Consider the following 115343-nt stretch of genomic DNA (forward strand, 5'->3'; position numbering starts at 1 on the left):
GCTGTTCGGGTCGATTCCCTTCGCCTCACACGCCGCGCGCACGCTCGGCTCGGCGATGGCCATGTAGCCACGGCTGAGGTCCTCCAGCAGCGAGAGGCGTTCGGGAATCCCGAGCTTCACCCACGCTCGCGAGCCTGCCTTCACCCGCTGGATGATGGTCTCCAGCGTACCGGTGGGAGTACTGCGGGGCGTGGCGGCGAGGCTCATGGGGACCTCCGGCAGCGGGCGGGCTCCTCAAGGTAGAGGAGCGCCAGCCCGCGCGTCACAAGTCCCCACGCGGACCGTCATCAGGTGGGCAACGGCTTGCCCAGGCCCTTGCGCAGCGCCTCGTCGATGACGGACTGGATCTTCTTTTCCGCGTCGCGAACCTGGTTCTCATGTTGCTTGGCGAGCTTCTCCTGCTCGCGGCCCAGCTCCTCCTGTTGCTTGCCGAGCTTCTCCTGCTCGCGACCCAGCTCCTCCTGTTGCTTCGACAACTCCTCCTGCTTCGCGTCGAGGGCGTCGATCTCCTTGTCGAGTTCGGCCTCCTGCTTGTCCAGCTCCGCCTCGCGACGCTCGCGCTCGGCCTCGGAGAGCGAGTCCAGACGAGCGGATTGCAGATGCAGCCCCGCCCGCTTGTGAGCCAGTTCGGCGTGCTGCAGGCCCAACTGTCCCTGCTGCACTCCCAGCGCGCCCTGCTTCATTCCCAGCTTGCCCTGCTCCTCGCCCAGCGCGCCCATGCGCGTACCAACTCCACCTTGGACCAGGCCGAACTTCCGGATGGGCTCCAGCGCGGCCTTCATCGCCGCCAGGGTGGCCGTGTCGCGGATGATGAACGCCTCGCCCTTGCGGCGGACGTAGAGCAGCTCGCCGCCGTTCTTGTCCTTGAACATCTTCGCGAGCTTCAGGTCCACCGTGCTGCCGCGCATCGTCGCCTTGTCACCGGAGAGCAGCACGTAGCTGGAGTCGTCCTCATCGTCGTAGTCGGGAGGAGAAGGCGGCGAGGGCGGAGTCGGAGGCGCCACGGGGGCGGCGGGCACACCGGCCATCGCCAGACGCGGCGTCAGAGGGGCAGCGCGCGGCGCCGCAAGGGCCAGCATCGGCCTCGGCGCGACAGGGGACGGCCCGGAGGGAGACGCCACCGCCATCGGCGCGATGGGGCTCAGCCCCACTGGAGACGCCACCCCCACGGGAGTGACGAGGGTCGGACTCACTGGAGATGCCACCGCCATCGGCGCGATGGGGCGCAGCCCCACCGGAGACGCCACCCCCACCGGAGCGACGAGGGTCGGACTCACTGGAGACGCCACCGCCATCGGAGCAACGGGGCTCAGCCCAGCAGGAGACGCTACCGCCACCGGTGCAACAGGGCTCGGTCCAGTCGGAGACAGGGCCGCCACCGGCGCGACAGGGCGCGGCCCCACCGGAGACGCCGCTATCGGCGCAACAGGACTCGCAACGGCGATCGGCGTCGGCGCGGCCATCGTCCCGGTGCGCACCGTGCCCTGCTTCCTGGAAGGCACCGCTGCTGGCTGGGCGCTGTCGGTCGACGTCGGCCCACCGGGACGCGTCTCCGCCACGGCCGTCAGCGCGGGAGGCGCGCTCCCCTGCTTCGACTCTGTCTCCGCCACCGACTTCGCTTCCTGTCGGGCGACGACCTGGAAGGGAATCAGGGCCACGAGCCCCAGCGCGGAGAGCGTCACTTTCAACCAACGACGGGAACGGGAGGAACCGATGTCGACGTGCTCCAGCATGCTCAACCTCCTGTGCAACGCGTGAACGTGGGCGGACGCACCGAGCGCGGCGGCGGTCCCATGAGGACGGGTGACTCCGAAGGCGAGCAACAGCTCGCCGTAATCCGCGGGCTCCGCGCCTGTGAGCCGCAGCGCTTCCGCGTCACACGCCTCCTCACGGGCCAGCGCGTATTCACGGGCCGCCCGACGCGCGAGCGGATGAAAGAAGAGCAGCGCCTCCGCGAGTGCCGGCACCCAGCCGAGCCACAAGTCACCGCGCTTCAGGTGCGCCACCTCGTGTGCCAGCGCCATGCGCAGCCCTTCCACCGGAAGCCGCCGCACCGCCTTCGTCGGCAGCACCACCACCGGAGACCACAACCCCGTGGCCAGCGGGCTCGCCACCTCGTCCGACACGAGCAACCTGGGAGCACGTCGCAGTCCCGCGCTCTCGGACAGCTCGAGGACCTCGGACTCCAATACCGGGTGCTCCAGGGGGCGGGCGTTCCGGCGCAACCGCCGCATCAACGCCCAGCTCCGCACCTGCGCTCGCACCTGCCACAGCACGCCCACCACCCACGCAGCCAGGAGCGCCAGCACGACGAACTGCTTCCAGCCTGCTCCCGAGGCACGTGCCCCAGGCGTCGACGGCTTCAGCAGTCCGCCCGCGACGACCTGCCCGCCCTCCGTGAGACGCGGAGACTCGGCCCCCAGCACCTTCGCGGCGTGACCGCCCTCCGTCAGGCGCGGAGACTCGGCCCCCAGCACCTTCGAGACCTGCCCGCCCTCCATGAGATTCGGAGTTCCTGCCTCCGACCTCCTCGCGCCCTGCCCGCCTTCCGCGAGACGCGGCGACTCGGCTCCGAGCATCCTCGCGACCTGCCCGCCCTCCGTGAGATTCGGAGATCCTGCCTCCGACATCCTCGCGCCCTGCCCGCCTTCCGCGAGACGCGGAGACTCGGCCCCCGGCGCCTTCGTGCTCTGTCCCGCCGGCACCAGGTGGACGGCGCCTCCCACCATCCCGAGGTTGCCCACGTGCGCGTCACGCTCGCCCACCAGACCGTGCGCCGCGCCGATGGACGGAGCCCATCCCTCCGAACCTCGTGACACGGGCGACGCCCCCACCGCTCCGCCCTCGACGAGCGGCGCGCCATCGGACTCCGACGACTCCGCCTGCCCGGAGAGGAACGCGAGCGACGCGGGCAACACCGGCAGCGCCAGCGGACGCGGCCCACCCAGCGACACCACGAACTTGAGCGCCACCAACCACCACATGCCCGCGCGCAGCGAGGCCGGCATCCGCGTCCACAGTCGCGTCACCGCCCACACCAGCGCGGCACACAGCGCGCCCTGCCACGACGCTCGCCACAACCCTTCCGGCCACGACGCCAACCACGTGGCCCCATCCATCAGCCATTCGGTCCGCATGGAGCTATTCCTTCCGCTTCTTCGAGCGAAGCCGCGCCACCACATCCTGGAGCTGCGCGAGGTCCTTGTCGGAGACGTCATCCGCGTCAGAGAGATACGCGGCGAACGGCGACAGCGAGCCGGACAGCGTGCGCTGGACGAAGTCACCCACCACGTCCCGCAGCAGCTCCCCCTCCCGCACCGGCGAGGCGTACTGGAACACGCCCTCCACCTTGCGCCGCGTGAGGTAACCCTTCAGCCGCAGCCGCTCCATCACCGTCAGGATGGTGGAGCGCGCCAACCCCTGCGGCTCACCGAAGCGCTCCACCACCTCGCCCACCGTCGCGGGCCCGTGCTCGGCCACGTACCGCAGCACCGACAGCTCCTGCTCTCCCACCGGCTTCTTCATGACCGTCCTCTGACGACAACTGTAGTCACAAGAGAAGTACGCGTGACTACAGCCGTAGTCAAGCGGGTACCAAGGGAAGAAGCGACCCTTTCCCGCCACTGGGACGAGTCCCATGTTTGGGAATGAGCGGGCGACATGCCGCACGGAGGTGGCGCCAGTGTCGAAGGGCGACATGCGGGAGGGGCAGGCAAGGCCGGACGCCTCCGCTCCGGCGAGTCCGTCCCGTGCGCCAGAGCGACTCCTCCAGGTGGGCACAAGCCTCCACGCCGCGCTCATCGTGGACGCGAAAGGACGCATCGTCTGGATGGACACAGTGCTGGCCCTGGCGGCCGGCTGGGAGCAGGGCGACGTCGAGGGACGGAGGTCAGAGGAGGTGCTCGCCCGGCTGCCCTGGCTCGCGCGCGCGGTGGAGTCGGCACTGTCGAGTGGACAGGGGCTGGGCGAAGGCAGCGGACGAGGGCAGCGGCTGCGAGCCCTGGTGCTGGCCGTCCATGGGGACGACGGCTCGGTGCTGGGAGCCTGCGCGCGACTCCAGCCTCGGGAGTCTCCAGAGGTGGCGAGGGACGCGCTGACCGCGGAGCTCTCACACGTCCGCAAGCGCTACGAGGACTTCATCGACAGCATCGACGGCATCGTCTGGGAGGCCGATGCCGGGTTTCGCTTCACCTTCGTCAGCAAACAGGCCGAGCGGCTCCTGGCCATCCCCGCGGAGGAGTGGATGCGCGACCCGGATTTCTGGGCGCGACACGTCCACCTGGATGACTGGGCCGGAGTCGTGTCCTCCTGTCTGACCGCCTGGCGACAGGGGCGGCCCCAGGAGTTCGAGTACCGCATGCTGGCCGCCGACGGGCACATCGTCTGGATGCGCGCCCACGTCACGGCCGTCTCGGAAAATGGCCAGCAGATGCTGCTGCGCGGGCTGATGGTGGACGTCACCGAGCAGCGCCAGTCCCGCGAACGCCTGGAGCACGCCCACTCGGTGCTGCGCGCGACGTTCGACTCCATCGCGGACGGCGTCATCGTGGTGGACGCGGAGCGACGAATCATCGCCTACAACAAACGCTTCCAACTCATGTGGGGCCTCAGCGACGAGGTGATGGAGTCACGCGTCGCGCAGCGGGCGCTCGCGGCGGCGGCGCCGTTGACGAAGGACCCTGCGCGCTTCGTCTCGCGCATCCAGGACCAGTACCTCCCCTCGGACGCCATCAACGTGGACCCCATCGAGCTGCGCGACGGACGCATCTTCGAGGGCACGTCCCTGCCGCAGCGGATGGGCGACGCCATCATCGGCCGCGTGTGGAGCTACCGGGACGTGACGGAGGAGCGCCGCGCGAAGGTGGAGCGGGAGCGGCTGCTCGTCGCGGAGCAGAATGCCCGGGAGCAGGCCGAGGAGTCCTTCGCGCTGCTCGACACGTTCCTCAACCACGCGCCCGTGGGGCTCGCCTTCATCAACCGGGAGCTGCGCTACCTGCGCATCAACGAAGCGCTCGCGTCACTGCATGGACGCACGCGCAACGAGGAGCTGGGCAGGACGGTGTGGGAGATGAACCCCAACATGGCCCCCGCTTTCGCGCCGCTGATGCTCCAGGTCATGGAGACGGGCGTCCCCCTGAGCGACATGGAGATGTCCGGCCACGTGCCCGCGACTCCCCACGAACTGCGGCACTGGCGCGTCAGCTACTACCCGGTGCGGACCCCCAGCGGCGGCATCGTCGGCCTGGGCGCCGTCGTCATGGAGGTGACGGCGGAGCACCGCGCCCAGCAGGAGCGGGAGCGGCTGCTGAAGGAAGCACAGGAGGCCATCAGCGTCCGGGACGACTTCCTGTCCATCGCCGCCCACGAGCTGAAGACGCCGCTGACGCCGCTCAAGCTGCACCTCCAGATGATGAAGCAGCAGGCCTCCGCCGGCCATGCCCCCAAGCAGCACCACGTGGACAAGGCGCTCGCCCAGGTAACGCGGCTGTCCGTGCTCATCCATGACCTGCTGGATGCCACACGCATCGAGGCCGGCAGGCTGGAGTTGCGCCGGGGGCCCGTGGAGTTGCAGGCACTCGCCAACGAGGTGCTCGCGGAGGTCCGCCCGCTCGGCCCGCAGCACACGCTGGAATATGAAGCGCCCTCGGAGCCGCTCGTGGTGAAGGGAGACCGGGGACGGCTCGCGCAGGTGCTGACCAATCTGTTGGAGAACGCCTTCAAGTACAGCCCGAGCGGGGGCGTGGTGCGGCTGACGCTGGAGCGCGACGGAGCCGAGGCCCGGATGGCGGTAAAGGACTCGGGCATCGGCATCCCCGAGGACCAGCGCGGGCACCTCTTCCAGCGCTTCTTCCGCGCGCGCAACGCGCCCATCTCCGGCTTTGGCGGGCTGGGGCTGGGGCTCTACATCTGCCGCGACATCGTCGAGCGCCACGGCGGCCACCTGGAGGTGGACACGGAGGTGGGCAAGGGCTCCACCTTCCGCGTCACCCTGCCCTTGGAGCCCGGGGACACCTGAGGCTCAGCGCTGGAAGTCCACGCCCACGCCCATGCCCGCCGTCACGCCGCGCACCAGCTGCCCATCCGCCTGCGGGAAGTGCACCGTGCCGCCGGAGCCCCAGGCGTACAGGTGGTTCACCAACCGCTGGCGGACCTCCACGCCCAGCGAGTAGCGCGGCCTGTCTCCCAGCGCCGTCAGCACCGCGCGCGCCAGGGCCCGGGTGCGGCCTCCAGGCAGCTCGAAGCCCGCGGACACATCCAGGTCCGTGCGACCGAAGCCGTGGTACTGCGCGGCCAGGCTGCCCAACAGCAGCGTCGTATCCGCGCTGCCCTTGGCGATGGACGCCTCCAGGTAGCCGGCGAAGCCGTCGGGGAGTTCCTCGTCGGCGATGGGCTGCTCCGTCAGGCCCGTGCCGGAGAAGCGCCCCAGCTCGTAGTCCGGACCGAACATGCCGAAGCGGAAGCGCCCGCCCTGCTTGCGGCCCTGCAGCGTGAAGCTCAGCTGCGTGCCGCTCTCCATCTGCCCCTCCATCGCCACGCCCAGCAGGCCACCGACGGCCGGCGAGTGCGCCTCCGCGAAGCGCGCGCCACCGGCGAGCAGCGCCCACGCGCGCAGGCGCTCACCCTTGTAGAGCGCCACGTCGCCGCCCACCGAGGCCAACGTCATGTTCGGCGTCTCGCCGCCCGCCTTCGCCGCGTCGTGCGCGGCGGACAGGCGCAGCAGGTAGCGGTCGAACTTGTTCGCGTCGTCACTCGCGGCGCGGCCCAGGTCCAACATCACCTCGCCCGCGAAGATGCGCGCGCCCAGCACGTCGCTGGCCAGAATCTCCGCGCGCACCGGCCCCTTCAACATCGTCAGCGAGCCACCCGCGGGGTGATAGTCCGGCGACAGCACGTTGCTGTAGCGGCCCATCAGGTATCCACGGCCCAGCGACTCGTCGGCGAAGGGCTCCACGCGCAGGTAGAACGGCGACTGTCCCTCCTGGCCGATGCGCAGCATGCGCACCACCTGGCCGATATCGCTCAGCTCGTCCCAGTCCTCGCGGCGCAGGCGCCCGCCGTAGTCGCCGTCCGCCTGCTTCGGCTCCTCGTCCACCATGCGCAGCCGCAGGTTCGCGCCCAGTCGCAGCACGAAGCTGTCCCCCTTCGTCAGCCCCAACGACGGGTACACCCGGATGAACAGGTCCTGCCCGCCGTCCGGCGTCCCGGAGGGAAGGCTCAGGCCACCGGCCTCGAGCTGACCGCTGAAGCCAAAGCCCTCGCCGCCCACGCGACTGCCGGGCGGCGCGGGCTCATCCAGGCGCGCCGCCGACACGGGCGTGTCCTGGCTGGAGGGCGCGGGCTCCTCCTCGTAGATGGTGGAGCTCTGGTTGGAGACGAGGGCGAAGAGAGCGAGAAGGGGGGCACCAGTCATCGTCCCCTGAGTCTACCCGGCCCCGTGCTCCAGCGAAGCAGCCAGCCCTCACGGTGTGGGTGACACTGCCGAGCCTCGGCACACCCGCCGCGCGGGGGTGACACCCATGTCACGCTCCGCCGCTGCCCGAGCGGGCCCGCGCGCCGACGGCCTCAGCCTCCGCAACGGCCGCTCTCGTCATCCGGGCCCGCGGGGAGAATCGCGCGGTGGGGACGCTCCTCCGCCGCGCCCACCAGCCAGCGCGACAAGAGCCGGACGCCGGAAGCGAACAGCCCGTCCTCCGCGCCACGCAGCGCCTCGAAGAGGGACTCGTCCAGCACGGAGTCCTCCGGGTCGATGACCAGCTCCTCCGGCTCCAGCGACTTGAGCAGCGGGCTCTGGTCGAACACCGTCTCCAGGGGGTGCGGGCGGAGCCGGTGCAGGCCCGCGCTCGCCACCGCGTCCAGCCATTCCACCCACGTCGGGTCCGCGCGAGCCAGTGGCATCAGCTCCTCCGCGCCCGACAGCCCCGCGTGCTCCGCCAGGAGCGACACGCGGACGCGGCGGATGGCACGAGCGACGACGTCGCCCGCCTCTTCCGACTCCCAGCTCAGGTTCAGCTCCGAGTCCAACCCGAGGCTGCGATTGGTGGTGTTGGCCGAGCCCAGCGTGAGGAAGCGGTCATCCACCACCATCACCTTCGAGTGGATGTATGTGAAGACATCGGCGCCCGTCTCCGGATTGCGCCCCGCCGAGCAGTACACCCGGAAGGTGTGTCCCGTCTCCAGCGCCATCCGCTCCAGCGTGCGCAACAGCCGCACCTGGGCCACGCCCATGGCCAACTGCTCGCGCAGGGCCTCCGGCTGCCGGGGCAACACCAGCACCACCTGAATCGGTGGACGTCCGGACGCGCGGAAGCGCTTCACCAGGGCCTGGAAGATGGCCCGCGACGAAAAGTACTGGTTCTCGATGTAGATGAACCGGTCGGCCGCCTCGATGGCGTCCAGGAACAGCGCGCGCACCTCCTGCACGGCCTCCTGCGGCGGCACGAGCGTCTTTCCGAAGGTGCGGCTGATGGCCACCGGCCCGGGCGGCGCCGGCACACTGGACGAGAACGTCACGTCATCCCTCGCCACGCGCGGCAGGTGCAGCTCTCCTCCGCCCGAGTGCGCCCAGCGCGCCTCGAACAGCTCCGTCAGGCGCTCCACCACCGGCCCGGTGAGCACCGACTGCACGTCATGGTAGGGCCCGTGCGGGTCCCTGCCGCTGTCACACCGCAGCGCCGAACCCACCCGGTGGTCGCGGTCATCCCAACGGCAATCACAGACATCCATCCCGCCCGTGAAGGCCTGCACCCCGTCCACCACGACCAGCTTCTGGTGATGGGCGCCGTACAAGGGACTGGAGGCGTCGAAGCGGAAGCGCACGCGCTCGTTCGTCGTCCAGTTGAACAACAGGTGCTGCATCCACTCGCGCTCCATGGCGAGCAGCAGGCTGAAATCCCACGCCAGGATGTAGACGTGCAGCTCCGGGTTGGCCCGGCACAGCGCGTCCAGCATGGGCAGCAGGCGCACCTCGCCGCCCCGCGCTTCCTCCAGGTCCTCGCCCCGAAGCAATGACACGTCACTGTCGAACTGCCAGCCCGTCATCGCGATGTAGCGACGGGCCTTCTTCGCGGCCCGGTACAGCTCTCGGTAGTAGGCGCGCCCGTCCACCAGCACGCCGCCGTCGCTCGCCTCTTCCACCGTCCAGCAGTTGCGCCCGGGAATGATGATGCGCTTCACGCTGTCCGCTCCCCTCGCCGCCGCCCTCCCCCAGCGCCACGCCCCGTGGCGCCCCGCGCGCGCAACCTCAGCCCACGAAGACGATGTGCTTGCCGGTGGCCAGCGTCATGTCCGTGGAGGACATCACCTGCTTCACCTTCTTCACCTCGCCCCCCACGGTGTCGAACGCCGCCGCGATGAGGTCTCCCAGCGTCACCTGCACCTGCCGTGCGTGCTTCCCCGCACCCGACACCGCCCGAGCCGTCGTCGCCTTCACCTGCCGAGCCTTACGACGGATGACCTGCCCACGCTGCTGAGTCTTCGCCATGGTTCTTCTCCAAGGATGAGGGATGCACCGCGCCACCACACCGACCCGCCACCACCGCCGCCGCCGCCGCCGCCCGCCTGCCCCCAGCCCAAGAGCAACCCACGTGCCGAACGACAACCCCGCGTCTTCACTGGAATCGGGCACCCCAATCCGCCCCTCACCCAGGGGAAGGACTGCCATTTTTTCAGTCCGGCGTGCGAACTCCGCACGACCTGACAGCCCCGCCGCGCCAGCACACCCGCGCCCCACTCCTCCCACGTGAGTGTTTGGAATCAGACACGAGACATCGAGACATGGGTCAGCCTTACCCCCAATGTAAAACGTATTCACGCCAGCGGAAAAGTTTAAACATATCAGTCAATTTGAAAAGACCTGAGAAAACGGTTTCAATGCGTGGCATCGCTTCTTCCGAGGACATCCACGTATGGAATTGAAGACTCCTCCCGCACAGCCCACCTTCGCGACCTACCAGGGCGTCGAAATCGTCGGACAATCCATCCTCGCCATCGTCAACGGAATGGAGCTGGCGCAGGCCCGGGCGCTGCGAATCCTCGCGGAGAATGGCATCACTCCACTGGAAGCGAAGACGTGGTACCCGATGCCCGCGTTGCTGAAATCTTTCAGCCTGGTTTTCGAGAAGATTGGCCCCAGCACGGTGCGAACGATTGGCCGGAAGATTCCAGACAGCGCGCACTTCCCGCCAGACATCGACAACCTGGAAAAAGGCCTGCGAGCGGTGGACCTGGCGTACAAGATGAACCACCGGGGCAAGGGCAACATCGGGGGTTACCACTACGAGCCGGTGGACAAGCGCAACGCGAAGATGCGCTGTGACAATCCCTATCCGTGCGACTTGGACTACGGCCTGCTGGAGGCAATCACGGACAGGTTTCGCCCCAAGGATTCGCTTTGGGTGCGTATTGAACATGACCCCAGGAGTTGCCGTCGCAGGGGAGATGGGGCCTGCACGTACAACATCAGTTGGTAGCGCACATCGCAGGCCTCCAGGCCCGCGTGGCTCCCCGCGCGGACCTGGGCACGTCGTCAAAGACACTCCGCCAGGGCCGAACGGAGACATGCATCCGGGAGGGACATCCATGAAGGCCGTGCTCCAACACATCGCGGTGTGCGAGGAGCGGTTCGCCTCACACCCCTTCTTCGCGGACCTGAAGCAGGACCGACCGATAGAACAGGTGATGGCATTCGCGCCTCGCCTCACCTTCTGGGTGATGACGTTCCAGGATGTGCTGCGCCTCAACGCGCACTTCATCCAGGACGCGCACCTGAAGGAGCTCGCCACGCATCACCATGCGGAGGAAGGCGGGCATGACCAGTGGTTCGAGGACGATATCGCCCAGCTCACCGGGGGCTCGCTGAGCATCGGCGCGCTCTACGGCAAGGCTCACGCGAAGACGCGCGACGCCGCCTACTCCATCATCAGCGAAGTCTACCGCTCGGTGGATGACCGGCTGCGCATCGTCCTCTTGTGGGCGCTGGAGTCCACCAGTCACGTGTTCTTCAGCCGCACCGCGGTCATCAGCGCGACACAGGGCGCGGACGACAAGCTCAAGTACTTCTCCGACCACCACATGCAGGCCGAAGCGCAGCACGCCATGTTCGAGCAGCAGCTGGCGGAGGAGCTGGAGGCCATGGTGCTGGCGCCGGAGGTGCGCGAGGACGCGCTGGCCATGGTGAACCGCATCTACGCGGCGTTCGACACCATGTTCGACGGGCTGCGCATCCACCTGGAGCACGAGCGCGCCGACCAGACGGAGCCGCGCCGCGCCACGCTGGCCCCGGCCGCGAACGCGGAGGCAGAGGAGCCCTTCGAGCTGGATGAGGCTGACTTCAGCGACGTGGCGCTGGCGGTGGACCGGGCCGCCTGAGGCGACCCGCGGCAGGTCCGACTACTTCGAGGGCGGGGAGAGCACCAGGATGAGCTCTCCGCCCACGTGTTTGCCCGCCTTCTGATAGACGGCGCCCTGCCGGCCCAGCTCCACGTCCAGCGTGGGCTGGCGCGGAATGGCCACGCGCACGGTGGCGGTGCCTTCCTTCATGCCCAGCAGGAGCAGCGACGCGTTGCTGCCGTTGGGCAGCTTCACCTCGGTGGCCGTCTTCGCGCCCACTTCCAGCTTCTCGTTGGACAGGCGCTTGAAGGACGTGAAGTTGAAGTTCTGCTTCTGGAACTGCTCCTTCATCTTCGCCAGCTCCGGGGGCTCCACTTCCGAGCCCTTCTTGGAGGCGAGCACCACCTCCACCTGGATGCTGACCTTCTGCTCCTCCTGGGCCTGGCCGACCACCGGCATCAGCAAGCCCAGGCCCAGCACGGCCAGCAGCAGCCGGCCGGACGACGCGTTCTTCTTCACAGGGGACCTCCCGAGGGGCGCTCCACGTCGGTCTTCGGCTTGCCCAGGGGCTTGGGCCCCTTGCCTTTGTTGCGAAGCCCGCCGCCAATGTCCTCTTCCAGCTCCTCGTCCTCTTCCGACGGGGAGCCGTCCTGCGTCTCTTCATCCACCAGCCAGATGATGGTGCCACCGTTGTCGGTTTCCATCACCACCGGCGCCACGCGGGCGTCCTGATAGGGCTGGATGGACTTCACCGTCATCCGCTCCGCGCCGTAACCCACCGGGGCCTTGTCGCTGAGCAGCAGCGGCAGCCCCACCAGCACGAGCACCGCCGCCGTCGCCAGCGAGGAGACCATCGCCGTGCGCTGGTAGAGGAACATTTCGGACAGCGCCAGCTTCAGTCGCTCCAGGAGGGGCGGCTTCTCCGGCGTCACCCGCGCCATGACCTTCTGCGCGAAGTCCTTGAAGTCGACGTCATCCACCGCCATGTCCAGGCCGACCCGGAGCAGGCCCGACTCGGCCCGCAGGTCCGCCGCGCGCCCCGTGCAGTCGCGGCACGCGCCAAGATGACGCTCCACGTTCACCCGCTCCGCGGGGGTCAGCTCCCCGTCGACATACGGGGAGAGCATGGGGACAAAACGCTCACATGCGGGATTTCCGGCCATAACCTTCACCCTGCTCGGTGGTGGATGCTGCGAACGCTGTGACGCGGGGGTCCCTCAGATATTCGAGGGCCCTTCATTCGCTGCCCACTCCGCTCTTCGCTTCGTCCAACTCCAGGTATTCACTCAGGATTTTCTGGACCTTCGCCCGGGCATGGAAGAGGCGGCTCATCACCGTGCCCTTGGGAATGTCGAGCGTCCGGGCCAGGTCCTCGTAGGACATGCCTTCGATCTCCCGGAGGAGGAGGATGGCGCGGTGCTTCTCGGGCACCGTGGCGAGCGCTTCCTGAATCTTCTCCGCCAGCTCACGCCGGAGTGCGCTCTTCTGGGGATTGGTGCCCAGGCGGCTGCCGAGCGCGCCGATGCGGGCCTCGGACAGGTCCATGGCCTGGTTCTCGTCGAACTCCACCGCCTCGCCTCCACCTCCGCGCTTGCGCAGCACGTCGATGCAGATGTTCACGGTGATGCGGTAGAGCCAGGTGTAGAACGACGAGTCGCCCTTGAAGTGGTCCAGGTACTTGTAGACCTTGACGAACGCCTCCTGGGAGACGTCCATCGATTCCTCCTTGTCCTTGAGCATGCCGAGCGCAACTGCGTACACCTTGCGCTGGTAACGCTCGACGAGGAGTTTGAACGCGCGCTGGTCGCCGCTCCGGACGCGCTTGACGAGTGTAAGGTCGTCGGTTGCCAATGGGTGCGGCAACGTACCACAAGCCGGCCAACGCCGAGGACTTTCCACCGCCAGGCAGCCTCCCCGGCAAGTCTCCCTAGAGGCTCACGAGCGCCAGCACCAGGAGGGCGATGCCCGCCAGGGCCAGCATGGCCCCGAAGGCCGCCCTGTCCCACTGCCCCTGCGACACCGCCCCGTCCTCGGGGTCCGCGCGGAACCGGTGCAGCACGTTCCAGAGCATTTGCGGCCCCAACCGCTTGCCCGAGGAGCGGCGCCGGCCGTCGGAATCCGAGGGCTGTTCGTCGGAATCCTCGGACTCGGACGCCCTCATGCCCAGCGGCGCGGGGCCGCCCCGGAGCGTGTCCGGTCCGCGGGCCTGCATGGCGAGAGCTCCCTCGGCCACCCCCTCCTTGCGGACGGCGGCCTCCGAGTGGCGGACCTCCGGGGGCGGCTCCAGCCGGACGGTGGCCACGCGCTCGCGGGCCTCGTCGGGCGTCCTGGCCTCCAGCACCCACAGGCCCTGCGTCACCCCGTCCTGGCCGGTGCGCGCGTCGCGCAGCTCCGCGAAGCCCTGGCCCTTGAGCGACTCGCGGAAGGCCTCCTGCCCCTCCTTCTGGGGCGGCTGGGCCACGGCGGCCTCGGCGTAGGCGGCGAAGAAGGCCCACAGCCGGGTGGCGCGCTCGGTGCTCGACAGCTGCGAGGGCTTGAGGTGCTGGGCCAGCAGCGCCGCGTCCGAGCCGAAGCGCAAGCCCAGCTCCTCCTGGCCCGCCACCTTCTCGAGCCCGGGGGGAATCAGCTCCGCCACCTTGCGCAGCGGCGCCCGCTCGGTGCCGCCCAGGGTGGGATGGCCGCCGGGGATGGCGCCCTTGGTCCGGAAGGCGTCGTGCTTCCCATGGCCCCCACCCTCCAGCCCGCCACCCTCGGGGACCTTGGGGCCGCGCGGCCCTCCCGCGGGCGACTTGAGGATGAGCCGGGCGAGCTGGCTGAAGTTGGAGGTGATTCGCGAGGAAGCGGACATGAGCGGTGCCTCGTCATCCGTCGTGGGAAGGGGCGTCTCTGGCACGTCCCCGGTGGGCTCCGCCGAAGGACTCCGGGAGCCTAACGCGGGCGCGTCCCGGGGGCTGTTTTGGGAGCTGAACGAAGTGTCCGCCAGCGACGCCGTGCCCCGGGGAGCATTTCCGCTCTCACGCGGTGTGTCGGAGACGGGGGCGCGCCAGATGCGGGTGGGCTCCGCGCCTTCTGGCTCCATGCCATCCGCCAGCAGGGGAAGTCCCGCTGGAGGCGTCCGGGGGCTGGCGCCCGAGTTGGACGACGTGCGCGGGCCATGCTCGCCACGAGGCTCCCCGCCGCCCCTTCCTGCCCGGGGACCGTCGCGGGGCCCCCTCATGTCGCCGACGTGGCCCATTTCCCAGATTCTCGCCCGGAGCGAGGATCAGGTTGCGGCCAACTACTCGCCTTCGCGCTCCACCTCGACGGGCGTGGTCATTCCGTTGGCGTCCAGACGCACTCGGTAGACGGAGTTCAGCCCGTCGCCGTCGAAGTCGCCGCGCGCCAGGCACGACACCTCCGGCTCGCCCACGGGGCTCTCCTGCACCACCACTTCGTACTGGAAGCGCACCTTCCCCTCCGGCTCGAAGCCGAGGCGGTGGAAGACGTCGTTCTCCGGGAAGGGCACCGACTCGCCGCCGCGCGGCACGTCCCGGGGCGTGGGGCCCGCGACCTGATAGGCGCCATGCTCGTCACGGTATGCCTGCACCGCGTCACACAGCGCCAGCACGTTGAGGCGCGCCTCGGTGTCGGTGGGTCGCTCGCTCGACTGCCCGACGTGCCGGAGGCCGAGGACGCCCAGGATGGCGGCGAGGACTCCCAACCCGGCGGCGAGCAGGGGCCACCGCTTGAGGAGGTTGCCCGGCGGGGACGGAGGCGGAGGGGATGTGGAGGGGTCGGACATGGTCCTCAGCTCTCCGGCGTCCAGGCGGCCCAGTCGCGGGGCTGCTTCAGCACGTCCACCAGCCGGGCCTCCCAGCTTCCGGGCTCCGGATGATGGTCGTAGCGCCAGCGCGTCTGGGGCGGCAGGGACATGAGGATGGACTCGGTGCGCCCGCGCGTCTCCAGCCCGAAGACGGTGCCGCGGTCATAGACGAGGTTGAACTCCACGTAGCGCCCGCGCCGCACCTCCTGCCAGAAGCGCTGGGCCTCGGAGAAGGGCGTGTCCTTGCGTCGCTCGGCGATGGGCAGGTACGCGTCCAGGAAGGCCCGGCCACAGTCGCGCACGAAGTCCAGCTCGCGCTCCAGGTCGCCGCCCATGTTCTCGAAGAAGATGCCGCCCACGCCGCGCGTCTCCTCCCGGTGACGCAGGTGGAAGTACTGGTCGCACGCGGCCTTGAAGCGCGGGTAGTACGCCAGGTCGTGCGCGTCACACGCGGCCTTGTGCACGCGGTGGAAGTGCGCCGCGTCCTCTTCGTAGAGGTAGTACGGCGTCAGGTCCGCGCCGCCGCCGAACCACGCCTTCCCGCCCTGATGGATGAAGCGGTAGTTGGCGTGCACGGTGGGCACGTGAGGGTTGCGCGGGTGCAGGACGAGGGAGATGCCGCCGGCCCAGAAGGAGCGCCCCTCACCCTGGAGCTTCTTGGCGAACTGGTCCTCCAGCTCTCCGAAGACCACCGACGTGTTGACGCCCGCCTTCTCCAGCACGGCGCCGTCCTCCAACACGCGGCTGCGTCCACCGCCCCCGCCGGGCCGCGTCCAGGCGTCCTCGCGAAAGCGTCCCGTGCCGTCCAGGCGCTCCAGCGCGCCGCAGATGTCGTCCTGCAGCGACTGGGTGAAGGCGGCCATCCGCTCCTTCAGACTCTCCACGTCCACCTTCGTCATGCGTGCTCCTGGCGATTGCCGCTACGGCGCGGAGTAGTCGGCCGGCGCCTCGAAGTCCACAGGCGGAACGGGGGGCGCGTTGTGGCCCGCCGCATCGAACGCCTCGATGCGCGCCCGGTAGCTGCGGCCGTCCTCCATGGCGAACGTCCCGCTGCACGCCTCGTGGCCGATGAAGGCCGTGTTGTTGTGCACCGGCACCACGTACTGCTGGATGCTGGGGCCCGGACGCCGGGGCTCCAGCTTCACCACGAGATACGCGGGGCTCTCCTCCTTCAGCGACAGGTTGAGGCGCACGAAGCGCGCGGTGCCCTGGGCCGTGCGGCGCAGGAAGCCCTCCGAGACGGCGGGGCGCTTCTGCCAGCGCGGCGGCTGGGTGTCGGCGCCCTTGCCCGTGTTCCATTCGGGCAGCGCCCCCGCCCGGCCGTTGAGCACGGCGACGTTGGGCAGCAGCTCGTCGAGCCGCAGCGTGTAGCGCTTGTCCGGCTCCAGCTTGCCCACCACCTTGAGGACGATGGTGGCTCGACCCAGGCTGCTCTCCCAGCCGCGCTGCGCCTTCACCTCCACCTCGTGGGTGTCCGCCACCAGCCGCAGCTTCTTGCCCACCAGCGCGACCACGGACTCCCGGGCCGTGCCCACGCCCTCCAGCAGGAAGCGGCTGTTGATGGGGACGATGGCGCCGGGCGTGGGAAACAGCTGCACTCCGTCACCCAGGCATTGGGCGGAGGCGGCACGAGCGCACAGCAGCACGAACAATGAGACGAGGATTCTGAGCACGATTTCCCAAGTCTGCGCCCCTGCGGGATGGATGCCAACCCGTTCAGTGTCCCCGGCGATATGGGGGACACGCACCGTGCGTTTCCAGGAATAGTCCCCCGCGCGCCGGGCCCCGGGCTCGCGGGCAGCTGCTCCCTCCGTTTTCCTCCGGGGACTTTCCGAGAACATCACCATGCGCTCACGCCTTTCGACGTGGGTGACGGTCGGGCTCCTGTGGGGAGCCTGCGGCTGCGCCGTCACGCCTGAAACCCGCCAGCAGTTGGTGGAGACCACCAGCGGCAACGCCATCTACAACCTGTCGGCGGACGCCCTGCTGACGACGACGCGGCGCCTGCTCGCGGAGCAGAAGTACGAGCTGCTCCCCAGTTCGGACCCGCTCTACATCCACACCACCTGGCGCATCCGGGGCAACACGGACATGGGCGCCAGCTGGAGTCGCATCTTCGTGCAGGTCCATCCGCTGTCGGACGGCCGCGCCGTGGTGCGAGCCTACCGGATGGCCTACACCACCAACGGGCGCGCGCCCATGCACCCGACCCTGGGCGCCGGCACTCGGGACTCGAAGCTGGGGGATGGAGCGGCGACGGCCTACGTCCAGGGGGAGCCCATGTCGCCGGCGAAGCCCATCGTGCGCCGCGCCTCGGATATCGAATGGGAGGTGCTGTCGCGCGTGGAGCCCAGGCTCGCCGCCCACCTGGAGGCCCGCGCGGAGGCGTACCTGGCCACCGGACGGAAGGACCCGAGCGCGCCCACCGAGGAGGAGTGAGCACGCCGCCGGGCGCCGGGGCTTCGCGTCAGTGCATGCCGCCGTCGTCCTCGCGCAGGACGATGGCGCCGTACTTCGCCTCGTAGCGGTTGAGGTTGTCCTGCATGGCCAGCATCAGCCGCTTCATGTGCTTGGGGCTGGTGATGATGCGCGAGCGCACCTTGGCCCGGAGCTGCTGCGGCTGGACGTAGATGAAATCCAGCGTGAATTCCGTGTCCGTATGGTTCACGAGGGCCATGTTGGCGTACTGACCATTGGCGACGTCCTCGTCGATTTGAATCTGCAACTGCATGTCCGGGGGCTTCGGAGTGTCCGCCATGAGGCATGGGGCATAGCGCCTGCGCCTCCGCGTGGCCAGCCTGACGTCATGATGGATGCCTCGCTCGCCATGGACGCGGAGAAGACGGAGCCCTTCGAGCTGGGACGGGGCCCGGACGCGTGCCTCTTGCTGCACGGCTTCACCGGCAGTCCCTGGGATGTGCGCCCGCTGGGAGAGGCGCTGGCGGCGCGGGGGATGCATGTGGTGGCGCCGCTCCTGCCGGGCCACGGCACCACGCCCCAGGCGCTGCTGGGCGTCACCTGGCGCGACTGGCGGGACGCGGCCGAGCACGCCCTGGGCGCGCTGCGGGGTCACCGGAGCATCTTCGTCGCGGGGCTGTCCATGGGCGCGCTCCTGGCGCTGGGGCTGGCGGCGGACCATCCGGAAGCGGTGCGAGCGCTGGCGCTCGTCGCCCCGGCGGTGCGCTTCCGGGGGCCTCGGATGATGCTCATCCGGCAGTTGTCGCGCACGCCGTTGTTGGAGTGGGCCCGGCCGTGGGTGGAGAAGACGGGCACGGACATCTCGGACCCGGTGGCGCTGGCCCAGGCGCCGGTGCTCTCCGGCTTCCCGGTGGCGCGCTTGAGGGACCTGGTCACCCTGCAGGACGCGGCGGCGCGAGGTGTATCGCGGGTGCGCTGTCCTGTCCTGGTGGCGGTGGCCGAGCAGGACCACGTCGTGGACCCGGAGGGGGGACGGTGGCTGGCGCGCCGGCTCACCGCGTCGCCGAGCGTGCGCGTGGTGTCGCTGCGACGCGGCTTCCACGTCATTCCCCGGGACACGGACGGCCCCCTGCTGGCGAGCGAGGTGGGTGGCTTCCTGACGCAGTGGCGTGACTTCGGGGAATGGGAGCCACAACCGGCGGGCGCGTGAGCGGGGCTCGGGACGCGGCGAAAGGGGCCGCATCCGTATATCAAGGGCACGCACATGCCTGAGTCCGACACTCCTCCGCTCGTCGAGCTGCGTGACGTCACGAAATCCTATGCCGAGGGCGACACCGCGCGCGAGGTGCTCTCCGGCGTGCGGCTGACCCTGCGCCGGGGTGAGTTCGTGGTGCTGCTGGGCCGCAGCGGCTCGGGCAAGTCCACGCTGCTCAACCTCATCAGCGGCATCGACCTGCCCACGCGCGGCGAGGTGCTCGTCGACGGACGGAACCTGGGCACGATGAGCGAGCGCGAGCGCACGCTGCTGCGCCGCGAGCACGTGGGCTTCATCTTCCAGGCGTTCAACCTGCTCCCCACGTTGACGGTGGAAGAGAACGTGCGGCTGCCGGTGGAGCTCAACGGGCACGATGCGGCGGAGGCGAGCGCGAAGGCGCGGGCCCTGCTGGAGCGCGTGGGACTGGCCTCTCGCGCGAACAGCTTTCCGGACCGGCTCTCCGGTGGCGAGCAACAGCGCGTGGCGGTGGCGCGGGCGCTCGCGCATTCGCCGCCGCTGCTCCTCGCGGACGAGCCCACGGGCAACCTGGATGAAGCCACGGGGCGACAGGTCCTGGACCTGCTGGAGGGCCTCACGCGGCAAGGTCACGCGTGCGCGTTCGTCGTCACACACGAGCCGGGCCTGGTGGCCCGCGCGGACCGGGTGCTGGAGATGACGGGCGGACGGCTGGTGGAACGCGACGTGCCGCGAAGGGAGCCCCGGTGACAAACCTCCTGGTGCGCTCCAGTCTGCGCCACCTGGGCCGCCATCCGTGGCTGACGGCGCTGTCCCTGCTGGGCATCGCCCTGGGTGTCGCGGTGGTGGTGTCCATCGACCTGGCGAGCGGCAGCGCGCTGCGGGCCTTCGAGCGCTCCACGGACGCGGTGGCGGGACGCGCCACGCACCAGCTCGTGGGGGGCACCTCGGGGCTGCCGGAGGCCGTGTATCGGGACTTGAGGCTGCGTCCGGACGCGCCCGTGTCCGCGCCGGTGGTGGAAGGGTACGTGCAGGCCGCGGTGGGCGACCGGCGCACGCTCACGGTGCTGGGCGTGGACCCCTTCGCGGAGACTCCGTTCCGCGACTACGCGGGCGGCGAAGCCGTGGGCGACGTGGGCGCGCTGCTCACCCAGCCGGGGACGGTGCTCCTGAGCGCGCGGGCCGCGCGGGCGCTGGGCGTGGAGGCCGGCGGCGTGTTGCCGGTGCGCGTGGAGGGACGCGAGGCCTCGCTGCGCGTGGCGGCGCTGCTGGCTCCCGAGGACGAGGACACCGCGCGGGCGCTGGAGGCGCTGGTGCTGACGGACCTGTCCACGGCGCAGGAAGTGTTGGGGCGCGTGGGGCGACTGACGCGCGTGGACCTGCGACTGCCAGGGGGAGAGGCGCAGGCGGACCGACTGCGAGCGACGCTGCCGACAGGGACCGAGGTGGTGCGCGCGTCGGCGCGGGCCGGCACGGTGGAGCAGATGACGAAGGCGTTCCGCACCAACCTCACCGCGCTGTCGCTGCTGGCGCTCGTGGTGGGGATGTTCCTCATCTACAACACGATGACGTTCTCGGTGGTGCAGCGGCGCGGACTGCTGGGGCGGCTGCGCGCGGTGGGCATCACCCGGGGCGAGCTGTTCGCGCTGGTGCTGGGCGAGGCGCTGGTGCTGGGCATCGTCGGCACGGTGGCGGGCCTGCTGCTCGGCATCCTGTTGGGACGCGGGCTGGTGGGGCTCATCACCCAGACCATCAATGACCTCTACTTCGTGGTCAGCGTGCGCGGACTGGCGCTGGAGCCCTTCACGCTGGCCAAGGGCCTGGCGCTGGGACTGGGGGCCACGTTGCTGGCGGCGCTGGTGCCCGCGTGGGAGGCGGCGCGCTCGGCGCCCGCGACGACGCTGCGCCGCTCGACGCTGGAGGACGTGTCGCGCACGCGGGCGCCGAGGCTGGCGCTGCTCGGGTTGCTGGTGCTCGCGGGAGGCATTGGCCTTCTGGGCTGGCCCACGCAGGCGTTGGTGCCGGCGTACGCGGGACTCTTCGCCGTGTTGATTGGCGCCGCGCTGCTGGTGCCGTGGGTGACGGAGCGGCTGTCCCTGTTCGCGGCGGTGCCGTTGGGGCTCGCCTTCGGTCTGCTGGGACGCATGGCGGCGCGCGGGGTGAGGACGAGCCTCAGTCGTACGGCGGTGGCGCTGGCGGCGCTGATGGTCGCGGTGGCGACGACGGTGGGCGTGGGCCTCATGGTGTCCAGCTTCCGAGGCACGGTGCTGTCGTGGCTGGAGGCCTCTCTTCTGGCGGACGTGTTCATCTCCCCGCCCTCGCTGGTGGCTCGACGCGGAGACTCCACGCTGGTGCCGGGACTGGTGGAGCGACTGCGCACCACGCCGGGCGCCTCGGGCAGCAGCACCCTGCGCGTGACGCGCGCCCGGGTGAATGGCGTGCCCACGGATTTGCTCGCGGTCGACTTCAGCCGTTCGCCGGCACGGCCCTATCGCTTCAAGCAAGGCGACGAGGCGGCCGTGTGGCGGGAGCTGGATGCGTCGACGGATGCGCTCATCGTCTCGGAGCCCTTCGCCTTTCACCGGGGCGTGGGTGTCGGCGACACGGTGCAACTGGCCACGGACCGAGGGCCTCACGACTTCCGCGTGGTCGGCGTGTACTTCGACTATGGCTCCGACGTGGGGACGATGCTGATGCCTCGCGCCACGTATGAGCACTGGTACGAAGACCGGGGTGTGAGCGGCGTGGCGCTTTACGCGGCGCCGGGACAGGACGTGGATGCGCTGGTGGCCTCGGTGCGTGAGCGCGCGGGAGGCGAGCAGGCGCTGCTGGTGAGACCCAATCGCTCGCTGCGACAGGCGTCGATGGATGTGTTCGACCGCACCTTCACGATTACGCAGGTGCTCCGACTGCTGGCCATCGGCGTGGCCTTCGTGGGGGTGCTCAGCGCGTTGATGTCATTGCAGTTGGAGCGGGCGCGCGAGTTCGCGGTGCTGCGGGCCACGGGGCTGACGCCTCGACAGCTCTGGGGGCTGGTGTCGCTGCAGACGGGCCTGCTGGGGCTGCTGGCCGGTTTGTTCTCCATGCCGCTGGGGGTGGGGCTGGCGTACATCCTCGTGTACGTCATCAATCAGCGGTCCTTTGGCTGGACGCTGCGGCTCGCGGTGACGCCGGAGACGCTGGGGCAGGCGATGCTGCTGGCGCTGGTGGCGTCGGCGCTGGCGGGGCTGTATCCGGCGTGGAAGATGGCACGCGCCAATCCCGCGCTCGCGTTGAGGGAGGAGTGACGCCATGAGCAACGGCCGAGGGCTCGTCGTCGGGACGGCGGTGGTGCTGGCGGCGTTGGCGGTGGCGGCGTTCATCGTCACGCGAGAGACGGAGCCGCCCGCGCTCGCGAGGAGCGGGACGCTGACGGTGGCGAAGGCGCTCGGTGGGAGTGATGGGGGAATGGAGGGCTATGCACGCGCCTTCGAGCCACGACCCTTCCACTTCCCCGAGGACCACGGCCCGCATCCGGAGTTCCGCACGGAGTGGTGGTACTGGACAGGAAATCTCGAGACGGCGGATGGGCGCGCCTTCGGCTATCAGTTCACCCTGTTCCGCAATGCGCTGGCGCCCGATGCACCAGCGCGGGACTCCTCGTGGGGAACGCGAGAGGTGTACCTGGGGCACTTCACGGTGACGGACGTGGCGGCGGGGCGGTTCCACGTCGCGGAGCGCTACAGCCGCGCGGCGCTGGGCCTCGCGGGCGCGCGCACGCAGCCGTTCAAGGTGTGGCTGGAGCAATGGGAAGCGACGAGCGTGGGCGAGGCGATGTGGCCCGTGCGGCTGCGCGCGGAGACGGACGAAGTCGAGTTGGAGTTGTTGCTGGAGCCGGGCAAGCCGCCGGTGCTCGAAGGCGACCGGGGGTTGAGCCAGAAGAGCGCGGAGCCGGGCAACGCGTCGTATTACTACTCGATGACACGCATGCCCTCGCGCGGCACGGTGCGACTGGAAGGACAGACGTACGCGGTGACGGGTGAGAGTTGGATGGACCGCGAGTGGAGCACCAGCGCATTGGGCGCGGACCAGGTGGGCTGGGATTGGTTCTCGCTCCAGCTCTCGGACGGCAGCGAGCTGATGTATTACCAACTGCGTCGCGAGGACGGGACGGTGGACCCGTTCAGCTCGGGGACGTGGGTGCCTCCCGTGGGTGCGGCGGACAGCGCGTCCGTGCATCTGACCCGGGATGACGTGGAGCTCGCGGTGCTGGACACGTGGAAGAGTCCGCGCGGCGGGGTGTATCCGTCCAAGTGGAAGCTGCGGGTGGGGAAGCTCGGGCTGGAGCTGACGGTGACGCCGAAGCTCGCGGACCAGGAGCTGCCCGTGAGCGTGCGCTACTGGGAGGGCAGCGTGAACCTGGATGGCGTGCGCCAGGGCCAGCCCGTGAAGGGACGCGGCTACGTGGAGCTGACGGGGTACGCGGACACAGCGGCCTCGACACGACGGCCAGAGGCCCGGGCCCGGGGGACTCCGGAGGCCCGAAGCACACCAACGACAGACAGTCCTCGCCACTGACTCCAGCGAGACCACACCCCTGTCGCGACTCGCTGAAACGGACTTCGTGAGGAATCACCCCGAGTTGCACGGCTGGATACAGCTCAGAAGCCAGCTGCCGTGACGATGGGTGGCGATGTAGCCATTGCGCACACGAGGGTGCGCCCTTGGCGGGCAGGCTGAAAGAAAGCCTATGCTTCACCCCTCACCCGGGGGGTGTCATGAGTCATGACAATGAAGCGAACACCAGTACAGGAGTGTCCGCCGTTGCGGCAGTGCCATCCGATGGGGGTATCGCGCCTCCCCCGACAAACACCATCACCGCCATTCCCCTCCCCCAGAATCAGCGACTGCTGATGCTCACCACCGCGCTGCCGCTGCTCAGCCTCGCGGCGGCGTGGTTCGTCGCGCCCGGCTGGAGCTACATCGCCGCGTCCGCCGTGCTGCTCGCCTTCCTCGCCGTGCTCGGCCAGAGCATCACCGGGACACCCTTCGGCGTGCTCATCAGCGAGCGCAACATCATGAGCCTGTCTCGCTTCCAGGCCGTCACGTGGACCGTCGTCGTCGTCGCCGGCTACCTGACGATGGTCATCGCCCGCGTGAAGGCAAACACACCCAACGCCGTCGACGTCGCCATCCCCCAGGAGCTCTGGTGGGCCATGGGCATCGCCTCGACTTCAATGCTCGGTACACCGCTGCTGCTCAGCGGCAAACGCTCCAAGACCCCTGACGCCAGGGCCGTCGACGCCACCGCCGCCCAGCTCGCGGAGACCCCCTCCGAGATCAACGCCCAGCGCCAGGGCGCCCTCTATGCCAACAAGGGCATCCAGGACGCGCGAATCTCAGACATGTTCCAGGGAGACGAGGTCGGCAACACCGCGCAAATCGACCTCGCCAAGGTGCAGATGTTCTATTTCACCGCCATCGCCGCGGTGAGCTACTTCGTCGACATCTCCATGGCCATCCAACGCGGCTCCCTCACCAGCCTCCCAGAACTCTCCGAAGGCCTCGTCGCCCTGCTCGCCATCAGCCACGGCGGCTACCTCGTCAGCAAGACCACCGACCACTCCAACTCCAAGCCCGCCTGAGGCACCCGCCCGCCGTATGCTCGGCCCCGGCGCGCCCTCACGAGCGCCGGGCGCCTGAGCACGGAGGAACGTCACGGTGCCCAAGCCCCTGGTGGACGTGGACGCAGCCCCCGCGTCCTCCTTCTGTCTCACCGACACACTGACGCCCTTCACCTCCGGCTGGCACACCCACCGCCGCCACCAGCTCCTCTACGCCGCTCGCGGCGCCCTCCACCTGGAAGTCGCCGAGGCCCAGTGGCTCCTGCCACCCCAGCGCGCCGCCTGGCTCGCCGCCGGCACCCGCCACCGCGTGCGAGCAACCCAGCCCGCCACCCTCTGCACCGTGTACCTGGAACCCTCGCGCGTCCCCTCCGCCCCCGAGGGAACCTGCCGCGTCTTCGTCCTCCCCCCACTCGCGCGCGAGATGCTCCTCTTCTCCACCCGCTGGGGACCGGAGCGCTCCCCACGCGATGCCGTGGCCGAGAGCTTCTTCTCCGCCCTGGCCCACCTGCTCTCGGAATGGGCCGCGGAACCTCGTGAATGGCGACTGCCTCGCGCCCGCACTCCCGAACTGGAGCGCGCCATGGTCTACACCCTGGCCCGACTCGCCGGCCCCGCCACCCTCGCCGGCGCCGCACGCGCGGCGGGACTGTCCCAGCGCACCCTCGCGCGCCGCTTCGAGGAGGAGGCCAGCACCTCGTGGCGCCGCTTCCTCCACGACGCCCGCATGCTGCGCGCCATGGAGCTGCTCGCCGAGGACGGCGCCCGCGTCACCCAGACGGCCTACACCGTCGGCTTCGAGAGCCTCGCCGCGTTCACCCACGCCTTCACGTCCTTCACCGGCGAGAGGCCTCGCGACTTCCGCCAGCGCGTCGCACGAGGCGTCGTCGTCCCACCGCCCCGCGCCACACCCCGCCCGAGGCGACCTGCCAGACGAGCCCCTTGAGGCCCGCCCGAACTCCACGGCGCTTCAGGTAGGTGCCGGCGGCACATCAATCCCAGCCGCAAGGGGACTTGCGATGACCGAATGACCAGATTACAATCCCGGTCAATGAGTTCCGACCCTCGCATCGCCATCCTCAAGGCCGCCGGCGAAGTCTTCGCCCGGTTCGGCTTCAAGAAGGCCTCGGTGGAGGACATCGCCAAACGAGCAGGCGTCGGCAAGGGCAGCATCTACCTGCACTTCGAGAGCAAGGAAGCGCTGTTCGAGGCGATTGTCCGGCAATCGCACGAGATGAGCCTCGCCGAGCTCAAGGCGAGCGTCCAGCGCGCCACGACGCCCGAGGCCCAGGTCCGCGCCTACATTCGCTGCAAGCTGGAGCAGAGCGTCCGCAAGCCCGACGGGGAACGCCTTGAGTTGGCCACGCTCTTCGAGTTGGGCACCCAGGTGCAGCACCTCGTACCCCAGATGCAGGAGGCGGACGCGGCCATCCTGGCGCGCGTCATCGAGGACGGGGTGGCGCAAGGGGCCTTCTTCGTCAGCGACCCCCAACTGGCGGCGCGCGGCTTCGTGGAGCTCATCACCATGCTCGTCCCCAGGCTGATGACCCAGGAGACCTCGCCCCTGACGCTCCAATCCCTGGACGCCGCCTTCGAGGTCTTCATCCGCGGCCTCTCCGCCCCACCTGGTTCCAAGCCCCCCATGAGCTGACTCCCCAGGCCCCACTCCGTGCCCGGAGGATGGGGTGTTCGTTTGCCCGGGACTGACCAGAAAACCATTTCAGTCATCCAGTGCCGGAGCCCCATGAGTGCCGGCCCCACGACGAGGAACGCAGCGATGAAGACGACCTTGAAGGCAGCAGTGGTGGTGGTGGCCGTGGTGGCGGGGGCGTGTGGTGGCGGTAGCAAGCCCGTGGCGCCGTCTCCCTCGGCGCAGGCCGTCCAGAAGCCGGTGGGCGTCAAGGCGCTCACGCCGGCCACGAAGCTGGAGGCGAGCGTCCTGCAGGCCACCGGCAGCGTGCGCGCCAAACAGGAGGCGACGCTGAGCGCGGAGGCCTCCGGCACCCTGACGAAAGTCACGGTGAACGCGGGCGACGCGGTGAAGCGCGGTCAGTTGCTCGCGCAGTTGGACACCTCCAACGCGCGCCTCACCGCAAACCAGGCACGCGCCGCCAAGGCCGCGGCTGAAGCGGCACTGGAGGGCGCGAAGACGGAGGTGGAGCGGGCACGGATGCTGGCGCAGTCGGGCAGCCTCGCGCGCGCTTCGCTCGACAAGGCGGAGGTGGGCTACCGACAGGCACAGGCCCAGGCCGAGCAGGCCGCCGCGGTCCTCGCCAGCGCGCAGGAGGCGCTGCGCGACGCCACCCTCACGGCGCCCTTCGACGGCGTCATCACCAGCCGCAGCCGCAACGAAGGGGACTACGTGTCGCCGGGCACGGCCATCTTCGGCCTCGTCAACACGCAGGCGCTCGAGGTGCGCGCCCCGGTGCCCGAGGCCTTCGTGGACCGCGTGAAGGTGGGCACCATCGTCAAGGGCACACTCAACCCCTCTGGCGCGCCCTTCGAGGCGAAGGTGCGGAGCCTCGGCGCCGTCATCGACTCGCAGACGCGCACCGTGGAGGTGCTCGCGGACGTGCTGCCCTCGAAGGAGGACGGGGCGCGGCTGCGCGCGGGCGCCCTGGTGGAGCTGGACTTCTCCGACATGATGGCCACCGACAGCGCCCCGGGACAGGCGGGCCTCTTCCTGCCGTCACAGGCCGTCAACGCCAAGGGCCAGCAGGGCTTCGTCTGGGTGGTCCAGGACGGCAAGGCGCAGCGCCGTGACGTCAAGGTGGAGCGCGTGCTGCCCGGCTTCGTGCGCGTTGTGCACGGGCTCGGCCACCAGGAGCGCGTCGTCGCCGACGCCAGCCTGCCGCTCCAGAACGGCGTCGCGCTCCAGGTCGTGCAGTAGCCCCTTTCCTCCCCTCTTCCGACGAGCGCCACTGCCATGCTCCAGACCTTCATCAAACACTCCGTCTTCACCGTCATGCTGATGGCGGCGGTCGTCGTCTTCGGCCTGTACGCCTATCCGCGCATCGGCGTGGACCAGTACCCCAACGTCGACATCCCCGTCGTCACCGTCACCACGCTGCTGCCGGGCGCGGACCCCGAGTCCATCGAGAAGAACATCTCCGACCCGCTCGAGGAGGCGCTCAACACGCTCAGCGGCGTGGACGAGCTCAACTCCATCAACCTGGAGAACGTCAGTCAGGTCACCATCAGCTTCAAGCTGGGCACCAACGTGGACGTGGCGGCCCAGGACGTTCGCGACCGGGTGCAGGCCACGCTGCGCGAACTGCCCGACGACATCGAGACGCCCGTCGTCGAGAAGTTCGACATCGGCGCGGCGCCCATCCTCACGCTGTCGCTCTCCGGCGCGCTGCCCATCGAGGAGCTGACACGCGTGGCGGAGGACGTGGTGAAGCCCTCGCTCCAGAGTCAGGCGGGCGTGGGCAGCATCGGCGTGGTGGGTGGCCGCGAGCGGGAGATTCAACTGGTGGTCGACCCGCAGCGGCTGCGCGGCTACGGGCTGGCCATCGGCGACGTGAGCCAGGCACTCCAGGCGCAGAGCGTGGACCTGCCCGGCGGCCGCGCGACGCAAGGAGGCCGCGAGCGAGTCGTCCGTCTGACGGCCGAGGCGCGCAGCGTGGAGGAGATTGGCGGCATCATCGTCGCCAGCCCCAACGGCACGCCGGTGCGCGTGCGTGACGTGGCGGCGGTGGTGGACGGCGCGCAGGAGGCGCGGGGTCTGGCGCGCTCCGACACGGGCACGGCCCTGGCGCTCGTGGTGCGCAAGCAGTCGGGCGCCAACACGGTGCAGGTCGCGGAGAACGTCAAGGAGTCACTCGCGGAGCTCAACTCCGAGCTGCCCCAGGGCGTGACGGTCAGCACCATCAGCGACAACTCGACGACGATTCGCGCCTCCATCCACGCGGTGCAGGAGGACATGCTCATCGGCGGCGTCCTCTCCGTCCTCATCGTGCTCATCTTCCTGCGGGACTGGCGCTCCACCTTCGTGTCGGCCATCGCGCTGCCGGTGAGCGTCATCGGCACGTTCGCGGTGATGGCGATGTTGGGCTTCACCTTCAACATCATCACCATGCTGGCGCTGACGCTCTCCATCGGCCTGCTCATCGACGACGCCATCGTGGTCATCGAGAACATCGTGCGCCACCTGGAGGAGGGGAAGACGCCCATGCAGGCGGCGCTCGAGGGCACCTCGCAGATTGTCATCGCCGTGCTCGCGGTGACGCTCGCCATCGTCGCCGTGTTCATCCCCGTGGCCTTCATGGAGGGGACGATTGGCCAGTTCTTCTACCAGTTCGGCGTCACGGTGGCCGTGGCGGTGCTCATCTCCTACGCGGTGTCGATGACGCTCACGCCCATGCTCTCCAGCCGCCTGCTCAAGGCCCACGCCCACAGCGGGCCTCGCAACCGCGTGAGCGCCGCCATCGAGCGCGTGCTCGTGGGGATGGAGCGCGGCTACCGCCGCATCCTCGGCTGGGTTCTGGAGCGGCGCGCCCTGGCCATCGCCGTCGCGGTGGGTGTGCTGGTGCTGACGTTGGGCATGGCCCGCTTCCTCAAGTTCACCTTCATCCCGCCCTCCGACAACGGCGCCGTGCGCGTGACGATGGAGCTGCCCGTGGGCTCCACCCTGGAGGACACCGAGCGCGAGCTGGGAATCGTCGCCGCGCAGGTGCGCCCGCTGGAGGGCGTGAAGGAGACGTTCAGCACGGCCGGTGGTGGCACACTCGAGGAGGTGCACAAGGGCGAGGTGCTGGTGAACCTGGTGCCGCGCAAGGAGCGCGCCTTCGACCAGGAGGCCTTCAAGGTGCGCCTGCGCGACGCGCTGGCCGAGCGCCCCGGGGTGATGCTCTCCGTCCAGGACGTCTCCGGCGTCGGCGGTGGTGGCCGCACCCAGCAGGTCCAGTACGTGCTGCGCGGAACGGACTGGCCCCAGGTCGTCGCGTCCAGCGAGAAGCTGCTCGCCACGATGAAGTCCCACCCGGGCTTCACCGACGTCGACACCACGTTCCGCAGCGGCAAGCCGCAGTTCGACGTGCGCGTGGACCGCGAGCGCGCCGCGCAGATGGGCGTGCCGGCGGCCCAGGTGGGCATCGCCCTGCGGGCCTACCTGGGGCGCGACGAGTTCATGACCTACCGCGAGGGCGGCGAGACGTACGACGTGAAGCTGCGCCTGCCCGACGCGACGCTCGCCTCCGAGGAGGCGCTGGGACAGCTCACCGTGCGCACCACGGGCGGGCAGTTGGTGGAGCTGCGCAACGTGGCCACCATCACCCCTTCCGAGGGCCCGGTGCAGATTGACCGTCAGAACCAGAAGCGGCAGATCACCCTGCTCGCCAACCTCGCGCCCGACTACACCCTGGGCGAGGGCATGGGCTTCCTCACCGCGCAGGCGGAGCAGGACCTGCCCCAGGGCGTGGTGGGGAGCTTCGCCGGCAACGCGAAGGAGATGAACAAGACCGTCGGCGCCTTCGCGACCGCGCTGGGGCTGGGCATCCTCCTGCTGTACATGATTCTGGCGGCGCAGTTCGGCAGCTACATCCACCCGTTCACCATCATGTTGTCGCTGCCCTTCGCGCTCATCGGTGCCATCGGCGCGCTGCTGCTGTCGGGCAACGCCATGTCGATGATTGCCCTCATCGGCGTCATCATGCTGATGGGTCTGGTGGTGAAGAACGGCATCCTGCTGGTCGACTTCACGCAGCAGCTTCGCGACGCGGGCAAGAGCGCTCGCGAGGCACTGCTGGAGGCCGCGCCGGTGCGCTTGCGCCCCATCCTCATGACGACCATCGCCATGGTGGCCGGCATGATTCCGGTGGCGCTCGCCAAGGGTGACGGCGCGGAGACTCGCGTGCCGATGGCGCTCGTCATCATTGGCGGCCTCATCAGCTCCACGGTGCTGACGCTGGTGGTGGTGCCCGTCGTCTACTCGCTGCTGGACGGGCTCTCCGCCCGCTTCAGCCGTCGCAAGAGTGACGCCCCCACGTCGGAGGCCCTGGTCGCGCCGAGCGGCCCGCTCCTCGCGGAGGAAGGCTCCCACTGAAGTACGAGCTCACGCCACGCTGACGGCGGAACCGGGAGCCACATGCCCGGTTCCGCCTCTTCCACCTGACTCGCGAGGTCGACGCTCCGGTCCTTTCAAGCGACCGCGACGCACCTCGTGTGCCCTCGCTTCCCTGACGCACCCACCTCGGTCTTCACCATGCTCCTCCACGCGTTCCTCACCAGCGTCCTGCTGACGCAGGCCCCCAGCGTCTCCGCCACTCCCGGACGCACGCCCACCTTCCAGTCGGCCCCCGCCGCCACCGACACGCCCGTACGGGATGCGGCCTCCAGCGACTCCGCCGTGCCGATGTCCGCGTCCGGCACGAAGGCGACCGCGCTCCCGCTGCTCACCCTCCAGGAGGCCATCGCCCTCGCGGAGAAGCAGAGCCCCAGCCTCGACGCCGCACGCGCGCGGCTCCAGCAATCCAAGGAGCTGGGCAACAAGGCCTGGTCCGGCTACCTCCCCAGCGTCACCGCGAGCGGCTCGTACATCCGCAATCCGAAGGAGCTGACGTTCGCGCTCCCCGGTGCTCCGGACCCCGTCACCCTGCAGAAGCAGGATCAGCTCTCCGGTCAAATCTCCGCGCGGCAGGCCCTGATTGTCCCCACGCTGTGGCCCGCCATCAAGAATGCCTACCTGGGCGAGAAGGTGGCGGGGCTGACGGCGGAGAACTCGCGACGCGAGATTCTCTTCTCGGTGGCCCAGGCCTATCTCGGCGCCGCGAGCCTGCGGGAGGCCATGGCGGTGCAGGAGCAGCTCCTGGAGGTTCGTCGCGGCTTCGAGCGCGACGCACAGAACCGCTTCGACGTGGGCGACGTGGAGCGGTTGGCACTGCTGCGCGCGACGCTGGACCGAAAGCAGGCCGAGCAGGAGGTGGTGCGCAGCCGCAACGCCTATGCGACGGCGAAGAGCTCCCTCGCCGCGCTCCTCGCTCGGCCGGTGGACTTCGACGTGGCGCCCCCCCAGGAGACGGCCGTGCCACTTCCCGCGGAGACAGGGGATATGGCGTCCGCCGAGAAGACGGCCCTCGACCGGCGGCCGGATGCCTCGGCGGCGCGCCTCAACGTGGACCTGGCGCGCGGCGGGCGCAAGCAGGTGCTCTTCGAGTACCTCCCCAACCTGCATGCCACGGGCAACGTCTCGACGAGCAACACCGCCGGCCTCACCGGCGTCGCGTCCACGTGGACAGCGGGGCTGGCCCTGTCGTGGAACCTGTTCGACGGCGGACTGCGCGAGGCCAACCTGCGGGAGTCCTCTGGAAAAATCGCCGAGGCGAGCGCCAACCTGCGCGGCACCGAGGAGAAGATTCGCGATGAGGTGCGCAAGGCGCGCAGCGAACTGGAGAGCGCGGAGGTCAACCTCAGTACGGCCGAGGAGCGGGTGAAGCTCGCGTGGGAGAGCGCGCGACTCGCGAAGCAGAGCTTCGACGCGGGGGCCACGACGTATCTCCAGGTGACGGACGTCAACGCGACGCTCGCGAGCGCACAGATGTCCGCCGTGACGGAGGCGCTCAACGTGCAGTTGTCACGCCTGGCCCTGGCCCGAGCAACGGGACTCTTCGACCCCACCGGCAACTCGCTGGCGCCCGTGCCGTGAACGCCATGAAGAACGCATCCATCATGAACACGTCTCTGACCCAGGTCCGCCGACTCGTGGTGCTGCACGCGGTCGGACTCACGTGTACGGCCTGGGCGCAAGACACAGCGCCCACGCCGAGCCCCGTGCCAGTCGCTGGAGAAGTGACGATTGAAGCCTCGGCGCCACCACCCGCGACGCTGACGGGGCGCATCGAGCACATCGACATCCAGGGCAACACCCGCACCCAGGAGTCCGTCATCCTCCGGGCCATGCGCATGGCTCCGGGGGACATGCTCACCACCGGGGACGCCGCCGAGCTGAAGCGACGGCTGCTCAACCTGCAGCTCTTCAAGAGCGTGGAGGTGCTGACACGCCCCGAGGGCGAAGGCGTCGGACTCCAAATCACGGTGGAGGAGCGCTGGACGCTGCTGCCCATCCCCGTCTTCTCCTCGGGAAAGGGGCAATGGCAGGCCGGTGTCTTCGCCGTCGAGAGCAACCTCTTCGGGCTGCGCAAGACGCTGGTGGGCGGAGGCATGTGGGGCAACCGGGGCGGCACCCTGTTCTCCATGTACCGGGACCCGAGCATCGGCGGCAGCCAGTGGACGGGCCTCCTCTCATTCCAGTTCGCCAAGACGGACCGGGAGCGCCATGTCCGCGATGTCATCAGGGATACGTACACGGACAGGCGCTTCGACATCGCGGGGACGCTCGGCTACCAGGTAACGCCTGAGCTGAATGTCGGCGCGGGTTGGTTCTCCCTCATCAACAAGCCATTGGCCTTGCCGGAGGGCCCGGAGACACCCCAGCGGGGAGAGGTGCACGGGGTGAGCGTCTCGGCCGAGTACCTGGGCCAGGACTTCCACTTCTATTTCAACGAGGGGCTGGTGGCCCGGGCGCTCTACCGTGAGGGCTTGGGCTTCCTGGGCTCTTCTCGCGAAATGCGTCAGGTGTCGCTCTTCGCGAGCTACACGCTGCCTGTCTTTGGCAACCATGCGCTGACCTTGACGGCCCAGCACGGACAGACGCGAGGAGACGCGTTCCTGGACGCGCAGCTCCTGGGCGGCCGCACGGGGAGCCGGGGCTTCGCCGCTGGAACACTGTGGGCGGAGATGGCGACCTCCGCGACGCTGGAGTACCAGGTGCCACTCTGGAGCCCCAGCATGCTGACCCTCACCGCGCATGCCTTCGTGGATGTGGGCCGGGTGGAGTGGAGGAACTCACTGCTCAAGTACGTCTCCCCCGGCGTGGGCGTTCGCGCCTATGTCCGCGAAGTGGCCATTCCGGCGGTCGGCATCGAGCTGGCGCGGGACCCTCTGTCGGGCGACATCGTGACCTCGGTCGCCGTGGGCTTCGGTTTCTAGCGTTCTTCTGAGCGCGGGCCGCCGTTCTCGCGGCGGCCCGTGAAGCCTTGGCCCGGATGAAACTCACCCGCCGCAAGCGACGCGGTGGACCAGTCCGTACACGCCGTAGCGCACCATGTACGGCAGCGCGTACTCCGGGAAGGCCGCCGCCGCGCGCTTCTCCAGCTCCGCGTGGTGGGGCGCCGCCGCGTCACCGCACAGCTCCGCCTTGCGCCCACCCAGCTCCGCCGCGTACGTCGTCACCACCGTCACCATTCCATCCAGGTAGCGCTGCTGCGCGGCAATCGCCTCCGCCACCGGCGCTGACGTCCCGCGCCCGCCGTACACCGTGGCGCGCGGCCACGCGGACAGCTCCCCCAGCGCCGCCTTCCACGCCTCCACGTCCGGCACCACCTTGCCGTCACGCACCCCACCCTCCAGCCACGCATGCGCGCCGTGGTGCACCAGGTCTCCGACGATGAGCGCCTCACGCCCCGGCACGTACGCCACCGTCTGCGTCACCGTGACACCCGCGTGCTTCAGCTCCGTCAGCTCCACCTTCGCGCCGCCCTCCAGCGGCAGCGAGTACGCCCCCTTGAACGTGACATCGACCGTCGCCTGCGCCGGATAGGTCTCCTCGGTGAAGGCCTTCGCCACGTTCACCCAGAAGTACTTCTTGTATGCGTGCACGGCGGGAATCGCGGCGGCGGTGGCCTCGCTCGCCACCACCTTCGCGCCCGCGCGCTGGAACACCGCCGCGCCGTTGAACTTGTCGGGGTTCGGATGCGTGATGACCACGTAGCGGATGGGGTGGTCCGTCCGCGAGCGGATGTGCTCCAGCACCCGGTTCGCCTCCGCCTCGGTGAACTGCGCGTCGAAGACCACCACCTCCGCACCCGTGTCATAGAAGAACGAGTGCGTGTCGAAGCCGTTCGCGTCACTCGTGTAATGCGCCACCTCGGAGTCGCCCAGGTTCGCCTTCGTCCCCGCGCACCCCAGCACCAGCAGCGCCCCCAGCGTCAGCACCGTCGAGTTCATCGTGAAGCCCATGGTCATCGTCCTCGCGTTGGAATGCCGGGACCTCCAGGGGCCCCAGCGAGCGAGGCGAAACATGCGCGCGGAGCGTCTGGCGCGCTTTCGCGCATCGGCCATCCATTTGTTCGAATCCGCCAGATATCCCAGTACGTCGACCAAGAAGACAGGCGCATCCGCCCTGTCGATGGGCTCCGTTCGCGCCGCGCTGCTCACCACGTGATGCTGTTCCCCCCTTCGGGTGCCAGGCCGCGCATTTCCTCCCGTGGGCAGCGCGACGCTTCCTCACGCACCTCGCGTCACCCAGTCAATCCCGCGCTACGTCCCATCCCGGCCTCCACGCGGCTGGCACCTGACTTGCCTGTGAGCCACCGGCGCTCGGGGGACGTTCGCCCAAGGACGTCGGAGGCGGGACAAGCATGTGCGGGCATGGACGAAGCGGATGGTGGCTGGGATTGCTGGGCGCGCTCTTGCTCGCCGGCTGCAAGGAAGGCGCGGAGACGCGGACTCCTCCCATCGAGGACCAGGACGGACAACCCGACGCGGGCGCGCCTCCCGTCGACGATGACGCCGGAGTGCCCGATGCCGGCGAGCCTCCCGACGCGGGCCTCCCGGACGACGCGGGCACACCCGACGCGGGCCCACCGGATGCCGGAGCGCCCGACGCGGGCCCGGCCAGCGGCCCTCCCATCCCTCCGGATGCGAGCGGCTGGCGCTTCCTCGGCTCCGCGCAGGGCGGACCGCGCGAGGTGCTGGGCGTCACCCAGGACGAGGGCGGAAACATCTGGGTCGCGGGCGGCGAGGACGGCCTGTGTCTGGTGCGCCCCGGCGCGACCACCGTCCAGTGCTTCACGATGGCGGACGGCCTGCATCCCTGGGCCGCGTGGAAGGGCAAGGACCCGCTGCCGGAGAACCGCTACCTCAAGGTGACCGCGGTGACGGGCGGCCCCTCGGGCGTCGTCTTCGTCGGCTACCAGGGCCGCCCCAACTGCGAGAACGAATTCTACAAGCCCCCCGGCCAGCCCGAGGACCCCGCCATCTACAAGAGCGGCGACGCGGACCGCGTGGAGCTGAAGGCCGATGGCACCTTGTCCGTCGTCCACTATGACATCCACTCGCCGGCCCACTCGGTGCCCGGCTACGGCCACCGCGAGAAGCTCTGCACGGTGAACCGCATCGTCTGGGACAAGGCGACCCAGGGCCTGTGGTTCGCCGCCAACCATGGCCTCGCGTGGGGTGAGGCGAACTACCAGGGCGGCGAGGCCTGTGCCAGCGCCCAGGTCCGCGCCGTCAACGAGTGGGCCTATGTCACTCATGACGCCCAGGGCAACGAGGTGGACCGCGAGCTGCGCCAGCGTTGCAAGTTCGGCGTCATGGAGCACGTCCACCCCGCCATCCAGATGCACGGCACGGACGAGACGGACGAGGACAGCCGGCTCGCGGGAGATGTCTGGGGCGTGGCGGTGCGTCCGGACGGCGACGTGTGGATGGGCACGGCCATCCGCAGCTCGCGCTTCCGCATCATGACCAACGGCGTGGGCCACGTGGGCACCGGCGCGCCCTGGAACTTCGAGGCGGCGCGCAAGCAGTCCGAGGAGAAGAAACACAAGGCCAACCGCATCGACATCTGGCCCGACGCCGTCGCCGAACCCATTCCACCCACGCCCGCACAGCGCAAGGACGACGTGGTGAGCGACCTCGCGCTGATGCCGGATGGCACCGTCTGGGTGTCCAGCTTCGCGTGGGGCATGGCGAAGCTGAGCGACGCGGGGCTGGTGGTGGACCAGGCGCTGACGGGTGACGCGGAGCGCTTCGTGTCCTCACTGGAGCGGGATTCGCGCGACGGCAGCCTGTGGATTGGACACCGCTGGGGCAGGGGCCTGATGCGCCTGCACACCGAGGGCACCTTCATCACCCATAACAAGGTCCTGGGGGGCCTGGCCGGCCAGCCCGTCTGGGATATCCAGGTGGCGGGCACGGGCGACGCGCGCGTGGTGCTGGTGGCCTTCGGGGCGACACGTGATGGTGCGAACAACATCACCCGTCCGGGCTCCATCGGCATCTACACCGGCCGTTGACGTGGAGTAGGGTCCCTCCCAACGCGCCGTCCATCGTTGGGAGGACCCACCCCATGCCGAAGGCGAAGTACGTCCTGGCCCTTGACCAGGGCACCACTGGCACCCACGTCTCAATCCTCGACTCGAAGCTCAAGGTGGTGGGCCGCTCCTACAAGGAGTTCACCCAACACTTCCCCAAGCCGTCCTGGGTGGAGCATGACTTGGATGAAATCTGGGCCACCAGCGAGTGGTGCATCGGCCGCGCGCTGAAGGACGCGGGGCTGGTGGGCCGGGACATCTCCGCGGTGGGCATCACCAACCAGCGCGAGACGACGGGCCTGTGGGCTCGCGACTCCGGCAAGCCCCTGCACCGCGCCATCGTCTGGCAGGACCGGCGCACCTCGGAGCTGTGTCGCCAGCTCAAGGAGCGCGGCGTGGAGCCGCGCGTGCGAGAGACGACGGGCCTCGTCGTGGACCCGTACTTCTCCGGCACCAAGCTCCACTGGCTCTTCGAGCACGTCAAAGGCGCACGCGCCAAGGCGGAGCGCGGGGACGTGTGCTTCGGCACCATCGACACATGGCTCGTCTACAAGCTCACCGGCGGCACCACCCACGTCACCGACGTGTCCAATGCCAGCCGGACGCTGTTGATGGACCTGAAGACCTTGCAGTGGAGCGACGAGATGCGCGCGCTCCTGAAGATACCGGCCGCGTGCCTGCCCCAGATTCGCGGCTCAGCGGAGGTCTACGGCACCACGCGCGGCATGCGCAGCCTGCCGGACGGCGTCCCCGTCGCGGGCATGGCGGGAGACCAGCAGGCCGCCCTCTTCGGTCAGGCGTGCTTCGAGCCCGGCGAGTCCAAGTGCACGTACGGCACCGGCGCGTTCCTCTTGATGAACACGGGCACGGAGCCGGTGCGCTCGTCGGCGGGCCTGCTCACCACGGTAGCGTGGCGGCTGGGCGGCACGGGCTCCACCACGTACGCGCTGGAGGGCAGCAGCTTCATCGCGGGCGCCGCGGTGCAGTGGATGCGCGACGGCCTCAAGATCATCAAGCGCGCGCCGGATATCGAAGCGCTCGCCGCCAGCGTGAAGGACACCGGCGACGTCGTCTTCGTCCCCGCGCTGGCGGGCCTGGGCGCACCCCACTGGCGCCCCGAGGCGCGCGGCCTGTTCGCCGGAATGGACCGCTCCACCACGGTGGCCCACATGGCTCGCGCGGTGCTGGAAGGCATCGCCCTGCAGATTCACGACCTCGCGGAGGCCATGCGTCGCGACAGCGGCCGGAACATCCCCGTCTTCAAGGCGGACGGCGGCGCGGCGGCCAACAACCTGCTCATGCAGTACCAGGCGGACCTGCTCGGCGTGCCGGTGGTGCGCCCAAAGAACCTCGAGACCACCAGCCTGGGCGCGGCGTTCCTCGGCGGCCTGGGCGCGGGCGTCTGGGACAGTCCGGAAGCCATCCGCCGCGCGTGGAAGGCGGACAAGGTCTTCAAGCCGAAGATGAAGGCCGACCTGCGCGAGCGTCACCTGGGCAAGTGGAAGCGCGCGGTGGAGCGCGCATGAGCCGGGGGGCGCGCACAGGCCCGCTGCTCGCCGCCATGCTCGCCCTGGTTGTCGGTACGGGCTGCCCGGGCGATGTGCCGCCGGAGTCGTGTATCAGCGGCGACCCCATCGGCCCGATTCCGCCGTTGGTGCTCGTGCCGGTGGGCCAGGAAGCGAGCCTGCGCGTCACCGCCAACCCGAACATGAACTGCGCCCTCGACGAGGGCAGCTTCCCCGAGTCCGTCACCGCCGAGGTCCAGGACCCCGACAACCTCCCCGTGCAGGCCACGGTGGAGCTGACCTCCGGTTGGGGGGCCACGCTCCGCTTCACGCCGACGATGACGGGCCGCTACCACGTCATCGTCGCCTTCGCGCCGGTGGGCAGCCTGAGCCAGTTCGACGTGTACGTGGCGGAGGACGAGCGCCAGCGCCCCTCCGTGGCGCGGCTCTCCGGCGTGCCCCAGTGCCAGCACCTGGACCGCACGAGCAGCGGCACCTGGGTGTGTGACGGCCGGGCCCATCGGGGGTCGGGGTTCCCGGAGCAGACGGTGGGAAGGGACCACCGCCCTTCGACGGCCGTGGTGGGGAACGTGGTGTGGACGATGGTCGAGGGTCAGGTGCGCCGCTTCGTCGACACAGGCGAGGGGCCCCTGGTGCGCGCCGGCAGCGCGCTCTACCCCACCAGCATGGCGACGGACGTCTCCCCCCACACCCGCCTCGCCACGGAGAACGAGTACCTGGTGCTGGATGCCACCACCCTGTACCGCTACACCTTCACCGAGGAGCTGGGGCTCAGCGTCGCCCGGACGTCCAAGTGGACCGAGCAGCCCGGGCTGGCCTTCGGCTCGGACTCCACGCAGGTCATCGCCATGCGCGTGGGTCCGACGCTGTGGCTGGTGAGCCGCTTCCAGGAGCCGGTGACCTTCCTCGCGCGCACGCGGGCCTGCCCCTTCCAGCTCGACGCGCAGGACCACTATGTCCCCGTGTCGGGCCAGCCCTGCCAGGTCCTCGCCGGTGAGCCACTGGGCCATGGCGACGGCGTGCTGTGGACGCGAGAAGTGACCTCCACCCCGCGAGGGTTCACCAGCGTCCTGCATCGCCACCTGGTGACAGCGGAGCGCGGCCTCGTGGAGGAAGGCGTGCTGGCCCTGGGTGACGGGCTCTCCGTCTCCGTGCCGGAGCTGCGCGCGGGCCCCGCCCTGCCCGTCATCACCTCCTTCGGAAGCACCGGACCGGCCGCCACCCCGCGCTGGGACGCGGAGCGCAACGCGCTGTTGCTCGTGTTGTTGCCCGGCCCGGGAACGAACACCGGCATTACACGCGTCTCGGACCATTTCACCTGGACGGTGAACCTGGACGGGCTCACCGACCTGCGCATCCACCCGTGGACGTCCAGCCCCTGACGTCGCCATTCGGATGGCTTCCCTCGGGCGCGAGAGCGGATATGAAGGAGGTCATCATGGCCCACGACCGCACCCTGCTCGCTCCCGAGGCGCTCCAGTCCTTCCTCACCCAGCATCCCGACTGGAAGCATGAGGGCGGGATGATTCGCCGCACGTACGAGGCACCCTCCTTCCTCGCGGGCATCGCCTTCGTGGAGAAGGTGGCCCAGGCGGCGGAGAAGGCGGACCACCACCCGGACATCGACATCCGGTGGCGCAAGGTGACGCTGGCGCTCGTCACGCACGACGCCGGGGGCCTCACGTTCCGCGACACCGCGCTGGCCGCGGACGCCGACCGGCTCTTCGCCGAGGTGGTGCGGGCTCGGTGAGGCACTTCGCGGTGAGTGCCTCCAACAACGTGATGGACTCCAGGATGGGCAGCTCGACGCGGTGGAACGGATGGCTTCGCGCGCTCGGCGGATGCGCGGTGCTGGGCCTCGCGCCCGCGGCCTGGGCGCAAGACGAGGAGCCCACCCAGCCGCGTCCGGAGCGGCTGTATTTCAATCCCGGCGCGCTCCTGGGCTCGGCGCGCGTGGTCGCGCTGGGCGGCGCCTACGTGGGCATCGCCGAGGGCGCGGCGGGGTTCCCCAGCAACCTGGCGGCGCTGGCCCACCGGGGCCCCGCGCTGGAGAAGGACTGGGACTTGGGCGTCACGCTGTCCTGGCTGGACCTGCCGTTCACCAGCGGACGCGCGCGCGACGTGGACAACGACGGGCGTCCGGACGAGTCGCAGGACCGGCGACAACTGCTGGGCGGACTGCTGTTGCAGTACAAGCGCTTCGGCATCGGCTTCGCGCTGCGCAACAGCGCCGTCTCCTACTGCGCGACGGAGGCCTGCGCCGGGGACAGCGAGCGCATCCGCGTGTCGCTGACGCAGTCGGTGCTGGCCGGAGCGGTGTCTTTCGGACAGGACGACTTCATCCTCGCGCTGGGCATCTACGCGGCGCAGGCGTCCTTCCGGCTGCAATCCGGCGGGACGGAGCTGCGCTACGGCGACACGGGCGTGGCGGTGGACATGTTGTACCGCCCGCATGGCCGTCCCTGGCGCATGGGTGTAACGGTGCGGCCGGAGGTCGTCGCGGACTGGAGGCGAGAGGAAGGCCAGGCGCCGGTGCTGGCGGACCGGACGCTGTTCGGCGCGGTGGTGTCCCCGGCGGTGCTGTCGGTGGGCGCGAGCTGGCGACTGGGCGAGGGCGCGGAGCGTTACAACCGCCTGTCTCCCGCCGCCCGACGTCAGCTCGTCATCGAAGGGGACGCGCTGCCAGTGCCGGAAGAGGAACCCAAGGATGCTCCGGCGGGACGGTGGCTCATCAGCGCGCAGGTGGACCTCCTGTCCGGCGTGGACAACGCGGTGCCGCTGCGCAGCTTCGCGTCGACGGCGGAGGAGGAGCGCGTGGGCCACGGCTCCGAGTTCGCCCCCCGACTGGGCGTGGAGCACGACACGGTGCCGGGGATGATTCGGCTGCGAGCGGGCGTGTACGCGGAGCCCTCGCCCTTCGACGGTCGGCCGCCCCGCCCCCACCTCACCGGCGGCTTCGAGGTCTTCATCCTGCGCTATTGGGAGGACTGGTCCATCAGCACCTCGTTCGACCTGGCGAGCCGCTACACCAACGTCGGCCTGTCCGTGGGCTTCTGGCGCTGAAGCCCAAGGAGCGAGGTGCGCGTTGCCCGGGCTGGGAAGCGCGCCTCCCTCACAGGAGAGGTCCGGTGCGCAGGCGAGGCACACGGACGCCTCGCGGGTGATGCGTCGCGCGCTTCGGAGCGGGCGGGCGGGCAAACGTCGCACACGGTATTGCTGGCACCTACCAGCATGGAGAACCTCCGAGGGGCGGGAGGGGGCTTCATGCACCAGGGGCGGCGATGGTTGCGGACTGTCGCGTTCGCGACAGCGGTGGGCTGGGCGGGGCTGCTGACAGGTTGTGACGACGCGGAGGCCGACACGCCTCCGGATTGTCCGAACGAGTCGCGAAGCGACTGTCCCGCGCAGGAGACGCCTTCGGAGGAAGATGACGCGGGGACGCCGCCTCCCGGGGAGACTCCGGACGCGGGCGCTCCGGATGCGGGCGGCCCACCGCCGATAGAGCCACCGCCTCCGCCACCCCCGGCGACACCGGGAAGCACGCTGTGGCTGGCGCGCGAGGGCACCGCGCAGGATGACCTGGCGCTCGGCGCGGCGGTGGATGCGAATGGCGACATCCTCACCGTGGCCTTGTACGAGCTGGATGACCTCCAGGAGCGTCAGCCCACGGACAACACGGTGCGGCTGACGCTCGCGCGGCGCATCCCGACGGGAGAGATGCGGTGGACGCGCAGCTTCGCGGTGCGCGTGGCGGAGACGCCCGAGTCGCTGCGCGCGGACGTGAATGCACGCGTCGCCCCCGCGCCCGACGGGGGGCTCTTCGTGGCGGTGGATGCCCGGGGGCTCGTGGACTTCGAGCCGCTGGAGCTGGGCAACGGCGCCTTCCTCGTCCGCCTGGACGCGGCGGGCAATGTCCTCTGGTCCGCCACCGTTCCAGGCAGGGATGCCACCGTGGCGGACCTGGTGCTGGATGCCCAGGGACGGCCGATGGTGGCGTTCAACACCTCCGGCCCGACGGACTTCGGCGGGGGCGTGGTGGGCTCCGGCGCGGTGGTGGTGACGTACTCGCTGGACGGCAAGCCCGAGCAGGCGCTGTCCATCGGCCGGGCGGAGGGCTCGGACTCGCGGGTGACGGTGACCACCCTGGCGCGCGGCGCGAATGACAGGCTCGTGGTGGGTGGGCGCTACCTGGGCGCGGCCCGCTTCGGCACCCAGCGCACGGAGTCGTCGAAGGACGGCAGCCCGTTCGTCGCCGTGTACCAGGCGACCGGAGTCCTGGTGTGGGCAAGGCCGCTCGCCCAGGCCAGCGGCACCATGAGCGACGTGGGCGTGGACAGTCAGGGCACGGTGATGGCGCTGGGCTCCTTCCTGGGCACGGTGTCCTGGGGCACGACGAAGCTCCACGGACATGTGTACCGGGCCAGCCCGTTCCTCGTGTCGGCGGATGCCACGGGCAAGGAGCGCTGGAGCCGCAACCTGGGGGATGGACTCCAGGCGGGAGCGCTGGGCGTGGAGCCCACGGGCGGAGTCGTCGTCGCCGGGTTCACCTACTCGCTCATCGTGGATGGCGCGTCAGGGCCGGACGGGCTCGGCTCGGCGCAGCCCCTGGCGCTGCGCTACGGACCGGATGGCGCGTCGCTCGGGTTGCGCCTGTACCTGTCCGACCCGCCCCGCCCCCGAGGCGAGCTGTATGGGCTGGAGGACATCCGCTTCGTGCAAGTGCTCCCGGACGGCGATGCCCTGCTGTTCGGCCACACGGACCGCGAATCCGACTTCGGCACGGGCCGTCGGTCGCCCGCGCGGAGTGATTTGTTCCTGCTTCGCATGAAGCGCTGAGCGCAGGGAGGAGGCCCGTGGGGACCTTCTTGAAGGGTCCTCGGCCTCACCTGAAGCGCTGAGCGCGGCAGCGGGGACCCGTCTCTTGCGAGGGGTCCCCGCTTGCTTTCGCGTCGCGAACTAGCGGCGCGTCGTCCGGCGGGTGGTCTTCCGGGCGCCCTTGCGCGCGGTGGTACGGGTGGTGGTGCGACGGGCCGGGCTCTTGCGCGCGGTGCGTCCCGCGGCCGCCGTCCGGCGCGTGGTGGCCTTGCGGGCAGCGCCCTTGCGCGTGCCCCGGACGGCCGTCTTCCGCTTGGCCGTCTTGCGCGTCGTCGACTTGCGCGTCGTCGACTTGCGCGCGGCGGTCCTGCCCCGCTTCGCGGAGGCACGGCGCGAGGTGGTCTTCTTCGCACGAGCACCGGTGCGGCCAGCGGCCTTCTTCGTGGCCCGACGCCGCCGCGCGGGCGACTTGCGCGTCACGGACGACGAGTCTGAGGTCCCACCCAGGTCCGCGGGCGCCAAGGCATCGGTGATTTGCGAATTGACGGTCTCGTGAGTCATTCCATCTCCTCCAGAAAGGGGAACCGCGTGAATTACGAACCACAGCGTACGCCGATGCGCACGCGATGAGAGCCATCCCCTCGGGAAGATGAACGACAGCGGACGAATGGCGCGTCAGCCTTCACGCATCACGGTGCGCGAGCCAGCTCGCGTTCGACCTTCTCCACCTGCGCGAGCGACGCCTTCAGTCCATGGTCCGTCGCCACCGCGCGCGCCCGTCCCAGTCGCTCCTCCACTCGCGCTCGCTCGCCACGCAGCGCGTGGGCCCGCGTCAAATCCAGCAGCAGGTCCACCGTCGAAAGCCAGTCCTCGTGGGACTCCGCGTTGGAGAGGGACTGCTCCAGGAAGGGAAGCGCGGAGGTGGCGTCCTCGCGGCGCAGGTGGATGCGGCCCAGGACGGCCCGGGCCTCGCGCTCTCCCGACGGGTCCTTCAGCTCGAGCGCCAGCGCCAGCGCCTTTCTCGCGGGCTCCAGCGCGGAGGTGCCCTTGGGCTCGATTCGGGAGCGGACCTGGGCCACCGTCACGAGCGCGAACAGCTCTCCGGTGCGAAAGCCCACCTGCTCCCTCAGGCGCAGCGACTCCTCGAACTGCTCCAGGGCCAGCTGAAGCTCCCCCCGGTCCTCGGCCAGCCCCGCGAGGTGCCGCAGGTTGTAGGACTCCATCAACGCGTCTCGCGAGGCGCGGGAGAGCGCCAGGGAGTGCTCGAAGGTCGACCTGGCGCCCGTGAAGTCCTCCTGGAACTGCTGGGTGAGGCCCAGGTGGAAGAGCGCCACGATGTGTCCGCGCGTGTCCCCGGAGGACTCGGCCAGGTCCCGTGACTGCTCGAAGAGGGCGACGATGGGCGCCCACTCGCCCTTCCCCGCCAGCAGCTTGTCGAAGTAGTGGAACATGCCCTCGGCATCGAGCGCGGCGACCCGCGCGCGCGCATCCCCCGAGTCCTCCGCGAGCCTCCGCGCTCGACGCAGCAAGTCGAGGACCTGGGCCGCATCCATCCCAGGCTCATGACGGAGCTGGCGGGACAGGACGCGTCCCAACTCCACCTGGAGGCGGGCCTCACCGCCCGGGTCCTTCAGGAGTCGAGCCCGCTCACTGGCGAACCGGCCCAGCGCCGCGGCCTCCTGGAAGCGGCTCTCCAGGTCATATGCCTGCATGACGGTGACGGCCGCCTCCGTGAACCGTCGCCCCTCTTCCAGGGTGACGGGGTCTCCGCTCCCACGCGCCGACTTCCCGGCGGCGCAGGCGGTAACGAGCGCAGCCAATCCCACACACACGACAGGCCTCATGACGTCCTCCATGGGGAGGCGACCGGCCTCCCAGCGCGAGGAAGACTAAGAACGGAGCTGTCCGGTGGGGCACGGATGGGATGAGACGCGGAATCGAGGGACGAGCCGAAGCCGGACGAGGACGAGTCACGACGCCTCACGGGCGATGGCGCAGGCGCGTGCGTGCGTCTAGCCTCCCGAGCGCCATGACTCCCGAGGAGAAGCAGAGACTCATCGAGCGCGCTCGCGCCATCCTCCTGGAGCAGGTGCCCCACTGGGAACCGGCGACTCCCGAGGAGAGCAACCCATCCAGTGGCTACGAGCAGCTCGCGGCCGCGGTCAGGGGTGCCCTCGCGGGAGAGCGCGGCGGGGTCCCCACGCTGCATCGCGTCTTCGACGAGAGGTTCTTCGCCGCGACGAACTCACATCATGAGTATGCGCTGGCCGCCCTGAGCCTCGCCCTGCTCGGAGACCGCGCGTCCATCCAGCGCATTCGAGCGGTGTCCGCCATCAACCTGAACCGTGAAGCGAAACCGCTCGCCCTGGCGATTCTCGACGCCACGGAAGAGCCGCTCCCGGCTCACGGGGAGTCGAGCAGCTCGCCCGAAGAAGCCTGAAGGCGAAGCAGCTTGGAGTGCGGGGAGGCACACGTCACAGGGGATGGCCGAGCACCTGCTCCAGCCGGGCCCGGTACGTGCGACTCAACGTCAGCTCCTGCCCGTCGCGCAGCACCAGCCGGTGGTCGCCCGACAGCGTGGGCGACAGCGAGACGATGCGCTCCACGTTCACGAGCGCCGAGCGGTGGACCCGAGCGAACCGACGCGGCGGCAACCGCGCCTCCAGCTCCGCCATCGTCTCGCGCAAGAGGTGCGCCTCCGCGCCGACATGCAACGTGACGTAGTTGCCTGCGGACTCCACCCAGTCCAGGTCCTCCACTGGGACGAGCAGCGTCCGGCTCCCCGTCTTCACCACCAGTCGCTCGGTGGGCACGGCCACGGGCTCCGGGCGCAGCTCCTGGAACAAGCGCTGGAGCTGCTGACGCAAGTCCCCAGGAGGCGCGGCCAGTCGCTCGCGCACCCGGACCAGCGTGCGCCGGAAGCGCTCCACCGTGAACGGCTTGAGCAGGTAGTCCACCGCGGCGGCATCGAAGGCCCGCAGCGCGTGCTGAGGCCAGGCCGTCACGAAGACGATGACGGGCGGAGGCGTCAGCGCCGCTTCGGCCAGCACACCGAATCCGTCGCGCTCCGGCATCTCCACGTCCAGGAAGACGAGCGCGGGCCGCTCGCGGGCCATGACCTCCAGGGCCTCGTGCCCGTCGCAACACTCGGACACCGGATGAAGGTCCGGCTCCGAAGCCAGGAGCGTGCGCAAGCGCTCCCGGGCCAGGGGTTCGTCGTCGACGATGAGCGTGCGGACCGTCATGCCCGGGCGCTCCGGAAGGGCAGCGAGAGCGAGACGACGAAGCCTCGGGGCGCGTTGGCCTCGCACGTCAGTGACTGAGAGACACCGTAGAGCCGCTCCAGCCGAGCGCGAGTCGACCCCAGTCCGATTCCCTCGCTCAGCCCGGAGAGCCCCTCCGCGGGCGGCCCGACGCCGTCGTCTCGAACCTCCAGTGACAGTCGGTCCCCGGCCCGCTGGACGCGGACCCAGACCCGGCCGGGCCCCCGACGGGGAGCGATGCCATGACGGATGGCGTTCTCCACCAGGGGCTGGAGCACCAGGGGCGGAACCAGGGCGTCGTGCACATCGGGCGCCACCTCCACATCCACCTGGAGCCGGTCGGAGAAGCGGGTGCGTTCGATGTCCAGATAGGGCGCGAGCAGGTCCAGCTCCTCGGAGAGCGGCACCTCGTGGCGACCGTCGCGCTCCAGGCTGGCGCGCAGCAGCTCACTGAGCTGGCCCACCATGCGGTCCGCCGCGTCCACGTCGCGGTGCATGAGGGTGGAGATGGCGTGCAGGGTGTTGAACAGGAAGTGGGGCCTCAACTGGCTGCGCAAGAGGTGGAGCTGCGCCTGCGCGAGCTGAGCCTGGAGCCCCGAGGCGCGAACGGCCTCCTCACGCACCTGTCGCGCGTAGCGCAGGGTCGCATCGAGCCCCACTACGGAGAGGTAGATGAGCAGGTCGAAGTCCGTGGTCTTCGACAGGAGCCAGGTGAAGTAGGTCCACGCGGCGGCCCCACCGCCTCCCGCGGGCTGGAGCAGGAGTTGACGCAGCCCCGCCAGGAGCGCCAGGTGTGCCGTGGCGAAGAAGACCGCGGGGGGCAGGTGCAACGCGAGCTGGACGGGCCAGGGGCGCCCCGTGCCTCGCACCCGGCGGGCCACGGCGAGGATGAACGGCGTCAACGCCGCCCAGCCCCCCCAGACGATGGCCCCCGTGAGCAGCGTCTCGCCGAAGACGGGGGGCGCGCCAATGGACGCCTTGTAGACGGAGAGCTGCGCACCGTAGATGAGCGCGAGCACCGTGTACCCGGCCAACACCAACGCGGGCCCGAGCCAACGCGAACGGAACGTGCGGGCCTCCTCGCCGGAGGACACGGGGTGCGGCCCGGTGATGTCTTTCAGTCCGACCACGAGGGCCTGACTCTAACAGGCCTCCAGGACGTCCGGCGGGAGGCCGCCACCGCGCACGCTCAGGACACCGCGCGCCGCCGCTCCAGGAGGCTGGCCGCGCAGAGAAGTCCCAGCAGCACCGCGCTCAGGACGACCTGCGCTGGAATGCCCAGCACCTGTCCGGTCCCCGCTCGCTCCGGGTCGACGAAAGCCGTTCCCGGAAACGCGATGCTCCCCAACTGCGCCAGCCAATACAGGGAGGCGAAGAGCATCCCGGTGCGTGGTCGCGGCCCCGCATCCTGGCCGCGCCACCAGGTGAACCCGAGCGCACAGGCACCGAGCCCCAAGCCCAGCAACATCGTCTGGGCACCGTGAAACCTCGCATGCGGTGGCCACAGGGGATTGAAGAGATGCGTCGCGTTCCAGTCCGCGAGGAACGGCCCCACCATCGTCACCCCTGCGACGAAGGTGACGAGTCCCTTCCCCACAAGCGACCCGCGTGCCGAGACCGTGCCTGGATGAATGTTCGTGCCGTGCATCCGCACCGACATGTCGCCTCCTCGTGAATGCATGAAGCTTCGAGAGGACACGCAAGGTAGGCGTGCGAGCCGAGAGGGTCGCGGCGGAAGGTGCGCGACCTAGGCGAAAGGTGCTCCATTCGAGGCACGCACGCGGTACTCGCGAGGCGAGCAGCCATAGCGGGCCCGGAACGCGCGCGCGAAGCGTCCCGGGTCGGTGAAGCCGCACGCCAGGGCGACCTCCAGCACGGAGGGCGTCCGGGCCGCTCGGAGTTGCTCAGCGGCGCGCTCGAGCCGAAGTGTCGTGAGGTGCTGATACGGGCTCGCGCCGACCTGCGCGCGGAAGACATGCAGGAGCGCATAGCGGCTCATCCCCGCGACGCGGGCCAGGTCCTCCACGGACAGTCGCTCGCGATATCCATCGTTCATGGTCGCGAGCACCCGACGAATGCGCCGGTCGAGGTGAGCACCCGAGGGTGGCGAGTGGAGCGAGGCTCGCGCCACGCCGAACACCGTGGCGTCCGAGAGGGACTTGATGAGCGGGTCCTTCATGGAGGCACCTTCGGACGCCTCCTCCATGAACAACCGGATGAGCTGCGCGAGCCGGTCGTCGGCACCGAGGACGAGCGGTTCGAGCGGGCCATGCACGGGGAGCCCGAGGGTCATCGCGGCGACCGCGATGATGGACGCGGGGACCATGATTTGCTGGAGCGCCGCGACGCGGACCCTCGGGGTGACGACGGCCCCCGGGGGCAACACGATGCACGCTCCATCCGACGCCACGAGCAGCTTCCCTGAAGCGAGCTCGAACTCAACCCGCCCGGCCTCGACCCAGGTCAGCTCGAAGTCGGGGTGGTGGTGACGAAGCCCGCGCTCGACGCGCCGCCCGCTCACGGCGCGGCGGACGACACGGTCAGCGACCGGCGGCGCCTCCAGGCTGGCGATGCGCATCCCCATGCGATGTCAGGGTAGCGCGGCGGGCGCACCCGCGCGCAAGGCTCCGAGCCCCGTCAGCCCTTGAGGAACGCGGCCAGCTTCTCGTACGCCACGGCCAGGGGAGCGATGGGCGCGCTCTCGTTGGCCTGATGCGCCTGCGCCGTCTCACCGGGGCCGTAGTTGATGGCGTCCACGCCCCACTCGCCGAAGCGGGCCACGTCCGTCCACGCCTGCTTGGACGCGGCGGGCAGCCCGGTGATGGCGAGCAGCTTCTGGAACAGGGGGTTGCCAGCGACGACGGGCCCGCTGGGCGAGGCGTCGGTGATGTCCACCTCCGCGCGGCCCGCGACGAGCGCATGCACGTCCGCCTTCGCCTGCTCGATGCTCTTGCCCGGCGCGAAGCGGTAGTTGAGGTTCAACTCGAACGCCTCCGGGATGACGTTCCGCGCGCGGCCGCCCTTGGCGAGCGTGGCGTTGATGACCTCGTAGAAGCGGAAGCCATCCACATCCACCTCCACGCGCTGACGGGCCAGCAGCTCCGTGAGGAACGGCCCCGCCTTGTGGATGGCGTTCTCCCCCTGCCACGGCCGCGCCGAGTGCGCGCTGCGTCCGGTGAAGCGCACCGTCACCTGCATGGAGCCGACGCAGCCCACCTGCACCTCGCTGTCGGTGGGCTCCATGGCGATGCCGAACTTCACGCCCGCCAGGTCCGGACGCTTCGCGAAGAGGGGGATGAGGCCACTCTCCGCGTAGGCGCCCTCCTCGCGCTCATAGAAGAGGAACGCGAGATTCACGGGCAACGTGTCGCGGCGCAGGTCCTCCGCCAGCGCCATCATCACCGCGAGCCCGCCCTTCATGTCCGAAGCGCCCAGGCCGAAGATGCGCTCACCCTCGATGCGAGGCTCCCGCCCCACGTCACTGGGGTGCGCGGGCACGGTGTCCAGGTGGCCGATGAGCGCCACCGTGGGTCGTGGGTCGTCCAGGCGACCGAGCAGCAACGTGTGCCCTACCCGGAAGACTTCCCTCGCGGGGAAGTGCTGGAGCGCCCAGCGCTCGACGAAGTCGGCGATGGGGCCTTCGTGGGTGATGGGGCTGGAGATGCGGCACAGCTCGAGCGTCGTGCGGGCGAGCCTCGTAGCGAGGTCTTGAGAGGACATGCGCCTCCCACCATAGCGCCACCCCCACCTCGCCCGCTGATCTCCCTCCACCCCGACGACAATCGGGGCCACCAGGCAGGCGAGTCAGGCCCTGAAATTATCGATTACTGGAAAACCCGCTGACAGACGGCCCCAGGCATGCCGCGAGTGAAGAGGATGCCCGACGAACCCCTTCCGGGATTACGAGTGACAGTGCTCGGGCGTTCACTGACACTCGCGCCGCTTTCCACCTCCGAGGATGAAATGTCGGCCAAGTCGAACAGTGACGCGACCCAGGCGCTGCTCTCGCTCTGCGAGGCCAAGGCCCGCTGGAAGAACGAGCTGACCTCGGAGGCCGTGAAGAAGGCCGTGGCCGAAGGCGCTGACGTGAATGCCGGCAACAAGTACGGCCTGACGGCGCTGCACCTCGCCGTGCAGGCGCCCTACACGAAGGGCGACCCGCTCCCCAGCGTCGACGTGGTGCGAGCGCTCATCGAGGCGGGCGCGGACGTGAACGCGCGCGACGCCCATCAGCAGACGCCGTTGATACACGCCGTCAGCTACGAGCCGGACAAGGACAGCGAGGACCGGGCGCTGGAGATCATCCGGGTGCTGCGCGCCGCGGGCGGCAAGGTGCCCTCGGAGGTGACGGACAGGAGCGGCGGCGCGTTCAGACTGTCGACCGAGGCGCTCTACCGGGAGGTCCTGGACGCGGGCGCGACCGTCAACGTGCGGGACGATTCGGGACAGACGCCGCTTCACCGCGCGATGGGCGTGGGCAAGCCGGAGCTCGTGAAGCTGCTGCTCGAGCGTGGCGCCGACGTGAATGCCATCGACGGGTTGGGGCGCACGCCGCTGGGCGTGGGGCTGCGCACCAAGGAGGAGGTGTGGGTGGCCCACAACAAGCGCACGCCGGGCTTCGTCGCGGCCATCAACGCGCTGGAGGCCGCCGGAGGCAAGGCGAGCGTTCCCATCCAGCACGACCCCACGGACCCGTTCGCGCCCTTCCCCATCGACGAGGCCGCGCTGACGAAGGCCCTGGAGGGCAAGAAACTCTCCTTCAAGCACGCGGTGAGTTCGGCGCAGGAGCTGGCCACGGGGCTGCACAGCTTCGGGGACCCAAGCGATGCGTTGGACAAGCTGGAGGCCGTGAGTGATGTGCTCGGCGTGGAGGAGCGGACGGTCCGGCTGAAGGGCCCGCTGACGCTGAAGCGCGTCTTCTTCCACCACGGCGACCTGGAGGTGGACGGCGACCTGGAAATCCAGAAGCCGTTCGCGGTGACGGGGGATGTCATCGTGCACGGCGTGGTGCGGGATGCCGGGAATGACTCGCTCGTGAACATCCTGGGCGACCTGAAGTGCCACGCGCTCTACACGGATGGAGAGTTCAGCGTCGGGGGCGACATCGAGGCGCGGGACGTGGTGCTCGGCTACTACAACGACCACATCCTGAGCGCGGACACCATCCGGGCCAAGGTCGTCATCGAGGATGAACACGCCGTCGATGCCACCGTCGAGGCCGAGCACCACTTCGACATCGACACCTACGCCCAGGGCTACGGTGATGGCGTGGCCGACGACCTCCGAGCCATCTTCGTCGACCAGGTGTTCGAGGGCGAGACGGACAAGCCCGAGGAAGAGGAGTCGGAGGACGAGGAGGAACTGGACGAGGAGGACTCTGAAGTCGAGGACCTCGACGACGTGGACTCCGACGATGACGAAGCGGACGACGACGAAGCGGACGACGACGACGAAGCGGACGACGACGAGGACTCCGACGACGACGAAGCGGACGACGACGAGGACTCCGACGACGACGAAGAGACTTCGGACGACGACGAGGACTCCGACGACGAGACTTCGGACGACGACGAGGACTCCGACGACGACGAAGCGGACGACGACGACGAGGAAGAGAAGCCTCGGCTCGACAAAGGGGCGCTCTTCGACCGAATCAGCAAGGGGCTGCCCGTCTTCCGCAAGGCGAAGAAGTAGGAGTTCCGCACAGCAGGCGCGGGAGCTTTCCTCCCGCGTCCGCCGCGGCTCCAGGGCACTCCTGGGTCAGAACGTCCGGATGAAGTCGAGCTCCACGCCGGGGTTCTTCGCGCCCCCCGCGTCGGCGGGAGTCACCGCCTGGGCCTTCGCCGGAAGCGCCGGGCTGCCTGACGCCTGCCAGGCGGACACGTGGCGGAACGAGTTGGCGTCGAAGCCCGCGAGCATCAACACGTTGGGCACCCGCGAGGGCAGCGGCGCGTTCTCGTAGGCCCCCAGGTTCCACAGCACCACGTCCACCGGACCCAGCACGTGGTGCCACGCCTGGAGCACGGCCTGGAGCGGCGGCACGCTCGCGTCGAACTCGATGCCCCTCTTTCGCAGCGACTCCACCAGACCCGGCTCCACTGTCTGGACCTCCGGCGGATGGAACTGCATGTCGGAGAAGAAGTAGAGCGTGCGGGGCCTCGGCCGCGAGGGATTCTTCAACAGGAGGGCGATGAGGTTCATCACCGAGTTCACCACCTGCGTGCTGCCCCACCCCTGCCCGCTGCGCAGTCTGCTGGACAGCTCGAGCACACCCTGCCGTGGTGCGAGGTCCTCCACGAAGATGTCGTCCGAGAACGTCGCCGCGTACCCCAGCTCGCGCGCCATCACCGCGGCCAGCACCACCGCCACGTCCCCCACGTGCGCGGAGCTCTTCGCCCCGCCCAGCTTCGTGGCGAACATGGAGCCGGAGATATCCGCGATGCCCAGGCTCTTGCCCTTCGGCAACAAGCCCTCGCACACCTTCTCCAGGATCACCTCGAAGACAGGCGCGATGGCCGGCTCCGGGTCCGCGTGGAAGCAGTCCTCCCCCTGGGAGTCCTGCCGCGACTTGCCCCACATCGCCGCCCACCACCCCATGTACACCTGATGCGGCCACATCCCCGCGAAGCGACGCTTGCGCGCCTCCGCCAGCAGCACGGCCAGCGGGATGCCCGCCTGATACATCGCGCGGATGTAGCCCTTGAAGGCCATGTCCGGCAGCAGCCCAGGCACGTCCAGCACGCGGCGCCACGTCTCCTGCGTCGACCCCATGAACGACAGCGCCTGCTCCGTGGAGAGCCGCCCCTTCACGAAGTTCTCCAGGCTCGCCTCGCCGCCGAAGAACGCGCGGCGCGCCTCCAGCAGCTCCAGCCCCTGCGCCAGGGCCGTGCGCTCGCGCGTGGGCGCGTGCAGGTAGTGGTAGAGCTTCAGCGTGCGCTCATCCAGGTGCGCCTTCGCCACGCCCATCGCATCCACCAGCCGCAGGCTCGCGCGCTGACCGTTCTTCCGGCGCCGCGAGAGCGGGAACCGCCGCCCCGCGTACTTGAGCAATTGATACAGGTCCATGCCCGCGAGCGCCCGAGCCATGCCCTTGCGCGCCGCCTCGGGCACTTCGCCAAGCCCCAGGTGGTCGAAGTGCGTGAGGAACAACGCCACGTCGTCCGCGCGGTGTCGCAGACAACGGAACGTGTACTCCTCCGTGAAAGGGCCCTCAGGGTCCGCCGCCGCGAGGATGGCCGGCGCGACACTCCCCTGGATGCGATTGCCCTTCCCCTTCACCGGGTCGCGCATGTACGCGGCGAACTTCCAGGCGAAGCCCCGCTCGTGACGCTCCGCCGCGAGCAGCGCCGCCGCGTAGCTCCGAATCTCCTCCACCTGGGTCCGGTAGAAGGTCTCCTCGAGCAGCGCCGAGCCCTTCGTGAAGGTCAGGTGCGTCAGCGGGTCCGTCTGGGACAGGTCGAAGGCCGCGGCACCCTCGTGCGTCAGCGCTCCCACCACCTCACGCAGCACCCGAGGCATGTCCCCTCCCGACCTGAGAAGAAAAGTCGGCGCCCCGCCCCTGATGGCAAGCCATCAGGAGCTCATGGACGAAGTAGGGGCGCCAGATGTCTTGAAGGCTATGACAACTCAGCCCGGCGTGGCGAGTTCTTCCTCGAAGCTGATCTCACCCTCCAGCAGCGTCGCGCACAGACACGCGGGCCCCCGCAGCGCGCTGAAGCCGTGGGCGCTGCCGTCCGTCTTCTCCTGCTCCTCGCCCGGCCACACCTCGTGCCCGCCGTCCTCGCGCAGCCCGCCCTCGAGCACCAGGTTCAGCTCGCGGCCGTGGTGGGTGTGCAGCGGGTAGTGAATCCCCGGGTTCAGCCGCAGCATCGCGCCCATCATCCCCTCGCGCGCGGGCCCCGCCTCTACCGGCATCAGCTCCGAGCCCTCCACCGGTCCCGGCATCCACCGCGACGGGTCCGCCAGGGACTCCAGCAGCTCCAGCGCCCGCTCCCTCGACAGGTCGAAGAACGCGGCCACCCGGTCCGCGAAGCGCTCGAAGCGGCGCGGCCCCTCCATGCGCTCCATCAGGGCCTGGAGCACGGCGGCGGGCGGCTCGACGGGAGGCACCGCCATCGACAGTCCCTGGCGAGCCATGGACAGGCGGTCGGCCTCGACCCGGCAACGAGAACACGTCGACAGGTGCCGCTCCGCGGCCTCCCAGGCAGGGGAGTCCAGGGTGCCGAGGGCCCACTCAGCCAGGATGTCGTCGAGGTGCTCCATCGTCACATTCCGTCCCGTCACACTCCCTCTACGGAAGTATCAACCGCTCTGGATTTCTGGGGTCAGACCGGCACGGCGAAGTCGCGCAGGGCCGAGTTGAGGCTCGTCTTCTTGTCCGTCGACTGTGTCCGCTGGCCGATGATGAGCGCACAGGGAACCATGAATTTTCCGGCGGGGAACTGCTTCTCCCGCATCCCCGGAATCACCACGCTGCGCGCGGGGACGCGGCCCTTGTAGACGCGCTCCTCGGGTCCAGTGACGTCGATGATTTGCGTGGACGCGGTGAGCACGACATTGGCGCCCAGCACCGCCTCCTCCTCCACCACCACGCCCTCCACGACGATGCAGCGGCTGCCCAGGAAGGCCCGGTCCTCGATGATGACGGGGGACGCTGTGGGCGGCTCCAACACGCCCCCCAGGCCCACGCCACCGGACAGGTGCACGTCGCTGCCCACCTGCGCGCAGCTGCCCACCGTGGCCCAGGTGTCCACCATGGTGCCCGCGCCCACGCGCGCGCCGATGTTGACGTAGCCGGGCATCACCACCGCGCCCCGCTCCACGAAGGCGCCGTAGCGCACCGTGCCCGGAGGCACCACGCGCACCCCCGCCTTGTCCAACCCCTTCTTCAGAGGAACTTTGTCGTGGAACTCGAAGGGCCCCACCTCCATCACCTTCATCTCCGACACCGCGAAGAACAGGAGGATGGCCTCCTTCACCCAGGCGTGGACCTTCCAGCCCTCCGCCCCCTTCTCCGCCACGCGCAGCTCGCCTGCGTCCAGCCGCGCCACCGTTTCGCGCACGGCGGACACGAAGTCCGGGTCCTTCAATTTCGTCCGGTCCGCGAACGCGGCGGAGACCTTCTGGGCAAGCTCGTCGATGGGCGGCATGGCGCCTCCTTGAATCACAATTTGGAGCGCCGCGCCGCACCCAACCGCAGGCCCCGCGCGAGGCTCAGGTCCGCGCCGCGCCGGGCTCCACCAGGGGCAGCGTCTGCGTGGTGATCTCCTCGTACAGCTCCGGAGTCACCGCGTCCGCGGGCCCCCGCCCCTCCAGCACCACCGTGCCCGGCGTCACATGCCGAACCCGGGACATCGGCAGCTGCCCCCACCGCCGGCTGAACGGCCAGGGCCTCACGTAGATGTGCACGCCGCTCAGCAGGGCCACGTACCCCAGGAACGTCCCCTCCTCGTCGCGCACGCGCATGCCTCGGATGATGGAGCGCCGCTCGTAGGGCGACGCCATGTCGGGCCAGGCCATCCGTCCACCTCCTTCCACCAACCTGCACCTTCCTCCGCCTACCCGGGAGCACTCCGCACTCGCCTGTTTCCTTGCCAGCGCAGGCAACTGCTTCCCCAACGAAGTCGATAACTTCCTGTTTTCTCTGAATTCACCATGTTGACGACTGGTCAATCGCACCACGGTCGTGCCAGCATGGGGTCACCCCTCACCCCTGGAGGGCAACATGAGCGCTACCCCCCCGCGCCCGTGGAGCCTCGCAGTGGCAGTGCTCGCGTCGTTCGCCGCTGGTTGCCTCGGCGAGGCGTCGCTCGACATGCAAGGTGTGCCGGATTACGACAATCCGAACCCACCGCCTCCCCCGGTCCAGCAGGACGGCTCGCTGCCGTGTGATTTGGAGAGCGTCCCCGCCGGGGTGACGCTCGCGGGCATCGCCAGCGACTTCGAGCGGGTGGTGCAGCCCGCACTGGTGCGGGAGGTGTCGGGCTGTATCTCCTGCCACGCGCCCACCAGCGGACGGCTCTTCCGGGTGGGCCTCAACGGCGTGGAGAACTTCTACGCCATCCGCGCGGCGGGCTATCTCACCCCGTCGTCGGGCTCCATGTTGTCGCGACTGGTCACCACGGATGAGAGCGCGCGCATGCCCAGGGCCCAGCCGGCCTGGAACGCGCAGGAGATCGCCGCCGTGGCCAGCCTCACCTGCCAGCTGGCGGCGGTGGAGACGCGCCAGCCGTCGTCGCCGCCGGACGAGGAGTTCCCTCCCGCGCTGCTGGAGGCCTACAGCGGCCCGTCCGTCGCCACGTATGACAATCCCTTCCTGAGCTACGAGCAGCTCAAGGGCAAGGTGAAGGCCGTCTTCAACGACGACTGGGTGCGCGGCGGCCAGGACCGCTTCGCGCAGAACGTGGGCGTGTTCGGCGGCGTGGACTACAAGGACCACTTCGTCGAGGCGCGCGTGGCCTCGGCCGACTTCTTCCTGGGCCTGGATGATTTGTCGCGCGACGTGTGCCTCACGGCCGCCACCGCGAAGACGGGGCCCTTCTCCGGCCTGGACCTGGCCCTGCCGCTGACGGACATCCCCGCGCCCTCCACGAAGACATACGAGATGGAGGCCGCCGCGAAAGATGGCACCACCATCCCCGCCGGCACGCAGATTCTGGCGAGCACCGGTGGCAAGTCCGGCAGCACCGGGTGGAACCTCTACACCACCGGCACCCTCACCACGCTCCAGCCGTACGCCTTCCCCGCCTCCGCCACCTACCGCTTCACGGTGAAGGCGAAGGGTGACCTGTGCGGCCCGGACCTGCCGAACCTGCAGCTCAAGGTGGACGGCGTGCTGGTGAAGGAGTGGGCCGTCGCGAACAACACGGCCTACGCGGACTTCGTGCACACGCAGGCCGTCACCAGCGGGGACCACATCCTCACGGTGGCCTTCACCAACGACTACGGCGAGACGGGCGTCTGCGACCGCAACCTCCACGTGGACGCGCTCGTGGTGTACGGCCCCACGGAGGCGGCCACCGGCACGCAGCGCGCGGACGCTGCGAAGGCCAAGGTGGACACCATCTACCGGCGGATGCTGTACCGCGCCGCGACGTCGCAGGAGCGCGCCAACGGCTATGCGCTGGTGACGGGCCTCCTGGACATCGAGGCGAACGCCACCAAGGCCTGGAGCGGCCTGTGCGAGGGCCTGATGCGCGCCCCCGACTTCCTCTTCACCCTGCCGCCTTCCTACGAGGCGGCCTCCGGCAAGGAGCGCGACAAGCTGCTGTTGGTGAAGCTGGCGCAGGACCTGCTGGGCCGCCCGCCTTCCGCCGCGGACTTCACCGCGCTGGAGAGCGGCACGAAGACGTGGGAGGCCATGGTGGACGGCTACCTGGCCTCGGCGGACTTCCGCTCCAACTACTTCCGCCGCATGCGCGTGCGCACGGAGAGCGAGGGCACCCCCGACACGGACGAGCCCGCGCGGCTGTGGACCTTCCTCGTCGAGCAGGAGCGGCCACTGCAAGAGTTGCTCGTCGGTGACTACTCGGTGGACGCGGCCTTCCAGCAGGTGACGCGGCCCACGCAGCACGGCAAGACGGGCGTGCTCACGATGAAGGGCTTCATCAAGAACAAGCCGGGCCTGCCGCACTACAACTACGCGGCGCGAGTGATGACGGACTTCATGGGCACGCTGTACGAGGTGCCCGCCGAGGTCTTCGACATGCGCGGCGCGGCCACGGCCTCCTCCACGGTGGACCCCAGCAGCATCTGCTTCTCGTGCCACCAGACGCTCACCCCGCTGGCGCACCAGCGCCTGAAGTGGGACGACGAGGGCAACTACCGCACGGCGGACGAGCAGGGCGTGGCGCTGGACGACACGGACCGGAACCTGGCGGCCACCTACGCCTTCAAGGGCCCGGGCATGGAGGCCTTCGCCACCCAGGCGGTGAAGAAGGAAGCCTTCGTGCGCCGCACGCTCAACGCCCAGTACGCGCTCTTCTTCGGCCGGGAGATGCGGCACCAGGAGGACGAGCGCGTCATCTACAAGCGCCTGTGGGACGTCAGCCAGGCACAGCACGGCAACTTGAAGGCCGTGCTGAAGACCATCGCCACCTCGCCCGAATACCTGCGCCAGTAACCGCGCCCAAAGGACCGCCGCCATGAACCGCCGCCGATTCCTCGCGGGCGCCGCAGCGGGCGCCGCCATCAGCACCCTGGACTGGCTCCGCTTCTTCCGCTCCTTCGGAGTGCCGGGGACGAAGAAGGAGCTGGGCTTCGCCGAGGCCGCCGCCGCCGAGGCCGACGACCCGCACTTCCTCATCTACTGGTTCCAGGAGGGAGGCTGGGACGGGTACTCGATGTTCAACCCCGTCCACACGCCCAATGACGCCATCCGCGTCGTCCCGGCCGGAGAGCTGCGCCCCACGCCCTCCTGGACGCAGCACCGCTACCGCCCGAAGAACTACGGCACCACGCCGTCGGACCCGCCCAGGATGCAGGGCAACATCCAGTACGGCTACCTGGCACAGGACGGCCTGGACCTGTTCCCGGACCTGGCGGTGGTGTCCAGCCACAACGGCAACACCTTCCACTCCGGCGGCCGGTGGGAGTACCACTACGGCAAGTACAGCGCCTCGCTGTCCGGCAAGCGCAACGCGGACGAGCGCACGGTGATGCAGGCGTTCTGCGAGGCCTACGGCACCGGCTACCTGTTGCCCCACGTCTCCTGGCACCGCTGGCTGTCGGACGGTGAGCTGTCCATTCCGTCCTACCCGGAGGGCACCGGCTACTACGAGAAGCTGGGCCCGGTGCATGCCCACACGCTCTACGGCAAGACGCCGGGCGCGATGCGAGACAGGCTGTCCTCGTTGGGCAACGTGGCGCAGGGCCAGCGCGACGCGCGCATCCGCCAGTTCACCGACAACCTGCAGGCCAGCTTCCTGGCGGAGAAGAACAGCGAGTCGGTGCGCGCCTTCTCCTCCGCGCTCCAGATTCACCGCGCGCTGACGGCGGGCGGCAGCATCAACCTGGACCCGCGCACGCTGTTCACCGACACCACGCTGCGCGCAGAGTTCGGCATCACCGCCGCGGACGAGGCCACCGACTCCTCGTCCATCAACGGCAACCCCGCTCGCACCAAGGAGACGCCCAACACCAACGTGCAGGCGTTGATGACGTACGAGCTGATGACGAAGGGGCTGTCCATCGGCTTCTTCATCGAGAACCGGGGCCTGCGCCAGTTCGACACGCACCGGGACCGGCGCTCCATCATGAACAACAAGGGCCAGACGGAGCAGCGCGACACCATGCGCAAGCACCTCTGGAACCCGCTCAAGACGCTGGTGGCCAAGCTCAAGTCGACGCAGTACGGGACAACGGGCAAGAGCTACTACGACTTCACCACCATCGCCCTCGCCTCGGAGATGGGCCGCACGATTCAGGGTGACGTGGAGGGCATCCTCACCAAGGCGGACGTGACGGATGCGCAGAAGTACGAGGAGATCATGCTCCAGGACTGCTGCCAGCACTGGCGGGTGAACAGCGCGGCCTTCCTCGGCGGCACCGTGCGCGGAAACACGCAGTACGGCCGCGTGGGCAGCGTCTCGCTGGACGGCATTCCCATGATGCCGGATGGCACCTTGGACCCGGCCTTCAACCCGGACACGGGCCTGCTGATGACGGGGCGGACCAAGAGCGCCAACAGCTTCATCTCCGACGCAGGCCACCTCTACGCGACGGCGTTGCACCTGTCCGGCCTGGACCCCGCGGCGCTGAAGGCCGCGGGCAAGGGCAAGAACGACAGGCCGGCGATGAAGTTCATCAAGCGCTGAGGCGACGAAGGCGACCTGGAGTGCTCCTCCGGGTCGCCCTCGTGCGCGAGGGTCATCCGTCCAGGGCGCGCGCCACCGCGTCGACGACCTCCTGGTCCGTGGGGAAGGCCAGTGACTCCTTCCGGATGACGACCTTGTCACCCACCCTGACCTCGTAGCTGCCCGACGGGCCTGGCTTCAGCTCCGTCTCCACATCCAGTTCGTCCTTCAGCACGGCCGCCGCACGGGCGGCCCGAGGCTTGTAGCCTCAGGAATTACAGTAGGTAATCGAGACCGGCTTCGCGTCCGCCATGGTGCGTCTCCTCGCGTGGGCGCATCGACTCGTGCGCACGTCCTGGAGATAATGCGTTTCAAGCGCGCGAGCCAGCCTGCTTGTCTGCCTCGACCGGGACGCGCACGAGGCCCGGGGGCCCTTCGTCCCACCTGCTCGCGACGCCCGTCCGCTCGAGACCTGCGCGAGCCTCCGAGGCGCCCTCCCGCCTGCCTGCCCCGACCGGGGACGGGCGCGAGCTCGGGGGGGCCGTCGTCTCGCCGGCCCGCGCCTCCTGTCCGCGCAAGACGTGCGCGCGGCCCGGAGGAGCCTGCCCTCATCCCGGCCTCTCGGGTCGTTCATCGGTGAGCGGGACTTGGGGCTCCGTGCTCGTACCCGAGGACGTCGCCATCCATCGCGGTTAGGTTCCCGGTCCGCCATGACCGACTTTCGTGAGCGCATCGCCGCCGCCTATGACACCGAGGCCTTCCGCCGCGAGGGTCGCCAGTTGGTGGACACGCTGGCGGACTATCTGCGACAGGCCGAGCGCGGCGAGGGCCTGCCCGTGTTGCCCTGGGCGGCTCCGGCGGTGAACGTGGACCGCTTCGCCGCCTCCTTCCCGGAGGAGCCCACGGGAGACTTCGCGGAGCTGATGGCGAGCGTGCTCTCCGGTTCCAACCACCTGCACCACCCGCGCTACGTGGGCCACCAGGTGACAGCCCCCGTGCCGCTGGCCGCGCTGTGCGACGCCGTCTCCTCCCTGCTCAACAACGGCATGGCGGTGTACGAGATGGGTCCGGTCTCCACCGCCATGGAGCGCAACGTGCTGCGGTGGATGGCGGCGCGCCTGGGGATGCCGGAGTCCACGGACGGCGTGCTGACCTCGGGCGGCTCGCTCGGCAACCTCACCGCGCTGCTCGCCGCGCGGCAGGCCCGGGCCGGCTACGACGCCTGGAACGACGGCGCGCACGCGGGGCCGCCGCTCGCCGTGCTGGTGCCGACGACCGCGCACTACTGCGTGTCGCGCGCCACGCGGGTCATGGGCTGGGGCTCGGGCGGTGTGGTGCCCGTCCCCGTCGACAGCCGCTTCCGCCTGCGCCCGGAAGCCCTGGGGCCCGCGCTGGAGTCGGCCACTCGCGCGGGGCGCAAGGTCATCGCCGTCGTCGCCAGCGCCGGCTCCACCGCCACCGGCGCGTTCGACCCGCTGGAGCCCGTGGCCGACTTCTGCGAGCGCCACGGCCTGTGGTTCCACGTGGACGCCGCGCATGGTGCCGCCGCCGTGCTCAGCTCCGAGTACCGCCACCAGACGCGTGGCATCGACCGCGCGGACTCCGTCGTCTGGGACGCGCACAAGGGCCTGTTGATGCCCGCGCTGGTGACGGCCGTCCTCTTCCGCGACGGCGCGCGCTCCTTCGAGTCCTTCGCCCAGGAGGCCAGCTACCTCTTCGGCAACACCGAGCGGCCCTGGAGCGACGTGGGCCTGCGGACGATGGAGTGCACCAAGGAGATGATGGCGCTCAAGCTCTACACCTGCCTCCGCGTGCTGGGCACGCGCCTGTTCGCGGACGCGGTGACGGAGTCGTACACCCTGGCCCGTCGCTTCGCCGAGCGCCTCTCCGCCGCCCCCGACTTCGACGTGCCGGTGGCCCCCGACTGCAACATCGTCTGCTTCCGCCACACGCCCGCGCACGTCCCGCCCGAGGAGTGGGACGCCCTCCAGGCCCGGCTGCGCGAGCGACTGGTGACACGCGGGGACTTCTACCTGGTGCAGACGAAGCTGCCCACGGGCGTGTACCTGCGCGTCACCCTCATCAACCCCCTCACCACCGACGCGGACCTGGACGCGCTGATGGAGGCGCTCAGGACGGCAGCTCGACGGTGAACTCGCTGCCGACGCCGGGCTCGGAGGCCACCGAGACGACGCCGCCCAGCACCGACACCATCTCCCGCACCAGCGTCAGCCCCAGGCCCACCCCCGGCTTGGACTTGTTCTCCAGGGGCTCCAGGTGCTCGAAGGGCTCGAACACGCGCGACTGCGCGGCGCGAGGGATGCCCGGGCCGGTGTCTCGCACCCGCAGGCGCCAGCCCTGGGGGCGCTCCTCCACCGCCACCGACACGCCGCCCTGCTCGGTGTACTTCACCGCGTTCGTCACCAGGTTGAGCAGCACCATCTGGACGATGCGCGGGTCCGTGCGCGCCACCGCCTTGCCGGGCGGCCGCTCCAGCTCCAGCGCCAGGCCCTTGCGGCGGGCCTCCGCGCGCGCCTCCTCCACCACCTCCTCCACCACCTCGCCCAGGTCCACGGCCTGACGCCGCACCACCAGCCGGCCCTCTTCCAGCTGGTTGTACTGAAGCACCATCTCCACCATGTCCCGCAGGCGCACGGTGGAGCGGTGCATCCGGTCGAACATGTCCAGCGCGCGGGGCGGCATCCCTCCCAGCTCCCGCTGGAGCGCATGTTGGGTGAGCTGGAGCACCGACAGCGGCGTGCGCAACTCGTGCGACACCAGTTGGAGCAGCGTGCTGCGCGACGTGCTGGCGCGCTCGGTGGTCTCCAGCGCCACCTCCAACTGCCGCTTGCGCATGCCCAGCTCGCGCGCCATCGCCTCCAGGTCCACCGAGCGCGCGGCCAACAGGCCCTGCAGCACCTCGCGCGTGCGCTTCACCACCGCCAGGTTCGTCACCCGCGCCACCAGCTCCTCGGAGACGAAGGGCTTCACCACGTAGTCCTGCGCCCCCGAGCGCAGCAGGTCCACCCGCAGCGCATCATCCGCGCGCGCGGTGAGCAGGAGGATGGGCGTGGACTCGATTCCGGGACGCGAGCGCACCGCGCGCACCAGCTGGTCTCCCCCCATGCGAGGCATCATCAAGTCACTGACGATGACGTCCGGTTGCATCCGCTCCGCCTGGACCAGCCCGTCCACGCCGTCCACCGCGGTGGCCACCTGGAAGTCCTTCGACAGGGTCTCCACCACGAAGCGGCGCATCTCCCGCGTGTCCTCCACCACCAGCACGCGCGGGCGGCTCGAGTCCTCCGCGCGCGTCGACGCCACCACCTCCCGCGCCTCAGGTCGCAGCAGGTCCAGCTCCGCGCGCGCCGCCGCGTGATGCTCCACCCGCGCCTCCACCTCCGGACGCGCCGACAGCTTCGCGCCCGAGGGCGCCATCAGCGGCAGCTCCACCACGAAGCGGGCGCCGCCCCCCGGCCGGTCCTCCACCCAGACGCGCCCCTCGTGCAGCACCACGAAGTCCCGGGCAATGGCCAGGCCCAGCCCCGTGCCCCCCAGGTCCCGCACGGTGGCCTCGTCCCCCTGGCGGAAGCGCTCGAAGATGGCCTCACGCAGCTCCAGCCGCACGCCCGGCCCGGTGTCCTCCACCACCAGCCGGCCTCGCCCCGCCTCCGCGCTCAACGCGACGCGGATGCTGCCTCCCGGGGGCGTGAACTTGGCGGCGTTGGACAAGAGGTTGAGCACCACCCGGTCCACCTTCTCCGAGTCCACCTGCGCCGGCAGCATCGCCGGCAGCTCCAGCGCGAAGTCCAGCCGCCGCTCCGCCGCCAGCCCCTCGAAGTTCTCCGCGCCCAGCCGCACCAGCCTCGCCAGGTCCACCTCCTCGTACTGGAGGCGCATCTTCCCCGCGTCCAGCTTGGCCACGTCCAGGAGCGCGTTCACATGCCGCAGCAGCACCCGCGCGTTGCGGCGCACCACCTCCAAGTCCTTGTGGGCGGACTCGGACAGCTCCCCCTGGTTCAGCAGCCGCTCCACCGGCCCCAGGATGAGCGTCAGCGGCGTGCGCAGCTCATGGCTGACATTGGCGAAGAAGCCGGTGCGCTGCGCCTCGGATGCCTTCAGCCTCGCGTACAGCTCCTCCAGCTCCACGGAGCTCTTCTCCAGACGCACCCGGCGCTCCTCGGACAGCCGCGCCGCCTCCGTGAACTCCACCACCCGCCCGCGCAGCGGCACCAGGTACATGCCCGTGGCCACCGACGCCACCGCCGTCACCACCTTGATGCCACCCGCCAGGTAGTAGGCCGAATACCAGACGTTCCACACCTCCATCAGGTGCGTCAGCCCACACGCGCCAATGAAGACGCCAAATGACAGAATCATCCCGCCAAAAGGCAGCCGGCTGCGTCGCACCATCGCGTACAGCGACAGGGAGATGAAGAAGTAGGCGGCGCCGATGAGCGCGTCCGACAAGACATGCATCACCACCAGCTCCTGCTTCCACAGATAGCAGTGGCCGTGAGGCATGTTCCAGGCACCGTAAAGCACGTCCCGCAGACCCGCCCAGGGTCCCTCTTCCGCCAGGGAAGACCGCACCAGGGAAACCGCGCCGCGTACCGCATGTCCGAGCTGGTCGTTCATGGCGTTCCCTTCCACTGTCCGCATGACAGGGGGGCCCCCCATGGCCCTCCCCCCAAGAAAGCATTCCACGCAAAACAGGCACCTCTTGCTACCCCCCCATCTCACACTGGCGCGAGGGGAAAGGGCATTCACCCCGGCTCCACGCGCCGGGTGCTGGACAGTCGCCCTCCCCCCCGAAATGAGGTAGAGGGCTCAACGCCATGCTCGTCTCTCTCGTCATCCCCGTTTACAATGAGATTCCCACGCTCGCGGAGCTGCTGCGCCGCTGCATCGCCGTCGACTTTCCGAAGGAGCTTGTCCTGGTGGACGATTGCTCCCGGGACGGAAGTCGGGAGCTGCTCCAGCAGCTCGCGGAGCAGGGCGTGGGCGTGTTGGGGGGAACCCCCAAGAACCGCAACGAAGTCCGGGTGCTGTTCCAGGAGCAGAACCAGGGCAAGGGCGCCGCGCTGCGGCGCGGCTTCGCGGAGTCGACGGGGGACATCATCCTCGTTCAGGACGCGGACCTGGAATACGACCCCAAGGACATCCCGAAGGTGATTCAGCCCATCCTGGACGGGGATGCGGACGTCGTCTTCGGCAGTCGCTTCACGGGGACGCCCCGGCGGGTGCTGTACTTCTGGCACACCGTGCTCAACAACATGCTGACCACGCTCTCCAACATGACGAGCGGGCTGAACCTCACGGACATGGAGACCTGTTACAAGGCCTTCCGCGCCGAGGTGCTGCGCTCCGTCGAGGTGGAGGAGAACCGCTTCGGCTTCGAGCCCGAAATCACCGCCAAGGTGGCCCGAGGCAACTGGCGCATCTTCGAGGTGCCCATCAGCTACCACGGGCGCACGTACGAAGAGGGCAAGAAGATTGGCTGGAAGGACGGCGTGCGCGCCCTCTACGTCATCGGCAAGTACGCGCTGAAGCGGTAGGGGCGGCGGGACATGGCCGCCGCCCCCACCGGGGCGGTGCTACCCGTGGGCCCGCGTCTCCGGCGCCGGCGGCTCGGGCGGCGGCGCGGCGGGCTCCACGCCCATCAAGAGCGCCTTGGCCGCGTCCACCGCCTCGCACGTGCCCGTCAGCGCGAGCACGTCTCCAGCCCGCAGCACCTCCTGCGCGGTGGGCACGGAGAGGCTCTCCTCACCGCGCTGAATCGCGAGCACCGTCGCGCCGGTGAGGCCGCGCAGGTTCACCTGGGCCAGCGTCTTGCCCGCCACCGGGCTCTTCTCCTCCAGCCGCACGGACGCCGGCGCGCCCAGGCCCGGCAACAGGCCCTGGACGTGGTCCAGCGCGTGCTCGTCCCCGCCCGGCTCCTTCGAGTGGGACTGCGCCGCCAGCGCCGCGACGATGACCTGCGCTCCGGCGCGCACGTGTCCGTGCAGGTTGGTGGCGCCGCGCCAGAACGCCACACCCAGCGCGCCCACCAGCGTCAACACGATGAGGGGACCGGTGGCGCCCTTGAGGAAGGGCTGCGTCACCATGACGACGGGGATGCCCACCAGCAGGACGATTCCCACCTGCAGCGTGACGAGCAGCACCCGCCGGGGCGCCGCGGCCAGGTCCAGCTTGCCGTCCTTGCGCGCCGGCAGCGCGGCTTCCGCCAGCGTGGCGCCCAGCCGCCGGGCGATGCCGATGACGCCCAGGATGAACGGCACCGACAGCAGCACCGCGCCGCCGAGGATGACGTTCTTGGACACGTCCTCGTCCAGCCCCGTGCGCGTCTCGACGAAGCCCGCCATGCGCTCGGCCGACATCGTCGTGCCAATCACCAGCGTCACCAGCAGCACGGCGTCCAGCACCAGCAGGCGAATCAGCCGCCGCACGTCCGCGCCCAGCGTCTCGCGCCGGGGCGCCTGCCGCAGCCGCTCCACCCAGGTGCCGTACAGCGTGACGAAGGTCTGCAGCGGCTTGGGCAGCTTGCGGTCCACCCACGTCGCCACCGGCCCCGACACCTTGATGAGCAAGGGCGTGGTCAGCGTGGTGATGGCCGACACGGCCACCGCCACCGGATAGATGAACGAGCCCGTCGCCTTCAAGGACAGCCCCAGGCCCGCGATGATGAAGGAGAACTCACCAATCTGCGCCAGGCTCATGCCCGCCTGGACGGACGTGCGCGTGCCGTTGCCCGTGAGGAACGCCCCCAGCGTCACGCTGAGCAGCTTGCCCAGGATGACCACCGCGGTGAGCACGAGGATGGCCGCCCAGTGCTCGACGATGAGCTCCGGGTTGATGAGCATGCCCACCGACACGAAGAAGATGGCCGCGAACATGTCGCGCACCGGCTGCACCAGGTGCTCCACCAGCTTCTCCTCGCCCGACTCCGCCACCAGCGAGCCCGCGAGGAACGCGCCGAGTGCCACCGAGTAGCCGAACGACTGCGCCAGCAGCGCCACCGCGAAGCAGATGCCCACGCTCGTCACGAGCGTCGTCTCCGGCCGGTTCAGCTTGATGACCGCGCGCATGGCCCGGGGGATGATGAACAGGCCCACCGCCACCAGCCCCACCAGGAACGCCACCAGCTTGCCCGTGGTGAGCGTGAGGTCCTTCACGTTCAGGCCCGCGCCCGTGGAGACGGCCGTCAGGGTCGCCATCAACAGCACGGCGATGAGGTCCTCGACGATGAGCACCCCCACCACCAGCTCCCGCAGCTTGCCCCGGATGCCCTGCTCGTCGAACGCCTTGGCGATGATGGTGGTGCTGGAGATGGCGATGAGCGCGCCGGTGAAGAGGCTCTCCAGCGTCGTCCACCCGAAGGCCCGCCCCACCACGAAGCCCAGCCACACCATGATGCTGCACTGGATGACGGCGGTGACGCCGGCGGTGAAGCCCACGGAGAACAGCTTGCGCAGGCTGAACTCCAGCCCCAGCGAGAACATCAGCAGGATGACGCCCAGCTCCGACAGCGTCGTGACGACCTCTGGATTGGCCACCAGCGGAATCGGCACGAAGGGCCCCACGACGAGCCCCGCGAGGATGTAGCCCAGCACCACGGGCTGTCGCAGCTTCTGGAAGAGAACAGTCGTCACCGCGGCGACGCACAGGACAATGGCAATGGCCTGGAGGACCTCGTGGGCTCCGTGCATCAGGTCACCTCAAAAATGAAAAACTCGGATGGGACACGACCCGCCGTCGCTCCGAGGAAATCGGAGACAAAGGCCGTCGCGCGCGAAGGAAAGGAAAAGACGTCGTAACGCCGGAAATGAGCGCGGGCTCGAACAAGCGCCGGACGAAGCCGGCACGACGCTCGCGGCTCAGCGGCCCCGGGGAGGACCGCGCAACGGCCGGGTGACGATGGAGGGACGGTCCGCGATATCCCCGCTCGAAGTGGGGGCCGCCGCAGACCGACGTTCTCTCAAGGTGACGCGCGCGACGGCGTGACGCCGCTCGCGGCCCCAGCGATGGAGCGCCTGGAGGTCCGGCTCGAAGGCGGCGCGGCCTCGCGCGGAGGACGGCGGGGTGAAGGCGAGGCCCGAGCCGACGTGCAGACCCGAGTCCCAGCCCCCCAGGTCGGTGACGTGGAACTGCGCGCCCCACCGACGTGAAGGCCCTTTCGAGGACTTCGAGCCCTGGCGGACGGAGGTCGCGCCGCTGTCCAGGTAGAAGCTCCGCTCGGAGGCCCACACGGTGGGGCACTCGGCGGCCTCGGCGCGAAAGACAGTGGCCAGGACGAGGCTCACCCCCAAGGCGAGCAGCACCGTCCGGAGCGTCTCGCTCCCGGAGCCGGGCATTCGCGATGTCGTGCCGGGGGAGCGCATCACTCGTTCAGGTACTACGCCGGACCTGGGCCCGTAAAGCGCGCCCTGCCTCACGCTCGCCAGTCCGCTGGAGCCAGGCTCCTGGCGCGGGACAGCTGCTCCACTGGTTGTCGCGCTCGCTGACGCGTGAGGCTGACGCCTTGCTCCAGGCCGGCGCGTCACAGACCTGTAGGGCCATGTCCTCCCCCGCGCGCGGCGCACGTTCGCGTCGGTGAAGGGGCCCGGGGCCCTTCCGTGTGGAGGGGGAGAACGTCCACCCGTGCACATCGACGGCAGGCGTCGATTCGTCGTGGGGCGGGGCCTGCCGGTTGCGAGGATCGGCCCTAACTTGAGGGCGTGCTTTCACGATTCTTGCTCTACGGGTGCACGGGTTGGGTGTTGGAGGTCCTCTTCACCGGGGCTGGCGCGGCCTTGAGCAGGGACCGGAGCGCGACGGCGCGGACCTACCTGTGGATGCACCCCATCTATGGAGGCACGGCGCTGGCGCTGGAGGAGGTCTCCGCGCGGCTCAAGCCCCTGCCTCGGCCCCTGCGGGCGCTGGCCTACACCGCCCTCATCTTCGGCGCGGAGTACGCCACGGGGTGGATGCTGCGCAAGCTGCTCGGCCGCTGCCCGTGGGACTACGCGCCGCACCGGTGGAGCGTGCACGGGCTCATCCGCCTGGACTACGCGCCCGCCTGGTACCTCACCGCGCTGATGTTCGAGCCGGTCCGGGACGGGCTGCTCCACGTCACCAGCGAGGCCCTGCGCCACACCCCCGAGTACCGGGAGGCGGAACAGGCGGGGGAATTGCCCGTGTGCCTGCCAGAAGGCCAGGCGGAGCAGGCCGGCGTGGTGGCCGCGCGCTTCGAGCAGGCCCACTCGGAAGCGGCTCCCTGAGCCCCCGAGCCTCGGGTCTCCAAGTCCGGTGGCCGACTGCCCCCCAGGCGGTTATTGGAGCGCCGCCGGCTTTTCTTCCTCCGTGCCGCGTCGCGTAGTACCTTCGCGACCGCTCTTCCCACGCGCCAGCGGGAAATTCCGCCGACTCTTCGAAAGTTTCCGCCCTCGTATGTTCGACTGGCTTCACACCCTTTTTTCGCGCGACCTCGCCATCGACCTCGGGACGGCGAACACGCTCATCTACATCCGCGGTCAGGGCATCGTGTCCAACGAGCCCTCTGTGGTGGCCGTCCAGCATGACGCGCGCGGGGGCAAGAAGGTCCTCGCGGTGGGCAAGGAAGCCAAGGAGATGCTGGGGCGGACGCCGGGCAACATCGTTGCCATCCGGCCGATGAAGGACGGCGTCATCGCCGACTTCGAAATCACGGCGGCGATGCTGCGCTACTTCATCCAGAGCGCGCACAACCGCAAGACGCTGGTCAATCCTCGCATCATCATCGGCATCCCCTCTGGCATCACCGAGGTGGAGCGCCGCGCGGTGCGTGAGGCGGCGGCGAACGCGGGCGCGCGCGAGGTCTACCTGATTGAGCAGCCCATGGCGGCGGCCATCGGCGCGGGCCTTCCGGTGACGGAGCCCAGCGGGAACATGATTGTGGACATCGGCGGCGGCACGTCCGACGTCGCGGTCATCAGCCTCGCCGGCATCGTGTTCGCCAAGAGCGTGCGCATCGGCGGCGACAAGCTGGACGAAGCCATCATTCAGTACGTGAAGCGCAAGTACAACCTGCTCATCGGTGAGCGCACGGCCGAGCTCATCAAGATGGGCATTGGCACCGCGTACCCGACGGACGAGGTCATGACCATGGAGATCAAGGGTCGCGACCTGGTGGCCGGTGTGCCGCGCACGCTGACGGTGTCCAGCGACGAAGTCCGCGACGCGCTCGCCGAGCCCGTCAACGGCATCGTCGAGGCCGTGAAGCTGACGCTGGAGCGCACGCCGCCGGAGCTGGCGGGTGACATCGCCGACAGGGGCATCGTGCTGGCCGGTGGTGGCGCGCTCCTGAAGAACCTGGACACGCTGTTGCGCGAGGAGACGGGCCTGCCCGTGTTCCTCGCGGAGGACCCGCTCTCCGCCGTCGTGATGGGCGCGGGCAAGGCGCTGGAGTCGCTCGATATCCTCCGGCAGGTCTGCCAGCCGGGCTGAGGCCCGGAAGTCACTTCCCGCCTGCGCCCACGGCGCCGTGCCTTTCACGAGGCCGGCGCCGTTCGTGTATCCGGGGACGGGTTTGACAGCCATGTGGCGCCTGGATTGTGGTGCACCGCATGAGCTCATTCTCGGTTCGTCACACGCTGTCGGGAGTCCTCGCCGCCACGCTGCTCTTGTCCACGCCCGCCCTCGCCGACTGGGTCGGGGACCTGCGCGTGAAGAGCGCCCCACTGCCCGGACAGAAGGGCGCGCCCCCGGAGACGAAGGGCAAGATGTACGGCCGTCCGGGGATGATGCGCATGGACCTGGCGCCCGCCGAGGTTCCCGGCGGCATGTCCATCATCTTCGACTGGGACAAGCGCACCGGCACCACCCTCTTCCACTCGAGGAAGGCCGCCACCAGCCGCAGCCTCGATGACATGTCGGTGAAGATTCCCGGCACCTGTGTGGGCAAGGACCAGGACTTCGACGCCTGTTTCAAGGAGCAGGGCTTCAAGAAGGTCGGCACCGAGAAGGTCAACGGCCACCCCACCGTCGTCTACGAGGGCGTTCCTCCCGGCGCCGAGGGCAGCATCCAGCGCCAGAAGGTCTGGCGCCCCACCGACCTGCCCGAGGTCGCCTACGTGCGCAGCCAGACCTTCGACAAGCAGGGCAAGGTCCAGGCGGACATCGACGTCACCAACATCCAGATGGGCGCGCAGCCCGCCTCGCTCTTCGCCGTCCCCGCGGGCTACCAGGAGCTGGACGCCGCCAGCGCCGCGCCCCCCATCATGGGGTCCTTCAAGCCCGAGGACCTCCAGGGCAAGACGCCCGAGCAGATTCAGGAAATGATTCGTCAGCGCATGCAGCAGGGCCCGCCGCCCGCGAAGAAGAAGTAGCGCCGCGTCACCCCGTGCGGGACGCCGCGCCGCCGCTTCCAACGCCCAATGCTCGGGCCTGGGGGCGGCGGTGCTTCGCATACAGGTCATCGCGCCACGCGAGCAGGTCGGGGAACGCGGCGGCCAGTGACTCGTGATGCCAGATTTCGCGCGTCCCCGGCCCGAGCGGCAGCCACGCATCATCCACCGGCCGCGCGAACTGGAGCATGGCGCACGCGGTGATATCCGCGTAGGTGAAGCCATCCTCCAGGTAGGGCCGTCCACGAAGCTCGGCGCGCAGATGCTCCAGCGCGGGGAGGGCCGTCTGACGAATCGCCGCCTCTGGGTCCGCCATGGCCTTGTGCTTGCGTGCGATGAAGCGCGCACCCAGCCGCGCCGTCGGAGCGGACACTCCCCGGAGGAAACCCGGGATGAACGAGGGCAGGCTCTCCGCCTGCGCGCGCGGGTTGTGGAGCAGGCGGCTCACCACGCTGGCGCGAGCAATGCTCAACACCTGGTCACTCACCGCCTCCCAGCGCTGGATGGCGGCCATCGCGCTTGCGGGGAACAATGCCGAGCCCTGCCCCAGCGCCTCGGCGCGGCGGGCGATGGCGAACGAGCCCGTCGTCGCAACGTCCTGCTCGACGAACAGCGGCACGGAGGGATGCGTGCCTTTCGGAGTGCGCCAGCGCAGGGCCAGCTCACCGATGAGTGGCATGTGCTCGCGATAGCGGTGGTCCACACGGTGATGGTCCAGCGCCCAGCGGGCCTTCTCCGTCCACCCCGAGTAGCTCAACCCGTAAAGAGTGCGCATGCGCCGGGACGCTACCGCCACCACGGGCCCCGTGCATACTGGCCCCATGCCTTCAACTCTCCAGCTTCATCTCCGAGACTTGAGCAGCACCCTGGTGGCGGCCTGGCGCCAGGAGTTCGCGGACCTGCCCGGCATCACCATCTCCCACGGCGACATCTTCTCCGAGCGGGAGGGAGTCGTCTCCTCCGAGGCCCCCATCGACGTGCGCGCGGACGCCATCGTCAGCCCTGCCAACAGCTTCGGCTTCATGGATGGAGGCATCGACGCGGTCTACACGTACCAGCTCGGCCCCCAGGTGCAGGAGCAACTGCGGGAGCTGCTCGCCCAGGAGCACGGCGGAGAGTTGCCCGTGGGCTGCGCCGTGATTGTGCCCACCGGTCGCGAGGAGATTCCCTGGTGCATCAGCGCGCCCACCATGCGCGTCCCGTCGGACGTCAGCGACACCGTGAACGCATATCTGGCGCTCCGGGCCTCGCTGCGCGCCGTCCTCGCCCATAACGTCACCGCGAAGAATCCCATCCGCACCGTGCTCTGTCCGGGGCTGGGCACCGCCGTCGGTCGCATGCCACCGGCGCGGTGTGCGAAGCAGATGAAGGAAGCCTGGCTGAGCACCGTGCGAGGACCTCCCTCCATTCCCGTGTCGGTGAGACAGGCCGCCGATGACGACTGGCGGCTGCGGCAGTAGTGCCGCACCGGTCCTCCGCGGCCCCGTGGTACAAGCCGGCCCCGATGAGCCCCGCCAAGAAGACCCTGTCCGCGAGGAAGAAGTCTCCGGCCCAGAAGCCCGGGAAGACCGTTGCCCGCAAGCCCATGGCCCGGAATGCAACGCCCGATGAGCCCGCTCCCGCGAAGGCCCCGGCCCGGAAGACAACGTCCAAACCACGGGCTCCCACGCCGAGCCAGGTGGCGACCCCAAAGGCGGCATCCACTCCAGGCGCCTCCGCCACCGCGACGCCGACCGGCGAGCTGCCCATCGTCTTCTTCGCGAGCATGGATGCCTTCGACACATGGCTCCAGAAGCACGCCGCCACCTCGCGCGGCGCGTGGCTCAAGCTCACCAAGAAGGGCCACAGCCCCGCCTCGCTCACCTATCAGGAGGCGCTGGAGGTCGCGCTGACGTGGGGCTGGATTGACGGCCAGAAGGGCCGCTTCGACGACACGGCCTACATCCTGAGATTCACCCCGCGCGGCCCGCGCAGCATCTGGTCGACCATCAACCGCGACAAGGCGCTCGCCCTCATCGCCGCGGGCCGGATGAAGCCCTCGGGGCTGGCCGAAATCGAGAACGCGAAACAGAACGGACGCTGGGAGGCCGCCTACGAATCCCAGAGCAAAATCACCGTGCCCGCAGACCTCGCCGCGGCCCTGGCCGCCAATCCCCGCGCGGAGGCGTTCTTCGCCACCCTCAACTCCGCCAACCGCTACGCGGTGCTCTTCCGCATCCACCACGTGAAGAAGGCCGAGACGCGCGCGCGCAAAATCGCCGAGTACGTCGAGATGCTCGGCAAGCACGAGAAGCTTCACAACTGACGCAGGACGCTCCACCTCAGACATGGCCGAATCCTCCAGCAATCCACCGGTGCTCTCCGTCCGCGAGCTCTGCAAGTCCTACGCGAGCACCGTCGCCGTGGATGGCATCTCCTTCGAGGTCGGCCGCAACGAAATCGTCGGACTGCTCGGCCCCAACGGCGCCGGCAAGACGACGACCATCAACATGGTGCTCGGCGTCCTCGAGCCCACCTCCGGCGCCATCCACATCCAGGGCGTGGACCTGTCCCGACGCCGCTCGCAGGCACTCGAGTACACCAACTTCGCCGCTGTCTACGCGCCGCTCCCCGGCAACCTCACCGTCGTCCAGAACCTGCGCTACTTCGGCATGATTTACGGCGTGAAGCGCGTCTCCGAGCGAATCGAGGCCCTCCTCCAGGAGTTCGACCTCGCGCGCTTCCGCGACACGAAGTGCGGCGTGTTGTCCTCGGGAGAGCAGACGCGCGTCGCGCTCGCCAAGGCCATGCTCAACCGGCCCCAGCTGTTGCTGCTCGACGAGCCCACCGCCTCGCTGGACCCGTCGACGGCGCGTGACATCCGCGCCCGCATCCGCGACTTCACCGCGAAGGGCACCGGCGGCGTGCTGTGGACCTCCCACAACATGTACGAGGTGGAAGAGGTGTGTGACCGCGTCCTCTTCATGTCGCGCGGCAAGGTGCTCCTCCAGGGAGACCCGCGCAAGCTGCCCCAGGAGCACGGCAAGGCGACGCTGGAGGAGCTGTTCATCACCGTGGCCCGCGAGCCCCTCGCCCTGGAGCACGCCTAGCCATGCGCCTGTCCCGCGCCGCCGCCATCGTCCTGCGCCAGTTCTACCTGCTGCGAGGAAGCCCCTCGCGCGTCTTCCCCCTCTTCGTCTGGGTGGCCATCGACATCGTCCTATGGGGCTTCATCACCCGCTACCTGGGCACCATCACCCGCGAGCCGGGCATGGACCTCCTGCCGGCGCTGCTCGGCGCGGTGCTCCTCTGGGACTTCCTCACCCGGGTGATGCAGGGCGTGACGATGGCGTTCTTCGAGGACGTCTGGTCGCGCAACTTCCTCAACGTCTTCGCCACCCCCATGACCATCGCCGAGTACGTCACCGGGCTGGTGCTCTCCAGCATCGCGACCAGCTCGGTGGGACTCGTCGTCATGATTGTCGTCGCGGGCGCGGTGTTCGGCCTGTCGATGCTCGTCTATGGCGCCATGCTGGTGCCGTTCCTGCTGGTGCTGTTCCTGTTCGGAATCGCGCTCGGCATCGTCGGCACGGCGGTGGTGCTCCGACTGGGCCCTTCCGCGGAGTGGTTCATCTGGCCCATCCCCGCGCTCTTGTCCCCGTTCGTCGGCGTCTTCTACCCGCTGTCCACCCTGCCCTCGTGGATGCAGGCCATCTCCCGGCTCCTGCCCCCGTCGTACGTGTTCGAGGGCATGCGCACCATCGTCGCGGGGGGCTCGGTGTCGTGGACGACGGTGCTGATGGGGGGCGGCCTCGCCGTGCTCTACATCCTGCTGGCCGCCCTGTTCTTCACCCGCGTTTTCCGCCACGCCGTGCGCACGGGCCTCATCGCCCGCTACAGCGCGGAGAGCGTGAGCTGAGCGCTCAGTCCATCAACTGCTGCGACAGATAGACGTGGTGCAGCGCCCACCGACGCGCGTTGAGCATCGGGTCGGAGTCGTTGGAGTGCCCGCCGTCGGTGTTCTCGAAGTACAGATACGGCAGCCCCATGGCCTCCAGCTTCGCGGCGAACTTGCGCGCATGGCCCGGGTGCACGCGGTCGTCCTTCGTGTTGGTGGTGATGTACGGCTTGGGGTAGCGCACGCCCGACTTGAGGTTCTGATAGGCGGAGTACTTCGAGATGAACGCCGCGTCCTCGGGGACGAACGGGTCGCCGTACTCGCCCACCCACGACGCGCCCGCCGGCAGCTTCGGGTAGCGCATCATGTCGATGAGCGGGCTCTCGATGACGGCCGCGTTGAGCAGCTCCGGATGCTGCGTCATCACCACGCTGGTGAGGACCCCTCCGTTGGAGCGCCCGTAGATGCCGATGTGACTCGGTGAGGTGAGCTTGCGACGGACCAGGTCCTCCAGCACGGCGGCGAAGTCGTCGAACGCCCGCTGACGATTCTCGCGCAGCGCGGCCTGATGCCAGCGCGGACCGAACTCGCCACCGCCCCGGATGTTGGCGACGACGTACGCCCCACCGCGCTCCAGCCACAACTTGCCCATCTCCGGCAGGTACATGGGCGGCTTGGAGACCTGGAAGCCGCCGTAGCCGTACACCACCGTCGGCGTGACGCCGCCCGCCTTGGGCTTCAGGGGCCGCACCAGGAAGTACGGCACCCTCGTCCCGTCCTTCGACTTCACCCAGAACTGCTCCACCCGGTGCTTCGTCGCATCGAAGCGCGCCGGCAGCGACTTCACCTGCTTCACCGAGCCCGACGCCGCGTCACCGAGCCACAGCGACGTCGGCTCCAGGAAACCCTCCGCGCCGGCGAACAGCTTCTCGTGCGAGGACGACGTGGCGACGATTTCCACCGCCGCGTTCTTCGGCATCGCCAGCCGCTTGCGAGTCCAGCGGCCCTTGTTCGACGAGTAGACATCCAGCGCGCCCTTCACGTCCTCGTACAGATTGACGAGCAGCCGGGTGCGCGTGGCCGACACGCGCTCGATGGCCTGACGCGGACCGGGCTGGAAGATGAGCGTGGGCTTCGCCTTCGCGGCGTCCTGCTTCAGCGCGTCCAGTGACCAGGCCAGCAGCGCACCCTGCTTGAAGCGGCCCCAGTCCTCTTCAATCGTGAAGACGACCTGTCCCTGGACGAACGCCTGGAAGGACACCTTGCGCGGAAAGGGCAACCGCACCGGCGCCGCGTCTCCGAGCAGGAACAACTCCGACTCGTAGAACGTCACCGCGCGATTGATGAGCACCCCTTGGAGCTGCCCATCCGCGTCGTGCAGCACAATGGGCGAGGCGGACACATCCTTGCGCTCGCCCCGGAAGACCTCGGTCGCCTGCTCCACCGGAGTGCCGCGCTTCCAGCGCTTGAGCACGTAGGGGTAACCGGACTCGGTGAGGGTGTCACCGCCCCAGTCCTGGCCCACGAGCAGCGTGTCCATGTCCAGCCACGACACGGACGGCTTGCCCTCCTTCAGTCGGAAGCCGCCCTCGACGAACTGCTTCGTGCCCGCGTCGAACTCGCGCGACTCCACCGCGTCCTTGCCGCCGTTGGAGAGGAAGACGACGCATCGCAGGTCCGCGGGGGGCAGGCAGTCGTGGCCCTTCAAGACCCAGGGCGCGCCCTCCTTCTTCGCCAGCGCATCCACGTCCAGCACCGTCTCCCAGGGGATGGTGGCGCTCGCGTAGCCGTCCGTCGTGGTGTGCCGCCACTGGCCGCGCGGGTTCGTTGCGTCCTGCCAGAAGGTGTCCACGCCACCAGCGCGGAAGGACGGCGTGGGGATGCGGTCCGTGGCGGTGAAGATGCGCAGCGCTTCGGCCTGGAACGGCTCGAAGCGCGGGTCCTTCTCCAGCACCGCCTCCGTTCTGGCGTTCTGCGCGCGCACCCACTCCAGCGCCCGCTGCCCCTGCACCTCCTCCAGCCACAGGAAGGGGTCCTCCTCCGCCATCGCCGAGGAAGCGGTCAACAGCCCGGTCAGCAGCGGCACGACAAACAACCTGCCCATGTCCTCATCTCCTGATGGCGGCGCGGCGCGGCCTCCAACACGGCGCGCCAGCTCCCATTCCGATGGGCCAGCTTCGCCCAACCCCGGCGCCCTGGCCACCCGCACCCCGTGCTCCCACCGACGACACGCCGAGTCCTGCCCTCGCGGGCTCAGGGAATGAGCAGCACCTTGCCCGTCGTCTCACGGGCCCGCAGCGCGCGGTGCGCCTGGGCGATGTCCGCGAGCGGATATCGCTGGCCGATGAGCACCTCGACCTGACCCGAGCCCACCAGCGTGAACAGCTCGTCGTAGCTCCGCGCGAGCAAGCCCGGCACACCGAACAGCGGCCAGCCCGAGAAGCCCGTGACGAACTGATTGCGGCTGTAGAGCCCCAGCACCTGCGCCGAGTCCAACTCGCCGAGCTGGTGCGTCGCCGCGCCGCCGTAGATGATGAGCGTGCCCTGGATGGCCAGCACCTCCAACCCGAGCCGCCGCACCTCCCCGCCCACCTGGTCGTAGATGACGTCCGGGCCTCGCCCCTCCGTCTCCATGCGGACCCGCGCCGGCCAGTCCGGCTCCGCGTAGCTCACCACCACGTCCGCGCCGAGCCTCCGCGCCACCGCGAGCTTCTCCGGCGTGCTCGCCGTGGCGATGACGCTCCGGGCCCCTTTGAGCCTGGCGAGTTGCACGAGCCAGGAGCCCACGCCCCCAGCCGCCGCGTGGACCAGCACCACCCTCCCCGCCGGAGGCACGTGCGCCAACATCCACAGCGCGGTGAGCCCCTGGAGCATCATCGCCGCGCCCTGCTCGAAGCTGATGGCATCGGGAAGGGGCACCAGCAGCGATGTCTCCACGACGAGGGCCTCGGCGGCGGCGCCTCCCAACCTTCCCGCGACGAAGAGCGGAATGACTACCCGCGCGCCCACGCCCACCCCCGTCACGCCCGGCCCGAGGGCCTCCACGACTCCCGCCGCCTCCATGCAGGGGATGAAGGGAAACTCGAGCCGGACAGGAGCATCTCCCTGCCGGATGACGGTGTCCCCGAAGTTGAGACCGATGGCCTTCACTCGCACCCGGACCTGTCCCTCGCCGGGCGTGGGAGTCGGGACTTCTTCGTACGTCAGCACCTCGGGCCCACCGTTGCGGGCCAGCCTCACGACCTTCATGCGCGCACCTCCGGAAGGCAGTGAGCCATGGCCTCGCCAATGGCCTCTACCCACTTCGTCGTGGGATACCCACCTGGAGGTCAGCATGGAGCGACGACGATGAAGAACCTTCCCGAGGTTCCGGCCGAGCGGGCGCTGCGAGTGATTGGCGGGCGCTGGAAGCTGCATGTGCTGTGGCATCTGCTGGAGCACCGGCGCCGCCTGTCCGAGCTGCAGCGCCTCATCCCCGGCATCACCCAGAAGGTCCTGATTCAGCAACTCCGTGAGCTGGAGGCGCACGGCGTGGTGAGCCGCGAGGTCTTCGCCGAAGTTCCGCCCCGCGTGGAGTACGAAGCGACACCCCTGGGCCTCACCCTGCGGCCCCTGCTCGAGTCCCTGTGCTCCTGGGGACGTCAGCACGCCCAGGCACGGGGAGCGCGCTGATCGCCCCACCGTCCAGAACTTCCCACGCGGTCAGCCGTTCAGAGCCAACATGACCCTCCCTGTCCCGCGCCTCCTCGGGGTGCTCCGCGCCCTGGGCCTCGCCGCGTCAGTCCTGCTGGTGCCTGGCCTGGTGCTCGCCGCCCGCCCCAATGCTCCGTCTCCCGAGGGTCGCGACCGCCCCCTCACCTTCGTCTCCACCGACAAGCCCTTCTACCGCCCGGGAGAGTCCGTCCTGGTGCGCGGGCTCGTGCTCCAGGCCCTCACCCACAAGCCCATGACGGGCGGAGTGAACGCCGTCATCGAGGTTCGCGGCCCCCGGGGAGACCTCATCGCCCAGGGCCGGGTGTCCTCCCCTGAGACGGCCTGGGGCTACTCGTGGTCCATCCCCGCCGGACAGGCCGGTGGTGAGTACACCCTGCGAGTCAGCGACCCCTGGACGTCCGGAGCCCCGGTGGAGCGCAAGTTCGAGGTGCGTGCCTACCGCGCGCCCCGCCTGAAGACGCAGGTCCAGTTCCTCCGCGACGGCTACGGCCCCGGGGACACCGTCACCGCGACGCTCGACGTGACACGCGCCGAGGGCGGCGTGCCCGAGACGGCGAAGGTGTCCGCCACCGCGCTCGTCGACGGCGCCAGCGTGGCCGAGCAGACCTGCGCGGTGGACCCGCAGGGCCGCTGCACCGTCCGCTTCAACCTGCCGAAGGCCATGGAGCGCGGTGAAGGGACGCTGGCCTTCACCATCCAGGATGGCGGCGTGGTGGAGACGGCGGCGAAGACGATTCCCATCCTCCTCCAGACGCTGGACCTGGCGATGTACCCGGAGGGCGGTGAGCTGGTGGCGGGACTGACGTCGCGCGTGTACTTCGAGGCGCGCACTCCCGCGAGCAAGCCCGCGGACCTCACGGGCGTGGTGCTGGATACGAAGACGGGCAGGATTGTCGCCACCGTGCGCTCGGAGCACGAGGGCCGGGGCCGCTTCGAGCTCACCCCTCGCGCTGACACGAGCTACGCGCTGCGCATCGACTCACCGGCCGGCATCAAGAAGACCTTCCCGCTGCCCACCGTGAAGGCGACGGGCGCGGTCATTCGCGCGCGCGAGGATGTGATTGCGCCGGGTGGACTGGTGCGGCTCGTCGTGAGCAACACGGGCGTGGGTCGGACGTCGGTGACGCTGAGCCAGCGCGAGGTGCGCGTCGCCTCGGCGGTGCTCGACGCCGAGGACGAGAACCCCGTGACGCTGGACCCGGGCAAGGCGGATGGCGTGCTCATCGCCACCGTGTGGGACGCGGACGGGCGGCCCCTGGCGGAGCGACTGGTGTTCCGCCAGCCCGCGAAGGAAATCACCGTGGAGCTGAAGGCGGACCGCACCCGCTACGAGCCGGGCGCGCCCGTGGAGCTGACGGCGCGCACCCTGCGCGGCGGCGAGCCCGTCTCCGCGCTGGTGATGCTCACCGTCACCGACGACGCGGTGCTGCAGCTCCAGGAGAAGCGCGAGCAGGCACCGTCGCTGCCGGTGATGGTGCTGCTGGAGCACGAGGTGAAGGAGCTGGCCGACGCGCAGCTCTACTTCGACAAGACGAACCCGAAATCGCGCCTCGCGGTGGACCTGCTGCTGGGCACCCAGGGTTGGAGGCGCTTCGCGTTCATCCACCCGCGCACCTTCATGTCCAGCCACGGAGACGCGGCCCTGCGGACGCTCGCGATGCATGCGTCGCTGCGGTTGCCGGGACTGCGAGACAAGGCGGACCGGAATCAACGCCTGCCCAAGATATCCAGGCGGTTCATGCGGGCCGAAGCGGCCCCGGAAGACGTGGAGATGGCGGAGGGCGCGGGCGATGGCCTGGCGTTCAGGGATGAAGACAGGGCCTTGAAGGGCGCGGTGGCTGCTCCCGCGGCCGCCGTGGCTCCCCCACCTCCTGCCCCTCCCGCGGCTGAGCCCGTTCTGGCCAGGGCGCCAGAGATGCAGGCTCCGGCGGACCTCAAGGTGGCGATGGAGGTCCTCGAGGCTCCCATCCAGGATGAGCAGCCCCGGAAGAAGAGGGCGCACGCCGGCCGTGGGATGGCGGCTCCGGTGTGGCAGGAGCCGGGGGTGCCCTCGTCGTTCATCTACCTGCGTGAGTACGCGCACGTGACGCGACCGGGCCGCAAGTCTGGGGACCGGGTGGACTTCGCGGAGACGCTCTACTGGAACGCGGGCGTGCGCACCGACGCGCGCACCGGCGAGGTCCGCGTGCGCTTCGCGACCAACGACTCCGTGACGACGTTCAAGGCCACGGCCGGCGCGGTGGGTGACGGGGGCGAACTGGGCTCGGCCGTGGCGGAGCTGGAGTCCTCGCAGCCCTTCTACGTGGAGCCGAAGCTGCCGCTGGAGGTGACGTCGGGTGACGTCGTCCGTCTGCCGGTGGCGCTGGTGAACGGGACGGACGCCGCGCTGACGGGTGTCTCGTTGAAGGCGGAGCTGAAGGGCGACGTGAAGCTCAGCGGCAACCGGACCATGGACCTGGCCGCGAACGGGCGCGGGCGACAACTGCTCTCCCTGGAGATTGGCCAGCAGTCGCAGCCGGTGGACCTGAAGCTCATCGCGAGCACGGGCAACTACACGGACACCGTCACCCGCACGCTGTCCATCAAGCCCCGAGGCTTCCCGGGCAGCGTGTCCTTCGGCGGGCTGATGTCCTCGAAGAAGCCGGCCATGCACACCATCACCCTCCCCGACAGCGTGCTGCCCGGCAGCGTCCGCGCGACCATCGCCCTGTACCCGGGCCCCGTGTCCAACCTGACCGAGTCGCTCGCGCGCCTCATCCGTGAGCCGAGCGGCTGCTTCGAGCAGACCAGCTCCACCACGTACCCCATGACGATGGCGCAGCAGTACTTCCAGACGCACACGGGGGTGAACCCGGAGCTGGTCGCCTCCGCTCGCGAGAAGCTGACGTCGGGCTACCAGCGACTGGTGGGCTTCGAGACGAAGGAGCAGGGCTACGAGTGGTTCGGCGAGGCCCCGGGCCACGAGGCCCTCACCGCCTTCGGCCTGCTCCACTTCACGGACTTGCAGCAGGTGCACACCGTGGACGCGCAGATGCTGCTGCGCACGCGCGAATGGATGCTGAAGCAGCGCGACGGTCAGGGTGGCTTCAACCGCAAGCGCCGCGCGCTGCACGTCTGGGTGGAGGACCCCGACACCTCCAACGCCTACATCACCTGGGCGCTGCTGGAGAGCGCGCCCCAGAAGGCCGCCACGGCGAAGGAGCTGACCCGCGAGGTGGCCGCGGTGAAGCAGGCCGCGACGAAGAGCACCAACAGCTACGTCGTCGCCCTGGCGGCCAACGTGCTGTCGCTCGCGGGTGACAGCGCGTCGGCCCGGTCGCTGATGGGCAGGCTCGCGAAGCTTCAGCAGCAGAACGGCGTGGTGGGCGGCGGCACGCAGTCCATCGTCGGCAGCTCGGGGGACACGCTCGAAATCGAGACGACGGCGCTGTCCGTGCTCGCCTGGTTGCGCGAGCCGGAGTACCTGGCGAACGTGCAGCGCGCGATGAAGTACATGGCGGAGTCCAGCGACGGTGGCCGCTATGGCGCGACGCAGAGCACGGTGCTCGCGCTGCGCGCCATCATCGCCTACGACAAGGCCCACGCGGCCAACGTCTCCCCGGGACGGGTGCGCGTCTTCGTGGAGGGCCGTCCGGTGGGTGAGCCGGTCAGCTTCACGGGTGCTTCGCAGGAGGCGCTCAAGCTGCCGGACGTGAGCAAGCTGCTCGGCCCGGGTGGGCGGCAATTGGAGCTGCGCATGGAGGATGGCTCGGAGCTGCCCTACACGGTGGAGGTCACCTTCAACGCGCTGGTGCCGGACAGCTCCAAGCAGGCGCAGGTGTCGCTGGAGGTGGCCCTGGCGAAGCACGAGCTCATCGAGGGCGAGCCCACCGAGGCCCGCCTCATGGTCCTCAACCGCACCGGTCAGCACCTGCCGACGGCCGTCGCCATCTTCGGCGTGCCCGGTGGCCTGGAGGTGCGGCATGACCAGCTCAAGGAGCTGGTGAAGCGCAAGGTGGTGGATGCGTACGAGGTGCTGGGACGCGACGTCGTCCTGTACTGGCGGGGCATGGAGGCGAAGAAGCGCATCGACGTGCCGCTGTCCCTGGTGGCGTCGGTGCCCGGCACGTACACCGGGCCCGCGAGCCGCGCGTACCTGTACTACACCGACGAGCACAAGGTCTGGACCGAGGGCGTGAAGGTCACCATCGCCCCGAAATCCTGAGTCACTGAAGCCCGCGTGGAGCTTCCAGGGGGACGGCCTCGAAACACGGCCTCCTGGAAGCTTCTGCTGTTGCAGCAGAAACCCCGGAACAGAAACACCATGAGTGCGACTCCTGGTCGCCTCCGAGGTATCGTCGCGCGGAGTACGAGGAGCCACGGCCCCACGCGATGAGCCGGCGTGGAGCTTCCCACGGCGCCTGCGCACAGAGCCGACATGACCTTGTTCCGCTCGCTGAGTCTGGGAGTGCTCGCGGTACTCGCCGTCCTGGTGGGTCTCGCCACGACCTTCCCACGGGTGCCGGTGCTCCCCCGGAAGGCATTCGTGGGAGGGCCCGGGGCCCGGCCAGAGGCGCTCACGGCCCAGGACCGGCCGTACACCTACGTGAGCCTCGACAAGCCGATGTACCGGCCGGGCGAGCAGGTCTTGATTCGCGGCCTCGTGCTCGAGGCCCTCAGCCGCAGGCCCCATGTCGCCTCCCGGCGCGGGCAAATCGAAATCACGGGGCCCCAGGGAACCATCGTCGGACGGGGTGAGGTGGAGACCTCGGACTCCGTCTGGGGCTACGCCTGGCCCATCCCTCGCGACCTGCCCGGCGGGGGATACACGCTCGTCGTCAACGACCCCTTTACGGGCACCGCCCAGGTGATGCGCAAGTTCGACGTGCGCGACTACCGTGCCCCCCGACTCAAGTCCCAGATTGCGTTCCTCCGCGACGGCTACGGCCCCGGCGACACCGTCACCGCCACCCTGGAGGTCCAACGCGCGGAGGGCGGCATCCCCGAGGGCGCCAAGGTCACCGCCACCGCGCTCGTCGACGGCAAGAGCGTCGCGGAGAAGCCCTGCGAGGTGGATGCCCAGGGCCACTGCACCGTGAGCTTCGAACTGCCCGAGGCCATCGAGCGCGGCGACGGCACGCTCTCCTTCACCCTCCAGGATGGTGGCGTGGTGGAGACGGCGGCCAAGACGATTCCCATCCTGCTCCAGACGCTCGACGTCGCCCTGTATCCAGAGGGCGGAGACCTGGTCGCGGGGCTGACCTCGCGTGTCTACTTCGAGGCGAGGACGCCCATGCGCAAGCCCGCGGACCTGACGGGCGCGGTGGTGGACCTCGCGACGGGAAGGGAGGTCTCCGTCGTCCGCTCCGAGCATGAGGGCCGCGGACGCTTCGAACTCACACCCACCGCGGGCGTTCGCTATGCGCTGCGCGTCGACTCACCCGCCGGAATCAAGAAGACCTTCCCGCTGCCCGAGGTGAAGGCCACGGGCGCGGTCCTCCGAGCGAAGGACGAGGTCATCGCCGCTGGCCAGAAGGTGCGGCTCGCGGTGGACTCGGCGGGCGTGGGCCGCACGAAGGTGACCCTGAACCAGCGCGACGTGCGCGTCGCGGAGGCGACGCTGAGCGAAGACGGCGACGTGACACTGGAAGCCGGTGTTGCGGACGGCGTGCTCGTCGCCACGGTGTGGACCGAGGATGGGCGCCCGCTCGCGGAGCGACTGGTGTTCCGCCAGCCCGCGAACGCACTCTCCATCGAGCTGAAGGCGGACCGCGCGCACCATGCACCGGGCGACGAGGTGGAACTCACCGCGCGCACGCTGCGCGACGGCAAGCCCGTCTCCGCGCTGGTGATGCTCACCGTCACCGACGACGCCGTCCTCCAGCTCCAGGAGAAGCGCGAGCACGCGCCCCTGCTTCCGGTGATGGTCCTGCTGGAGCCCGAGGTGAAGGAGCTCGCCGACGCGCACCTCTACCTCGACACCTCGAACCCCAAGTCCCCGCTCGCCACGGACCTGCTGCTCGGCACCCAGGGGTGGCGCCGCTTCGCGCTCGTTGATCCGCTCACCTTCATGGCGGACCACGACGAGGCCGCAAGGCGCGTACTCGCGGCCCACACCTCGCGACGATGGCCTCCCTCTCCTCCGGAAGCGGAGCTGCGACGCGGCAGGGGCACGCCCCCCGGCGCCAAGAAATGGAACAGGGGGTACTTCGACCCGAACGCCCAGAGGGACCTGCTCGCCTCGGCGTACCTGTTGATGGAGGGGAATGAGCGGCCGTTCGACCCGGCGCGCGGTAACCCCTTGGAGCTTCGCGACGCGCTGGCGAAATTCGAAGGCATGAAGGTCGTCGGCTTTTCGCGGGTACGGGACACCCTCGTGTATCAACGCGAGTACGCCCACCTCGCATCACCCGACCGGCAGAAAGGCGAGCGGAGGGACTTCGCGGAGACGCTCTACTGGAATGCGGGCGTGCGCACCGACGCAGCCACTGGAGAGGCGCGGGTGCGCTTCGCGATGAGCGACTCGGTGACGACGTTCAAGGCCTTCGCCGGGGCGGTGGACGTGGACGGCGCGCTCGGTGCATCCGTGGCCGAGCTGGAGTCCGTGCAGCCCTTCTACACGGAGCCGAAGCTGCCGCTCGAGGTCACCTCGGGTGACGTGGTGCGCCTGCCGGTGGCGCTGGTGAACGGGACAGACGCCACGCTGACGAACATCGCGGTGAAGGCGGAGGTGAGCGGTGACGTGAAGCTCACCGGGGACGTGCCTCGGGACCTCGCGGCGCGAGCGCGTGAGCGGCGGCTGCTCACGCTGGAGATTGGCCAGCAGTCCCAGCCCGTGGAGGTGAAGCTCACCACGAGCGCCGGCGGCCACACGGATATCGTCACCCGCACGCTGGCCATCCAGGCCCAGGGCTTCCCAGGACGCGAGTCCTTCGGCGGCGCGCTGTCGCGGACGCAGCCCGCGGTCCACACCCTCACCCTGCCAGACACGGTGGACCCCGCCAGCATCCGCGCGTCCGTCGTCGTGTACCCGGGCCCCCTGGCCAACATGACCGAGTCGTTCGCCCGTCTCATCCGCGAGCCGACCGGCTGCTTCGAGCAGACCAGCGCCACCACGTTCCCCATGACGATGGCGCTCCAATACTTCCAGCGGCACCCGGGAGCGCGGGCGGAGCTGGTGAAATCGGCGAAGGAGAAGCTGGAGAAGGGCTATCAGCGGCTGCTGGGCTACGAGACGCCGGAGCAAGGCTTCGAGTGGTTCGGCAAGAGCCCCGCCCACGGAGGGCTGACGGCCTTCGCCCTGCTGAGCTTCACGGAGATGCGTCAGGTCATCGAAGTGGACGGGGCCATGCTGGCGCGCACGCGGAACTGGCTGCTGAAACAACGCGACGGGCGAGGCGGCTTCACACCTCCAGGAGACCAGGCGGACACCTCCAACGCCTACATCACCTGGGCCTTGCTGGAGAGCGCACCCCGGCCCGCCGACATGGCGCGGAACCTGGAGCGCGAGGTCGCCTTCGTGAAGAAGAGCGCGGCAAAGAGCTCCAACAGCTATGTGACGGCGCTGGCCGCCAATGTGCTGTCGCTCACCGGCGACCACGCGGGCGCGAAGGTGTTGATGGCCCAGCTCGCCAGACGTCAGGGGAAGACGGGCGAGGTCGAAGGGGGTTCGCAATCCGTCGTCGGCAGCACGGGGCAATCGCTGCTCATCGAGACGACGGCGCTGGCGATGCTGGCGTGGCTGCGAGAGCCCGCCTACCTCACGAATGCGCGGCAGGCGTTGAAGTTCCTCGCGCGCTCGAACGACGGCGGGCGCTTCGGGTCGACACAGGGCACGGTGCTCGCGCTGCGCGCCATCCTCGCCTACGACGTCCACGCCATGAAGCCGGCACCGGGCAAGGTGGGACTCTTCGTGGAGGACGTCCTGGTGGGCGAGCCCGTGAGCTTCGAGGCCTCCGCGCAGGAGACCCTCAAGCTGCCCGACATGAGCGGCCTGCTCGGCCCTGGAGGACGCCGGGTGGAGCTGCGCATGGAGGGGAGTTCGGAGCTGCCCTACTCGGTGGAGGTGACCTACAGCTCAAGGATGCCGCGCGACTCGGAGAAGAGCCTGGTCGCGCTGGAGGTGTCCCTGTCGAAGCAGCAACTTACCGAGGGCGAGCCCATCGAGGCACGGGTCATGGTCCTCAACCGCACGAACCAGGCGCTGCCCTCGACGATGGCCATCTTCGGCGTACCGGGCGGGCTGGAGGTGCGGCATGACCAGCTCAAGGAGCTGGTGACGCGGGGACTGGTGGACGCCTACGAGGTGCGCGGTCGCGACGTCGTCTTCTATTGGCGCGGCTTCAAGCCCCGCATGCGCCTGGAGGTCCCCCTGTCGCTGGTGGCCACCGTGCCCGGCACGTACACCGGCCCGCCGAGCCGCGCGTACCTGTACTACGCGGACGAACACAAGGTCTGGGCCGAGGGCCTGAAGGTCTCCATCACTCCGAAGACCTGAGACCTCCGCGCGGCGGCCAGGGGAACCGTCAGGGCCCCTGGAAGCCCTTCGCGCGGAAGGTGAGCACCAGCGTGTCACGGTGCCCCTGACCGTCCACGGGTTGAATCGGAGTGCTCTCGTGGATGACGCGCTCGTCGTCGAGCAGCAGCGCCGACCACGGCTCCGTCAGGGTGAAGCGGATGCCATTGGGGCCGGCGGCCTCGAACACGCGCGTCTCGCCGCCCTTGATGCCCTGGCGACCGACGAGCAGGACGACGACGAAGTCCACGCCGTCGCGATGCGCGCCCTCGGGCGTCGGGCGGCCGATGCCATCCGTCGTGTCGATGCGAAACTGGTGCGACTCCACGTACCAGGGTTGAGCGCCCTTCAGCGCGGAGCCGAGGGCCGCGAGCCGACTCAGCAGTTGGGGCCACTCGGGCCGCGAGACGACGGCGGGAGGCATCGGCTCGAACCAGCGCTCCAGGCCGCCGTGCAGCGCGTTGTACTCGACGGGCTGCCAGTGCGCGCGGTGGGGCACGGGGGTGACGGTGTCGCCGTCGACGATGAAACACGAGTGTCGACGCGAGCGATACCGGCCACCGTCGCGCAGGTAGCCGTCCGCCGGGAGGTCACCCCAGGTGGGCCGCCAGAGGTCCATCGTGGCGGCGGGGATGGCCACCAGCTCGGACAGGCCCGCGCGGTCCAGGACGGCGTAGCCCCTGTCTCGCAGGGTGGTGAGTGCATCAGAGGGAACGGAGATGGGCGGAGAGAAGCTCATGGGCGCGAGGACGACGTTGCTGGCGAGTCATCGTCCTTCCGGCCACCGTCGTCAACACTCGCGTCTCATGTGGGCTCGTCGGTCCTCCAAGCGAAACGCTCGGCGTGCTGGCGGGCGGCCTTCTCAGGGGCTGGCGAGGTCAGCGCACGGGCAGTTCGCGGAAGTTCAGTCCGTCCAGTTCGAGCTGTTCCACGGTGTCCTTGAAGCGCTGGGTGACGACGAGGACCATCGCGAAGTTCCTCAGTCGCATGAGGTCCAAATCCAGCGGGAGTGACGCCGCGTCGAGGACGGGCTCCTTGGGGAGACTGAAGCCATGTCGACCACACTTCGGACACGGAGGCTGCGTCGAGCGCGGGATGCAGTCAGGGTGCAGCAGACCGCGCGGTTCGACCGCCAGTTCCAGCAGCTCCTCGACATCCTTTGGCCGAAAGCGCAGCTCGGTGCTGACACCCTTCAGTCCCCTCAGTCCGGCGGCATGTAGACGCGCCAGCGCGTCCGGGCGGACGAGCACGACGTCCCCATACTGCTGCAGGAAGGCAGCGAAGGGTCCCCGCGCCGTTCCCACCAGGGGGCCGAACAAGGCGCCCGGCATCAATGGACTGTCTGGTGGCAACAAGGGCCGGAGCTGCTCGCGCAGCAGCTCGAACTCCTCGAAGTCCTTCTCCAGGTAAGCCTTCGCGAGCTTCTTCGCCGCGGGATGGTTCGTCAGGTCCAGGGCGGGATAGTTGAAGCCCGTGCTGGCCCAGGTCGCATGACAGTGAGGGCAGGTGACTCCCGGCAGCCCCCACTTGTGCCGGGCTTTGTACGTGCCCTTCTGTCGCTCGCCGGCACCACGCTCCAGATGGAAGAAGCGCGTCATGGGCTCAGTAGTCGAGGGAAGGGCCCACGAGCAGGTGGTACGGCAGAATGGGTCCCACCAGGTCGAAGCGGATGATCATCTCCCGAGCGTATCGGTACATGTCCTCTTGGGTCGCCCCCGTGTGGTTATCACGGAACTTCCGCCATTCTCCATTCCAAGGTCCACCGCTGAATCCCTTGTGGATGCGGTGATGGGTGTCGATGTCGATGAGCATCGTCTCCTTGTGGATGTTGATGCCCTGCCGCTCGAACCAGTCTTTGAACTCCTGGGGGAAGATGTGGTGCTTCTCGCGCGGCTTGGTTGCCAGCGCCTTCGCCATCTCCAGCAATCGCCTCTGACTGGGCAGCAGCTCCCGCCCATACCAGCGAATGACGAAGATGGGCTGCGCATGCCCGGGAAGTCCCTGGACGTTGCCCCAGTTGCGCTGCGGTGAACGCACCGCGCTCGGCGGCAGCACGAACGACGCACCCCGCGCCGGCACCATGCGGCCCCAGGACTCCACGTCCTCGCACCGATAGAGGCCACACGCCTCCTCCGCGCACAGGAACGTGACGCACGCGCCTTCCTCCAGCCGCGTGTACTCGTCCGGATACTCGTGCTCACTCGCGGGCGTCGGCGTCGTCGCGCACGACGACAGCCAGACACCCAACCAGCACCACAGCCACCGCTTCATGACGCCCCCCCGGGCAGACCTTCCACCCGAGGGGTCATATCAACAGCTACTTCTTCCCGTACTCCAGCTTCGTGCCCTTCCGCTGCGCGTAGATATACGCCTCCATCGCGCGCAACCTCGGGTCCCCATCCGCCAGCGGCTTGCCGCGCACCGGGTTCTCGATGCACCAGTTGATCATGTCCCGCAGCAGCGCCACGCGGCCCAGCTGCACCTGGTACTTCGGATAGGTCTCCGGATGCGTGTTCGACGCATCCGGGTGGCACATGTCACAGGACACCGCAATCGTCCCACCCACCGCGTCCGCGTCGTGGAACACGCGGTGCCCCTCGTCCACGAACTGCTGCGTGGACGCCGCCCACACCGCCTCGTCCCGCTGCGTGAACGCGCCGTAGGAATGTCCGTCCTGGATGTTCACCCCCGCCTGCTTGCGGACCTCCTTGCCGCCACTCTCCGCCGTCACTCCACCCTCGCGCACCGCCCCTCCCGTCGCGGGCTTCTGCGTCCCCATGGGCGGGTTCTTCTGCTGCGGCGCCTGCTTCTGTCCCTGCGCCACCACGGGCTGCGGCGGCACCGGGTCCCAGTTCGCATCCGGGTTCTTCTTGCGCCACGCATCCATCAGCTCGCCCGACACCCGCGCCGCCTGCGCACGCGTCAGCTTCTGCCCCTCCTTGACGCCCTTCACCTCCAGGGACGTCTCCCCGTCACACATCCCCACCACCAGGTTGCCGTCCTTCGACACCGGCACCTGATGCCGCGGCAACTCCGTCGTCTGAAGGGCCTCGGGACGCGGCGCGGGACTCGTGGCCAATGCCACGCCCCCCGCGAAGGACAGCAGCGCTCCCGCTCCCACCCACAGCTTCATCCGGTAGGTCATCGTGTCCCCTCGCGCTCAGTAGCTCGGAAGCTTCGTCCGGGGCGGCGCATCCTGCTTCCCACCCGACGCGAGGTAGCTCCCGCGCACGGTGATGGGATTGCGCTCCCAGAGGTTGTACAGCTTGTCCACCAACCCCGACTCCAGCACGTCCACCCGCCCATCCCCGCAGCCGTCGAACTGGCTGAACGGGTCCGGCCGATTCATCTGCACCGTGAGCTGTGGCAACCCCTCCGGCGCATACGGCCACGGCCACGCCGTGGACAACATCCCGTGGAACTGGATGTTGTCGATGCGGTTCGTCAACAACTGGTGCGTGTGTCCATGAATCACGGTGACACGCTCGAAGGGCTTGAGCAGCGCCTGCACCTCGTCCGCGTCGTCCGTCCAGAAGTTCCAGGGCCGGTAGTACTTGTAGAGCGGCGAGTGGCTGAAGACGATGACCGGCGTCTTCTTGTCCACCTTCGCCAGGTCCTGCTTCATCCACGCGCGCTGCTCACCGCCCACCTCGAAGCGCGACTGGATGCCGTTGTCCAACCCGGCGACAATCTTCATCCGCTCCATCGGCGTGAGCTTCCGCTCCGTCCAGAAGTCCTTCTCCAGAATCGAGTTGAGCACCACGAAGTGCACGCCCTTGTGGTCGAACGAGTAGTTCGGCGCGCCGAACAAGTCCCGCCACAGCTCCCCCATGTCGAGGAACCAGTCGTGCTCGCCCACCATCATCCGCACGGGCGCCTTCACGCTCTTGAGAATCTGCGCCCCCAGCTTCAGCTCTCCCGCCTGTCCCAGCTGCGCCAGGTCCCCACCGAACAACACGAAGTCCGGCTGCGGGTCCAACCCGTTGACGTCATCCACCGCCTTCAGGATGGAGCGCACGAAGCGGTCATTCAGCTTCTGCTCGTACAGGTGCGTGTCGGAGATGTACGCGAAGGTGAAGCGCGGCTTCGTCCCCTGCGCCTCCGCCACGTTGACGAGCTGGAAGCTCTGCGGCGTCCTCAGCCCCATCCCCGCGACGATGCCCGCGGACATGCCCGCCACCCGCAGGAAGGCCCGCCGGTCCAACCGCTTCAGGCCCTCGAAGAAGGCTTCGCGTTCCTCATAGTGCTTCGTCTCGATGCTTCGGAACTTGTTCCCCATGGACGGCGCCTCCTCAGGGCTGCTTCGTCGAAGCGGGTTTGGGCAGCGTCTCGGTGCCGTACACACCGATGTCCGCCGGGTTCTTCACCGACAGGTCCGGATTGGGCGCCAGGTCTCCCAGGTTGCCCTTCTTCCCCAGCGCCACCGCCGTGTCCCGCTCCGGCCGCTGGCCCTTGCGCGCGCGCTGCCGCGCCAGCTCCTGACCATTGAACTTCGTGAAGCGCTCGTCGGTCAGCGTGAAGACGAAGGCCACCAGGTCATCGATTTCGGGCTCCGTCAGCCCCAGTCGCTGCATGCCTCCGTCCAGGTAGGGATTGGCCACTCCCCCCTTGTTGTAGTGGTCCATCACGTCCCACAGCGTCGTCAACGAGCCGTCGTGCATGTACGGCCCGGTGATTCCGACGTTGCGCAGCGTGGGCGTCTTGAACGCGCCCACGTCGTTCTCCTGCTTCGTCACCAGGAAGCGCCCCAGCTCGGAGAAGCGCGTCTGCAGCGCCAGTTCGTCAATCTGCCGCTCGTCGCCCAGCCGGACGACCTTCACACCCTCGCGCGCCAGCTGCGGGAAGTCCTGCTTGTGCGCGGCGACGCCGATGTTGTGGAACTTCTGGTCGCTGAACAGCGGCGACACCGCGTTGCCCGCGTGACAGGCGTTGCACCGCGCCTTGCCGTTGAAGAGGGCCCAACCCCGTCGCTCCGACGCGTTGAGCGCGTTCGTCTCGCCGTGGATGAAGCGGTCGAAGCGCGCGTTGCCGGAGAACTGCGTGCGTTCGAAGGCGGCGATGGCGGACGCCAGGTCGTCGTAGGTGATGTCCCGCTTGAAGACAGCCTGGAAGGCGGTGACGTACTCGGGAATCCCCCGCAGCTTGGTCACCACCGCCTCCGGCGAGGGCATGGCCATCTCAATCGGATTCAGGATGGGCAGCTTCGCCTGGTCCTCCAGCGTGGACGAGCGCCCATCCCAGAACTGCGAGGCATTGAAGAGGGCGTTGAGCACCGTGGGGCTGTTGCGCATGCCCTTCTGGCCCTTCACGCCTTCGGCCACCGGCTTGCCGTCCGTGAAGCCCTTGTTCGGGTCATGGCAGGTGGCGCAGGACGTGCTGTCATCCAGGGACAGCCGTTTGTCGTTGAAGAGCTTCTCCCCCAGCGCCACCCGCTCGGGCGTCGGCGCCGCGCTCGCGGGCACCGACAGCTTCCACAACACAGCCGACACTCCCGAAGGCAACGGCGAGGGTGGCGGAGCCGAGCTCTGTGTTTCGGGCGCGGCGTGGCTCTCATGGACCCACAGCAACACGGCGAGCGACAGGGCAACGCCGGACGGCGTTCGCATGGTCACCCCTCCCAACCGACGACGGACGACGCCGCGAGAAAGTCACGGCGCCCGAGGCCGGAACAGCTCTTTCCAGAAAACAGCATTGCCCTCGCCTTGCGGTCCAGGAGACGCGAGGAGGAGTGTCCACCTGTGTAAACCCAGGGGGTCCGCGGGACAGGTGAGATGTTGAGTCGTGGAGAAAGCGCGGTGCGTCAGCGCGCGGGCAGGCGGAAGTCGCGCGCGCGGACGAGCAGCCCGGAGGCGGTGGCGGGCGCCAGCACCGCGGCGGTGATGACGAGCCAGTCCACGGGCCCTCGCGCTCGCACCGCGTTGTAGGTGGCGGCCTGCACGAAGGTGAGGCACGCATCCGCGGCGGTGAGGCACACCAGCGCGGTGGCCAGTCCGTCTCGCCACCGGCGCACCAGCGAGAAGAGTCCCGCCGCCAGCCCCACGTCGAACAACACCCAGCCCCACTGCACGCGCGCCGAGGGAAACCAGCGCGTGGTGGCGGGCAGCGCCAGGAGCGCCGTCCAGGGCAGCAGCAACACCGCCAGCCCATGCACCAGCAACCGGGGCCGCCGCAGCAACGTCGCCACGCCGAAGCGCACCAGGCTGCCGCGCGCGAAGGCGCGGAGCGCGTCATACACGGCGAAGAAACCACCGCCAGGCTCAGGGTACGCGAGGTGGAGCGGCACCCACGCATCCGGACGGAACTTCGCCTTGAAGGCGCGCAGGCCCTCGAAGTCGAACAGCGGCTTGCCGCACGCACGCGCCAGTCGCAGCCACGGCCGCACCGGGCCCGACAGCGGCGCCAGTCCCAGCGTCACGTAGCGACGGCCCTCGGCGGCGGCCGCGCGCATCGCCGCGTCCACCAGGGCCTCGGCGGTGCCGTTGGGCGACTCGGGGTCTCTCACCAGGTCCTGGAGGAACCAGCCGTCCCGCGCGTACACGGGAGACACGAGCAGGACGCCCACCAGCTCGCCCTTCACTTCCGCCGCGAAGGCACGGCGCTCCCGCGCGAAGGCATCCGGACGCAGCTGCACCAGGAAGCCCATGGGCGCCATGCGACGCGACGCCAGCCAGCGCTTCCTCAGGCGCTCCAACGCCTGACGCGTGGGGTGCTCGGACTCCTCCAGCACCTGCGCGGGGAGCTCCCGCACCACGACGCCATGCGAGCGCGCGCGGCGCAGTTGCTCGCGCAGACTCCGACTGCCGCGCACCACCGACTCCCAACGCGATGGCTCCCACACGGGCTGCTCGCCAATGGAGAGCGACTCCATGGGCACCCACTCCGTGAAGCGCGGCTCCGTGGCGAAGAAACACACGCGCCGGCCCGCCTGTCGCGCCGCGGCCTGGAAGCCCTCCACCGCGCGAGGCAGGGACTCCGGCGCGGTGATGGGCGCACCCGCCGCCACCCACGCGCCGCCCGTGTCCACGTACGCGACGAAGGCGTCCCCCGCCGGGTCGAACCAGTAGCGGAAGCCCGGCATCAGCACCTGGAAGGACGTGGCGTTCCACCCGAACCGGCGCAGCAGCTCCAGTGCCCGCTCGCGCTCCTGTGTTCCCGCCTCGCCGTCCACGTGCACGTGCTTCAGGCTCCTCGGGCCGGCAACGGCCCACCCAGTCCACGCTCCCTGCGCCGCGAGTTCTCCAGCCGCCGCCGATGCGCGCCCAGCAGGTCGCTCCGGGTGATGATGCCCACGACGCTCGAAGGAGTCTCACGCCGGACCACCGGAAGGCGACCCACGCCCTCCTCCACCATGAGGTCCGCCGCCTCGCGCAGTGAGCTGTCCTCATACGCCACCGACGGAGGACGCCTCACCACGTCCCGCACACGCCGCCCCTCGGGCGCTTGCCCGTCCACCAGGTCCCTGCGCGTGACGACGCCCAGCAGGGCGCCCTCCTTCACCACCGGGAAGCCCTGGTGACGGGTGCCCGCCGCGTCCGACAGCAGCCACGCGCGGACCGACTCCAAGGATTGGTCCGCGTCCAGGGTCACCACGGGCTTGAGCCCCACCTCGCGCACCAACACCTGCCCCAGCGCATCCACGCCGTACTCGGTGAGGACCCGCCCGCCGCGCCGCGCCAGCTTCTCCGTCATGATGGAGTGGCGCATCAACAGCGCCGACACCAGATAGGCCGCCGCGCAGCCGCCCAGCAGGGGCAACAACCCCAAGGGCTGGCGCGTCGTCTCGAAGGCGAACACCACCGACGCCAGCAACGCGCGCGAAGCCCCCGCGAAGATGGCCGCCATGCCCACCAGCGCGGCCACGCGAAGGTCCACGCCCAGCCCGGGCGCAAGCCGCATCGCCAGCAGTCCCAGCCCCGAGCCCAGTCCACCGCCCAGGGTGAACAGCGGCGCCAGCGTTCCGCCGGAGGTGCCGCTGCCCAGCGCCACGGACCAGGACACGAACTTCAGCGCGCAGAACACGAGCATGGCCGTGCCCACGAAGCGCCCGGAGAGGATGTCCTCGATGTTGGTGTAGCCCACGCCGAGCGTGCGCGGAGACCACCAGCCCACCACCCCCACCACGAGCCCCCCGAGCGCCGGCCACCACATCCAGTGCACGGGCAGCTGCTCGAACGCATCCTCGATGGCGTACACGGCGCGGGTGGCCAGCGTGGACGCCAGGCCCACCACCGCGCCCAGCACGATGTAGAACGCCAGCGCCGCGCCGCCCGGCAGCGCCAGCTCCGGCATCGCGAAGGCAGGAGCGCTCCCCTCGAAGGCCAGCCGCACACCGGTGGCCGTGGCCGTGGCCAGCGCCACCGGGATGACCGAGCGCGGGCGGTACTCGAACAACAACAACTCCACCGCCAGCAGCACCGCGGAGACAGGCGCGCCGAAGGTCGCCGCCATGCCCGCCGCCGCGCCCGCGGCCAGGAGCGCCTTGCGCTCATCCGCCGTGACGCGCAGCACCTGCCCCAGCAAGGAGCCCAGCGCGCCCCCCGTGGCGATGATGGGCCCCTCCGCGCCGAACGGTCCTCCCGTGCCGATGGCCACCGCCGCCGACAGCGGCTTGAGGAACGTCATCCGAGGTGGAATCCGGCTCTGGTTGTAGAGCACCTGCTCCATCGCCTCGGGGATGCCGTGGCCCCGGATGGCCCGTGAGCCATAACGCGCCATCACCCCGACGATGAGCGAGCCCACCACCGGCACCACGATGACCCACGCGCCCAGCGAGTGATTCACCGGGGAGACCTCCGCGGTGGAGAACCGGCCGAAGAAGGCGATGTTCGTGAAGAGGTGGATGAGCGCGCCCAGCCCCTGGGCCACCAGTCCCGCCGCCACGGCCAAAACCACCGCGAGGGCGCTGATGAAGACCACCCTCCGGTCCACCACGTCCACCGTCGCGGGCGCGCGCATGCCCGCGAGCGTGGGGCCCATGGACGGCGCCACCGGCAGCCTCGCGCGAGCCTCCTCTCCCTGCCCCGCCTCCACTCGACTCGCTTCAGGCCGCTCCATGAGACTTCTCCTTCTTGTTCTTGCGGGGCGTCTTCTTCATCGCGCGGGCCCGGCCAGGAGAGGGCTCGTCCTCGAAGAAGAGCGGCGCCTCGTTTCCCTCCAGCCCCAGCTCTCTCACCAGGGCGGACAGCCCCTGGGCCAGCCCTTCGCGCGCGCCAGGCTCCAGCCGTCGAAGCCCGGTGATGAGCCGGGCCTGCGCCATCGCGGGTGTCTCGCGCAGCAAGGCGCGCCCCGCGGGTGAGAGCGCCACCTCCACCCGGCGACCGTCTTCCGCCGAGGGGCGCCGCGTGGCCAGCCCTCGCTCCAGCAGCCGCGCCACCACCACCGATACGCTGCTCTGGTGCGTGAGCGTCCGCTCGGCCAGGGCGTTGATGGAGCAGGGCCCCGCCTCCGCGAGCTGCTGGAGCACGAAGAGCTGCGCTCCGCTGATGCCCACCAGTCGCTCTGAGGCCCTCGCGGAGACCCTCAGCAGCCGCACGATTCGGCGGATGCCGTCCATCACCTCGCGCACGTCTTCGCCGCTGGTCCGATTTATATGGGAGCCCATTGAATTGAGCGGAACGTACGGTCCACGGCTCGCGTCCGCAATGAGAAAGGCGGGTGGACGCGCACCGGCCGACCTGGCTGCCGGAGGGTCGCCTCCTCCCGGATGAAACGAAGCTCCGGGCAGGTCGCGAATGACCGCGTGAAACATCTGTCGACAGTTCACCAACCTGGGCGACGCACGAGTCGACGCGGTGAAGCGACACGCTAGACACGGGGCCCCTTTCACAGGAGTTCCCGGCTTGAGTCCTTCCAGACGTCCCGGCGCACCAGGTGGCGCCGGGTACATCCCGCCCTGCATCCTCGCCGTCCTGCTGCTCTCCACGCCGTCCTCCGCCGAGCCGTCCCCAGGCGTGCGCACCAACACCGCGCGACTGATGGGAACGGACGCGGCCGAGGTCATCGACGCGCCGGTGCTGGGACTCCAGCGCGGCGCGCTGCCGCTCTTCGCGGGGCTGGTGGTGGACACCTCCGTCTTCGCGGACGTGATGCTCGCGCCCAACGTGGGGTTGCGCTGGGCGGTGGCGGCGGGCCCGCACCGCGTGGTGCTGGGCGCGCGCTACACGCACTTCATCGGTGGCTCCGTCTACTCGGACATCGTCGAGTCGGAGACGCCCTCCCTCCAGCGCTTCGAGCCGGAGTTGAGCGGCCCCTCCGTCTATGGCGTCTATGGCCTGGTGCTCGGTCCGCTGCTCGTGCAGGGCGAGGCCCGCTACGCGCGCTACACCTCCGACTACCTCTCCTTCACGGGCGGGGCCGCCCTCAACTTCGCGGGCCCCTGGTCCGTGGTGGGCGAGGCCGGCGTGCGCGTGAAGGGCGGCGCGACCTTCCGTGCCGCCGCGGGCATCCGCTACGGCGGAGAGAATCTCGGCTTCGGGCTCGGCGCCACCTATGTGGACCTGAGCGACCCGGCCGTTCCGGGCGAGGAACTGCCCGTCCTTCCCGTCCTCGACCTCTCCTGGACCTTCCGATGATGACCCGCGCCCTGCTGGCTTCGTGCTTCCTGTTCCTGTCCGGCTGCTCGGCGGAAATCGCCATCGCGACAGAGCCCTTCGACGTGAGGGTGCCCGTCACCTCCGTCCTCCAACCCGTCTACGCGGAGGTGGCGTTGGACCTGCCCGAGGAGTCGGTGAACACCGAGGACCTGGACCTGGTGGTGGAGCAGGTCGCCGCCACGCTCGAGGTCGTCAATCCGTCCTCGTCGCTGACGCTGCGCACGGCCATGCGCCTGTCCTTCACCGGGCAGGCCACGCCGGAGGACCCGGTCTTCTACACGGACCTGAACCGACCGGCGTACTACGCCCAGGCGGCGGAGGTCCTCCCCTCGCGCAACTTCGCCCCCACCACCCGCACGGCGGTGCGCATCGACAGTCCCGCGCTGAAGGACGCCGTGGGACGCAGGCGCGTCTGGTTCATCGTCAGCAACACCGTGGTGCGCGGGGACCTCGGCACGCCGCAGCTCCCCGTGGAAATCCTCCTCGAGGACATCGTCTTCCAGGCCGTGCTCACCAAGCCCTTCCCGGGACTGGGCGGCGCGCTGGAGGTCGGAGGACTCTAGGAGGAACCCCGAACCACCCCGCGTGGACGTCGACACTTCCCTGAGATGGAAGCGCCCTGCCCTCGCCTCATCCCCTGGGACGAGGCGGGCGTCGTGCCGCGCACCTCGCTCGCCCGGTGAGCGCGGCACCCACGATGCACAGCGAGCCCCCCACGAGCGTTTGGCATGGGGGGATGGATGCACGGAAGAAGCTGGAAGCGAGGGTGGCGGGAAGCAGGCGCATTGGCGGTCCTGGCCCTGCTCCCCCACTGCGGAGGCAATACCTCGTCCCCGGACAGGGAGCCGCTGGAGCAACACGGCGACCCCGCCGCGGGAGCAAACACCTTCATCGCCATCGCGGACGCACAGGTCGACTCCTCGCGGCCGTCGACGAACCTGGGCGCGGAGGAGCAGCTCTGCGTGGACCGGACGCCCATCGAGTACCGGACCTTCCTCCGCTTCCAGGTGAAGGGCCTGCAAGGCCGGGTGAAGCGCGCCACCGTGCGCCTGTTCGTCACGAATGGTTCGACGGACGGCCCTGTCGTCCACCGCATCGACCCTCAATGGAAGGAGGACGTCGTCACCTTCGACCAGCAGCCTTCGCTTCTGGGCCCGGCCCTGTTCACCGCGGGGGCGCTGCGCTCCGGAAGCTGGGCGGAGCTGGACGTGACACGCGCGGTGACGGGCAACGGCGTCGTGAACCTCGGGCTCTACTCGTCGGGTGCCGACGGCGCGGACTTCAGCTCGCGCGAGGACCGCGACCCGGCCCTGCATCCACGCATCGTGGTGGAGATGGAGCCTGTCCCTCCGACAAATCCAGTGCCCGCGCCCGACTGGGTGCTTCAGCGGGGCGGCCCGGGAGACGAGCACGTCCAGGTGATGGCGACCGCGGAGAACGGCCTCGACTTCCTCGTGGCGGGCTCCTTCACCGGCAGCGGTGACTTCGGCGGCGACGTCTTCCAGGGAGAGCGCGGCCTCGTCGTGGCGCGCTATGGCGCGGACGGCGCGCATCGCTGGTCCCACGCGTATGCCGTGGGCGCGAAGGTGGAAGCAACGGGGCTCGCCGTCTCGGCCTCGGGTGAGGCGTGGCTGGTGGGTGCCTATCAAGGCGCTCCAGATTTGGGCACGGGCGCGCTGCCGTTCATCGAGGAATCGCCCACGACCTCCGGCTTCTTCCTCCTCAAGCTGTCACCCGAAGGAGAGCCCCTCTGGTCCCGAGGCGTTCGCGCGGAACATCCCGCTCCGTCCTCGGGCATCACCCGAGCGGGGCTGGTTCGCGCGCAGGCGGTGGTCATCGACTCGCAAGGCAGCGTCGTCGTCACCGGCCACTTCCAGGGGGAGATGAGCCTGGGCCGAGGCAGGCTCTATGCGGACCCGGGCAACAGGACCCGAGATGACCACGTGCCCGCGCTCTTCCTCGCGAAGTTCCACGCGGATGGCGCGAACGCCTGGTCCCTCGCGTTTCCCGGTGGCGACTCGGGCACGCGCGCGGAGGCGCTCACCACGGATGGCGCGGGCTTCATCTACGTGGGCGGCGACACCGACTCGCAGGTGCTGGGGGCCACGGGGGTCCGAACGCCCTTCCTCGGAAAGCTCTCCGCCAACGGCACGCCCCAGTGGTTCCGTGCGCTCAATGGCGCACGGGGCAGCATCCGCGCGCTCGCGCCATTCGCCCAGGGAGACGTGGCCTTCGTCGGCGACATCAACGGCAGGTTCTCCTTCGGCGGGAAGGACATCGACGCGAGCGAGGACGTGCTGCTCGGCACCCTGCATGCGACGGCCGCGGACGGCTGGGTTCATGTCCTGGGCGGAAGGAGCGCGGGTCAGGCCCATGCCCTGGGAGTGAGCGCGGAGCGTGAGCTCATTGTCGGAGGCTGGACGCGGGATGGGCGGCTCGACCTGGGAGGCGGTGCGCTCGGTAAGTCGTCCATCCCCCAGGGTGACGTCCTCCACTTCGTGGCGCGCTATGACGCCAGGGGTGCGCACCTCGACTCACGGGCCCTGGGCATCACGGGCCCGGGCAACGCGGCGCTCCAGGTGACGTCCGCTGGACAGGCGCGGCTCTGCGTCCCGTTCAATGACGCCCTGTCACCGGATGGAGCGACCTACGCATCACGAGGCGCGGGAGACCTGCTGTTCCTTCAGCTCACGCCCGAATGAGCCGAGCACGGCGCGGAAGGGACGAGCCTCAGGCGTCGTCGTCCGCGCCCTCATCCGCTCCACCACTGTCCGCGGCGGGTGTCCGACCCAGCAACCGGTCGATGTCCGCGCGGGCGGTGGTCGCCTCAGCGCCGCTGATTCGCCCCACGGACGAGAGCTGGTCGACAATCCAGTGAGAGCGCTTCCACAGCGCTCGAGAGCCCGACGACGGCGAGCGCTTGCGGGGCGCTGGCAGCATCGCGGCGAGGATGGCGCCCTGGGCCACGGAGAGCTGCGCGGCGGACACGCCGAAGTGCTCTCGCGCACCGGCTTCGATGCCGTAGACGCCGTTCCCCCACTCCACGACGTTGAGGTACAGCGCGAGGATGCGCTTCTTCGTGAGCGCTTCCTCCAGGCGATGGGCCAGCACCAGCTCCTTCGCCTTGCGGAACAGGCTCCGGTCCGTGGACAGCCAGAGGTTCTTCGCCAGTTGCTGGGTGATGGTGGACGCGCCGCGACCGAGCTGACGTTTCGCCCAGGCCTCCTCCAGCGCCTTGCGCACCTCCGTCGTGTCCAGTCCCTCGTGTCCGTAGAAGCCCGCGTCCTCGGACACCAGGACCGCGGCTATCGCGTGCTTCGAGATGGACGTCAGCGACACCCACTGATGGCGGCGGCGGACCTTCTTCCCCGCCTCCCGAGCCTCCTCGGCGCGCCGGTCCATCAGGGCCGTCGACTTCGGGTTCTCCCGCACCAGCGGCTCCGCCTCGGGGAGCGTGACGTACTCGTACACCCCGAAGCCAAGCAGCAACACCGTCACCCCGAGCAGGGCCTTGAGCCGCCAGGACTTGCGGCCCGGTGTCGGCGCGGGGCGAGCGACGGTGTGCGCCGGAGGAACGACAGCCACCAGCGATTCAGGCCTGGGGCCTTCCGTCACCGCCTCGGTGTGCTCCGAGGGCCCAGGCCCTTCCGGTCGTCCATCGGTGGTCGACATCAGCGCCGTGCATACCGCCTCCGGCCTCCGACGTCACGCCCCCGACGGAGCCACGAGCGCGCGCGGCCTTCAGCGGCGAGCGCGCGACACGGTGACAGGCTCCACCTTCCAGCGCTCATCGACGGAGGCGAAGCCGGCCACCAGCTCACCGGCCAGGTAGCCTCGGTTGCGCTTGTCGCGGCGGCGGAGCCAGTCATTGAGGACGCGGCCCTTCTCGTCCTTCCTCGCCTCGGGGCGCGCCAGGTTGAAGCGGCTGCGTTTCACCCCGCCGCCCGCGCGGTGGACGAACGTCACGGTGCCGTCGGTGCTCACCCGCTCGACGATGCCGATGTGCGTGAGGCCGTCGTTGAGCCGCCCATCCTTGTTGCGGTCGATGGTCTCCCGGAAGAACACCAGGTCCCCGGCGTTCGGCGCCTCGCGCAGCGCGCCCAGGGTGCCCGCCTTCCGGTAGATGGCTTTCACCCCGTTCTCACCAGGCAGGGTCAGCTCCGGCATCAGGCTGAGTCCGGGCTTGCGGTACGCCAGCTGCGTCAGGCCCGAGCAGTCGTCGTTCACCGCCGTGCTCACCGTCGACAGCGAGCCCAGCCCCACCCACGCCTTCGCGCGCCAGAGGGCCCGGTCGGACAGGGTGACCTTGGCGGCCCGCTTCGGCGGAGTGCGCCTCGCGGCCTCGGCCGTCCCGCCCCACAACACCAACCCCACCAGCGCCCCCAGCCACACTCCACGGTGCATACCCGCACACCACAGCAATGGACGTGCCTTGCCTCGAGCCCCCGCCAGACGTTGGCTCGCGAACATCCACCCCAGACGCGCCATCCCTCCCCCTGGCGAATCCCTTTCCCACCCTGAGCCGTGAAGTCGCTCCACAGGCGCCTCCGGCACCCAGCGACTCGCCTCAGGCGCCCGCGCGGGGCTGCCGCGCCGGGTCTTCGTTCAGGAGCGGAAGCGACGGCTCCACCGGCAGCTCCAGCACGAAGGAAGCGCCCGCCCCCCGGGTGCTGCTGACCTGGACGGAGCCACCATGTGCCTCCGCGATGCGGCGCGTGAGGTACAGCCCCATGCCCAGGCCTCCGTACTCCTGCGTGGAGACCGCCCGTTCGAAGGGGCCGAAGATGCGCTCCACCGCTTCGGGAGGAACGCCAATGCCCCGGTCCGTGACGACGAGCCGGGCGCGGCCTCCCACCTGACTCAGCGACACGTCCACCTCTCCCCCCGCGCCGAACTTGATGGCGTTGGACACCAGGTTGGAGAGGGCCTGCTCCACGCGCCCCGGGTCCAACCACCCGCGCACCCGCTGGGCCGTGGCCGTCAGTCGCAGCGGTGTCCCGGCGCGCGTCGCCTCTTCCATGGAGCGCTCCAGCACGTCTTCCACCAGCGCGGTGAGGTCCACCCACTCGCGCCGCAACTCCAGCCCGCCCGCCTTGAACAAGCCGACGTCCAACACGTTCTCCACCAGGCGAGTCAACCGTCGCGACTGTCGGGCGATGGCCTCCAGTCGCTCCAGCAGGAAGCCGTTCTCGGTGCCTCCGCGCAGCAGCGCCATCAACCCCTGCACCCGCAGGGTGAGCGTGGCCAGCGGCGTGCGCAGCTCGTGCGCCGCCACGGCGATGAAGTCCTCACGCACGGCGACGGCCTCACGGGCCTCCTCCAGCAGCCGCGCGTTCTCCAGCGCCATCGCGCACCTGCGCGCAACGTCGTCCGCCAGCACGTGCTCCCGTCTGCGTCGCCCTGTCCCCTCCAAATCCATCGCCACCGCCAGCGCGCCCACCACCTGTCCGCGCACTCGCAGCGGCACCAGCACCCCCGAGCCCTCCGGACCCGTCCAGTCGCTTGCCTGCGCTGGCAACGGAGGAAACCGTCCTCGCAGCCCCACTTCGCGCGCGGGCGTCCAGCCCGCCGCCGCCACCCGCTCCACCACTCCGTCGGCGTTCTGCAACCAGATGGCGACACCTGTCGCGAGCTCGGGCACGAGCAGCCGCGCCACCCGAGGCAGCGTGACGCTCCATTCAGGGGACTCGGCGAGCACCCCGCCCACGGTGGCCAGCACGCGCTGCGCCGCCTCCGCGCGCCGCCGCTCCGCCACCACGGCCGCCACCGTCAGCGCCGTCAGGCTGAGCACGGACATGAACACCTGCACGGACAGGACGCGCTCCGACGCGGACACGGACAGCGCCCCGAAGGGCCCTATGTCCAGGCGCGTGTACTCCACCGCCACCGCGCTCATCACCGCGGACGCGCTCGCCGCCCCCCGAGGCCCCAGCCGCAGCGCCGCGGCGATGACCAGGGGAAACGCCGCGTAGGGCAGCGTGGTGGAGAGCGCCGCTGACCCCGTCGTGTCCTCGACACTGAAGACCAGGACGCCGACGAGCGCCACCACCGCTATCATGAAGACGGACTCCACCAGTCGCCTCGGCGGAGAGGTCGCGCGCGCCACGGGCCACCACGTCAGCAGCAGCGGCGCGACGAGCACCGTGCCCAACGCGTCACTGAGCCACCAGACAATCCATTCGCTCGCGAACGACGCGGAGCCCAACCACCTCGTCGCGCCGAGCGCGCCCAGCGTGGCGCTCGGCAGCGCCCCCACCACCGCCCCGAGCACCAGCAGCCCCGTGACGTCTCGCACGCGATGGAAGCGGACGATTCCACCCAGCAAGCGACGCATCAGCGCCGCCCCCAGCCAGGTGCGCAGCACATTGCCCAGCCCCCACGTCGCGGCAAGCCCCCAGGGCAGGCCCTGGGACAGCACCGAGCCCAGCTCCGCGGCGAACACGGCGGCCAGCAGGGCGGGCCACATGCGCGTGGGCGAGCGCAAGAGGAACGCCAGCGTCAGCCCCGCGGGCAGCCAGAGGATGGCGCTGCTCAGGGGCGGAAACACGAAGTGGGAGCTGACGACCTTCAGGACCTCGAAGGACACCGCGAGCAGTATCGCTCGCTCCCAGGCGGCGCGCCCCAGCGTGAGTGCCATTCCGACCCCCATCGCAAGGTAAACAGCCAGGGCGAGGAAGCGCGGCCGGGCCGACGGAGCAGGAGGGCCCCCGTTCGCCCAGGCCGGCCTGGAGTCGGAGGCAGGCACTCACGCGCCGTGCTCGCTAGAGTGCCGCCGCCCCCCGTGCCCTTCGCCTACTACGAGAGCCTCAGTCCCGAGCAGCGACGCACCTATCGGATGAGCGATGGAGTGACGGCCCTCCGGGTGAGGGAGCCCACGGCCCTGCATCCCCTGGTGGACGAGGTCCGGGAGGCGCTGGCCACGGGTGAACGCGGCCCGCTGGAGCGCGCCACGGCGGGGCTGGGCAAGGCGCTGTGCGAGCGGCTGGATGTCCCCAGCGTCCGGGTGGAGGTGCTGGACGTGCGCCCCTCGTCCGAGGAGGGCGAGCTGCACGGCCTCTACACCTGGGAGCCGGGACGCCGGCCGCGACTCCAGGTCTGGATGCGCACCGCGAAGCAGGCGCGCGTGGTGGCCTTCCGCACGTACCTGCGCACCTTCCTCCACGAGCTGTGTCACCACCTGGACTTCCTGCTGCTGGAGCTGCCCCACTCGTTCCACACGGACGGCTTCTTCCAGCGGGAGTCTAGCCTCTTCCAGCAGCTCGTCCCGGGCCGTGGCCCTCGCGGACGGAAGGCGGGCCCGGACGGGGAGCCGGGGCGGTAAGGGTGTGGCGGACGACACCCCACCCGGCGGACGACAGGTTTCTTGCACCCGCGTGACAGAAGTGGGAACGCGCGCCGCGAGCGAGGCTAGATTCCGCCTCCCTATGGCGCATCCGACCGAAGACAAGAACTTCCGGCTCCCCACCGCCGTTCGCCCCCACCGCTACGCGGCCACGCTGACCCTGGACCTGGACGCGAAGTCCTTCTCCGGACAGCAGACCATCGAGGTGGAGCTGGCCGAGCCCACGCGCGAAATCATCCTCCACGCCATCGCCCTGAAGCTGGGCGAGGTGTCCTTCCGCTCGGGCAACGCGCGGCACCAGCCCACGTCCATCCGGCCCGTGGAGGTGAGCGAGACGGTGGTGTTGAGCTTCGACGCGCCGCTGCCCAAGGGGCCCGCCACGCTGGAGCTCGGGTGGACGGGGTCCTTCACCGACGGCCTGCGCGGCCTGTACCTGGCGGGCAAGGTGGCCGCCACCCAGTTCGAGGCCGCCGACGCGCGCCGCGTCTTCCCCTGTTTCGACGAGCCCGCCTTCAAGGCGAAATGGTCGCTCAGCGTGCGCGTGCCCGAAGGGCTCGCCGTGCTGGGCAACGGCCCCATCGTCAAGGAGGAGAAGGACGGCGCGCTGACAAAGGTGACGTTCCAGGAGACGGAGGTGCTCAGCAGCTACCTCGTCGCGCTGGTGGTGGGCCCGCTGGTGGGCACGCCGGCGCAGCTGGTGGGGGGCGTGCCGGTGCGCACCTGGTCGCTGAAGGAGAAGGAGCACCTGACGCGCTTTGGCCAGGACGTGGCGCTGGCGGTGCTGCCCCTGCTCCAGGACTACTTCGGCCTGCCGTATGCCTTCACCAAGCTGGACCAGGTGGGCATCCCGGACTTCGAGGCGGGCGCGATGGAGAACGCCGGCCTGATTACCTACCGCGAGGTCACCCTGCTGCTGGACCCGGCCACCGCGCCCCTGTCGGTGCAGAAGCGCGTGGCGGAAGTCGTGACGCACGAGCTGGCGCACCAGTGGTTCGGCAACTGGGTCACCATGGTGTGGTGGGACGACCTCTGGCTCAACGAGGCGTTCGCCACGTGGATGGCCTTCAAGATTGTCGACCAGTGGCGCCCCGAGTGGCGCATGTGGCTGGACTTCGACTCGCACCGCACCAGCGCGCTGTACCTGGACGCACTCAAGTCGACGCACCCCATCCACGGCGAGGTGCGCAACGCGGGCGAGGCCGGTGAGAGCTTCGACGCGATTACGTACGAGAAGGGCGGCGCGGTGCTGCGGATGATTGAGGGCTTCCTCGGGGAAGGCCCCTTCCGCGATGGCATCCGCCTGTACATGCGCAAGCACGCGCGCGCCAACGCGGTGAAGGAAGACCTGTGGAACGCGCTGGGCGCCGCCGCGAAGCAGCCGGTGGAGGAGCTGGCCACCGCGTGGGTGGGCCAGAGCGGCTTCCCTCTGGTGACGGCGCATGTGGAGGGACGCGAGGTGGCGCTGTCGCAGCAGCGCTTCTATTCGGAGCCGGGCGTGGAGAGCGGCGAGAAGTGGCCAGTGCCCATGGTGCTGCGCTACGAGGACGCCTCCGGCGTGCGGGAGCAGCGCGTGCTGTTCCGTGACAAGCAGGCCACCGTGAAGCTGGAGGGCACGGGCGCGGTGAAGTGGCTGTGCGCCAACGCGGGCTCCACCGGCTTCTACCGCATGGCCTACGACAAGGCGTCGCTCGCGGCCCTGGCGTCGAACCTCCAGGTTCTGGCGCCCTCGGAGCGCATCGCCTTGCTGGAGGACCAGTGGGCGCTGGTGCGCTCGGGCCGGGGCTCGGTGGCGGACCTGTTGGACCTGGCGGCGCGGTTCGGGAACGAGGAGGACGACTCCGTCCTGGACGAGCTGGTGGGCAGGCTCGCGTACGTGGAGAACCGGCTGGTGGATGGCGAGGACCAGGCGCGCGTGCGTGCGTGGGTGGAGAAGCTGTTGAGCCCGGGGCTCAAGAAGCTGGGCTGGCAGGCGGCATCCGGTGAGTCGGACCGGGTGAAGCTGCGCCGCTCCGCGCTGGTGCGCGCGGTGGGAGGCCTGGCTCGCAGCCCGGAGGCGCTCGCGGAGGCCCGCCCGCGCGTGGCGCGCATGCTCCAGGGAGAGCGTGACGCGTTGGAGCCCAACCTGCTCGACGTGGCGGTGGCCATGGTGGCGCGCGCGGGAGACTCGGCCCTCTTCGACACGTTCCTCCAGAAGGTGCCGAAGGAGCCGGACCCGGCCACGCAGCGCCGCTACCTGATGGCGCTCACCGCCTTCGAGGACCCGGCGCTGGCCGAGCGCGCGCAGGGGCTGCTCTTCTCGGAGACGGTGAAGACGCAGGACGTGGCCAGCTTCGTGACGGGGCTTTTGGCCAACCGCACCGGCCGCGACGCGTGGTGGGCGCAGATGCGCAAGCAGTGGAAGGACGTCGTCGCGCGCACGGGCGGCGCGCCCATGCTGGTGCGGCGCATCGTGGAATCGCTGGGCATGCTGCGCACGCGCGAGCACCTGGAGGCGGTGAAGGCGCTGCTGCGAGACAACCCGGTGAGCGACGCGAACCAGGCCACCGCGCAGACGCTGGAGCGGCTGTCGCAGGACGTGGAGCTGCGCGAGCGCTGCGGCCCGGAGGTCTCCGCGTGGCTGAAGCGCCAGCCCTGACGCACCCCTCTTGAGAGGCTCCCGATGAAGACCACCCTGACGCCCGCAAGCCTCTCCAGCGCGCGCGAGTCCCTCCGGCGGGCCAACGCCGAGCTCGCGCGCGAGTACCCGGGGGAGTCCCCCCGTCGCCAGCCGGTGCACGTCGTGTACGGCGGCGCCCACCTCTTCCGCGCGGAAGCGGCGCGGAAGCTGGGGGACCTCGCCCTGGGGGCCATGAAGACCTACGCGCCGGACGCGGCGGAGCTGGCCCACGGCTTGGGCCTGCCCCAGCGCGGGCGCTTCGCCCAGCGCGTCTATGAGCGCGTGCTGGACAAGCTCGGAAGCGAGCCGGTGGAGGACTACCGCATCGACTTCGAGGACGGCTATGGCCACCGTCCCGACGAGGAGGAGGACTCGCACGCCGTCGCCGCCGCCCAGGAGATGGCGCGGGGACTGGCCCAGGGCTCGCTGCCGCCGTACGTGGGCATCCGGGTGAAGTCCTTCACCGAGGAGCTGTTCGAGCGGGCCTCTCGCACCCTGGACCTCTTCGTCACCACGCTCCTGGAGCACAGCGGCGGAAAGCTGCCGCCGTCGTTCGTCGTCACCCTGCCCAAGGTCTCCGTGCCCGAGCAGGTGGCGGCGCTCGCCCGCATCCTGGAAGTGCTGGAGACGGAGCACGGCCTGACGCGCGGCGCGCTCGGGCTGGAGCTGATGGTGGAGACGCCCCAGGCCCTCTTCAACAAAGAGGGGAGCCTGCACCTGCCCGCGTTGGTGGCCGCGGGCGAGGGGCGCTGCTCCAGCGTGCACCTGGGGCTGTATGACTACACCGCCGCGCTCAGCGTCAGCGCCCACGTGCAGAGCATGCTGCACCCCGCCTGCGACTTCCTGCGGGATTTGGTGCAGGTCTGCCTCGCGGGCACCGGCATCCAGCTGGCCGACGGCGCGACGAACGTGATGCCCGTGCCGCCGAACAAGAAGCAGGGCGACCTGCCGCTGCTGCCCACGCAGCTGCGCGAGAACAGCGAGGCGGTGCAGCGGGTGTGGCAGCTGTCCTATCGCCACATCCGTCACTCGCTGGAGCGCGGGTGGTATCAGGGCTGGGACTTGCACCCCGCGCAGCTGCCCGTGCGCTACGCGGCCGTGTATGCCTTCTTCCTGGAGGGCCTGGACACCGCCACCCGGCGCCTCAAGGCCTTCATGGAGAAGGCGGCCCAGGCGACGCTGGTGGGTGACGTGTTCGACGACGCGGCGACGGGCCAGGGTCTGCTCAACTTCTTCCTCCGGGGCCTGAGCTGCGGCGCGCTCAGCCAGGACGAAGCGCTGGCCACCGGCCTCACGCTGGAGGAGCTGCGAAGCCGCTCCTTCCGCGCCATCGTCGAGTCACGTCGCGCCCGAGTCTCGTAGCCGGGCGAGCCCCTTTTCCGCCGAGGCGACTCAGCTCTCGGCGGAACCCGGGCCCGGCGGCGCATCCTCGCCCCCCGGAGGTGCGTCGCCTGCTCCGCTGCTCGCCGCGCGGTGCGCGCGCACCAGGGCCACGTCGATGGCCACCGCGCCGAGCAGGAAGAGGAGCGGGCCCGCGTGCAATCCCAGACCGAGCAGTCCCCACAGGGTGACGACGCCGGCCAGGAGGTACGGGAGCATGGGCGGCACGGCGTCACGGGCGCGCGGCACGGCGGCCAGCAGCCCCAGGGACATGAGGGCCAGGACGACGAGCGGCGCACCGGGCCGGGCGCGTCCCGACTTCGCGAAGAAGGAGGACGTGTTGGTGAGGCCGGGCTTCCACGTGTACCTGCTGTCCGTATACGTGTGGCCCGTGGAGCGGCCGGTGTTGTCCACCTCGTACACGAGCTTGTCGTCGTAGCCGTAGCCGCCCAGGGACGTGGACGAGCGCATCCCCGTGCCCCAGGAGAACAGCAGCGACACCGCGCACACGGCGGCGCCCGCGCACACCCAGCGCTTCAGTCGCGAGGCCTCGGGTGAAGGCCGCAGCTCGGGTGCCGAGGCGGAGGACGCCTGGAACACGCGCCACTGCACATACCCCAGCACGACGGCGGCACCCACCCAGACGAGCGGCACCAGTCCGAAGCCCAAGGACAGGAACGCGAAGGTGACGGCCAGCGCGGTGAAGAGCGGCAGGAAGGCGGCGTGCGAGGCCACCTGGGCGAGCTTCTCCAGGGGCGGGGGAACGGGGCGGCCCGCGGCGCTCCACTCACGGGCACCGAGCAGGATGCTGCCCGCGAGCATCGTCACGGACCAAGGCAGACCGATGCTCCCGCCGATGATGGGGAGCCCCGGCAGGAGCACGGCGGCGGCGACCAGCCCCGAGCCGAGCAACGGAAGCGAGCCGCCCGGCAGCCGCTCACGCAGACGAGGGTCCTCCAGAATCGACTGCACGGCGCGGCCCGCGGACTCGGCGGTGCGCCGGGCGGACTCGGCGGTGTCCTCGGAGAACAGCGGCTTGTCGAAGGAAGGCTTCACGTCCCGGCCACAGTGGGGACACGCGGCGATGCGCGCTTCGGGAAGTGGCTGACCGCAGTGCGGGCAGGACATGGGGGACACGTTCACCACAGCATGTCCTGGTCCTCGGTGACGCCGGGGACGTTGGAGAGCTGGAGCGTCTGGCCGCCCACCGTCACCGTGCCCTCGAAGAAGCCCACGGGCTGGGCGAAGTGGCTGATGATGAGGCGCAGGTTGCGCTCCTCGCGGTGGACGTAGAAGGGCTGGAAGCGCAGGTCCACCGCGCCGTCCACCGTCGTCAGCCGCCACGGCGCGAGCAGGTCCTTCGTGTCGTATTCGAAGCGCGCGCGGGCCAGCGGGTACAGCCGGTCTCCCAGCCACAGCGCGTTCTCATTGGCCTCGGTGTTGCTCTCGTTGAAGCCCTCGACGAGGTTGAGGCCCACGGGCGTGCCATCCGCCAGCCGGCCCGCGGCGAAGGCCCAGCGCCACGCCGTATGCCGCGCCAGGTAGCCCTGCGTGTAGTCGATGCCGCCCACGCCCCCGTCCAGCCGGAAGCGCTTGCCGCCCGCCTCCAGGCTGCCAAAGGACAACAGGCCGTTGCGCTTCATCGTGACATTCACCAGCCCGTCACCCTGCACGGGCGCAATCACCGTCAGCGCGGGAGGGCCACCCGCGACGAGCAGTTCGCCTGCCCACTGGAAGGTGTTGAGGCTGCCGGTGCGCACGCGGCTGACGTCCACCTCCACCTGGTAGCGCTCGTCCGTCTCGCCCCGGCGGATGGCCAGCTTGCCGCCCAGCGTCCTGAAGGAAGCGGACAGTCCCGCGCCGGGCTTGTCGCCCAGCGACAGCATGGGGCCCGGCGCGCCCAGGAAGCTCACGTCACACAAGGGCTTGCGCGCGGCCAGGTCGAGCGCCACCGCGAAGGCACTGGACGAGTAGCCCAGGTCCACCACCGCGAAGAGCGCGGCCACCTCCTGCGTCGCCACGAAGGTGTAGTGCCACCGCTTGCGCTTGAGCAGCCGGGTGGCGCGGGCCGGAGCCCACCGTCCCAGCAGCTTGGGCAGGTCCACTTCGGGCAGCTCACCCTGGTATGTGCCAAATCGGGGCTCACCTTGCGAGGTGGCCACGGAGGCCGGCGCCAGGGGCAGGAGGGCTTCTCTCTCGGGCGTCATCCGCGCCCATTGGAAGCCAACCGCCGGCCGAAGTCACCCAGGCTCGACGACCCGAGGCGCCAACCGACGCCTCGGCGACACTGTCGGTGGGCCTCTCAGCTCCGGCCGAAGACGATGCGCTCCTGGGAGAGCAGCCCCGTGGTGACACGCAGGGACACCAGCGTCACCACGACACAGGAAGCCGCGGCGATGAGGAAGGGCAGTGGCCCCAGCACCTCGCCGCGCAGGACCTCGCTCGCCAGCAACTGCTGGCCCACCACAGGGACGGCGAACATCCACAACTTCGTCTGCATGGGCGACAGCATCAACATCATGCCCGGCAACATGGGCACCACCATCAACATGGACTGGTACATCTGTGCTTCCTTGAAGGAGCGCGCATAGGTGGCCACCCACATCTGCAGGGCGGAGACGGCCAGCGCCAGTGGCAGCATGGCCGCGGCCATGCCCAGGGTGGCGGGGGCGTCGAAGTTGGCCCTCACGCCCAGGTCCTCCAGCGGGACATGGCGCACCACCACGATAAAGCACGCCAGCGACGCCACCACGGTGACCCCCGCCATGGCGACGGTGGCGAGCCACTTGCCAGTGACCAGGGCACCGTGCGGCACGGGGTTGAGCAGCAAGGGCTCCAGCGAGCCCCGCTCGCGCTCACCCGCCATGGTGTCACTCGCCAGCTGCATGCCTCCTCCGAAGGCGGCCATCACCAGGAAGAAGGGCAGCATGTTGAGCACCATGGCGGCGGTGCGCTCCGGCGTGGACAGGTCCAGCTCCTCCACGCGCACCGGCATCGCCAGCTCTGGCGCCATGCCGCGCGCATACAGCCGCTGGTCGCCCACGTGCCGTGAGTACCCCTGCAGCAGCCGCTGCGCCCGCTGCACCGACCGCTGGGCGGACTGGCGCGAGCTGTCCATGATGAGATTCACATCCGCGGTGCGCCCGGAGGAGAAGTCCCGGCCGTAGTCCTGGGGCACCAACAGCACCACGTCCAGCGAGCCCGCGCGGATGCGCTCCTCGTAGTCCTCCGGGGCGTCCTTGAGCGTCACACCCAGGCGACCCAGGAAGGCCATCAGGCTGGGGGCATGCTCGCGACCCACCACGGGCAGCTCCAGGGGCTTGTCCTTCCTCCAGGAGGCCATCACGTTGATCAACACCAGGAAGAGGAGCGGAGCCAGCAACGCCCACAGCAGGGAGGTGGAGGCCGTCCTCCGGTCCCGCAGGTAGTCCCTCAGCTCCTTGCGAAAGACAGTGCCAATCAGGCGCCTCATTGCATCAACCCCTGCTCACTGCCGATGGTCGCGACGAAGGCCTCTTCCAGGCTGTCCTTGCCGGTGCTCGCGCGCAGGGCGTCCGGCGTCCCCTCCGCCACCACGCGGCCATGCGCCACCACGACGATGCGCTCACACAGCGCGGCGACCTCCTGCATGATGTGACTGGAGAAGACGACGCAGCGCCCCTCGTCCTTCAGTCGCCGCAACAGCGTGCGCACCGCGCGGGTGCTCATGACATCCAGGCCGTTGGTCGGCTCGTCCAGCAGCACGTTGCGAGGCCCATGTACCAGCGCACGCGCCAGCGCCACCTTCACCCGCTCGCCCTGGCTGAAGCCCTCCGCGCGCCGGTCCGCGAGTTCCTTCATGTCCAGCAGGTCCACCAGCTCGTCCACGCGCTTGTCCAACGCGGCGCCAGACAGCCCATGCAGCTCGCCGTAGTAGCGCGCGTGCTCGCGGGCGGTGAGGCGCGGATAGAGGCCCCGCGCATCCGGCAGCACCCCCAGCACACGCCGGGCGTCCTCTGGACGGGCCGTCACGTCCACGCCGTCCACCGTCGCGGTGCCCCGGTCCGGGCGCACCAGCGTGTAGAGCATGCGCAGCGTCGTCGTCTTCCCGGCGCCGTTGGGACCCAGGAGGCCGGTAATCATCCCGTCCTCGGCGGTGAAGGACACGTCCTCCACGGCCGTCACCTTCCCGAAGCGCTTGTGCAGGTTCGTGGCTCGTATCATCGACGCTGCGTCCTCAGGGCACGGGGCCGGCGAAAGAGGTGAAGAAGGGGGGCCGCGAGAGACTCCCGCCGCACGAGGGCTTCAGGCCCTCCACGTTGCCCTTGGCCACGAACTCCACCATCAGCGAGCGGGCACAGTCGGCAACCAGCGCGTTGTGGCCCACCCCGGGCACCACGACGTGGAGACCGTTCTTCAACGTGCGCTTCGCCTCCTCCCCCCAGGCAGGCGGCGTCACCGGATCCAGCTCTCCGGACAACAGCAGCGTGGGCACGTCCGACACCACCGCGTCGCGGTAGCCCGAAGGCAGCGTCGCGCGGGGCCAGCCCTCGCACGCGGCCATCATCTCCAGGCCCATCAGCGCGCCGAACCAGGTGCCTTTCGCCTCGCGCTCCACATCCTCCTTGGTGAAGAAGGGCGCGTCCTCCGCGCAGATGACGGCGAACTGGAGTCCCCGGCTCATCGTCCGGTCCAGGGTGTCGCCGCCCCCCAGGCTCAGCGCGACGAAGGGCGCCCAGTCCTCCCGCGTCACCCGGTCCAACATCAGCGGCACCAGCGAGCCTCCCTCCGCGGAGTAGAGCTGCATCAGCAGCGCCCCCAGGAAGGCCTGTTGCGTCAGGACGACGTCCTCCTGCACACCGGTGCGCGGATGCGGCACCCGCACACGCACCGGGGCCTCCGCCAGCTTCGCCAGCAACGCCTCCGTGCGGGCGCGCAGCTTGGGAAAGGTCTTCTCGCAGACCGCGTCCTGCTCGCAGTGGGACAGCAGCAACTCCAGCGCGCGCTGACCGTCGCGCGGCATGTACAGGGGCAGGTACAGCCCCATGGGCGCCACGCCGTCGAGGATGGCCGTGCGCACCCGCTCCGGAAACTGGCGCATGTACACCAGCGCCGCGCGCGTCCCGTAGGAGACGCCCCAGAGGTTGACCTTTTCGTAGCCCAGCGCCGCGCGCACCTCGTCCAGGTCCGCCATCGCGATGGGCGTGGTGTACTGGCGCACGTCCGCCTCCCACCGCTCGCGACACGCGTGGAGGCGTCGCGGAACGTCGCCTTCGTCGAAGAGCGCCGACAGCCCCTCCTCCTTCTGACGGAGCTCGCAGTCGAGCGGGCTCGAGTCGCCCGTGCCCCGCTGGTCCACCAGCACGATGTCGCGGTGGCGGCGGATGCGCTCCACGGCCAACAGCATCTCCGCCGTCCGCGTGGCCGACTGCCCGGGGCCGCCCGCCAGGTACACCAGGGGGTCTGGCTGGGGCTGGGCCGCCAGGGCGGGCACCACGGCGACCCGCAGGGACAGCTTGCGGCCCGACTTCGCCTCGCGGTTCTCGAAGACCTCGTACGTCCCGCATTGGGCCTGGAGCGACAGGCCCTCCAGCCGGCAGGGCTTCAGCTCCAGCTTGCGCCCCTGGGAGGGCGAGCTTCCCTGCGAGCAGGCGGCCAACGCCACCATCGCGAACCCGAGCATCCAGGCGCGCCAGGCTCCACGCCAGACAAGGGAGGGAATGTGGGTCCAGACACCAGGCACAGGCGTCTCCATGTATGGTGCGGCGGCCCCACGCATAGCACCCGTGCTGTTCGCGGTACACCCCTCGCCAACGCCGTGAATGCCCGCCGCGAGGGGCCGTCTGGTGATACGCCCATGCCCACGATGAAACGCGCCGTCCTCGTCCTGGCCGCTCTTGCCCTCACCACGTTCAGCGGCTGCGCCTCTCTGCAGAAGACGCTGAAGGGGGTCTTCAAGAAACCCACCCTCACCTTCAAGACGGCGCGGCTCTCCAGCGCGTCGCTCTCCGACGCCACCGTCGACCTCGTCTACGAGGTGAACAACCCCAACGGCTTCGGACTGGAGCTGGC

General features: G+C 69.7%; 95 protein-coding genes (2 of these 95 running past the window's edge). 45 read left to right on the forward strand and 50 right to left on the reverse strand.

Annotation, left to right across the window (positions count from 1 at the left end):
* From HUA78_RS08635 to HUA78_RS08650, 3 genes are all read right to left on the reverse strand, one after another.
* Window positions 1-207, reverse strand: partial view of an aldehyde dehydrogenase gene (locus HUA78_RS08635; RefSeq protein WP_174476053.1) — the start only. It extends 1512 nt beyond the left edge of the window; the window shows 207 of its 1719 coding nt (coding positions 1-207); the start codon lies at window positions 205-207; its stop codon lies off the left edge, out of view.
* Between the two features lie 80 nt (window positions 208-287).
* On the reverse strand, window positions 288-3137 hold the full coding sequence (locus HUA78_RS08640; RefSeq protein WP_254623606.1) for a M56 family metallopeptidase: 2850 nt from the start codon (window positions 3135-3137) through the stop codon (window positions 288-290).
* A gap of 4 nt (window positions 3138-3141) precedes the next feature.
* Window positions 3142-3525 (reverse strand): BlaI/MecI/CopY family transcriptional regulator, encoded by a 384-nt coding sequence (locus HUA78_RS08650; protein ID WP_141648249.1) that lies wholly within the window; start codon window positions 3523-3525, stop codon window positions 3142-3144.
* A 247-nt stretch (window positions 3526-3772) separates the two neighbouring features.
* Here HUA78_RS08650 and HUA78_RS08655 point away from each other — a divergent pair, with 247 nt between their 5' ends.
* Window positions 3773-6016: a PAS domain-containing protein gene (locus tag HUA78_RS08655; RefSeq protein WP_174476054.1), complete on the forward strand. Its 2244-nt coding sequence runs from the start codon at window positions 3773-3775 to the stop codon at window positions 6014-6016.
* A 3-nt stretch (window positions 6017-6019) separates the two neighbouring features.
* Here the strand turns inward: HUA78_RS08655 and HUA78_RS08660 are convergent, their stop codons facing one another.
* From HUA78_RS08660 to HUA78_RS08670, 3 genes are all read right to left on the reverse strand, one after another.
* The gene (locus tag HUA78_RS08660) at window positions 6020-7411 is read right to left on the reverse strand and encodes a hypothetical protein (RefSeq protein ID WP_141648250.1); all 1392 of its coding nucleotides are present in this window, start codon (window positions 7409-7411) and stop codon (window positions 6020-6022) included.
* Between the two features lie 152 nt (window positions 7412-7563).
* Complete coding sequence (locus tag HUA78_RS08665) at window positions 7564-9174, reverse strand: phospholipase D-like domain-containing protein (protein WP_174454082.1); 1611 nt, start codon at window positions 9172-9174, stop codon at window positions 7564-7566.
* A 67-nt stretch (window positions 9175-9241) separates the two neighbouring features.
* A complete protein-coding gene (locus tag HUA78_RS08670; RefSeq protein ID WP_141648252.1) occupies window positions 9242-9481 on the reverse strand; it encodes a chaperonin in 240 nt (79 codons plus the stop codon).
* A 424-nt stretch (window positions 9482-9905) separates the two neighbouring features.
* Between HUA78_RS08670 and HUA78_RS08675 the strand changes: the two genes are divergently transcribed.
* A complete protein-coding gene (locus tag HUA78_RS08675; RefSeq protein ID WP_141641306.1) occupies window positions 9906-10469 on the forward strand; it encodes a hypothetical protein in 564 nt (187 codons plus the stop codon).
* A 109-nt stretch (window positions 10470-10578) separates the two neighbouring features.
* A complete protein-coding gene (locus HUA78_RS08680) occupies window positions 10579-11367 on the forward strand; it encodes a hypothetical protein (RefSeq protein WP_174454081.1) in 789 nt (262 codons plus the stop codon).
* Between the two features lie 21 nt (window positions 11368-11388).
* Here the strand turns inward: HUA78_RS08680 and HUA78_RS08685 are convergent, their stop codons facing one another.
* The 7 genes from HUA78_RS08685 to HUA78_RS08715 all read right to left on the reverse strand — a co-directional run bounded on the left by HUA78_RS08685 (window position 11389) and on the right by HUA78_RS08715 (window position 16806).
* On the reverse strand, window positions 11389-11787 hold the full coding sequence (locus HUA78_RS08685; protein ID WP_174467888.1) for a hypothetical protein: 399 nt from the start codon (window positions 11785-11787) through the stop codon (window positions 11389-11391).
* 56 nt (window positions 11788-11843) lie between these two features.
* Window positions 11844-12491, reverse strand: coding sequence for an anti-sigma factor (locus HUA78_RS08690; protein ID WP_174454079.1), 648 nt, complete (start codon window positions 12489-12491; stop codon window positions 11844-11846).
* Window positions 12492-12564: 73 nt separating this feature from the next.
* The gene (locus HUA78_RS08695) at window positions 12565-13179 is read right to left on the reverse strand and encodes an RNA polymerase sigma factor (RefSeq protein WP_141641310.1); all 615 of its coding nucleotides are present in this window, start codon (window positions 13177-13179) and stop codon (window positions 12565-12567) included.
* 76 nt (window positions 13180-13255) lie between these two features.
* Complete coding sequence (locus HUA78_RS08700; RefSeq protein ID WP_174460837.1) at window positions 13256-14176, reverse strand: Immediate early protein ICP0; 921 nt, start codon at window positions 14174-14176, stop codon at window positions 13256-13258.
* 429 nt (window positions 14177-14605) lie between these two features.
* Entirely contained in the window at window positions 14606-15109 is a 504-nt protein-coding gene (locus HUA78_RS08705) for a hypothetical protein (RefSeq protein ID WP_246137012.1), read from the reverse strand.
* Between the two features lie 5 nt (window positions 15110-15114).
* Window positions 15115-16029, reverse strand: coding sequence for an oxygen-dependent coproporphyrinogen oxidase (gene hemF / locus HUA78_RS08710; protein WP_174454078.1), 915 nt, complete (start codon window positions 16027-16029; stop codon window positions 15115-15117).
* 21 nt (window positions 16030-16050) lie between these two features.
* Window positions 16051-16806, reverse strand: a complete 756-nt coding sequence (locus tag HUA78_RS08715) for a hypothetical protein (RefSeq protein ID WP_141641368.1) — start codon at window positions 16804-16806, stop codon at window positions 16051-16053.
* A gap of 169 nt (window positions 16807-16975) precedes the next feature.
* Between HUA78_RS08715 and HUA78_RS08720 the strand changes: the two genes are divergently transcribed.
* Window positions 16976-17569, forward strand: coding sequence for a hypothetical protein (locus HUA78_RS08720; protein WP_174454077.1), 594 nt, complete (start codon window positions 16976-16978; stop codon window positions 17567-17569).
* 28 nt (window positions 17570-17597) lie between these two features.
* Here the strand turns inward: HUA78_RS08720 and HUA78_RS08725 are convergent, their stop codons facing one another.
* Entirely contained in the window at window positions 17598-17888 is a 291-nt protein-coding gene (locus HUA78_RS08725) for a DUF3467 domain-containing protein (protein ID WP_141641313.1), read from the reverse strand.
* Window positions 17889-17957: 69 nt separating this feature from the next.
* Between HUA78_RS08725 and HUA78_RS08730 the strand changes: the two genes are divergently transcribed.
* The 11 genes from HUA78_RS08730 to HUA78_RS08780 all read left to right on the forward strand — a co-directional run bounded on the left by HUA78_RS08730 (window position 17958) and on the right by HUA78_RS08780 (window position 33370).
* Window positions 17958-18758, forward strand: coding sequence for a carboxylesterase (locus HUA78_RS08730; RefSeq protein WP_141641369.1), 801 nt, complete (start codon window positions 17958-17960; stop codon window positions 18756-18758).
* Window positions 18759-18812: 54 nt separating this feature from the next.
* A complete protein-coding gene (locus tag HUA78_RS08735; protein ID WP_174454076.1) occupies window positions 18813-19529 on the forward strand; it encodes an ABC transporter ATP-binding protein in 717 nt (238 codons plus the stop codon).
* Entirely contained in the window at window positions 19526-22066 is a 2541-nt protein-coding gene (locus HUA78_RS08740; RefSeq protein ID WP_174476055.1) for an FtsX-like permease family protein, read from the forward strand. Before HUA78_RS08735 ends, HUA78_RS08740 begins: the two co-directional genes overlap by 4 nt.
* Before the next feature lie 4 nt (window positions 22067-22070).
* Window positions 22071-23336 carry a lipocalin-like domain-containing protein gene (locus HUA78_RS08745; protein WP_174476056.1) on the forward strand — a complete coding sequence of 422 codons (1266 nt, stop codon included), beginning with the start codon at window positions 22071-22073 and terminating at the stop codon, window positions 23334-23336.
* A gap of 200 nt (window positions 23337-23536) precedes the next feature.
* Window positions 23537-24403: a hypothetical protein gene (locus HUA78_RS08750; protein WP_217442010.1), complete on the forward strand. Its 867-nt coding sequence runs from the start codon at window positions 23537-23539 to the stop codon at window positions 24401-24403.
* 76 nt (window positions 24404-24479) lie between these two features.
* Window positions 24480-25328 (forward strand): helix-turn-helix transcriptional regulator, encoded by an 849-nt coding sequence (locus tag HUA78_RS08755; RefSeq protein ID WP_174454071.1) that lies wholly within the window; start codon window positions 24480-24482, stop codon window positions 25326-25328.
* 105 nt (window positions 25329-25433) lie between these two features.
* Window positions 25434-26033 carry a TetR/AcrR family transcriptional regulator gene (locus HUA78_RS08760; protein WP_174467380.1) on the forward strand — a complete coding sequence of 200 codons (600 nt, stop codon included), beginning with the start codon at window positions 25434-25436 and terminating at the stop codon, window positions 26031-26033.
* 126 nt (window positions 26034-26159) lie between these two features.
* Window positions 26160-27272 carry an efflux RND transporter periplasmic adaptor subunit gene (locus tag HUA78_RS08765; protein ID WP_141641318.1) on the forward strand — a complete coding sequence of 371 codons (1113 nt, stop codon included), beginning with the start codon at window positions 26160-26162 and terminating at the stop codon, window positions 27270-27272.
* Between the two features lie 36 nt (window positions 27273-27308).
* Window positions 27309-30428, forward strand: coding sequence for an efflux RND transporter permease subunit (locus HUA78_RS08770; protein WP_174476057.1), 3120 nt, complete (start codon window positions 27309-27311; stop codon window positions 30426-30428).
* 159 nt (window positions 30429-30587) lie between these two features.
* Window positions 30588-32027, forward strand: a complete 1440-nt coding sequence (locus HUA78_RS08775) for a TolC family protein (RefSeq protein WP_174476058.1) — start codon at window positions 30588-30590, stop codon at window positions 32025-32027.
* Between the two features lie 23 nt (window positions 32028-32050).
* Window positions 32051-33370 (forward strand): POTRA domain-containing protein, encoded by a 1320-nt coding sequence (locus HUA78_RS08780; RefSeq protein ID WP_174476059.1) that lies wholly within the window; start codon window positions 32051-32053, stop codon window positions 33368-33370.
* Window positions 33371-33433: 63 nt separating this feature from the next.
* Here HUA78_RS08780 and HUA78_RS08785 read toward each other — a convergent pair whose 3' ends face one another.
* Window positions 33434-34399, reverse strand: coding sequence for an MBL fold metallo-hydrolase (locus HUA78_RS08785; RefSeq protein ID WP_174476060.1), 966 nt, complete (start codon window positions 34397-34399; stop codon window positions 33434-33436).
* Here HUA78_RS08785 and HUA78_RS08790 point away from each other — a divergent pair.
* The 7 genes from HUA78_RS08790 (at window position 34389) to HUA78_RS08820 (ending at window position 42839) form a co-directional block, all read left to right on the forward strand.
* The gene (locus HUA78_RS08790; protein WP_174467376.1) at window positions 34389-34604 is read left to right on the forward strand and encodes a hypothetical protein; all 216 of its coding nucleotides are present in this window, start codon (window positions 34389-34391) and stop codon (window positions 34602-34604) included. The genes HUA78_RS08785 and HUA78_RS08790 overlap by 11 nt on opposite strands.
* Window positions 34605-34800: 196 nt before the next feature.
* Window positions 34801-36459, forward strand: a complete 1659-nt coding sequence (locus HUA78_RS08795) for a hypothetical protein (protein ID WP_174476061.1) — start codon at window positions 34801-34803, stop codon at window positions 36457-36459.
* 53 nt (window positions 36460-36512) lie between these two features.
* Window positions 36513-38003 (forward strand): glycerol kinase GlpK, encoded by a 1491-nt coding sequence (gene glpK, locus HUA78_RS08800; RefSeq protein WP_174476062.1) that lies wholly within the window; start codon window positions 36513-36515, stop codon window positions 38001-38003.
* Complete coding sequence (locus tag HUA78_RS08805) at window positions 38000-39385, forward strand: hypothetical protein (RefSeq protein ID WP_174454063.1); 1386 nt, start codon at window positions 38000-38002, stop codon at window positions 39383-39385. Before glpK ends, HUA78_RS08805 begins: the two co-directional genes overlap by 4 nt.
* A gap of 56 nt (window positions 39386-39441) precedes the next feature.
* Entirely contained in the window at window positions 39442-39753 is a 312-nt protein-coding gene (locus HUA78_RS08810; protein ID WP_141641325.1) for a 4a-hydroxytetrahydrobiopterin dehydratase, read from the forward strand.
* Between the two features lie 44 nt (window positions 39754-39797).
* Window positions 39798-41066, forward strand: coding sequence for a hypothetical protein (locus HUA78_RS08815; protein ID WP_174454367.1), 1269 nt, complete (start codon window positions 39798-39800; stop codon window positions 41064-41066).
* 168 nt (window positions 41067-41234) lie between these two features.
* Entirely contained in the window at window positions 41235-42839 is a 1605-nt protein-coding gene (locus tag HUA78_RS08820; RefSeq protein ID WP_254623607.1) for a hypothetical protein, read from the forward strand.
* Between the two features lie 120 nt (window positions 42840-42959).
* Here the strand turns inward: HUA78_RS08820 and HUA78_RS08825 are convergent, their stop codons facing one another.
* A complete protein-coding gene (locus HUA78_RS08825) occupies window positions 42960-43379 on the reverse strand; it encodes a cell envelope biogenesis protein TolA (RefSeq protein WP_141641327.1) in 420 nt (139 codons plus the stop codon).
* 128 nt (window positions 43380-43507) lie between these two features.
* Window positions 43508-44662: a hypothetical protein gene (locus tag HUA78_RS08830; protein ID WP_174454061.1), complete on the reverse strand. Its 1155-nt coding sequence runs from the start codon at window positions 44660-44662 to the stop codon at window positions 43508-43510.
* A 185-nt stretch (window positions 44663-44847) separates the two neighbouring features.
* Here HUA78_RS08830 and HUA78_RS08835 point away from each other — a divergent pair, with 185 nt between their 5' ends.
* Complete coding sequence (locus tag HUA78_RS08835; protein ID WP_174454060.1) at window positions 44848-45258, forward strand: hypothetical protein; 411 nt, start codon at window positions 44848-44850, stop codon at window positions 45256-45258.
* Window positions 45259-45292: 34 nt separating this feature from the next.
* Here the strand turns inward: HUA78_RS08835 and HUA78_RS08840 are convergent, their stop codons facing one another.
* The 5 genes from HUA78_RS08840 to dapE form a co-directional block, all read right to left on the reverse strand.
* Entirely contained in the window at window positions 45293-46063 is a 771-nt protein-coding gene (locus HUA78_RS08840; protein WP_141641330.1) for a LytTR family DNA-binding domain-containing protein, read from the reverse strand.
* On the reverse strand, window positions 46060-47211 hold the full coding sequence (locus HUA78_RS08845) for a sensor histidine kinase (protein WP_371745528.1): 1152 nt from the start codon (window positions 47209-47211) through the stop codon (window positions 46060-46062). Before HUA78_RS08845 ends, HUA78_RS08840 begins: the two co-directional genes overlap by 4 nt.
* A gap of 59 nt (window positions 47212-47270) precedes the next feature.
* Window positions 47271-47741, reverse strand: a complete 471-nt coding sequence (locus tag HUA78_RS08850; protein WP_174476063.1) for a DUF6640 family protein — start codon at window positions 47739-47741, stop codon at window positions 47271-47273.
* A gap of 87 nt (window positions 47742-47828) precedes the next feature.
* Window positions 47829-48665, reverse strand: coding sequence for an AraC family transcriptional regulator (locus HUA78_RS08855; protein ID WP_174476064.1), 837 nt, complete (start codon window positions 48663-48665; stop codon window positions 47829-47831).
* Between the two features lie 53 nt (window positions 48666-48718).
* Window positions 48719-49801, reverse strand: coding sequence for a succinyl-diaminopimelate desuccinylase (dapE, locus tag HUA78_RS08860; RefSeq protein WP_141641333.1), 1083 nt, complete (start codon window positions 49799-49801; stop codon window positions 48719-48721).
* 243 nt (window positions 49802-50044) lie between these two features.
* Between dapE and HUA78_RS08865 the strand changes: the two genes are divergently transcribed.
* On the forward strand, window positions 50045-51775 hold the full coding sequence (locus HUA78_RS08865; protein WP_174467198.1) for an ankyrin repeat domain-containing protein: 1731 nt from the start codon (window positions 50045-50047) through the stop codon (window positions 51773-51775).
* Window positions 51776-51841: 66 nt separating this feature from the next.
* On the opposite strand, the gene HUA78_RS08870 is transcribed toward HUA78_RS08865, so the two are convergent.
* From HUA78_RS08870 to HUA78_RS08885, 4 genes are all read right to left on the reverse strand, one after another.
* On the reverse strand, window positions 51842-53599 hold the full coding sequence (locus tag HUA78_RS08870; protein WP_174476065.1) for a hypothetical protein: 1758 nt from the start codon (window positions 53597-53599) through the stop codon (window positions 51842-51844).
* A gap of 108 nt (window positions 53600-53707) precedes the next feature.
* The gene (locus HUA78_RS08875; RefSeq protein WP_174454366.1) at window positions 53708-54343 is read right to left on the reverse strand and encodes a cupin domain-containing protein; all 636 of its coding nucleotides are present in this window, start codon (window positions 54341-54343) and stop codon (window positions 53708-53710) included.
* A 62-nt stretch (window positions 54344-54405) separates the two neighbouring features.
* Window positions 54406-55230: a 2,3,4,5-tetrahydropyridine-2,6-dicarboxylate N-succinyltransferase gene (locus tag HUA78_RS08880; RefSeq protein WP_174476066.1), complete on the reverse strand. Its 825-nt coding sequence runs from the start codon at window positions 55228-55230 to the stop codon at window positions 54406-54408.
* Window positions 55231-55294: 64 nt separating this feature from the next.
* Window positions 55295-55600: a hypothetical protein gene (locus tag HUA78_RS08885; protein ID WP_174454055.1), complete on the reverse strand. Its 306-nt coding sequence runs from the start codon at window positions 55598-55600 to the stop codon at window positions 55295-55297.
* 205 nt (window positions 55601-55805) lie between these two features.
* Between HUA78_RS08885 and HUA78_RS08890 the strand changes: the two genes are divergently transcribed.
* Window positions 55806-58202: a carbohydrate-binding domain-containing protein gene (locus HUA78_RS08890; RefSeq protein ID WP_174476067.1), complete on the forward strand. Its 2397-nt coding sequence runs from the start codon at window positions 55806-55808 to the stop codon at window positions 58200-58202.
* A gap of 22 nt (window positions 58203-58224) precedes the next feature.
* On the forward strand, window positions 58225-59895 hold the full coding sequence (locus HUA78_RS08895) for a DUF1501 domain-containing protein (RefSeq protein WP_174476068.1): 1671 nt from the start codon (window positions 58225-58227) through the stop codon (window positions 59893-59895).
* A gap of 52 nt (window positions 59896-59947) precedes the next feature.
* Here HUA78_RS08895 and HUA78_RS08900 read toward each other — a convergent pair whose 3' ends face one another.
* Window positions 59948-60187 carry an Rdx family protein gene (locus HUA78_RS08900; protein WP_254623608.1) on the reverse strand — a complete coding sequence of 80 codons (240 nt, stop codon included), beginning with the start codon at window positions 60185-60187 and terminating at the stop codon, window positions 59948-59950.
* A 397-nt stretch (window positions 60188-60584) separates the two neighbouring features.
* Between HUA78_RS08900 and HUA78_RS08905 the strand changes: the two genes are divergently transcribed.
* Entirely contained in the window at window positions 60585-62027 is a 1443-nt protein-coding gene (locus HUA78_RS08905) for an aminotransferase class I/II-fold pyridoxal phosphate-dependent enzyme (protein ID WP_141641341.1), read from the forward strand.
* Here the strand turns inward: HUA78_RS08905 and HUA78_RS08910 are convergent.
* Window positions 62005-64512: an ATP-binding protein gene (locus HUA78_RS08910; protein WP_141641342.1), complete on the reverse strand. Its 2508-nt coding sequence runs from the start codon at window positions 64510-64512 to the stop codon at window positions 62005-62007. The genes HUA78_RS08905 and HUA78_RS08910 overlap by 23 nt on opposite strands.
* 200 nt (window positions 64513-64712) lie before the next feature.
* On the opposite strand from HUA78_RS08910, the gene HUA78_RS08915 reads away from it, so the two are divergent.
* Window positions 64713-65432 carry a glycosyltransferase family 2 protein gene (locus tag HUA78_RS08915; protein ID WP_141641343.1) on the forward strand — a complete coding sequence of 240 codons (720 nt, stop codon included), beginning with the start codon at window positions 64713-64715 and terminating at the stop codon, window positions 65430-65432.
* A gap of 39 nt (window positions 65433-65471) precedes the next feature.
* Here the strand turns inward: HUA78_RS08915 and HUA78_RS08920 are convergent, their stop codons facing one another.
* Both HUA78_RS08920 and HUA78_RS08925 read right to left on the reverse strand, forming a co-directional pair.
* Window positions 65472-67583: a cation:proton antiporter gene (locus HUA78_RS08920; RefSeq protein WP_141641344.1), complete on the reverse strand. Its 2112-nt coding sequence runs from the start codon at window positions 67581-67583 to the stop codon at window positions 65472-65474.
* A 168-nt stretch (window positions 67584-67751) separates the two neighbouring features.
* Window positions 67752-68228: a hypothetical protein gene (locus tag HUA78_RS08925; RefSeq protein ID WP_174454048.1), complete on the reverse strand. Its 477-nt coding sequence runs from the start codon at window positions 68226-68228 to the stop codon at window positions 67752-67754.
* A gap of 363 nt (window positions 68229-68591) precedes the next feature.
* On the opposite strand from HUA78_RS08925, the gene HUA78_RS08930 reads away from it, so the two are divergent.
* The 3 genes from HUA78_RS08930 (at window position 68592) to HUA78_RS08940 (ending at window position 71219) form a co-directional block, all read left to right on the forward strand.
* Window positions 68592-69134, forward strand: a complete 543-nt coding sequence (locus HUA78_RS08930) for a hypothetical protein (protein ID WP_141641346.1) — start codon at window positions 68592-68594, stop codon at window positions 69132-69134.
* Window positions 69135-69303: 169 nt separating this feature from the next.
* Window positions 69304-70338 (forward strand): rod shape-determining protein, encoded by a 1035-nt coding sequence (locus HUA78_RS08935; protein WP_141641347.1) that lies wholly within the window; start codon window positions 69304-69306, stop codon window positions 70336-70338.
* Between the two features lie 119 nt (window positions 70339-70457).
* Entirely contained in the window at window positions 70458-71219 is a 762-nt protein-coding gene (locus HUA78_RS08940; protein WP_141641348.1) for a hypothetical protein, read from the forward strand.
* Between the two features lie 7 nt (window positions 71220-71226).
* Here HUA78_RS08940 and HUA78_RS08945 read toward each other — a convergent pair whose 3' ends face one another.
* Window positions 71227-72012, reverse strand: a complete 786-nt coding sequence (locus HUA78_RS08945) for a glutathione S-transferase family protein (protein WP_174460813.1) — start codon at window positions 72010-72012, stop codon at window positions 71227-71229.
* 46 nt (window positions 72013-72058) lie between these two features.
* On the opposite strand from HUA78_RS08945, the gene HUA78_RS08950 reads away from it, so the two are divergent.
* The 4 genes from HUA78_RS08950 to HUA78_RS08965 are packed head-to-tail and all read left to right on the forward strand — an operon-like array spanning window position 72059 to window position 75135.
* A complete protein-coding gene (locus HUA78_RS08950; protein ID WP_174476069.1) occupies window positions 72059-72697 on the forward strand; it encodes a macro domain-containing protein in 639 nt (212 codons plus the stop codon).
* 44 nt (window positions 72698-72741) lie between these two features.
* Window positions 72742-73542, forward strand: a complete 801-nt coding sequence (locus HUA78_RS08955; protein WP_254623609.1) for a YdeI family protein — start codon at window positions 72742-72744, stop codon at window positions 73540-73542.
* A gap of 22 nt (window positions 73543-73564) precedes the next feature.
* Window positions 73565-74326 carry an ABC transporter ATP-binding protein gene (locus HUA78_RS08960; RefSeq protein WP_174466688.1) on the forward strand — a complete coding sequence of 254 codons (762 nt, stop codon included), beginning with the start codon at window positions 73565-73567 and terminating at the stop codon, window positions 74324-74326.
* Window positions 74327-74328: 2 nt separating this feature from the next.
* Window positions 74329-75135, forward strand: coding sequence for an ABC transporter permease (locus HUA78_RS08965; protein ID WP_174466689.1), 807 nt, complete (start codon window positions 74329-74331; stop codon window positions 75133-75135).
* A 4-nt stretch (window positions 75136-75139) separates the two neighbouring features.
* On the opposite strand, the gene HUA78_RS08970 is transcribed toward HUA78_RS08965, so the two are convergent.
* Together HUA78_RS08970 and HUA78_RS08975 are read right to left on the reverse strand one after the other, a co-directional pair.
* Complete coding sequence (locus HUA78_RS08970; RefSeq protein WP_174476070.1) at window positions 75140-77218, reverse strand: prolyl oligopeptidase family protein; 2079 nt, start codon at window positions 77216-77218, stop codon at window positions 75140-75142.
* A 149-nt stretch (window positions 77219-77367) separates the two neighbouring features.
* On the reverse strand, window positions 77368-78363 hold the full coding sequence (locus tag HUA78_RS08975; protein WP_174476071.1) for a zinc-binding dehydrogenase: 996 nt from the start codon (window positions 78361-78363) through the stop codon (window positions 77368-77370).
* Between the two features lie 99 nt (window positions 78364-78462).
* On the opposite strand from HUA78_RS08975, the gene HUA78_RS08980 reads away from it, so the two are divergent.
* The 3 genes from HUA78_RS08980 (at window position 78463) to HUA78_RS08990 (ending at window position 87304) form a co-directional block, all read left to right on the forward strand.
* Window positions 78463-78786: a helix-turn-helix domain-containing protein gene (locus HUA78_RS08980; protein ID WP_141641356.1), complete on the forward strand. Its 324-nt coding sequence runs from the start codon at window positions 78463-78465 to the stop codon at window positions 78784-78786.
* A gap of 49 nt (window positions 78787-78835) precedes the next feature.
* A complete protein-coding gene (locus HUA78_RS08985) occupies window positions 78836-83032 on the forward strand; it encodes an MG2 domain-containing protein (protein ID WP_174476072.1) in 4197 nt (1398 codons plus the stop codon).
* A gap of 213 nt (window positions 83033-83245) precedes the next feature.
* On the forward strand, window positions 83246-87304 hold the full coding sequence (locus HUA78_RS08990; RefSeq protein ID WP_174476073.1) for an MG2 domain-containing protein: 4059 nt from the start codon (window positions 83246-83248) through the stop codon (window positions 87302-87304).
* A 28-nt stretch (window positions 87305-87332) separates the two neighbouring features.
* Here HUA78_RS08990 and HUA78_RS08995 read toward each other — a convergent pair whose 3' ends face one another.
* From HUA78_RS08995 to HUA78_RS09035, 9 genes are all read right to left on the reverse strand, one after another.
* A complete protein-coding gene (locus HUA78_RS08995; protein WP_174454040.1) occupies window positions 87333-88061 on the reverse strand; it encodes a 2OG-Fe dioxygenase family protein in 729 nt (242 codons plus the stop codon).
* Between the two features lie 139 nt (window positions 88062-88200).
* Window positions 88201-88920 carry a double-CXXCG motif protein gene (locus HUA78_RS09000; RefSeq protein ID WP_174476074.1) on the reverse strand — a complete coding sequence of 240 codons (720 nt, stop codon included), beginning with the start codon at window positions 88918-88920 and terminating at the stop codon, window positions 88201-88203.
* 4 nt (window positions 88921-88924) lie between these two features.
* On the reverse strand, window positions 88925-89593 hold the full coding sequence (locus HUA78_RS09005) for a TIGR02269 family lipoprotein (RefSeq protein WP_174476075.1): 669 nt from the start codon (window positions 89591-89593) through the stop codon (window positions 88925-88927).
* 46 nt (window positions 89594-89639) lie between these two features.
* The gene (locus HUA78_RS46285; RefSeq protein ID WP_254623610.1) at window positions 89640-90467 is read right to left on the reverse strand and encodes a c-type cytochrome; all 828 of its coding nucleotides are present in this window, start codon (window positions 90465-90467) and stop codon (window positions 89640-89642) included.
* A 15-nt stretch (window positions 90468-90482) separates the two neighbouring features.
* Window positions 90483-91601 carry a metallophosphoesterase gene (locus HUA78_RS09015; protein WP_174460805.1) on the reverse strand — a complete coding sequence of 373 codons (1119 nt, stop codon included), beginning with the start codon at window positions 91599-91601 and terminating at the stop codon, window positions 90483-90485.
* A 13-nt stretch (window positions 91602-91614) separates the two neighbouring features.
* The gene (locus HUA78_RS09020) at window positions 91615-92928 is read right to left on the reverse strand and encodes a cytochrome-c peroxidase (RefSeq protein ID WP_174454037.1); all 1314 of its coding nucleotides are present in this window, start codon (window positions 92926-92928) and stop codon (window positions 91615-91617) included.
* Between the two features lie 194 nt (window positions 92929-93122).
* On the reverse strand, window positions 93123-94496 hold the full coding sequence (locus HUA78_RS09025; RefSeq protein WP_174476076.1) for a DUF2156 domain-containing protein: 1374 nt from the start codon (window positions 94494-94496) through the stop codon (window positions 93123-93125).
* A gap of 5 nt (window positions 94497-94501) precedes the next feature.
* Window positions 94502-96376, reverse strand: a complete 1875-nt coding sequence (locus HUA78_RS09030; protein WP_174454035.1) for a chloride channel protein — start codon at window positions 96374-96376, stop codon at window positions 94502-94504.
* Window positions 96363-96923, reverse strand: a complete 561-nt coding sequence (locus tag HUA78_RS09035) for a MarR family winged helix-turn-helix transcriptional regulator (protein WP_254623611.1) — start codon at window positions 96921-96923, stop codon at window positions 96363-96365. The genes HUA78_RS09030 and HUA78_RS09035 overlap by 14 nt, the downstream gene beginning before the upstream one ends.
* 238 nt (window positions 96924-97161) lie before the next feature.
* On the opposite strand from HUA78_RS09035, the gene HUA78_RS09040 reads away from it, so the two are divergent.
* The 3 genes from HUA78_RS09040 to HUA78_RS09050 all read left to right on the forward strand — a co-directional run bounded on the left by HUA78_RS09040 (window position 97162) and on the right by HUA78_RS09050 (window position 100616).
* Window positions 97162-97893: a hypothetical protein gene (locus HUA78_RS09040; RefSeq protein WP_174460803.1), complete on the forward strand. Its 732-nt coding sequence runs from the start codon at window positions 97162-97164 to the stop codon at window positions 97891-97893.
* Entirely contained in the window at window positions 97890-98477 is a 588-nt protein-coding gene (locus tag HUA78_RS09045) for a hypothetical protein (RefSeq protein WP_246137867.1), read from the forward strand. Before HUA78_RS09040 ends, HUA78_RS09045 begins: the two co-directional genes overlap by 4 nt.
* Before the next feature lie 222 nt (window positions 98478-98699).
* On the forward strand, window positions 98700-100616 hold the full coding sequence (locus HUA78_RS09050; protein ID WP_174476077.1) for a DNRLRE domain-containing protein: 1917 nt from the start codon (window positions 98700-98702) through the stop codon (window positions 100614-100616).
* Window positions 100617-100644: 28 nt separating this feature from the next.
* Here the strand turns inward: HUA78_RS09050 and mtgA are convergent, their stop codons facing one another.
* The 3 genes from mtgA to HUA78_RS47475 all read right to left on the reverse strand — a co-directional run bounded on the left by mtgA (window position 100645) and on the right by HUA78_RS47475 (window position 104551).
* The gene (gene mtgA / locus HUA78_RS09055; RefSeq protein ID WP_174476078.1) at window positions 100645-101586 is read right to left on the reverse strand and encodes a monofunctional biosynthetic peptidoglycan transglycosylase; all 942 of its coding nucleotides are present in this window, start codon (window positions 101584-101586) and stop codon (window positions 100645-100647) included.
* 69 nt (window positions 101587-101655) lie between these two features.
* Window positions 101656-102318: an NlpC/P60 family protein gene (locus tag HUA78_RS09060; protein WP_174454032.1), complete on the reverse strand. Its 663-nt coding sequence runs from the start codon at window positions 102316-102318 to the stop codon at window positions 101656-101658.
* Window positions 102319-102481: 163 nt separating this feature from the next.
* Window positions 102482-104551 (reverse strand): MASE1 domain-containing protein, encoded by a 2070-nt coding sequence (locus tag HUA78_RS47475; protein ID WP_174476079.1) that lies wholly within the window; start codon window positions 104549-104551, stop codon window positions 102482-102484.
* A gap of 144 nt (window positions 104552-104695) precedes the next feature.
* Here HUA78_RS47475 and HUA78_RS09070 point away from each other — a divergent pair, with 144 nt between their 5' ends.
* The 3 genes from HUA78_RS09070 (at window position 104696) to HUA78_RS09080 (ending at window position 109274) form a co-directional block, all read left to right on the forward strand.
* Entirely contained in the window at window positions 104696-105235 is a 540-nt protein-coding gene (locus tag HUA78_RS09070) for a hypothetical protein (protein ID WP_174476080.1), read from the forward strand.
* A gap of 103 nt (window positions 105236-105338) precedes the next feature.
* Entirely contained in the window at window positions 105339-107891 is a 2553-nt protein-coding gene (locus tag HUA78_RS09075) for a M1 family metallopeptidase (protein ID WP_141642133.1), read from the forward strand.
* A gap of 24 nt (window positions 107892-107915) precedes the next feature.
* Entirely contained in the window at window positions 107916-109274 is a 1359-nt protein-coding gene (locus tag HUA78_RS09080) for a phosphoenolpyruvate kinase (protein WP_141642134.1), read from the forward strand.
* 30 nt (window positions 109275-109304) lie between these two features.
* Here HUA78_RS09080 and HUA78_RS09085 read toward each other — a convergent pair whose 3' ends face one another.
* The 5 genes from HUA78_RS09085 to HUA78_RS09105 form a co-directional block, all read right to left on the reverse strand.
* On the reverse strand, window positions 109305-110348 hold the full coding sequence (locus HUA78_RS09085; protein ID WP_217442389.1) for a hypothetical protein: 1044 nt from the start codon (window positions 110346-110348) through the stop codon (window positions 109305-109307).
* Window positions 110349-110431: 83 nt separating this feature from the next.
* The gene (locus HUA78_RS09090; protein ID WP_174454026.1) at window positions 110432-111499 is read right to left on the reverse strand and encodes a DUF2804 domain-containing protein; all 1068 of its coding nucleotides are present in this window, start codon (window positions 111497-111499) and stop codon (window positions 110432-110434) included.
* A gap of 95 nt (window positions 111500-111594) precedes the next feature.
* Window positions 111595-112764: an ABC transporter permease gene (locus HUA78_RS09095; RefSeq protein ID WP_174454025.1), complete on the reverse strand. Its 1170-nt coding sequence runs from the start codon at window positions 112762-112764 to the stop codon at window positions 111595-111597.
* The gene (locus HUA78_RS09100; protein ID WP_174454024.1) at window positions 112761-113495 is read right to left on the reverse strand and encodes an ATP-binding cassette domain-containing protein; all 735 of its coding nucleotides are present in this window, start codon (window positions 113493-113495) and stop codon (window positions 112761-112763) included. Before HUA78_RS09100 ends, HUA78_RS09095 begins: the two co-directional genes overlap by 4 nt.
* Window positions 113496-113508: 13 nt before the next feature.
* Window positions 113509-114954: an alpha/beta hydrolase gene (locus HUA78_RS09105; protein ID WP_254623612.1), complete on the reverse strand. Its 1446-nt coding sequence runs from the start codon at window positions 114952-114954 to the stop codon at window positions 113509-113511.
* A gap of 174 nt (window positions 114955-115128) precedes the next feature.
* Between HUA78_RS09105 and HUA78_RS09110 the strand changes: the two genes are divergently transcribed.
* Window positions 115129-115343, forward strand: partial view of an LEA type 2 family protein gene (locus HUA78_RS09110; protein WP_141642143.1) — the 5' end (the start) only. Its footprint extends 628 nt past the window's final position; the window shows 215 of its 843 coding nt (coding positions 1-215); its start codon is at window positions 115129-115131; its stop codon lies beyond the right edge, outside the window.

The sequence above is a fragment of the Myxococcus sp. CA033 genome, from assembly GCF_013336625.1.
Taxonomy (GTDB): domain Bacteria; phylum Myxococcota; class Myxococcia; order Myxococcales; family Myxococcaceae; genus Myxococcus; species Myxococcus llanfairpwllgwyngyllgogerychwyrndrobwllllantysiliogogogochensis.

Bases quoted from the DNA above. Each gene is read 5' to 3' on its own strand.
- HUA78_RS08640 (WP_254623606.1), bottom strand. From the start codon at position 3,137: ATGCGGACCGAATGGCTGATGGATGGGGCCACGTGGTTGGCGTCGTGG.
- HUA78_RS08650 (WP_141648249.1), bottom strand. From the start codon at position 3,525: ATGAAGAAGCCGGTGGGAGAGCAGGAGCTGTCGGTGCTGCGGTACGTG.
- HUA78_RS08660 (WP_141648250.1), bottom strand. From the start codon at position 7,411: ATGACTGGTGCCCCCCTTCTCGCTCTCTTCGCCCTCGTCTCCAACCAG.
- HUA78_RS08670 (WP_141648252.1), bottom strand. From the start codon at position 9,481: ATGGCGAAGACTCAGCAGCGTGGGCAGGTCATCCGTCGTAAGGCTCGG.
- HUA78_RS08675 (WP_141641306.1), top strand. From the start codon at position 9,906: ATGGAATTGAAGACTCCTCCCGCACAGCCCACCTTCGCGACCTACCAG.
- HUA78_RS08680 (WP_174454081.1), top strand. From the start codon at position 10,579: ATGAAGGCCGTGCTCCAACACATCGCGGTGTGCGAGGAGCGGTTCGCC.
- HUA78_RS08685 (WP_174467888.1), bottom strand. From the start codon at position 11,787: ATGCCGGTGGTCGGCCAGGCCCAGGAGGAGCAGAAGGTCAGCATCCAG.
- HUA78_RS08690 (WP_174454079.1), bottom strand. From the start codon at position 12,491: ATGGCCGGAAATCCCGCATGTGAGCGTTTTGTCCCCATGCTCTCCCCG.
- HUA78_RS08700 (WP_174460837.1), bottom strand. From the start codon at position 14,176: ATGTCCGCTTCCTCGCGAATCACCTCCAACTTCAGCCAGCTCGCCCGG.
- HUA78_RS08705 (WP_246137012.1), bottom strand. From the start codon at position 15,109: ATGTCCGACCCCTCCACATCCCCTCCGCCTCCGTCCCCGCCGGGCAAC.
- hemF (WP_174454078.1), bottom strand. From the start codon at position 16,029: ATGACGAAGGTGGACGTGGAGAGTCTGAAGGAGCGGATGGCCGCCTTC.
- HUA78_RS08720 (WP_174454077.1), top strand. From the start codon at position 16,976: ATGCGCTCACGCCTTTCGACGTGGGTGACGGTCGGGCTCCTGTGGGGA.
- HUA78_RS08725 (WP_141641313.1), bottom strand. From the start codon at position 17,888: ATGGCGGACACTCCGAAGCCCCCGGACATGCAGTTGCAGATTCAAATC.
- HUA78_RS08730 (WP_141641369.1), top strand. From the start codon at position 17,958: ATGGACGCGGAGAAGACGGAGCCCTTCGAGCTGGGACGGGGCCCGGAC.
- HUA78_RS08735 (WP_174454076.1), top strand. From the start codon at position 18,813: ATGCCTGAGTCCGACACTCCTCCGCTCGTCGAGCTGCGTGACGTCACG.
- HUA78_RS08745 (WP_174476056.1), top strand. From the start codon at position 22,071: ATGAGCAACGGCCGAGGGCTCGTCGTCGGGACGGCGGTGGTGCTGGCG.
- HUA78_RS08750 (WP_217442010.1), top strand. From the start codon at position 23,537: ATGAGTCATGACAATGAAGCGAACACCAGTACAGGAGTGTCCGCCGTT.
- HUA78_RS08760 (WP_174467380.1), top strand. From the start codon at position 25,434: ATGAGTTCCGACCCTCGCATCGCCATCCTCAAGGCCGCCGGCGAAGTC.
- HUA78_RS08765 (WP_141641318.1), top strand. From the start codon at position 26,160: ATGAAGACGACCTTGAAGGCAGCAGTGGTGGTGGTGGCCGTGGTGGCG.
- HUA78_RS08770 (WP_174476057.1), top strand. From the start codon at position 27,309: ATGCTCCAGACCTTCATCAAACACTCCGTCTTCACCGTCATGCTGATG.
- HUA78_RS08775 (WP_174476058.1), top strand. From the start codon at position 30,588: ATGCTCCTCCACGCGTTCCTCACCAGCGTCCTGCTGACGCAGGCCCCC.
- HUA78_RS08780 (WP_174476059.1), top strand. From the start codon at position 32,051: ATGAACACGTCTCTGACCCAGGTCCGCCGACTCGTGGTGCTGCACGCG.
- HUA78_RS08785 (WP_174476060.1), bottom strand. From the start codon at position 34,399: ATGGGCTTCACGATGAACTCGACGGTGCTGACGCTGGGGGCGCTGCTG.
- HUA78_RS08795 (WP_174476061.1), top strand. From the start codon at position 34,801: ATGTGCGGGCATGGACGAAGCGGATGGTGGCTGGGATTGCTGGGCGCG.
- glpK (WP_174476062.1), top strand. From the start codon at position 36,513: ATGCCGAAGGCGAAGTACGTCCTGGCCCTTGACCAGGGCACCACTGGC.
- HUA78_RS08805 (WP_174454063.1), top strand. From the start codon at position 38,000: ATGAGCCGGGGGGCGCGCACAGGCCCGCTGCTCGCCGCCATGCTCGCC.
- HUA78_RS08810 (WP_141641325.1), top strand. From the start codon at position 39,442: ATGGCCCACGACCGCACCCTGCTCGCTCCCGAGGCGCTCCAGTCCTTC.
- HUA78_RS08815 (WP_174454367.1), top strand. From the start codon at position 39,798: ATGGGCAGCTCGACGCGGTGGAACGGATGGCTTCGCGCGCTCGGCGGA.
- HUA78_RS08820 (WP_254623607.1), top strand. From the start codon at position 41,235: ATGGAGAACCTCCGAGGGGCGGGAGGGGGCTTCATGCACCAGGGGCGG.
- HUA78_RS08825 (WP_141641327.1), bottom strand. From the start codon at position 43,379: ATGACTCACGAGACCGTCAATTCGCAAATCACCGATGCCTTGGCGCCC.
- HUA78_RS08830 (WP_174454061.1), bottom strand. From the start codon at position 44,662: ATGAGGCCTGTCGTGTGTGTGGGATTGGCTGCGCTCGTTACCGCCTGC.
- HUA78_RS08835 (WP_174454060.1), top strand. From the start codon at position 44,848: ATGACTCCCGAGGAGAAGCAGAGACTCATCGAGCGCGCTCGCGCCATC.
- HUA78_RS08840 (WP_141641330.1), bottom strand. From the start codon at position 46,063: ATGACGGTCCGCACGCTCATCGTCGACGACGAACCCCTGGCCCGGGAG.
- HUA78_RS08850 (WP_174476063.1), bottom strand. From the start codon at position 47,741: ATGTCGGTGCGGATGCACGGCACGAACATTCATCCAGGCACGGTCTCG.
- HUA78_RS08855 (WP_174476064.1), bottom strand. From the start codon at position 48,665: ATGGGGATGCGCATCGCCAGCCTGGAGGCGCCGCCGGTCGCTGACCGT.
- dapE (WP_141641333.1), bottom strand. From the start codon at position 49,801: ATGTCCTCTCAAGACCTCGCTACGAGGCTCGCCCGCACGACGCTCGAG.
- HUA78_RS08865 (WP_174467198.1), top strand. From the start codon at position 50,045: ATGTCGGCCAAGTCGAACAGTGACGCGACCCAGGCGCTGCTCTCGCTC.
- HUA78_RS08870 (WP_174476065.1), bottom strand. From the start codon at position 53,599: ATGCCTCGGGTGCTGCGTGAGGTGGTGGGAGCGCTGACGCACGAGGGT.
- HUA78_RS08875 (WP_174454366.1), bottom strand. From the start codon at position 54,343: ATGGAGCACCTCGACGACATCCTGGCTGAGTGGGCCCTCGGCACCCTG.
- HUA78_RS08880 (WP_174476066.1), bottom strand. From the start codon at position 55,230: ATGCCGCCCATCGACGAGCTTGCCCAGAAGGTCTCCGCCGCGTTCGCG.
- HUA78_RS08885 (WP_174454055.1), bottom strand. From the start codon at position 55,600: ATGGCCTGGCCCGACATGGCGTCGCCCTACGAGCGGCGCTCCATCATC.
- HUA78_RS08890 (WP_174476067.1), top strand. From the start codon at position 55,806: ATGAGCGCTACCCCCCCGCGCCCGTGGAGCCTCGCAGTGGCAGTGCTC.
- HUA78_RS08895 (WP_174476068.1), top strand. From the start codon at position 58,225: ATGAACCGCCGCCGATTCCTCGCGGGCGCCGCAGCGGGCGCCGCCATC.
- HUA78_RS08905 (WP_141641341.1), top strand. From the start codon at position 60,585: ATGACCGACTTTCGTGAGCGCATCGCCGCCGCCTATGACACCGAGGCC.
- HUA78_RS08910 (WP_141641342.1), bottom strand. From the start codon at position 64,512: ATGAACGACCAGCTCGGACATGCGGTACGCGGCGCGGTTTCCCTGGTG.
- HUA78_RS08915 (WP_141641343.1), top strand. From the start codon at position 64,713: ATGCTCGTCTCTCTCGTCATCCCCGTTTACAATGAGATTCCCACGCTC.
- HUA78_RS08920 (WP_141641344.1), bottom strand. From the start codon at position 67,583: ATGCACGGAGCCCACGAGGTCCTCCAGGCCATTGCCATTGTCCTGTGC.
- HUA78_RS08925 (WP_174454048.1), bottom strand. From the start codon at position 68,228: ATGCCCGGCTCCGGGAGCGAGACGCTCCGGACGGTGCTGCTCGCCTTG.
- HUA78_RS08935 (WP_141641347.1), top strand. From the start codon at position 69,304: ATGTTCGACTGGCTTCACACCCTTTTTTCGCGCGACCTCGCCATCGAC.
- HUA78_RS08940 (WP_141641348.1), top strand. From the start codon at position 70,458: ATGAGCTCATTCTCGGTTCGTCACACGCTGTCGGGAGTCCTCGCCGCC.
- HUA78_RS08945 (WP_174460813.1), bottom strand. From the start codon at position 72,012: ATGCGCACTCTTTACGGGTTGAGCTACTCGGGGTGGACGGAGAAGGCC.
- HUA78_RS08950 (WP_174476069.1), top strand. From the start codon at position 72,059: ATGCCTTCAACTCTCCAGCTTCATCTCCGAGACTTGAGCAGCACCCTG.
- HUA78_RS08955 (WP_254623609.1), top strand. From the start codon at position 72,742: ATGAGCCCCGCCAAGAAGACCCTGTCCGCGAGGAAGAAGTCTCCGGCC.
- HUA78_RS08960 (WP_174466688.1), top strand. From the start codon at position 73,565: ATGGCCGAATCCTCCAGCAATCCACCGGTGCTCTCCGTCCGCGAGCTC.
- HUA78_RS08965 (WP_174466689.1), top strand. From the start codon at position 74,329: ATGCGCCTGTCCCGCGCCGCCGCCATCGTCCTGCGCCAGTTCTACCTG.
- HUA78_RS08970 (WP_174476070.1), bottom strand. From the start codon at position 77,218: ATGGGCAGGTTGTTTGTCGTGCCGCTGCTGACCGGGCTGTTGACCGCT.
- HUA78_RS08975 (WP_174476071.1), bottom strand. From the start codon at position 78,363: ATGAAGGTCGTGAGGCTGGCCCGCAACGGTGGGCCCGAGGTGCTGACG.
- HUA78_RS08980 (WP_141641356.1), top strand. From the start codon at position 78,463: ATGAAGAACCTTCCCGAGGTTCCGGCCGAGCGGGCGCTGCGAGTGATT.
- HUA78_RS08985 (WP_174476072.1), top strand. From the start codon at position 78,836: ATGACCCTCCCTGTCCCGCGCCTCCTCGGGGTGCTCCGCGCCCTGGGC.
- HUA78_RS08990 (WP_174476073.1), top strand. From the start codon at position 83,246: ATGACCTTGTTCCGCTCGCTGAGTCTGGGAGTGCTCGCGGTACTCGCC.
- HUA78_RS08995 (WP_174454040.1), bottom strand. From the start codon at position 88,061: ATGAGCTTCTCTCCGCCCATCTCCGTTCCCTCTGATGCACTCACCACC.
- HUA78_RS09000 (WP_174476074.1), bottom strand. From the start codon at position 88,920: ATGACGCGCTTCTTCCATCTGGAGCGTGGTGCCGGCGAGCGACAGAAG.
- HUA78_RS09005 (WP_174476075.1), bottom strand. From the start codon at position 89,593: ATGAAGCGGTGGCTGTGGTGCTGGTTGGGTGTCTGGCTGTCGTCGTGC.
- HUA78_RS46285 (WP_254623610.1), bottom strand. From the start codon at position 90,467: ATGACCTACCGGATGAAGCTGTGGGTGGGAGCGGGAGCGCTGCTGTCC.
- HUA78_RS09015 (WP_174460805.1), bottom strand. From the start codon at position 91,601: ATGGGGAACAAGTTCCGAAGCATCGAGACGAAGCACTATGAGGAACGC.
- HUA78_RS09020 (WP_174454037.1), bottom strand. From the start codon at position 92,928: ATGCGAACGCCGTCCGGCGTTGCCCTGTCGCTCGCCGTGTTGCTGTGG.
- HUA78_RS09030 (WP_174454035.1), bottom strand. From the start codon at position 96,376: ATGGAGCGGCCTGAAGCGAGTCGAGTGGAGGCGGGGCAGGGAGAGGAG.
- HUA78_RS09035 (WP_254623611.1), bottom strand. From the start codon at position 96,923: ATGGGCTCCCATATAAATCGGACCAGCGGCGAAGACGTGCGCGAGGTG.
- HUA78_RS09045 (WP_246137867.1), top strand. From the start codon at position 97,890: ATGATGACCCGCGCCCTGCTGGCTTCGTGCTTCCTGTTCCTGTCCGGC.
- mtgA (WP_174476078.1), bottom strand. From the start codon at position 101,586: ATGTCGACCACCGATGGACGACCGGAAGGGCCTGGGCCCTCGGAGCAC.
- HUA78_RS09060 (WP_174454032.1), bottom strand. From the start codon at position 102,318: ATGCACCGTGGAGTGTGGCTGGGGGCGCTGGTGGGGTTGGTGTTGTGG.
- HUA78_RS47475 (WP_174476079.1), bottom strand. From the start codon at position 104,551: ATGGCACTCACGCTGGGGCGCGCCGCCTGGGAGCGAGCGATACTGCTC.
- HUA78_RS09075 (WP_141642133.1), top strand. From the start codon at position 105,339: ATGGCGCATCCGACCGAAGACAAGAACTTCCGGCTCCCCACCGCCGTT.
- HUA78_RS09080 (WP_141642134.1), top strand. From the start codon at position 107,916: ATGAAGACCACCCTGACGCCCGCAAGCCTCTCCAGCGCGCGCGAGTCC.
- HUA78_RS09090 (WP_174454026.1), bottom strand. From the start codon at position 111,499: ATGACGCCCGAGAGAGAAGCCCTCCTGCCCCTGGCGCCGGCCTCCGTG.
- HUA78_RS09095 (WP_174454025.1), bottom strand. From the start codon at position 112,764: ATGAGGCGCCTGATTGGCACTGTCTTTCGCAAGGAGCTGAGGGACTAC.
- HUA78_RS09100 (WP_174454024.1), bottom strand. From the start codon at position 113,495: ATGATACGAGCCACGAACCTGCACAAGCGCTTCGGGAAGGTGACGGCC.
- HUA78_RS09105 (WP_254623612.1), bottom strand. From the start codon at position 114,954: ATGCTCGGGTTCGCGATGGTGGCGTTGGCCGCCTGCTCGCAGGGAAGC.